The organism is Ruthenibacterium lactatiformans (genome assembly GCF_000949455.1).
Lineage (GTDB): Bacteria > Bacillota > Clostridia > Oscillospirales > Ruminococcaceae > Ruthenibacterium > Ruthenibacterium lactatiformans.
Genome location: NZ_JXXK01000018.1, coordinates 1 through 84,228, shown reverse-complemented (window position 1 = coordinate 84,228; position 84,228 = coordinate 1). Strand labels below are relative to the sequence as shown.

General features: G+C 58.3%; 77 protein-coding genes, 2 pseudogenes and 1 riboswitch. Of the genes and pseudogenes, 45 read left to right on the top strand and 34 right to left on the bottom strand.

The features are described from left to right. Positions 1-206 precede the first annotated feature (206 nt). The 17 genes from TQ39_RS12560 (at position 207) to TQ39_RS12485 (ending at position 20,564) form a co-directional block, all read left to right on the top strand. Positions 207-1,253 (top strand): LacI family DNA-binding transcriptional regulator, encoded by a 1,047-nt coding sequence (locus tag TQ39_RS12560; protein ID WP_050005757.1) that lies wholly within the window; start codon positions 207-209, stop codon positions 1,251-1,253. Beyond that, complete coding sequence (locus TQ39_RS12555; protein WP_050005756.1) at positions 1,250-2,002, top strand: 6-phosphogluconolactonase; 753 nt, start codon at positions 1,250-1,252, stop codon at positions 2,000-2,002. Before TQ39_RS12560 ends, TQ39_RS12555 begins: the two co-directional genes overlap by 4 nt. Before the next feature lie 25 nt (positions 2,003-2,027). Further along, on the top strand, positions 2,028-3,965 hold the full coding sequence (locus TQ39_RS12550; protein WP_156146297.1) for an acetylxylan esterase: 1,938 nt from the start codon (positions 2,028-2,030) through the stop codon (positions 3,963-3,965). Further along, positions 3,959-4,714 carry an amidohydrolase family protein gene (locus tag TQ39_RS12545; RefSeq protein WP_050005754.1) on the top strand — a complete coding sequence of 252 codons (756 nt, stop codon included), beginning with the start codon at positions 3,959-3,961 and terminating at the stop codon, positions 4,712-4,714. The genes TQ39_RS12550 and TQ39_RS12545 overlap by 7 nt, the downstream gene beginning before the upstream one ends. 1 nt (position 4,715) lies before the next feature. Beyond that, on the top strand, positions 4,716-5,522 hold the full coding sequence (locus tag TQ39_RS12540; RefSeq protein WP_050005753.1) for an amidohydrolase family protein: 807 nt from the start codon (positions 4,716-4,718) through the stop codon (positions 5,520-5,522). A 4-nt stretch (positions 5,523-5,526) separates the two neighbouring features. Beyond that, a complete protein-coding gene (gene nagA, locus TQ39_RS12535) occupies positions 5,527-6,732 on the top strand; it encodes an N-acetylglucosamine-6-phosphate deacetylase (RefSeq protein ID WP_050005752.1) in 1,206 nt (401 codons plus the stop codon). Between the two features lie 22 nt (positions 6,733-6,754). Continuing rightward, positions 6,755-7,909, top strand: a complete 1,155-nt coding sequence (locus TQ39_RS12530; RefSeq protein WP_050005751.1) for an NHL repeat-containing protein — start codon at positions 6,755-6,757, stop codon at positions 7,907-7,909. 63 nt (positions 7,910-7,972) lie between these two features. Then, entirely contained in the window at positions 7,973-9,313 is a 1,341-nt protein-coding gene (locus TQ39_RS12525; RefSeq protein WP_050005750.1) for an ABC transporter substrate-binding protein, read from the top strand. A gap of 104 nt (positions 9,314-9,417) precedes the next feature. Then, positions 9,418-10,311 carry a carbohydrate ABC transporter permease gene (locus tag TQ39_RS12520; RefSeq protein WP_050005749.1) on the top strand — a complete coding sequence of 298 codons (894 nt, stop codon included), beginning with the start codon at positions 9,418-9,420 and terminating at the stop codon, positions 10,309-10,311. A gap of 36 nt (positions 10,312-10,347) precedes the next feature. Further along, positions 10,348-11,178 (top strand): carbohydrate ABC transporter permease, encoded by an 831-nt coding sequence (locus TQ39_RS12515; RefSeq protein WP_050005748.1) that lies wholly within the window; start codon positions 10,348-10,350, stop codon positions 11,176-11,178. 1,602 nt (positions 11,179-12,780) lie between these two features. Continuing rightward, on the top strand, positions 12,781-12,882 hold the full coding sequence (locus TQ39_RS21680) for a type II toxin-antitoxin system PemK/MazF family toxin (protein ID WP_242853492.1): 102 nt from the start codon (positions 12,781-12,783) through the stop codon (positions 12,880-12,882). 328 nt (positions 12,883-13,210) lie between these two features. Then, positions 13,211-13,912, top strand: a complete 702-nt coding sequence (locus tag TQ39_RS12510; RefSeq protein WP_069955740.1) for a FadR/GntR family transcriptional regulator — start codon at positions 13,211-13,213, stop codon at positions 13,910-13,912. A 404-nt stretch (positions 13,913-14,316) separates the two neighbouring features. Beyond that, positions 14,317-16,035, top strand: coding sequence for a dihydroxy-acid dehydratase (gene ilvD, locus TQ39_RS12505; protein ID WP_050005746.1), 1,719 nt, complete (start codon positions 14,317-14,319; stop codon positions 16,033-16,035). Between the two features lie 22 nt (positions 16,036-16,057). Further along, entirely contained in the window at positions 16,058-17,140 is a 1,083-nt protein-coding gene (locus tag TQ39_RS12500) for a Gfo/Idh/MocA family protein (RefSeq protein WP_050005745.1), read from the top strand. 13 nt (positions 17,141-17,153) lie between these two features. Beyond that, positions 17,154-18,026 (top strand): sugar phosphate isomerase/epimerase family protein, encoded by an 873-nt coding sequence (locus tag TQ39_RS12495; RefSeq protein ID WP_050005744.1) that lies wholly within the window; start codon positions 17,154-17,156, stop codon positions 18,024-18,026. A gap of 105 nt (positions 18,027-18,131) precedes the next feature. Further along, a complete protein-coding gene (locus TQ39_RS12490; protein ID WP_050005743.1) occupies positions 18,132-19,568 on the top strand; it encodes a GntP family permease in 1,437 nt (478 codons plus the stop codon). Between the two features lie 207 nt (positions 19,569-19,775). Continuing rightward, positions 19,776-20,564, top strand: coding sequence for a hypothetical protein (locus tag TQ39_RS12485; protein WP_156146295.1), 789 nt, complete (start codon positions 19,776-19,778; stop codon positions 20,562-20,564). Between the two features lie 170 nt (positions 20,565-20,734). On the opposite strand, the pseudogene TQ39_RS12480 reads toward TQ39_RS12485, so the two are convergent. Next, positions 20,735-21,039, bottom strand: a pseudogene (locus TQ39_RS12480) (transposase); the annotation flags it as partial. A gap of 50 nt (positions 21,040-21,089) precedes the next feature. Then, positions 21,090-21,808: pseudogene (locus TQ39_RS20340) on the bottom strand (IS5 family transposase). Positions 21,809-21,955: 147 nt separating this feature from the next. Between TQ39_RS20340 and TQ39_RS12470 the strand changes: the two are divergent. Then, positions 21,956-23,224 (top strand): MFS transporter, encoded by a 1,269-nt coding sequence (locus TQ39_RS12470; protein WP_050005760.1) that lies wholly within the window; start codon positions 21,956-21,958, stop codon positions 23,222-23,224. A 200-nt stretch (positions 23,225-23,424) separates the two neighbouring features. Here TQ39_RS12470 and TQ39_RS20910 read toward each other — a convergent pair whose 3' ends face one another. The 5 genes from TQ39_RS20910 to TQ39_RS12455 form a co-directional block, all read right to left on the bottom strand. Continuing rightward, on the bottom strand, positions 23,425-23,592 hold the full coding sequence (locus TQ39_RS20910) for a hypothetical protein (RefSeq protein ID WP_009321977.1): 168 nt from the start codon (positions 23,590-23,592) through the stop codon (positions 23,425-23,427). A gap of 248 nt (positions 23,593-23,840) precedes the next feature. Continuing rightward, on the bottom strand, positions 23,841-24,185 hold the full coding sequence (locus TQ39_RS12465) for a thioredoxin family protein (RefSeq protein ID WP_050005740.1): 345 nt from the start codon (positions 24,183-24,185) through the stop codon (positions 23,841-23,843). Between the two features lie 19 nt (positions 24,186-24,204). Next, a complete protein-coding gene (locus TQ39_RS12460) occupies positions 24,205-25,206 on the bottom strand; it encodes a permease (RefSeq protein WP_050005739.1) in 1,002 nt (333 codons plus the stop codon). A gap of 90 nt (positions 25,207-25,296) precedes the next feature. After that, on the bottom strand, positions 25,297-25,611 hold the full coding sequence (locus TQ39_RS20335; protein WP_082052243.1) for an ArsR/SmtB family transcription factor: 315 nt from the start codon (positions 25,609-25,611) through the stop codon (positions 25,297-25,299). Positions 25,612-26,048: 437 nt separating this feature from the next. Next, positions 26,049-26,519 carry a pyridoxamine 5'-phosphate oxidase family protein gene (locus tag TQ39_RS12455; protein WP_050005738.1) on the bottom strand — a complete coding sequence of 157 codons (471 nt, stop codon included), beginning with the start codon at positions 26,517-26,519 and terminating at the stop codon, positions 26,049-26,051. 443 nt (positions 26,520-26,962) lie between these two features. Here TQ39_RS12455 and TQ39_RS12450 point away from each other — a divergent pair, with 443 nt between their 5' ends. After that, the gene (locus TQ39_RS12450; RefSeq protein WP_009321982.1) at positions 26,963-27,586 is read left to right on the top strand and encodes a cytidylate kinase-like family protein; all 624 of its coding nucleotides are present in this window, start codon (positions 26,963-26,965) and stop codon (positions 27,584-27,586) included. A gap of 69 nt (positions 27,587-27,655) precedes the next feature. Here TQ39_RS12450 and TQ39_RS12445 read toward each other — a convergent pair whose 3' ends face one another. The 3 genes from TQ39_RS12445 to TQ39_RS12435 all read right to left on the bottom strand — a co-directional run bounded on the left by TQ39_RS12445 (position 27,656) and on the right by TQ39_RS12435 (position 31,873). After that, a complete protein-coding gene (locus tag TQ39_RS12445) occupies positions 27,656-29,575 on the bottom strand; it encodes an ABC transporter ATP-binding protein (RefSeq protein ID WP_050005737.1) in 1,920 nt (639 codons plus the stop codon). Then, the gene (locus TQ39_RS12440) at positions 29,553-31,298 is read right to left on the bottom strand and encodes an ABC transporter ATP-binding protein (RefSeq protein ID WP_050005736.1); all 1,746 of its coding nucleotides are present in this window, start codon (positions 31,296-31,298) and stop codon (positions 29,553-29,555) included. The genes TQ39_RS12445 and TQ39_RS12440 overlap by 23 nt, the downstream gene beginning before the upstream one ends. Before the next feature lie 152 nt (positions 31,299-31,450). Next, entirely contained in the window at positions 31,451-31,873 is a 423-nt protein-coding gene (locus tag TQ39_RS12435; RefSeq protein ID WP_050005735.1) for a MarR family winged helix-turn-helix transcriptional regulator, read from the bottom strand. 235 nt (positions 31,874-32,108) lie between these two features. Between TQ39_RS12435 and vanG the strand changes: the two genes are divergently transcribed. From vanG to vanT, 3 genes are read left to right on the top strand one after another with little or no spacing between them, the layout of a single operon-like run. Beyond that, the gene (gene vanG / locus TQ39_RS12430) at positions 32,109-33,152 is read left to right on the top strand and encodes a D-alanine--D-serine ligase VanG (RefSeq protein WP_009321986.1); all 1,044 of its coding nucleotides are present in this window, start codon (positions 32,109-32,111) and stop codon (positions 33,150-33,152) included. Continuing rightward, positions 33,149-33,901: a D-alanyl-D-alanine carboxypeptidase family protein gene (locus TQ39_RS12425; RefSeq protein ID WP_009321987.1), complete on the top strand. Its 753-nt coding sequence runs from the start codon at positions 33,149-33,151 to the stop codon at positions 33,899-33,901. The genes vanG and TQ39_RS12425 overlap by 4 nt, the downstream gene beginning before the upstream one ends. Next, positions 33,898-36,072: a serine racemase VanT catalytic subunit gene (vanT, locus tag TQ39_RS12420; protein ID WP_050005734.1), complete on the top strand. Its 2,175-nt coding sequence runs from the start codon at positions 33,898-33,900 to the stop codon at positions 36,070-36,072. Before TQ39_RS12425 ends, vanT begins: the two co-directional genes overlap by 4 nt. 127 nt (positions 36,073-36,199) lie before the next feature. Here vanT and TQ39_RS12415 read toward each other — a convergent pair whose 3' ends face one another. After that, on the bottom strand, positions 36,200-38,131 hold the full coding sequence (locus TQ39_RS12415) for a DUF2207 domain-containing protein (protein WP_050005733.1): 1,932 nt from the start codon (positions 38,129-38,131) through the stop codon (positions 36,200-36,202). A 207-nt stretch (positions 38,132-38,338) separates the two neighbouring features. Here TQ39_RS12415 and TQ39_RS12410 point away from each other — a divergent pair, with 207 nt between their 5' ends. The 5 genes from TQ39_RS12410 to TQ39_RS12390 all read left to right on the top strand — a co-directional run bounded on the left by TQ39_RS12410 (position 38,339) and on the right by TQ39_RS12390 (position 41,674). Beyond that, on the top strand, positions 38,339-38,830 hold the full coding sequence (locus TQ39_RS12410; RefSeq protein ID WP_009321990.1) for a COG2426 family protein: 492 nt from the start codon (positions 38,339-38,341) through the stop codon (positions 38,828-38,830). Between the two features lie 162 nt (positions 38,831-38,992). Next, positions 38,993-39,568 carry an RNA polymerase sigma factor gene (locus TQ39_RS12405; RefSeq protein WP_242853491.1) on the top strand — a complete coding sequence of 192 codons (576 nt, stop codon included), beginning with the start codon at positions 38,993-38,995 and terminating at the stop codon, positions 39,566-39,568. Next, the gene (locus TQ39_RS12400; RefSeq protein WP_050005732.1) at positions 39,552-40,025 is read left to right on the top strand and encodes a hypothetical protein; all 474 of its coding nucleotides are present in this window, start codon (positions 39,552-39,554) and stop codon (positions 40,023-40,025) included. Before TQ39_RS12405 ends, TQ39_RS12400 begins: the two co-directional genes overlap by 17 nt. Positions 40,026-40,044: 19 nt before the next feature. Further along, positions 40,045-40,611, top strand: a complete 567-nt coding sequence (locus tag TQ39_RS12395) for a hypothetical protein (RefSeq protein ID WP_009321993.1) — start codon at positions 40,045-40,047, stop codon at positions 40,609-40,611. Beyond that, entirely contained in the window at positions 40,604-41,674 is a 1,071-nt protein-coding gene (locus TQ39_RS12390; protein WP_050005731.1) for a hypothetical protein, read from the top strand. Before TQ39_RS12395 ends, TQ39_RS12390 begins: the two co-directional genes overlap by 8 nt. Positions 41,675-42,115: 441 nt before the next feature. On the opposite strand, the gene TQ39_RS12385 is transcribed toward TQ39_RS12390, so the two are convergent. From TQ39_RS12385 to rplM, 4 genes are all read right to left on the bottom strand, one after another. Then, positions 42,116-42,478, bottom strand: a complete 363-nt coding sequence (locus TQ39_RS12385; RefSeq protein WP_050005730.1) for a DUF4180 domain-containing protein — start codon at positions 42,476-42,478, stop codon at positions 42,116-42,118. Between the two features lie 37 nt (positions 42,479-42,515). Beyond that, positions 42,516-42,818: an alpha/beta fold hydrolase gene (locus tag TQ39_RS12380; RefSeq protein ID WP_242853490.1), complete on the bottom strand. Its 303-nt coding sequence runs from the start codon at positions 42,816-42,818 to the stop codon at positions 42,516-42,518. 167 nt (positions 42,819-42,985) lie between these two features. Further along, entirely contained in the window at positions 42,986-43,384 is a 399-nt protein-coding gene (gene rpsI / locus TQ39_RS12375) for a 30S ribosomal protein S9 (RefSeq protein WP_009322020.1), read from the bottom strand. A 15-nt stretch (positions 43,385-43,399) separates the two neighbouring features. Next, positions 43,400-43,828, bottom strand: coding sequence for a 50S ribosomal protein L13 (gene rplM, locus TQ39_RS12370; RefSeq protein WP_009322021.1), 429 nt, complete (start codon positions 43,826-43,828; stop codon positions 43,400-43,402). 291 nt (positions 43,829-44,119) lie between these two features. Here rplM and alr point away from each other — a divergent pair, with 291 nt between their 5' ends. Together alr and TQ39_RS12360 are read left to right on the top strand one after the other, a co-directional pair. Further along, on the top strand, positions 44,120-45,292 hold the full coding sequence (gene alr / locus TQ39_RS12365) for an alanine racemase (protein WP_009322022.1): 1,173 nt from the start codon (positions 44,120-44,122) through the stop codon (positions 45,290-45,292). Positions 45,293-45,295: 3 nt separating this feature from the next. Next, positions 45,296-45,835: a cysteine hydrolase family protein gene (locus TQ39_RS12360; RefSeq protein WP_050005729.1), complete on the top strand. Its 540-nt coding sequence runs from the start codon at positions 45,296-45,298 to the stop codon at positions 45,833-45,835. A gap of 82 nt (positions 45,836-45,917) precedes the next feature. Here TQ39_RS12360 and TQ39_RS12355 read toward each other — a convergent pair whose 3' ends face one another. The 5 genes from TQ39_RS12355 to TQ39_RS12335 all read right to left on the bottom strand — a co-directional run bounded on the left by TQ39_RS12355 (position 45,918) and on the right by TQ39_RS12335 (position 51,090). Beyond that, entirely contained in the window at positions 45,918-47,030 is a 1,113-nt protein-coding gene (locus TQ39_RS12355; protein WP_050005728.1) for a phosphotransferase enzyme family protein, read from the bottom strand. 2 nt (positions 47,031-47,032) lie between these two features. Further along, on the bottom strand, positions 47,033-47,959 hold the full coding sequence (locus tag TQ39_RS12350; RefSeq protein ID WP_009322025.1) for a nucleotidyltransferase family protein: 927 nt from the start codon (positions 47,957-47,959) through the stop codon (positions 47,033-47,035). A 51-nt stretch (positions 47,960-48,010) separates the two neighbouring features. Further along, positions 48,011-49,030, bottom strand: coding sequence for a UDP-glucose 4-epimerase GalE (galE, locus tag TQ39_RS12345; RefSeq protein WP_050005727.1), 1,020 nt, complete (start codon positions 49,028-49,030; stop codon positions 48,011-48,013). A gap of 195 nt (positions 49,031-49,225) precedes the next feature. Next, entirely contained in the window at positions 49,226-50,131 is a 906-nt protein-coding gene (locus TQ39_RS12340) for an AraC family transcriptional regulator (protein WP_050005726.1), read from the bottom strand. Positions 50,132-50,229: 98 nt separating this feature from the next. Next, on the bottom strand, positions 50,230-51,090 hold the full coding sequence (locus TQ39_RS12335) for a helix-turn-helix domain-containing protein (protein ID WP_009322028.1): 861 nt from the start codon (positions 51,088-51,090) through the stop codon (positions 50,230-50,232). A 433-nt stretch (positions 51,091-51,523) separates the two neighbouring features. Between TQ39_RS12335 and TQ39_RS12330 the strand changes: the two genes are divergently transcribed. The 8 genes from TQ39_RS12330 to TQ39_RS12295 all read left to right on the top strand — a co-directional run bounded on the left by TQ39_RS12330 (position 51,524) and on the right by TQ39_RS12295 (position 61,397). Then, the gene (locus TQ39_RS12330) at positions 51,524-52,885 is read left to right on the top strand and encodes a carbohydrate ABC transporter substrate-binding protein (RefSeq protein ID WP_050005725.1); all 1,362 of its coding nucleotides are present in this window, start codon (positions 51,524-51,526) and stop codon (positions 52,883-52,885) included. 124 nt (positions 52,886-53,009) lie between these two features. Next, positions 53,010-53,903, top strand: a complete 894-nt coding sequence (locus tag TQ39_RS12325; protein WP_009322030.1) for a carbohydrate ABC transporter permease — start codon at positions 53,010-53,012, stop codon at positions 53,901-53,903. 12 nt (positions 53,904-53,915) lie between these two features. Beyond that, complete coding sequence (locus TQ39_RS12320; RefSeq protein WP_009322031.1) at positions 53,916-54,815, top strand: carbohydrate ABC transporter permease; 900 nt, start codon at positions 53,916-53,918, stop codon at positions 54,813-54,815. Positions 54,816-54,847: 32 nt separating this feature from the next. After that, the gene (locus tag TQ39_RS12315; RefSeq protein ID WP_009322032.1) at positions 54,848-55,036 is read left to right on the top strand and encodes a DUF6903 family protein; all 189 of its coding nucleotides are present in this window, start codon (positions 54,848-54,850) and stop codon (positions 55,034-55,036) included. A gap of 36 nt (positions 55,037-55,072) precedes the next feature. Then, entirely contained in the window at positions 55,073-57,241 is a 2,169-nt protein-coding gene (gnpA, locus tag TQ39_RS12310) for a 1,3-beta-galactosyl-N-acetylhexosamine phosphorylase (RefSeq protein ID WP_050005724.1), read from the top strand. 364 nt (positions 57,242-57,605) lie between these two features. Then, on the top strand, positions 57,606-59,390 hold the full coding sequence (locus TQ39_RS12305; RefSeq protein ID WP_172615916.1) for a phosphoenolpyruvate carboxykinase (GTP): 1,785 nt from the start codon (positions 57,606-57,608) through the stop codon (positions 59,388-59,390). Positions 59,391-59,568: 178 nt separating this feature from the next. After that, positions 59,569-59,931 (top strand): PadR family transcriptional regulator, encoded by a 363-nt coding sequence (locus TQ39_RS12300; RefSeq protein WP_050005723.1) that lies wholly within the window; start codon positions 59,569-59,571, stop codon positions 59,929-59,931. Then, positions 59,931-61,397: a permease prefix domain 1-containing protein gene (locus TQ39_RS12295; protein WP_050005722.1), complete on the top strand. Its 1,467-nt coding sequence runs from the start codon at positions 59,931-59,933 to the stop codon at positions 61,395-61,397. The genes TQ39_RS12300 and TQ39_RS12295 overlap by 1 nt, the downstream gene beginning before the upstream one ends. Before the next feature lie 113 nt (positions 61,398-61,510). Here TQ39_RS12295 and TQ39_RS12290 read toward each other — a convergent pair whose 3' ends face one another. Together TQ39_RS12290 and thiT are read right to left on the bottom strand one after the other, a co-directional pair. Next, complete coding sequence (locus tag TQ39_RS12290) at positions 61,511-62,128, bottom strand: cytidylate kinase-like family protein (RefSeq protein WP_009322038.1); 618 nt, start codon at positions 62,126-62,128, stop codon at positions 61,511-61,513. An 80-nt stretch (positions 62,129-62,208) separates the two neighbouring features. Further along, positions 62,209-62,793 carry an energy-coupled thiamine transporter ThiT gene (thiT, locus tag TQ39_RS12285; RefSeq protein WP_009322039.1) on the bottom strand — a complete coding sequence of 195 codons (585 nt, stop codon included), beginning with the start codon at positions 62,791-62,793 and terminating at the stop codon, positions 62,209-62,211. An 82-nt stretch (positions 62,794-62,875) separates the two neighbouring features. Then, a riboswitch (TPP riboswitch) is annotated at positions 62,876-62,984 on the bottom strand. A gap of 263 nt (positions 62,985-63,247) precedes the next feature. On the opposite strand from thiT, the gene TQ39_RS12280 reads away from it, so the two are divergent. Beyond that, positions 63,248-64,726 (top strand): MBOAT family O-acyltransferase, encoded by a 1,479-nt coding sequence (locus TQ39_RS12280; protein ID WP_069955741.1) that lies wholly within the window; start codon positions 63,248-63,250, stop codon positions 64,724-64,726. A gap of 17 nt (positions 64,727-64,743) precedes the next feature. Then, positions 64,744-66,222, top strand: a complete 1,479-nt coding sequence (locus TQ39_RS12275) for a hypothetical protein (protein WP_050005720.1) — start codon at positions 64,744-64,746, stop codon at positions 66,220-66,222. 69 nt (positions 66,223-66,291) lie between these two features. Here the strand turns inward: TQ39_RS12275 and TQ39_RS12270 are convergent, their stop codons facing one another. From TQ39_RS12270 to TQ39_RS12250, 5 genes are read right to left on the bottom strand one after another with little or no spacing between them, the layout of a single operon-like run. Further along, positions 66,292-66,729, bottom strand: coding sequence for a hypothetical protein (locus TQ39_RS12270; protein WP_050005719.1), 438 nt, complete (start codon positions 66,727-66,729; stop codon positions 66,292-66,294). A 22-nt stretch (positions 66,730-66,751) separates the two neighbouring features. Next, complete coding sequence (locus TQ39_RS12265) at positions 66,752-67,069, bottom strand: AzlD domain-containing protein (protein ID WP_050005718.1); 318 nt, start codon at positions 67,067-67,069, stop codon at positions 66,752-66,754. Then, the gene (locus TQ39_RS12260; RefSeq protein ID WP_338092829.1) at positions 67,070-67,834 is read right to left on the bottom strand and encodes an AzlC family ABC transporter permease; all 765 of its coding nucleotides are present in this window, start codon (positions 67,832-67,834) and stop codon (positions 67,070-67,072) included. It abuts the gene before it with no gap. 29 nt (positions 67,835-67,863) lie between these two features. Then, positions 67,864-68,259, bottom strand: coding sequence for a DUF3887 domain-containing protein (locus TQ39_RS12255; RefSeq protein WP_050005716.1), 396 nt, complete (start codon positions 68,257-68,259; stop codon positions 67,864-67,866). Next, positions 68,256-68,921, bottom strand: coding sequence for an endonuclease III domain-containing protein (locus TQ39_RS12250; protein WP_009322053.1), 666 nt, complete (start codon positions 68,919-68,921; stop codon positions 68,256-68,258). Before TQ39_RS12250 ends, TQ39_RS12255 begins: the two co-directional genes overlap by 4 nt. A gap of 252 nt (positions 68,922-69,173) precedes the next feature. On the opposite strand from TQ39_RS12250, the gene TQ39_RS12245 reads away from it, so the two are divergent. Continuing rightward, positions 69,174-70,424 carry a serine hydroxymethyltransferase gene (locus TQ39_RS12245; RefSeq protein WP_050005715.1) on the top strand — a complete coding sequence of 417 codons (1,251 nt, stop codon included), beginning with the start codon at positions 69,174-69,176 and terminating at the stop codon, positions 70,422-70,424. 301 nt (positions 70,425-70,725) lie between these two features. Here the strand turns inward: TQ39_RS12245 and TQ39_RS12240 are convergent, their stop codons facing one another. From TQ39_RS12240 to gltX, 3 genes are all read right to left on the bottom strand, one after another. Then, positions 70,726-71,517, bottom strand: coding sequence for a class I SAM-dependent methyltransferase (locus TQ39_RS12240; RefSeq protein WP_050005714.1), 792 nt, complete (start codon positions 71,515-71,517; stop codon positions 70,726-70,728). Positions 71,518-71,647: 130 nt separating this feature from the next. Then, positions 71,648-73,972, bottom strand: a complete 2,325-nt coding sequence (locus TQ39_RS12235; RefSeq protein ID WP_133304162.1) for a SpoIIE family protein phosphatase — start codon at positions 73,970-73,972, stop codon at positions 71,648-71,650. A gap of 253 nt (positions 73,973-74,225) precedes the next feature. After that, on the bottom strand, positions 74,226-75,680 hold the full coding sequence (gltX, locus tag TQ39_RS12225) for a glutamate--tRNA ligase (protein WP_009322063.1): 1,455 nt from the start codon (positions 75,678-75,680) through the stop codon (positions 74,226-74,228). 371 nt (positions 75,681-76,051) lie between these two features. Between gltX and trpS the strand changes: the two genes are divergently transcribed. Both trpS and TQ39_RS12215 read left to right on the top strand, forming a co-directional pair. Further along, positions 76,052-77,050 carry a tryptophan--tRNA ligase gene (gene trpS / locus TQ39_RS12220; protein WP_009322064.1) on the top strand — a complete coding sequence of 333 codons (999 nt, stop codon included), beginning with the start codon at positions 76,052-76,054 and terminating at the stop codon, positions 77,048-77,050. Between the two features lie 142 nt (positions 77,051-77,192). Continuing rightward, entirely contained in the window at positions 77,193-77,438 is a 246-nt protein-coding gene (locus TQ39_RS12215; RefSeq protein WP_009322065.1) for an AbrB/MazE/SpoVT family DNA-binding domain-containing protein, read from the top strand. A 134-nt stretch (positions 77,439-77,572) separates the two neighbouring features. Here TQ39_RS12215 and TQ39_RS12210 read toward each other — a convergent pair whose 3' ends face one another. Then, positions 77,573-78,265: a helix-turn-helix domain-containing protein gene (locus TQ39_RS12210; RefSeq protein WP_009322066.1), complete on the bottom strand. Its 693-nt coding sequence runs from the start codon at positions 78,263-78,265 to the stop codon at positions 77,573-77,575. A gap of 246 nt (positions 78,266-78,511) precedes the next feature. Here TQ39_RS12210 and TQ39_RS12205 point away from each other — a divergent pair, with 246 nt between their 5' ends. Further along, positions 78,512-79,156 carry a histidine phosphatase family protein gene (locus tag TQ39_RS12205; protein WP_009322067.1) on the top strand — a complete coding sequence of 215 codons (645 nt, stop codon included), beginning with the start codon at positions 78,512-78,514 and terminating at the stop codon, positions 79,154-79,156. Then, positions 79,153-79,674 carry a cob(I)yrinic acid a,c-diamide adenosyltransferase gene (locus tag TQ39_RS12200; protein WP_069955739.1) on the top strand — a complete coding sequence of 174 codons (522 nt, stop codon included), beginning with the start codon at positions 79,153-79,155 and terminating at the stop codon, positions 79,672-79,674. The genes TQ39_RS12205 and TQ39_RS12200 overlap by 4 nt, the downstream gene beginning before the upstream one ends. 234 nt (positions 79,675-79,908) lie before the next feature. On the opposite strand, the gene hemW is transcribed toward TQ39_RS12200, so the two are convergent. The 3 genes from hemW to TQ39_RS12185 all read right to left on the bottom strand — a co-directional run bounded on the left by hemW (position 79,909) and on the right by TQ39_RS12185 (position 82,918). Further along, positions 79,909-80,994 (bottom strand): radical SAM family heme chaperone HemW, encoded by a 1,086-nt coding sequence (gene hemW / locus TQ39_RS12195; RefSeq protein WP_050005711.1) that lies wholly within the window; start codon positions 80,992-80,994, stop codon positions 79,909-79,911. 250 nt (positions 80,995-81,244) lie between these two features. Further along, positions 81,245-81,982, bottom strand: a complete 738-nt coding sequence (gene nagB, locus TQ39_RS12190; protein WP_009322070.1) for a glucosamine-6-phosphate deaminase — start codon at positions 81,980-81,982, stop codon at positions 81,245-81,247. A gap of 132 nt (positions 81,983-82,114) precedes the next feature. Then, positions 82,115-82,918 carry a helix-turn-helix transcriptional regulator gene (locus TQ39_RS12185; RefSeq protein WP_050005710.1) on the bottom strand — a complete coding sequence of 268 codons (804 nt, stop codon included), beginning with the start codon at positions 82,916-82,918 and terminating at the stop codon, positions 82,115-82,117. 135 nt (positions 82,919-83,053) lie between these two features. Between TQ39_RS12185 and TQ39_RS12180 the strand changes: the two genes are divergently transcribed. Next, positions 83,054-84,163 (top strand): ABC transporter ATP-binding protein, encoded by a 1,110-nt coding sequence (locus TQ39_RS12180; RefSeq protein WP_009322072.1) that lies wholly within the window; start codon positions 83,054-83,056, stop codon positions 84,161-84,163. The last annotated feature ends 65 nt before the right edge of the window (positions 84,164-84,228 follow it).

Here is an 84,228-nt window from a genome sequence, read left to right as displayed (position 1 = left end):
ACTAATATATGGAGAAAAAGAAACAGTCTTTAGAAAACGTTATATATTTTTAATTCTGATTGTATTGTGAAGAATATAAAAAAGAAAATTTTTTCTGTTAAATACATAAAAATATTGAAGAATAGTTGACTTTTATATGAATATTATACTATTCTAAAGATAGAATACGTTTTCTGTTAAGAAGACGAAGGGGTCGAGCCAAAAATATGGAACATGTGACATTAAAACACGTAGCAAAGGTTTCAGGTTTTTCTGTGACGACAGTTTCCCGTGTATTGGGGGGCACAGACTATCCTATTAGTGCCGAAGCACGGGATGCCATCACCAAGGCGGCCAAGGATTTGGGATATATCCCGAATATGCTGGCCCGCGGTCTTAAAACCAGTGTCAGCAAAGAAGTTGCAGTGATCATGCCATCTATCACCAATCCATTTTACACTTCCATGACGATGGGGATCGAAGGGGAGCTCTCTGCCAAAGGATACAATATGTTGGTGTATTTGACCAGCGGCTCTGATGCTAAAGATTGTGAGATGATTGGAAGTCTGCGGGGGAAGATGATTGCAGGAGTGATTGTTGCAGCAGACTGTATCACCGAAGCTCTGGTTGACACTCTGCGGATGCTGAAAAAGAGCAACATCCCTTTTGTTGTGACGGATTATGATCCAAACCTAGCTGAACCTACTGTAGGTGTCTTTTTTGATTATCGTCGTGGAGGGCAGATGGCGGCGAGATATCTTTTGCAACAGGGGCATTGCTATATCGCTTTTGCAACGCGCACACTGGATAAACTGTCGCGGCGTAGCCGCAAGGATGGTTTTTGTGAGACGATGGCCGCTGCGGGGGCTTCTTTTACGGAAGAAGATGTGTTTGTATCCAGTGTAAAAGACGAATTCAAAGCGGGTGTGGAATTGGCACAGCAAGTGCTGCACACAGGAAAAATGTACACAGCGATATCGGCAAATAATGATGCGGTGGCGCTGGGGATACTTTCAGAACTTGCAAAATGTGGACTGAAAGTACCAGAGGACATTAGTGTGATTGGATTTGATGATTGTGTGTTTTCGCGAATGAGCATTCCCTTGCTAACAACTGTTCAGGTGCCGGCTGAAGAAATGGGCAAAATGGCTGCACAGTTTATGCTCAATGAGTTGGAAATCAAGAAAACACAGTACAGCATCTATTTGGAACCCAAGATTGTAGAACGGCAATCCGTTCGAAAAATAGAAACGAGAGGAGAAACAGTGGTATGAAGATTCATGTGGCAAAAACGGCTGAGGAGTTGGGTGCACAAGCTGCGCACACCATTGCGGAAAAATTGTGTGAGGCGATTGCGGAGAGCGGAGAAGCAAGGCTTGTACTGTCTACAGGCGGTTCTCAGTTTGAAACGTTGAAGGCGTTGCTTCAGGAAGATGTTCCTTGGGACAAGGTGACTGCTTTTCACTTGGATGAATACATTGATTTGCCTATCACCCATGCAGCTTCTTTTCGGAAATATCTCAAGGAGCGTTTTATAGACCATGTACATCTAAAAGAATTTGTATTCGTGGAAACAGAAGGAGACGTGGATGACAATATTCGTATGCTGACACGGCGTCTGCGTGAAAAAACGATAGATGTCGGTGTGATCGGAATTGGTGAGAATGCCCATATTGCTTTCAATGATCCTCCTGCGGATTTTGACACCAAACAGGCGTATATCATTGTAAATCTGGATTCCCGCTGCAAAAAACAGCAGGTGGGAGAGGGCTGGTTCAAAGACGAGGACGAGGTGCCCCGTCAGGCGGTATCTATGACGCCGTATCAAATCATGCAGTGTGCGCACATTATTTCGCCAGTGCCGCACAAGGTGAAAGCCGACGCGGTGAAAAAGGTGCTTTCCGCTAAAACGGTGGATCCGATGGTGCCGGGCTCGCTGCTGAAGACCCACCCGGATTTCCAGCTTTTCCTGGACGAGGAATCCGCCGCAAATTGCAGCGAGGAAATGCTCGCCGGAAACTGAGGGCCGAGAGGCGGAGGAAACCGTTTTGGAATGGAAGAGAATGGATGCCTACCAGACGCTTGTGGCACGGCTGCAGGAAAAATACCGGGCAAGGGACGGCGCGGTGTTGGCGCTTCTGGATGAGGGCGTGCCCGGGAAACTTTTGGCCCGTGCCCGCAAAATGCGGCGCCGGCTGGCGGACAATTTGTGCATGCCGGGGCCTGCTGTGGCAACAGACGCAAAAGTGACAGCACGGCTGCAGCAGGATGGTTACGCAATAGAAAACGTTATCATAACAGATGACACGGGATATGCCATCCCGGTCAACCTCTATTTGCCTGACGCTGAGCCGGGGCCGCACCCGGCGGTGGTGGTGTCGATGGGGCACTGGCCCCGGGGCAAGCAGTTGCCGGAAAACCAGATATTCTGCGCAAACCTTGCCCGCTGCGGCATCATCGCCGCTACATACGACCCCATCTGTCAGGGCGAGCGCTCTCCCTTCAGCCAGCAGGAATTTGAGCGATGCTTCGGCGCTGTGCCCGAGGATATCCAAGCGGTGGATCTTCACATGCAGGCGGGCAATCTGAGTTACTTGCTTGGGGAGAACTTGGGCGCGCTGTTCGTGCGCGACAGTATGCGGGTGGTGGATTATCTGTGCAGCCGTCCGGATGTGGATACAAAGCGCATTGGGGCCACGGGACAGTCCGGCGGCGGTACGCAGACCACATACCTGGCTGCATTGGACGACCGCATCTGCTGTTATTCCCCCATACAGTGCCTCACAAAGCAAGCGATGACGCTTGTGGAAAACGGCATTGGCGACTGCGAGCAAAGCATCGTAGGCATCAGCGCCGGGGAGGGCTTCGATTACGCGGACGTGCTGTGGGCGGCTTTCCCTAAACCCTGTATGCTGAGCGCAGCCAGCGAGGACTTTTTCCTGCTGGAGGGCGTGCGTCAGCTGGAGGGTGAGATGCGGCGCCTTTACAAGGCAGCCGGGAACGCTGCGTTTTTTTCAGTTCAGGTAGCACCCTGCGCGCACGTGATCAGCGCTCCAACAAGAATGTTCGGCTACGATTTTTTCTGCCGGCAGCTGCTGAATAAAGAGGGCCCCGCAAGCGAAGTAGATACGGCTGTTCTGAAAGACGAACAGCTGGCCTGCCTGCCGCATATCGGCTTTGGGCTCACAGCCATACAGGCGTGGAAGCCCGCGCTGGAGAAGCTTCAGGCCGGGCGGCCATCGGGCGAGGCGCTGCGCGCCAAGCTTGCAGAACTTTATGATGTTTCATCGGCTTCGTATACGGTACAGCCACTGTGGCGCGAGGATGCGTGGCAGACGTTTTTGCTGCGGGACGGCGGGCGGGAGGCGGCGTGCCGCAGCCTGTGCCGGGGCAGCCACACGCTCTGTGTGGCCATAACACATCCCGAGCAAAACGCGAACGGCCTGGAAGCGTCTGGCATGGATGTGCTGCGCATTCTTCCCTGGGGCATGCAGAGCGCTTTCGCCAAGACCCGGCCCGGATACGACGCGGAAACGGCGCTGTTTAATGCAGCGGCGGTATTGGGCGAAAAGCTTACGGCCTGCCGGCTGAGGCAGATCGCTGATGTTGTGCATTATCTGGATGAACAGAACGGCTATGAGCGAGTTGTGTTTGTTGGGCAGGGGCCTGGCGCCCTGCTGGCGCTGCTGGCGGCGGCGCTACTGCCAAAGGCAAGAGGCGCCGCGCTATTGGAGACACAGCTTTCGTTTGACGCGCTGTTCGAAGCAGATTATTATTTCGCCCCGGAAACGGCGTTTGAAACAGGCCTGCTGCGGTTGTGCGATTTGCCGGATCTGGCAAAGCTGGCCGGCAGGGTGTGTGCATTCACCCCCAAAACCCCGGCGGGCGGGTCGCTGGCCCCACATACGCCCACGCCTATTCCGGCGCGCTGGGAAAAGGACGCCCTGAGTGCGGCGGCCGAGTGGTTGGAGGATAAGTTATGCTGAAGTTTGCAGACTGCAATATAGCGGTGGGCCAACCCAACGCCATTTCGGGCTGGCGCATTTACGACAGCGCGCAGATCGCGTGCCAGGCGCAGCGCTGCGGCATCCAGAAAGGGCTTGCCTTCTGCAATGCGGCGCTGGATCTGCATCCTCTCGACGGGAATGCCGAGATGTGTCTGATTTGCCGACGGAAGCCTTTTTATCTGCCTGTGTGGATGGTGATGCCCAATCATACTGGCGAATTTTGGAACGTGGACGAGCTGGAGCGCCGCATGAGGTTGGCGGATGTACGTGCGGTACGCCTAGCGCCGAAATACAATGTGCTTGGCTATTCTTTGCGCGATTGGTGCAGCGGCGAACTGTTGGATATGCTGGAGCGTACCGGCACGCTGGCACTGATGGATGCCGATCAGTCCGATTGGGAGACAGTGCACGCCGTGTGCTGTGAGCACCCCGGCCTCAAGCTGGTGATCACCAATCTGTATTATCGCCATGCACGTTACATTTTTCCATTGCTGCGGCAGCATCCGCGGCTGTATCTGGAGACATCGGGGCTTAAATCGTTTTGCCTTTTGCAGACGCTCTGTGAAAAGGTAGGGGCGGAAAAGCTGTTGTTCGGTAGCAATTTGGGCACGTTTTCGCCGGGAAGCGCGGTTTGCCTTGTGAGTTATGCTTGTATTTCTGAGAACGAGAAAGAGGCAATTGCCGCACGTAATCTGGAAGCCCTGCTGGAGAGAAAGCTGGTGGATTGAAATGGAACACGGACAAACGCTGGCGCAGGCCGCGCGCAGCGGCGCGACGCTGACCGGAGAATTTGTGGTGGACTGCCACATGCACAACGCCCGCGTGGCCAAATTCTTCAGCCGGTTTGAACATTATCGCGATCTCATTACCCAGATGAACAGGATCGGCGTCACCTGTGGGGTGGTGTCGAACCTCTGGACGACGGGCGAGCACTGGCAGGCCTATCCGGAAATGCTGGCCATGTGCGAGACCTATCCCGGCCGGTTTTGGGGTTATCTGGCCCCAGACCCGCATCGGGACGATCACCGCACAGAGATGGAAAAGTTTGCCGCTTGCCCTTGTTTTCGCGGTGTAAAGCTGCACCCAGTTGAGCATAAAATGGATTTTGAGTGCCCCGAGTACCAATATGTTTATGCATGGGCGGGCGAGCGCGGGTTTCCCGTGCTGTTGCACACATGGGGGCAAGAGGTGCTGCGCTTTCATAAGCTGGCGCAAAGCTTCCCGCGCACAATATTCATTTTGGGGCATTCCGGCGGGGAGGAAGACGCGGTGCGCAGCGCCATTGAGGTGGCGGCCCGCCACGAGAACGTTTATCTGGACACGGCCTGCAGCTATGTGTGGTACGGCGCGGTGGAGGCTATGGCGCGGGGCGCGGGCGCCTGCAAGGTGCTGTATGGCTCGGACGCCTATTGGAACTCTATGGAGGCCGCAGTGGGCCGCATTTTGTTGGCTGAGCTGACGGATGAAGAAAAAAGGCAGATTCTGGGCCTGAACGCAAAGAGGCTGTTTCACCTGGATCAGCTGCAGAGAGGGTGAGAATATGAGCCTGAAAATCGAGCATGCGCATTTGGTTTTGCCCTATCAGGTGCTGCAGGACGCTTGGCTAATCAGCCGGGAGGGAAAAATCACAGCATATGGGTGCGGCGTTTCGCCGCAGCAAACGTTTTCCACTGTGATCGACGCAAAAGGACAGTATCTCACGCCGGGCTTTGTAGACCTGCACGTCCACGGGGGCGCGGGGGCCGATTTCCGGGATGGGGAAGAGGCTGCCTTTGTTCGGGCCATGCAGGCCCACCTGGCCGGAGGCACCACCACAATGCTGGCCACGGTGTCCAGCACAACGCTGGAGGGCACGCTGGAGAGCCTTCGTATATACGAGGCCATGCGGCAAAGGGAGGCGCAGCTTCCGCCGTTGCCGAGGCTGGCCGGCGTCCATCTGGAAGGGCCCTATTTTTCGCAAAAGGAGCGGGGCGCGCAGGATGAGACGATCATCCGCCTGCCGGATGCGGCGGAATACGAGCGTATTCTGGAGCAGGCCCCCTGCTTGCGCCGCTGGTCCATCGCCTGTGAACTTCCCGGTGCGCTAGAGCTGGGCGAGCGTCTGCATAAGCGGGGCATTATGGCCAGCGTCGGCCATTCCGACGCCACCACCGCACAGGTGTACGAGGCTTTTGGACGCGGGTTTCACAGCGTAACGCATTTGTATTCCGGCTGTTCGGTGCTGCACCGCAACGGGCCTCACCGGGAGGGCGGTGTGGTGGAGGCCGCGTTTCTCATCGATGAAATGGATGTGGAGGTCATTGCAGACGGCGTGCATCTGCCGCCGGATTTTCTGCGGCTGATCTATAAGATCAAAGGCCCAGAGCACATTGCACTGATTACCGATTCCATCCGCGCCGGCGCGGCGGACGTGCCGGAGGGCACCGTTGTGTACGATGATAAGGAGGGACGCCGGCCCATTTGCATAAAGGGCGGCGTGGCCGTGATGCCGGACGGCAAAAACTTTGCAGGTAGCATCGCCACAACCTCGCGGCTGGTGCGCACGATGGTGCAGCGTGCCGGCGTTGAACTGACGGCTGCGGTGCGCATGGCGGCGCTTACACCCGCGCGTATGCTGGGTATGGACGCCGAGATTGGCAGCATCGCCGTCGGCAAGCGGGCGGATCTGCTGCTGCTGGATAGCGGCCTGCAGGTGCAAGGCGTGATACGGGATGGAAAGCAGGTTATCGATAACCGCTTAAACTAAACTGCAGAAAGGACGAAGAAACATGAAACTGAAAAATGTTTCCCACTATGCAATTTACGACCAAAAATTCGACAACTGGAAATCCGAGGTGCTGGATCGGTGGACGTATGACGATTTTGTCCGCGATCCGCAATACAAGAAAAAATGGATTTCCATTACGTCGCTGGCGTATCACCAGCCGTCGGACGCCGTATATCTGGGCATCGGTAGTTTTTCAGCTGAGCTGCTGTGGAAATTTGACCGTAAGGCCAAAACCATCACCTCCTGCGGCTACGAGAAGGTGGGCGAGCCGTTTGACGCCAAGTTTCACCGCTCGCTGGAATTGGATGGCAATACGCTGTATGGCGGTGTTGCGCTGTTCCATGATATCGACAAGCAGTTCACTGCAAAGGGCGGTCGCCTTGTAAAATATGATATCAACACCGGGGAGTTTACGTTCCTCGCACGGCCGTGCCCGCCGGCGTATATCCAGTCCATCGCGCTGGATCGCAAGCGCAGGATCATCTATGGGTTTGGCGCAGTACCGGAGGTATTCTTTCGCTACGACATCGACACGGGCAAGAGCCGTGTGATCGCCCATATCGGCAACGCCGCGGAATTCTGCGAAGCGCATAACCCCGTCATTGATAAGGACGGCAACGTGTGGGGCACTTACGGCATCCTGCGGGCGTTCTCGTACCGCACCGGCCCGGATTCGCTTCGGCTGTTCCGCTATTCGCCGGATACGGACGAGATGACATTCTTTGACCACGGCCTTCCCCGCACTGATGACCCGGCCGATAAGAGCAAGCCGGATACGTCCATTCTGGGCCCGGACGGCATGATCTACATCGGCACCGACGCGGGCTCGCTGATCCGACTTAATCCCGCTACTGCACAAGCCGAATTGCTGTGTTGCCCGTCGCCTGAAAGCCGCAGGCTGCCCGCGCTGGCTTTTCATCCTGAAAATCGGCTGCTTTATGGTATCTGCGGTGAACACTATAAGACTAAGCTTTTCGCTTATAATACCGAAAAAAGAGAGCTGGTGTTTTCTCAAGACGTGGTATGCGAGCAGGATGGCTTGCGGCCGGATCGAATTCATCACATGATATTTGCCGGATCCAATACGATTTATGCCGGCGAAAACGATAACAATGACCGTTCCTCTTATTTGTGGGAATTGGAGCTTGAGAACTGATTTGATAGAGTCGCAAATGGGGAAACCCATTGAAAATATATCATAAAAAATGGAGGTCATGATATGAAAAAGCGGATCGCACTTTTCCTTGCAATCGCAATGATTGTCACGCTGTTGGCGGGTTGCGGTGGAGGAACGTCCTCCACGCCGTCATCTGCACCTGCTTCGGGAGAGGGAAGCGGGTCTTCTGCACAGCCTGTGGGCACAGACAAGCTGGTGATTTGGTCGTACATGAATGAAGGCGAACCGATTTCTACTTGGGAGCAGTCCATTGTGGATGCTTACAGTGCTGAATATCCTGATGTAGAGGTGGAAATCGTGTTCTGTGGCCGCGAGATCGCCTCTCAATTTCAGACAAAGCTGAATGATAAGGAAGCTGATGATTTCCCTGACATCATTATCCAGAACACTGGAGTCTTGGCACCTCTGGCGCAGGAGGGGCTGTTTGAACCTTTGGATGAAGCCCTCACAACACCGGCTTACGACCAAGACAAAACATGGGGAGAAACTTTTATCCCAAATCTGATGGAAAGCATGAAAATAAACGGCGTGAGTTATTTCATTCCGGAGAGTATGTATACGCACGGCTTTTTCTATGATGCAGCGATGTTCAGAGAGCTCGGTCTGGAAGTGCCGAATACTTGGGATGACCTGATGGATGTCTGCGAAACTTTAAAAGAGAACGGTATCGCCCCCGTTACATTGGATGGTACCACCGATTTGTATAATGAGTGGTGGTTCATCCGCTTTGCCGAACGCTTAACGACAATGGAAAAAATCCATGCGGCGGCTAAGGGGGACGCAGCCTTTGCAGACGAACCTGCTTTTCTGAAAGCAGCGCAATATGTGGCTACATTCAGCGAGAATGGTTATTTCCAAGACGGAGCGGCAGGTTCTGTGTTTCCGGCCGCGCAGGCGTTATTCACGCAAGGCAAAGCGGGATTGCTGTTCTGCGGCGCATGGATTCCTACGGAGATGGCCAGCCAGACCCCTCCCGAAATGGAAATGAAAATGTTCGCGTTGCCGGAGTTGCCGGATTCGGTCTCTCCTTGGCATGAAGAAATCTGGAGCAATGCGGCGGGCATCACGGTAGACGGAAAGAATAAAGAGAATGCCATCAACTTCTTAAAGATATTTTCTTCTATGGGCGTGCAGGAAGGGCTTACGGCATTGAAAAATCCCTCGCCTTTGGTAGGCGGTCCAGCTACCCAGGAACTTGATCAGATTGAGAATATCGTCAATAACGCTACCAGCATCAGCGGTAACTATGGGGATCTGCAGCAATATGGCGATTGGTTCGTCAATGTGCTTGGGCCGCTCTCTACTCAGTTGATCAACGGTGCTATTACACCAGAGACTTTTATCACGCAGTTGGATACCGATACGGCAGCTTTTTATCAATAAAGATTGATCCGGCGCCGTGCACGAGCCAAGTGCGTGTACGGCGCCCCCGGATTTAAGGTGCGTTTAGCTGTGAATCCGAAACTTTGATTTAGGGAAGTGATTGTATGAACAGAAAGGTAAAGCCGTGGATCGTTGCGACGTTTCTGCTTCCGGGATTGCTGATGTACGGATATTTCTTTTTTATCCCTGCTATTCAGTCATTCTATTACAGCCTCACGGAATGGAATGGGTTTAAAGCAGAAAAAGTTTTTATCGGGCTGGATAACTTTATTTCATTGCTGCATGACAAGACATTCCTTCAGGCATTGGGCAACACAATGCTATTTCTATTGCTGGGCGGTGTGCTGATTTTTTCTATTGCGCTGCTGTTTACATATCTAATTACCCGTCCTGGTTTTCGGGGGCGCAAGGCTTTTTCCAACTTTTTCTATTTCCCCAATATGATTTCTCAGGCCGCGTTGGCCGTGCTATGGGTATTTTTCTTCAATCCGGAGTTTGGCCTTTTGAATATGGTGCTGGAAGCGATAGGTTTGGGAGAATGGTGTATCCCTTGGTTGGGCTCTCGCATGAGCGGTATGGTATGCATTATCGCTGTGTCTTGTATCTCTTTTGTGGGGTTCTATTTGATTCTATTGCTGTCAGGCTGTGATAAAATACCCAATACTTATCAGGAAGCGGCGTCTATCGACGGTGCTACCGATTTGGTGTGCTTTTTCAAAATCACGCTTCCTCTGTTGCGAGACGTGCTGGTGATCTCTATTTCGCTGTGGATCATCAACGCCATTAAATACTTTGAGTTGATTTGGGCCATGTTTAAGGGGAAGAGCACCATGCTCAATACCCTTGGAACGTATATGTTCACCATGGCTTTTGGCGTGGACGTACCCGTCTTCAAGTTGGGATATGGCTCCGCTATTGCAGTGGTAATGTTTTTGATGGTGGCGTTGTTTGTGGGAGGATTCCGCAAAATTTTTGACCGGGAGGATCTGCAGTATTGATTCGAGGTTCTATATAACGCATAAGAGGTGATAAAGATGAAAAAGAAACGCAGAAACATCTTTTCCTATGTGATTTTGAGTGTTTGGTCCCTGATTATCATTGGTATTTTGGGATGGGTGTTGATGAGCTCTTTCAAGACGAATCTCGAAATTTACCAGACTCCTTGGGCAATGCCTGCGAAAGCTACACTGGAAAACTATCATAGCGCATGGAGCACCATGAAGATGTCCAGCTATTTCATGAACAGTGTAGTTATCGTGTTTGCATCTATTTTAGGCTGTACGGTTATCTCAGCGCTGACAAGTTTTGCATTGACACGATATGAATTCAAAGGGCGCAAAGCACTGTTGAACCTGCTTATCTTCAGTATGAGTGTACCCTCTCAGCTGCTTTTGATCCCCCTGTACGATCAGCTGTTGAATTTGGGGCTGGTGAATACGCGTACAGGTCTAATATTAATTTATATCGCGCTATACTTCCCTTTCAGCTTGTTCGTACTCACAGGTTTTTTTCGAACGCTTCCTAAGGAGTTGGAAGAATCGGCTATCATAGACGGATGCGGCGAGTTTCGCATGTTTGCCCGCATTATGCTGCCGTTGGTGCAGCCGGGGTTGATTTGCATCTCGGTATTCAATTTTGTGAGCATCTGGAATGAATATATGCTCGCACTGGTGTTTGCCTCCAAGCAAAATTTGCGGACGATCTCCCTTGGAATGTACGCGTTGAAAGATTCCATGATGTATACTTCCAACTGGGGCGGGCTATTTGCTGCCATCGTCATCATGCTGATTCCTACAATCATTATTTTCCTCACGCTGCAAAAATATGTCATTCAGGGCCTGACATTGGGTGCAGTAAAGGGGTAAAAGACTCATCAGGCGTATCCTGAAGGGGCTGCTATGCAGGGATAACATGAGAAACTACGAATGAAGCTTTAAAGGTGATTCCCAAGCCTGACGAGCTGACATAAGGCTCATTTTGGCCAAAATAGAGAAATACGTTGGAAATGGAGGCTGAAAACAGCCGGAGCAGACAACCTGTTTTTGTGAGGCCTGCTGCTCCGGCTGTTTTTTTCATATGGGAAAATAATTTTGAAAGCAACTCTGTCCTACGTTGCTCCATCAAATTAATAATTACAAGACAGCAGGATAAAGTTTTCTGAGCTTATATCGTAAGCGCCCAACGAAACCACGGTCTTGCGAGAGAAACATAAACATGGGAGAATAGAAATACAGAATCCGAGCATGTATTTGGGGAGCACTCTGAAAAATACATGCAGCCAGAGAAGATGGAAAAGAGAGCACTGGCAGTTTGCGAAGAGCGATGGTACAATATCATGGCATGCGCGAAGCGCAGCGGACAGGCAATCAAAGCATAGTGCGCGGAGAACGGCGTAGCCGCTGTCCACCTTCTACAGGTGGCAGAGGAAGCTGCGGAATTCTCAGCCGGAGACACAGAAACTGCCGCGGTACTCATTTGAAGAACTCGAGCGGCCTTCGATGGAACATTCAACCCCCATCTTCGGTCAAATCGTCATGTTTCAAAGCTCTGTTCAACTGGCGCTACACGGCAGCGGCCAGCGATGGACTCTTTTGTCATGGGCAAAAAGGGAGTCCTGCACGATGGAAAAAAGCTTGACGGATCCATCATGCGGATGCGAAGGGAAATATGCTGTATGACAGACCTGCCATAACTTTGGCTCTCAGAGGGTATAGCTTTTTGAATCTGAGCGAGCGAACAGGTTTACGACGTAGGTGAGGCAAGGCGGGCTTCACTGAAGAGGCTCAGAATTCGATTGCTTGCGTTTCGTCACGGCCCGAGCATTGAAAAGCTGTGAATCATCGTAGGCAATGAGAACGCCTTGCCACCAGAATGATTTCATCATTTCAAAAAAAGAGGGAGGGCCATAAGGGCCCTCCCAAAGTGTAGTATCTGCAATATTTCAATGAATCAGCCTGCCAGGCATTCAAGCAGCGGAGCGCCGTATATACCTTTGTGTGGTGCGTCCAAGCTGATTGTCTGTGGATGCCGATGCCAGTTCTGCTTACGCCTCTCGGTGTTGACGGCAGATTTCATGGCAGACACAGCCAATAGTAAAACTGTACCGCCGCAGTTCTGGAAGAGTGGACCAACGCTTGACCGTCAAAAGATAGCGTAGGGCGATGATCTCAAACCGGTCGTTGACCGGCAATTTGTACTCGCGGAAGAACCACCAGACAATTGAGAGATATTCTTAATAATATGATTACTCAGTTAGATGGAGATATGGTTCGCACGGAAACTGTATTACCCAATGGTAAGACTTTGTATGCAGAAATAAACATTAGGGAAAATAAAACTTTTTGCTGTAGGGGAAAACATCCGTGACGAAGGCGATATGTTTCTTAGCCGGGAGTTTTTTATGGGCAACAGGGAACACAGAGAGGCAAAGCGCACTGATGTATTCTGCACGGAGCTCAGTTTCGGTGATGGGAAGTAAACAAGGCGGTGTGCGACCTACACTTGCTGTGCAAAACGACGCGGGCAACCGCTACAGCGACGTGAGCATCGCCGTCATCATTTTTAAATAGGACAAAACGAATCTGCCCACGTAGATTGGGTTCAAGGCGGGTACGGGCGGCCTGTCCCGCAATAGTGTGGTGCGAATGGAACAGGTGCGCGCTGGATAAGCGCCGTCTGCGCGACGCGCGGAAAGGTTGAGCCGGACGAGCAGCGCAAGATAGACGAGGTACTGGGAATCAACTTCAGCTGGAGAGATATTGAAGCCTCGGAAGGCGCTTACAGCGTTGCGTGCAGGGGAAGTCTGTGGTATAATGCTTTAGAATTGCTGCGGCTGTGGCACGCACGTTGTGTGTTGCTGTGCGCAGGTTGCCATAGTCACAGGTGGGAGGAGACCGCGTGTTCACTGAAGTAAAGCAGACGAGCAAGCCGTTGCCTCAGCTCGTCTCCGAGGAGATTGAGAAGCTTATCGTCCTGGGGGAGTTCAAGCCCGGCGACCGCTTGCCCAGCGAGTATGAGCTGGCGCAGCGCCTTGGTGTGGGACGTAGCACAGTGCGCGAGGCGACGAAGGCGCTTGTGAGCCGCAATATTCTGGAGGTCCATCGAGGGAACGGCACGTTTGTGTGCGAGCAGACCGGCCTTGTGCAGGATCCTCTGGGGCTGCGTTTTCAGCCGGACAAAAAGCGGCTGGGCCTCGATCTGTGCGAGGTGCGCCTTATGATCGAGCCAGAGATCGCTGCGCTGGCCGCACAAAAGGCGACAGAGGAAGAGATTGCTCGAATGCAGGCGCTGTGCGACGCCATTGAGGAAAAGGTGCGCCGAAATGAAAACTATGGAGCGCTGGATCAGCAGCTGCATACGCTTTGGGCGGCGTGTACGCGCAACGCGATCATGCCAAATTTGGTCCCCATTCTGAGCCAGGCTATTCCTCTTTTTATCGATATCACGAAGCGTGCGCTGCAGATGCAGTCGCTGCGCACTCATCAGGCTGTTGTGGATGCCATTCGCGCGCGCGACTCCGAAGCTGCCCGGCAGGCGATGCGCGTGCATCTGGAAGACAATCGGCGAAGCATCGAGGCGCTGCCGGATGACGACAGCTGACGCAGTGCTTTAACAAGAGTAAAAAAGAGGCCGGTCTCTGTGCGTTTATACACGTACAGGGATCGGCTTTGCTTTTTCTGGCGCTTTTGGGCCATGTACCAATCGGCAGAGGAGCAGGGGCGTTCTCCAGCGAGATTCTGCGGCGCTTTTCATCGGGGCAAAGCATCGGTAGAGGCCTGCAGAACGGCGGCCCGGTTTGTCTGTTTCTTTCAGAAAAGACCTTTGAATGTTTTCGTGCAAAGCGATAAAAAATGAAGTATAACTTTGTGGTCTTCCACAAAGTTCGAAAAAAGCCTTGACTTGCCGGTGAAGATTTGTTAATTTATAAGCGAAACATAAGACGTCTGATGTCTGATAAATGATAATGATATGGAGAATGGAAACAAGAAGGAGAGGGTGTGCGTATGTATCACAGCGAGGAGGTGCGCCGTCTGGCGCCTGAAATGGACCCGTTGCGCCTCGGGATGGGCTGGAAGCTGGAAGATTTAGAAAAACCGAAGGTCATTATCGAGAGCACCTTTGGAGACAGCCATCCGGGAAGCGCGCATCTGCTGAAATTTGTGGATACAGCGGCTGCAGGTGTGGCAGCCGCAGGCGGCCGGGCCGCGCGCTATTTCACAACGGATATCTGCGACGGCATGGCACAGGGCCATGACGGTATCAATTATTCTTTGGCCAGCCGCGACATGATCGCCAATATGGTGGAGATCCACAACAACGCCACTCCCTTCGATGCCGGGGTATTCATCGCCAGCTGCGACAAGGGGCTGCCGGGCCTTCTAATGGGGATCGGCCGAACAGACCTGCCAGCTGTCGTGGTGACAGGCGGCGTTATGGAGGCCGGGCCGGACCTGCTGACACTGGAGCAGATCGGTGCCTACAGTGCCATGTGTCAGCGCGGTGAGATCAGTGAGGCGCAGCTCACTTATTATAAGCACCATGCCTGCCCCTCTTGCGGTGCATGCAGCTTTATGGGCACGGCGGGCACGATGCAGGTGATGTGCGAGGCGCTGGGCCTTACACTGCCGGGCAGCGCGCTTTTGCCGGCCACCAGCGCGGATCTTGTGGAAGTGGCCAGAAAAGCGGGCGCACAGGCTGTGGAGCTGGCAAAGCGCGGCTTGACGGCCCGCGATATCGTGACGCGGGAGAGCTTTGAAAACGCCATTATCGTGCACGCGGCAATTTCCGGCTCTACAAACGCCATCCTGCATCTTCCGGCCATCGCCCATGAATTCGGCATTGAGATCGATGCCGACACATTCGAGCGCATCCATAAGAGTGCTCATTATCTGCTGGATGTGCGCCCCGCCGGACGCTGGCCGTCAGAATATGTCTATTATGCGGGCGGCGTGCCCGCCATCATGGAAGAGGTGCGTCACCTGCTCCACCTCGATGTGATGACCGTCACTGGAAAAACGCTGGGCGAGAACCTGGACGGGCTGAAGGCCGGCGGCTATTACGAAAAATGCGCGGAATATCTTAAAAAGACAGGGGTCAAAAAAGAAGATATCATTCGTCCGTTTGACGCCCCAATCGGAGATAAGGGGACCATCGCCATTCTGCGCGGGAATCTGGCGCCCGAAGGGGCTGTTGTGAAGCATTCGGCCGTGCCGGTAGAGATGCACAAGGCGCTTTTGCGCGCCCGCCCTTTCGACTGCGAGGAGGACGCCATTGCCGCCGTCATCGCCCACGACATCAAGCCAGGAGATGCGGTGTTTATCCGCTATGAAGGACCCAAGGGCAGCGGAATGCCGGAGATGTTCTATACCACGGAGGCGATATCCTCCGACCCGGAGCTGGGCAAGACCATCGCTCTCATTACGGACGGCCGTTTTTCCGGCGCGTCCAAGGGCCCGGCTATCGGGCATGTTTCGCCGGAGGCGGCCGAAGGCGGTCCCATCGCGCTGGTAGAGGAGGGGGACCTTATCCAAATCGATATCCCTGCGCGGGTGCTGGCCATAGTGGGTGTGCGGGGCGAGCGGAAAACGCCCGAGGAGATGGACGGGATACTGAAGGAGCGCAGAGCCGCGTGGCAGCCCAGGCCGTTGCGGTATCAGAGCGGTGTTTTGAAAATCTATTCCGAACATGCGGTCGGCCCGATGAAGGGCGGCTACATGAAGTGAAAATGAGGAGTGATGAAGCCCCATGGAAAAGCTGAGAACCGGTATCATTGGGTGTGGAAAGGTGGGCGATTTTCATGCCAAGGTCTATGCGGAGTTGCCCCAGAGCGAATTTGTCGCTGTCTGTGATGCAGACAGCGCGCGTGCGGAGGCCTTTGCGTCACGCTATGGTGTGAAGGCGTATACGGATGTGGCCACAATGTGCCGCGATGCGAGGCTGGATGTGGTGAGCATCTGTACTCCGCACCCACTGCATGCCAGTCCGGCCGTGGCGGCTGCGGACTGCGGCTGCAATGTGCTTGTGGAAAAGCCTCTGGCTTCCAGCCTTGAGGACTGCGACGCCATCATCGCGGCGGAGAAGCGTAATCATGTCACTGTAGGCACGATGGTGCAGCGCCGTTTTTACCGCCCCTGCATGCGCATCCACAAGGCCATCGAGGATGGGAAGCTGGGCCGTCCCGTGCTGGGAATGGTGACGATGCTGGGCTGGCGCGACGAGGCTTATTATAACAGCGACCCCTGGCGCGGCACGTGGAAAGGCGAGGGAGGCGGCGTGCTGGTGAACCAGGCGCCCCATCAGCTGGATCTGCTGCTGTGGTACATGGGCGAGGTGGACGAAGTATACGGCGTCTGGAAGAACCTCAACCACCCTTATATCGAGGTGGAGGACACGGCTGTGGCTGTGGTTAAATTCAAAAGCGGCGCTGTGGGCAATATCGTTGTGAGTAACAGCCAGAACCCGGCGCTGTACGGCAGGGTGCACATTTTCGGTGAGAACGGTGCGGCCGCAGGTGTGCAGACCGATGGCGGCGCGATGTTCATCGCGGGCATGACGTCTATAACAGAACCGCCTGTAAATGATTTGTGGACGGTGCCTGGCGAAGAGGAAATGCTGCCTGTGTGGAAAAAGGAGGACAGCGACTTCTTCAACAGTGTGGACTCCATGTATTACTATCACCGCGAGCAGATCAAAGATTTCCTCGAGGCTGTGCAGAGTGGCAAAAAGCCGCTGGTGGACGCCACAGAGGGCAGACGCACGGTGGAGCTGTTCACAGCCATCTACCGAAGCACGAAGGATAACGCCATCATTAAATTCCCGCTGAAATAAGGGGGCAGGGAAAATGTTTATCTCTTACAATGAGGCGTGTGCGAGGGATTGCTCTACACTGGAGCAGGACCTCGTGCTGTGCGAAAAGGCCGGGTTCGATTATATCGAGATCCGCCTTGACATGCTGACAGATTATCTCAAACGCCATACGGTGGAGGAGTTGGCGGCATTTTTTTGCACGAGCCGGCTGAAGCCGCATGCCTTTAATGCGCTCTATCTGTATCCGGAATTTTTGAGCGAGGGCGACGACGAAGCACGTCAAAAGGAGCTTTTGGAGGAGTTCCGGCTTGGTTGTGAGGTGGGGAGAGCCATCGGCAGCCATTACTTTATCATTGTGCCGCCGCTTCAGCGCGAACCGGCAGGCGGCCCGTATACAGGCAGCTGGGAAGACACATTTTCGAATTGTGTGCGTATCCTCAAGGAGCTTTCCCGGCGGGCGGAACCATATGATATGAACCTGTGCTTTGAGCTCGTCGGCTTTGAACGCTCAAGCGTCCGCAGCATCGGGCAGGCAGACGCTGTAGTGCGCGCTGTAGACCGGCCAAATGTGGGCTTTGTGTTCGACTCCTACAATATTTTTCTCAACGGTGGGTGCAACGACTTTTCGGCCATTGGAAGCGTGCAGCCGGAAAAGATATTCGCCGTTCACCTTATGAGCGCGGACGATGTGCCCGAGGCACAGCGCGGCCAGGACAAACGCTGCTTCTGCGGCCGGGGCGTGGTGGATACCGGCGCGTTCCTGCAGGAGCTGAAGGCGGCAGGTTACAGCGGCATAGTCTCTGTGGAGACCTTCCGGCCCGAATATTGGGCAAAGACGCCCGAATGGGTGATTCCCAATGCATATAAGACGACGCGCGCGGCGCTGGCCGAAAACGGATGCCTTTGAAAAGGATGGCTTTTTCGTCTGTCAACAGTGGATGCACCTCGCCTGGCAGAGAAGGCGGGTGTTCGATACAGTCCTGTATAATTTAATTGAACGAGGAGGAATACTATGTCACCTTTAGCGTTTGTGTTCATGTTGATCGCTGCGATCATCATCCTCACAGTACTGACCTTGAAGTTCAAGATGCACCCTGTGATGGTGCTGTTCATCACAGCGACGTTCTGCGGAATAGCGTCCGGCAAAAGCCTGGTGGACACCTTCAGTTCCATCACCAGCTATTTTGGTTCCACGCTGGGCAGCATCGGCGTCATGATCATCTTCGGCGCTGTCATTGCCGCCGGCATCAGCGATACCGGCGCCGCCACCAGCATGGTGAACTTCTTCATCCGCCTTTTCAAGGGCAAACGCCTTGAGTTGGCTCCGGCGCTCACCGGCTTCATCATGAGCATACCTGTGTTCGGCGATATCGCCATTATTCTGAACGCGCCCATCTCTGCCATCCTCGCCAAGCGCAAGAAAATGAGCATGACACAGGTGGCGCCATTCGTCAATCTGGGCCTGACGCTGACGCACGGCCTTGTGCCGCCCACGCCCGGTATCCTCGCGGTATCTGTGTTGCTGGGCGCCGACATCGGCACTGTGATTTTGTGGGGTCTCGTGTGCTCTGTCATCTCCTTCGCAGTGTGCTATTTTGTGCTTACCCCGATCTATTCCAAATGCGAGTACATCGAGCCGCTGGCTTCCTACACCGAGGGCATCGAGGCTGTGGAGGACACATCCTCTGTGGACGCTTTGCTCATCAAGGAAGAGAATACGCCAAAGGCGGCAGCTTCCTTCCTGCCTCTTCTGCTGCCTGCCGTGATGATCGCTGTTGGTTCCATCGGCAAGCTGCTGGTGAGCGAGGGAAGCGGTGCCTACACCTTTTTCAACACTTTCGGCAACACGGTTCTGGCGCTGTTCTGCGGCATCATTGCTGTGGGAATGCTTATATTCGGCCGCAAAAAGAAGGTTGTGGATAAGGCAAATGTGGACGGCAACGGCTGCAAGGTGAGCGAGAAGAGCAGTTGGTTTGAGATCGTGATGAACAACTGGGTCGGCCGTGCGCTCAACATCGCCATCAGTGCTCTGCTCATCACAGCTATGGGTGGCGCCATGGGTGGTATCCTGCGCGAGAATGAGGCGATCCAGACCATCGGCAACGCTATTGCAGCCACCAATTTCCCGGCGATCCTGGTGCCGTTCCTGCTGGCAGCCATTTTGATGACGGTCTGTGGTTCCATGACGACTGCCTCCATGACGGCCGCTGGCCTTATGGCAGCACTGGTTCCCGTGCTGGGCATGAGCCCGGTGGTGGCCGCTCTGGCCATTGGTGCGGGTTCCATGGTGGGCTGGCATGTGAATAACAGCGGCTTTTGGATCTTCACTTCCCTGTATGGCTTTGATACAAAGCAGGGCCTCAAATACTTCACCACCACCAACGCTCTGGGCGGTATCGTAGCATTTGCGGTGCTGGCTGTGCTGACGATGGTCGGCTTGGTGGCATAAAAAGGCAAGAGTCGCCGGTGCGGCCCCGCTGCTCTGCCGGCAGGGGCGGAAGAACGGTGGCTGCAGCAAAGCGGCGGCCGGGATGTCCGGGCGCCGCCTTGCGCTGTTTTTCCGGCGTGCTGTTGCTGCCGGGAGAGGGGTGCGTGGAGCATTTGCCTGTGTATGGACGTATACGGCTGCGGCCGTATTGATGCAGAGGAGGAAAACATGATCAATGCATTTCTGAAAAGCAGGTGTGTCGCCTGGACGGGCGGCGCTGTTTTGGGCGCAGCGGCAGGCATTTCTGCCTGGCTGTATATGGCGGGCCGTGCGGCCTCGCTCTTCAACAGGGCAATCGTCGCGCTGCTGGCCGCCTTTATCGCTGTGAATATCGCATTGTATATAGCCCGGCTCATGGCCGCGCGGGAGTATCAGAAACGCCTTCTGCTGCTGTATGAAGCACTCGACCCGTCGGCTTTCCTGCAGGCACTGCTGCCCCTGCGGAAAAAAAGGATGGATGCTTCCAACCGCTGCACCACGCTGGTGCATATTGCCAACGGATATCTCTACGGCGGTCAGCCGCAGCAGGCACTGGCGGTGCTGGAAGATGTGCAGCCGCCGGAGAAGGCGCTGGAGATGCGGGGTCTTGTGGCCGGCAACAAAGCTACCTGCTTTCTGGCGGCGGGCGAGATGGATCGGGCGCAGACAGCCATGGACGAGCTGCGGCGCATTGCAGCAGACAGGAACTGCAAAAAGGAATTCGTACAAAAGGCGCGCCATACGCTGGGCTATCTGCAGCTCTGCATGGATATTGCCCGGGGAAGGCACGCAGATGTGGGAGCGCTTCAAAAGGATTTTGAGAGCAGCCGTGCACCGCTGCACCGGCTGGATGTGCAGTACCGTATCGCACTGGCGCTGCGCCACAGGGGCGACCGGACAGGCATGGAGAAAAGCCGCGAATATCTCCTTGAGAACAGTGGCGGTACCTGCTACGGCGAGCTTGCGCGTGCACTTTGATACCTGTGAGCGATATAAAAAAGCAAGGCCTGAGGCTTCACTGCCCCGGGCCTTGCGGTCTTATCGGAAAGTTTATTTTTTCCACACCATCATTTTCTTCGTGGCCTTGTAGATATGGTTGTGTCAAAAACTTTTCGCACTTTGGTTTGCAGACCCTGACATGAATGAAGTCAGCCGGTAATGGAGGCATTCTCAATGGCATCCCTTAGGTGCTTCATGTTCATGTAATTCCTGTTGCCCAACTGGACACCGGCCGCATTACATTGCGCAGCCGTGCGCAGACTGGCATGGGGGCAGATTTACCATTCGGGAAACTGCCCACCCTACGGTTGTGGCGACGAATTTCCCGGTTCAGCCTCTCAATGGCATTGTTGATGTGGATGCGTGCCCAGTGTTCGCTGGGGAAGTCGCAGCAGGCAAGCGTCTCCTCAATGCTCTCCTCCGCCTTTTTGACGGCTTCTTTCAGCTTCATGGAAGTTCCTCCACCATGGCCCGGGCCTTTTCCTAAATGGTGTCTACACAAGATTAGGCTGAAACGGCACACCAAATAGCAATGCAACGAATTTGTACTGCTGCCAAAAAGGATGCTGTATTTTTTGCGTGTCGAGTGGCAATACCACGCCAGTATTTCAAGTGCAGAAAAGCATTCCCCAACAAATGACGAAGCCGATACAAATAACGGCCATACTTCCGCTGTTATCTGCGATCTCGTTTGATCGGAATGACGACGTTCATCCCAGCACCAGCAGCATAAGAAATAATCGGGTTGGTGCCATGACCACGATCAGTCAATAATGTTTCCGCAGCTATTCCCCCAATCAGGTGAATAGCTTCTTGGCAATCAGCTCGAATACCCTCTGTAACATGTACTCGGACCGGCATACCATTTGCATCCACGACAAGGTGAATCTTGGTATTGAGTCTCCTTTTGTACGACTCATGTCCTGATTACCGCTTTTGGCTTCTGCTGCATGTGGATGTACCTTACAGTGGCTGACATCAATCATCGGCCATTCCAAATCAGGCTCATCTGCGAAAATGCTGATATACAGTACCCCATTTCCCGTAGCACGGCGGCAACCCCCGCCATGTGCTCCTGTGTGTAAAATCCAAAATACGCCATTGATAGACCGCCGGTTATCTTGTGCTGTGCCGCCCCATTGCCCTCGCTGTCCTGAACGATGAGGCTCCGGCAGATTCCATACCTGATCACGGCTGTCATGGCGTTGTTGTTCATTGCTCATAGGAACACCTCTTTCTGAGCTATTGGCCTATTTTACCACATTACTCGTGTAAACACTATTTAGGAAGAAGAAATGCTGCCCTCTTTCCGTTTGTTTGGAAGTATGATAGAATAAGCGGGAAATTTGGATAAAGCCGGGATGTTGTATATGAGTCTGGAATCAAAAATAAGAAGTCTGAAGGCACATCCTCTCATTCAGGTGCTGGCCGACAATGGGGGGAATCCGCGTACGCTTGTGCTGATCGAACCGCTGTGGGGCGTCCCTTACAACCTTATCGCACCGTTCGCCACTCTTTATATGTACACACAGGGCATCACAGATGTGCAGATTGGCCTGATTCTCTCCGTCACGATGGCAGTCCAGGTGTTGTTTTCCTTTTTGGGGGGCATTTTGTCTGACAAGCTGGGACGAAAATTCACTACCATGATGGGGGATTTTTTCGGATGGGTGCTGGCCTGCCTGGTGTGGGCTGTTTCGAACAATTTCTGGCTGTTTTTGGCCGCTGCAATCCTGAATTGCTTTGAGCAGATCAATCAGACGGCATGGTACTGCCTGTTGATTGAGGACGCACGCCCAAAGGATCTGGTAGGAATCTATACCTGGGTAAATATTGGCGGATTGGTGGCCATCTTTTTTGCGCCGCTTTCCGGTCTGTTCGTCCGTTCGTATTCGATCGTGCCGGTAGTACGGGTGCTGTATTTTCTTTTTGCGCTGACAATGATCCTGAAAACGCTCATCACCTTCCGGTTTTGCCATGAAACGAAGCAGGGCAAAATCCGGCGCGCAGAGACAAGGGGAATATCTGTTTTTCATATGCTGGGGGAATACCGCCAGTTGATTCCCGGTATGCTGAAGAATAGGGGTGTGCTCAAAGCAGTGGCTGTTTCTGTGATCCTGTATGTCACCAACATGGTGAGCACAAACTTTTTTGGTCTGTATGTGACACAGCGGCTGGGGCTTTCGGAAAACTTTCTGGCGCTGTTCCCCATTTTGAACGCGGCTGTCATACTGATTTTTATGATAGGGCTTCAGCACCGCATCAATGCCACGAAATTTCGCATCCCGCTGTGGATCGGGCTGGCGTTGTACGTCGTGGCTGCCTTGGTGCTGATCTTCTCTCCTGCGGACAGACTGGGCTTTGTGCTGTTGTATGTGTTTATTGCCGCTGTGGCGGCAGCGCTGGTGAATCCGCGTAAGGACGCGCTTCTCCAGCTCAACATCACTCCGCAGGAACGGGCACGCCTGAATGCCCTTATCATGGCCTCCACAGTTGCCCTCTCCTCTCCTTTTGGTTATCTGGCCGGGTGGCTCTCCAGTATGGACCGCCGCCTGCCTTTCGTTTTCACACTCCTGTTATTTGTCACGGCAATGTTTGTCATAGGCCGCATCCAGGAGCCGCAGGTGGAGGAAAGGTAGAAATGCCGCTGCGGCTGATTTTCCTGTGTTTTAGGCGTCAATGGGTGTTTTCTTATGTTTTATACGGTTTTCGGACGCTTTTTTGTGTTGACCGGCACCTTGAAAACAAGCGGAACAGCGCCTTAGGCGGGGTGCCATAAAAAAGTGAGTGAAGTTTTGGGGAGCGGCATGGCCTATGAATCATGCCGTTCCTGCTTTTGTCAGCTCTTCCAGCGGAATAAAGCCCACGGAGCATAAGTGATTCGGATACTCTGGGTTGCCTCGTACCGCTTATCCGTCCGAAGCTCTTCAGGACCTTTTTCCGAAACATCAATGAACTTGTCCGTAGTGTACCGGCAGAAAAAATCTTTCAGGTTGATGGCTGGCATTTTATTCCTCCGTTTTGATTTTTTGGTTGGGTGAATCGAAACAAAAGGCAGGCGGGGCGCCTGGAGACAAAGTGTCTCAGAGCATAGGAAAGCGCCCGCACAGCTTAAAGCTGTACGGACGCAGGAGAAACGGGCGTTATTTTCAAATGCTGTGTATTACGATGATTTTCGTATCCTTGGGCAATCTCTATCCGCCCTGGAGAGTGGCTTTTTTGAAAAGCCAAGGAGACGGATAGAAAAGCACAGCGTTACCTCCTTGCATCCGCAATGATGGTTTTAGCTTCTTTCTTTGTTAACACCTTGCCATAAGACACGACTTTCCCGTCCACAACCAGCGCAGGAGTAGTCATAACTCCGTAAGCGGCGATTTGTGAAAAGTCCGTTACATGGCCGACGGTTGTATCCATTCCCAATTCCACAAGAGCTTCACGGGTAGCATTTTCCAGAGTTTTGCATTTAACGCAGCCACTTCCCAGCACCTTCACCCCAACGCCAGACTTAGACGCTTCTGTTTTTGCCATTGTTTTTGGGGTGCAGTTTCCCACACAGCAGCAGGAGTTCGTTTCTTCTTTTTTCTTGTTAAAAAGTCCCATAATTGATTCCTCCTGAAAATTATATAAGCAAAAATTGAAACGCATTGAACAGGTAGCCCACAAGGATGATACCGATAGTGCAAATACCAATAAACAGCGCCAGCAGCTTCGGCTTCACAGCCTTGCGAAGCATAATCAAGGACGGCAAACTCAGTGTTGTGACAGCCATCATAAAGGACAAAATTGTGCCGAGTTGTGCGCCCTTATAGAGCAGGGCTTCTGCCACCGGGATTGTACCAAAAATATCCGCATACATGGGGATACCCACCAGCGTGGCAAGAACAACACCAAAGGGATTGTTACCGCCTAATACCGCTTCAATCCAGCTTTCTGGAATCCAGTTGTGAATGATTGCGCCAATTCCCACACCAACCAAAATGTATGGAAATACTTTTTTGAATGTGGAAATGACCTGTTCTCTGGTATATTGTATTCGTTCCCGTTTCGTCAGGGTAGGAGATTCAATATCCACGCCGCCGGCAGCACGGACAAATTCCTCCACATACGGTTCCATGTGTAGTTTTTCAATTAAGGTGCCGCCTGCCACAGCGATCATTAAACCGACAATCACATAGATGACCGCAACTTTTGCCCCGAAAATGCTCATTAAAAGAATAAGACTCCCCAAGTCCACCATAGGGGATGAAATCAGAAAAGAGAATGTAACTCCCAGCGGCAACCCTGCGCTGGTGAAGCCGATAAAAAGTGGAATGGACGAGCAAGAACAGAAAGGCGTCACAGTTCCCAGCAGGGCAGATATGATATTTGCACCGACACCATGGAACCGGCTCAATATCCGCTTGCTTCGTTCCGGCGGAAAGTAACTTTGAATGTAGGAAATTACGAAAATCAAAAGGCAGAGCAGCACCGTGATTTTTAACACATCATAGAAGAAAAACTGAATACTTCCTCCTATACGTTCCCCTACATCCAGCCCCAGCTTGGAAAGGCCCTTGCCAATTAGCTCATTCAGCCATTTCATGCCGAACACTTGATCCTGGATAAATTGCCACACACCCATAGAGAAACCTCGCTTTCAATTTGCCGGACAACATATCAAAAAAAATTGATGTTTAGTGCCGAGATAAACGCCATCTTGCTATGATGGCGTTTATTTATCACATGAGGGGCATTCACATACCCGTTCTGTGTTCGGTGTGGTAAGAGCCAGTAGTAACTCCACCGCTTCATCTTTGCCGGTCTCGCTCAAGCGGTAATGCGTCCATTTACCCTCTTGACGACTCACCACAAGCCCGGAATCACATAGAATTTTCATGTGATAAGATAGGCCAGACTGTGTTAAATCCATCGGCTCTTGTAAAACACAAGCGCATTTCTCGCCACTGCGTAGTTGTTCCAAAATGGCAAGACGTTTTGGGTCGCACAGGGCTTTAAACACCCTTGCGCTTTCTTGGTAAGTTCTCATGTGTTTGCCTCATATTAAAAAGTTTTGATGTGAACAGTATATGCACCATTATCTCGTTTGTCAATAGCGCTCTGCAAATTATTTTAGTAGCGTTTACACCTTGCACGAAACCGCAAGCAACGCAAAATGGACACGCTTGCTGTTTTGCGGGGCTGTCAGCCCTGCAAAAATACCTGTTGAGAAGCTTCCCCGAACCCTGCCTCACAGGCCGTTAACGCGCCTGTTCCTTGTGTGATTTACAGCATAGCAATTTTTTTAGTATGTCTCTTGGTGAACCGCATGAGTATTAAATGGTGATAGTAGTTTGATTTTCAGGCATGGGGAATGACAGGATACCCCCTTCAAAAAACCGCGCCTGCCTGACAGATGCCGTAATTTAGTAGTTTTCTAATACTGTCTTATGAGAACCCACCGGGAAGGACGATTTTACTGCAAAATCATTCATGCTCCTTGCACGACAGCGTTTCGACCTCCAGCTTAAACACGCGGACGGAATCCAACATCGCGCCGGAAAACGTCCAGCCGTCTTTTCCGGTATTGTGCAGCATCAGAGCCTGCAAAGCCGCTTCTTTCTGCGCGGCCTCCTCCACAAAGGAAACGCGCCCCGTGCCGATAACGCTTTGAAACCGGGCGGTATGCCGGCAGGCTTCCTCGCCCTCTACCAGCGCGTAGTTTACGTCCAGCTCAAAGCCGACGGAGGGCGCCCCGGCGATAAGATCCAGCTTCCGCCCGCTTTTAGCGCTGTGAAAATAGAACACCCGCTTTCCGTTTTCCTCGGCGTAGCCGAAATTCAGCGGCACGATATACACCGCGCCGTTGTCGCAGAAGCCGAGGCGGCAGCAATGGCAGGTCTGGATGATTTGTGTGATTTTTTCTGCATCTGTGATCTCGCGGTCCGTACGCCGCATGTGCCTCACTCCTCATTGGTTTTGTTTCATGATAACACAAAGGAACCGGTTGAGGCAACTTTACAAAATATGTGTTGCCTGTGCCGCCGGCAGGCATGGAAAATCAAATTTTTTGATTTACGGCCGTGGAAGCCAGGCGGATTTGCGGCCGCGCTGCCCGGCGCACTGCTCTGCTTTTTGCAGCAGCGGTGCTTTTTTGCAAAAAACAACGGAATCTTAGGGGAGACGGGCTTTTTAACTTGATTCGACACCGTTCGACATGGTAAAATAGACTCCCGGCGCATCCCACTTCGCGCCGGCCATGGCCGCGTCTGTTCCCCATCCAGGAATGGGCGCGGCCGCTTTGTTTTTTACCGGGGAAAACCGTGAAAAGCGGTTGATTTTTGCGCTCTGTTCGCCTATACTGAAAGTGAAAAAAGCTGCTGTTTCAGGGAGGGAACGTTATGAAAAATTACGTGATCACCATCGCCAGGGAAAACGGAAGCAACGGCCGCGCCATCGGCGAGGCGTTGGCCGGGCGCCTGGGCATCCCTTTTTACAACCGGGATATCCTGCGCATGGCCGCCGATGACAGCGGCATCAACGAACAACTGTTTGCCAACGCGGAGAAAAGCTTCCGCAGCAGTCTGCTGTTCCGCGTGGCCAAGGACGCTTACAACGGCGAGGTCATCCCGCCGGACAGCGACAACTTTGTTTCCAACGAGAACCTGTTCCGCTATCAGGCCAAGGTGATGCTGGGCCTGGCGCAGAACGAGAGCTGTGTGATGATCGGCCGCTGCGCGGACTTTATTTTGCGCGACCGGCCCAATGTGCTGCGTGTGTTCATCCACGCGCCGGAGGAAGTGCGCGTGCGCCGCGTCATGCAGCGCCACAACCTCTCTGAGGCCGAGGCGCGCCGCCACATGCGCCAGGTGGACAAACGCCGCGCGGACTATTACCGCGCTTTCACGGGCAGCGACTGGCGCGACGCCGGCCATTATGACATCTGCTTCGATTCCGACCATATGGGTGAGGAGAAGATCATCCGCTTCATTATGGGATATATGAACGTGTGCTTCGAGGACTGAGCCGCGGCGGAAAGAAAATGAAAACAGCCGGAAGGGAAGATTCCTTTCCGGCTGTTTTCATGTCCGGCGTCAGGAAAGCTCGAACTTACCGGTGTAGAGCTGATAATATCTGCCTTTTTGCGCGAGCAGCTCACTGTGGGTGCCGCGTTCGATGATACGGCCCTGTTCCAGCACCATGATGCAGTCTGAATTGCGTACAGTGGAGAGGCGATGTGCAATGACGAACACCGTGCGGCCCGCCATCAGGCGGTCCATGCCCTCCTGTACAATGCGCTCGGTGCGTGTGTCGATGGAACTGGTGGCCTCGTCCAGAATCAGCACGGGCGGGTCCGCCACAGCCGCGCGGGCAATGGCCAGCAGCTGCCGCTGGCCCTGTGAGAGGTTTGCCCCGTCGCCTGTCAGCAGAGTGTTGTAGCCGTCCGGAAGATGTTCGATGAACGCGTGGGCGCCCGCCAGCTGCGCCGCAGCCGTCACCTCTGCGTCGGTGGCGTCCAGTTTGCCGTAGCGGATGTTGTCCGCTACGGTGCCTGTGAACAGGTGTGTGTCCTGCAAAACGATTCCCAGGCTCCGGCGCAGATCCGCCTTTTTGATTTTGTTGACATTGATGCCGTCGTAGCGGATCTTGCCGTCCGCAATGTCATAAAAGCGGTTGATGAGGTTTGTGATGGTCGTTTTGCCCGCGCCGGTGGCTCCCACAAAAGCGATCTTCTGGCCGGGCCTGGCATACAGGCTGACGTTGTGCAGAATGATCTTGGCGTCGTCGTAACCGAAATCCACGTCGTCGAACACCACTTCGCCCTCCAGCCTGCGGTAGGTGGTGCTGCCGTCGGCCCTGTGGTAATGCTTCCAGGCCCAGACACCCGTGCGCCCGCGGCATTCTTCCAGACTGCCGTCCGCGGTTTGTTCCGCATTCACCAGCTCCACATAGCCTTCGTCGGTTTCAGGAGGCTCATCCATCAGGCTGAATACGCGCTCCGCGCCTGCCAGCGCCATGATGATGGAGTTGAACTGCTGAGATACCTGTGAGATGGGCTGGTTGAAGCTTTTGTTGAACTGCAGAAAGGATGCCAGCCCGCCCAGCGTAAAGCCGCCCGTGCCGAAGAGCGCCAGCAGCGAGCCGAGGATGGCCGTGAGCACATAGCTGAGGTTGCCGATGTTGGCCATGACGGGCATGAGGATATTGGCATAGCGGTTGGCGTTATCGGCACTGTCGGCCAGCGCGTCGTTCAGCGCGTCAAACCGGGCGATGCTCTCATCCTCGTGGCAGAATACCTTGACGACTTTCTGGCCCTCCATCATCTCCTCGATATAGCCGTTGACCGTGCCCAGATTGCGCTGCTGCGCTACGAAATATGCGCCGGACCTGCTCGTGAGCTTTTTGGTGGTGAACAGCATAAGGCACACCATCACCAGCGTCAACCCTGTCAGCGGCAGGCTGAGGGCAAGCATGGAGCAGAATACGCTGACGATCGTTACCGCCGAAGAGACGAGCTGGGGCATGCTCTGGCTGATCATCTGGCGCAGCGTGTCGATGTCGTTGGTGTAAATGCTCATGATATCGCCGTGGGCATGGGTGTCGAAATAACGGATGGGCAGGCGCTCCATATGCCGGAATAAATCGTCGCGGATGGCGCGCATCGTCCCCTGGGACACATATACCATGATGCGGTTGTACAGCAGCGTGCACAGCACGCCGAACAGGAAGACGCAGCCCATTTTCAGCAGCGCCGCCAGCAGCGGGCCGAAGTCCGACGCGCCGCCCTCGCCGATATAGGGCACGATGTAGTCGTCGATGAGCGTTTTCATAAACAGATTGCCCGCCACGGTGGCCGCGGTGCTGCCAAAGATGAACAGCAGCACGCCCAGGCAGTGCAGCTTGTAGCGCCGCAGGATATAGCCGAACAGCCGGCCCATGATGCGCATGGGCTTTTCAACCTTTTGCTTTGGGGCCATCATGGCCGCGCTTTTATCCGCAGGTACGCCGCGCATCGTCATCCGCTCCTTTCATCTGGGAATCATAGACATCCCGGTAAATTTCGCTGCTCGCAAGCAGCTCGTCGTGCGTGCCGAAGGCGGCCACGCGGCCGTCGTCCAGCACGAGGATGCGGTCTGCGTCCTGCACGGAGCTGATGCGCTGGGCGATGATGAATTTCGTGGTGTCGGGGATCTCCTCTGCGAAAGCCCGGCGGATCAGGGTATCCGTCCGGGTATCTACGGCGCTGGTGGAATCGTCCAGGATCAGTATCTTGGGCTTTTTCAGCAGCGCGCGCGCGATGCACAGGCGCTGTTTCTGCCCGCCGGACACGTTGGTGCCGCCCTGCTCGATGTAAGTGTCATAGCCGTCCGGCAGCGCGCGGATGAACTCGTCCGCCTGTGCCAGGCGGCAGGCGCGCTCCATCTCCTCGTCCGTGGCGTTTTTGTCGCCCCAGCGCAGATTTTCCCGGATGGTGCCGCTGAACAGTACGTTTTTCTGCAGCACCATGGCCACCTCGTTGCGCAGGGTTTCCACGTCGTATTCCCGCACATCCACGCCGCCCACGCGCACCGCGCCTTCCGCGACGTCGTACAGGCGGGGGATGAGCTGCACCAGGCTGGATTTCGCACTGCCCGTGCCGCCGATGATGCCGATGGTCTCGCCCGCGCGGATGTGCAGATCAATGTCATCCAGTACGGGCTTGCCGCTTTTTTTGTAGGAGAAGGATACGTGGTCGAAGTCCACGCGGCCGTCCTCCACCTGTGTGCGGGCGGCGGGCGGGGAGGTGAGGTCCGCCTTTTCCTCCAGCACCTCGGCGATGCGGTCCGCCGAGGCGCGGGCCATTGTCACCATCACGAAAATCATGGAGAGCATCATCAGGCTCATCAGGATGTTCATAACGTAGGTAAACAGGCTCATGAGCTGACCCGTGGTGAGAGACTGGGCGGCGATCATGTGCGCGCCCAGCCAGGAAATGGCCAGGATGCACATGTACATCGTGAACTGCATCACGGGGCTGTTCAGCGCCAGCACGGTCTCAGCCTTGACAAACAGCCTGTAAACATTGTCGTTGGCGGTGTGGAATTTCTGCGTCTCGTGGTCCTCGCGCACATAGGCCTTGACGACGCGGATGGCGCTGACATTCTCCTGCACGCTGGCGTTAAGGTCGTCGTATTTGCGGAATACCTGCCGAAATACGGGGTGAGAATTTTTCGTGATGAAAAACAGCGCCACGCCCAGAAACGCGATGGCCGCCACGAAGATCAGGGACAGCCGCGCGCTGATGGAGAACGCGGCCGCCATTGCGCACAGCAGCATCACAGGTGCGCGGGTGCACATGCGCAGGATCATCTGGTAGGCGTTCTGCACGTTTGTCACATCCGTCGTCATGCGGGTGACGAGCCCGGCCGTGGAGTATTTGTCGATGTTGGAAAAAGAAAATGTCTGGATATTGCGGAACATGGACTGGCGCAGATTGTGCGCGAATCCGCTGGAGGCCCGCGCGCCGTATTTGCCCGAGAGCACGCCGCAGGCCAGAGACAGCATTGCCATCACGGCCATTGCGCCGCCGGTGATGCAGATCGTGCGCACGTCCCCTTTCTCCACGCCGCTGTCGATGAGATAGGCCATCAGCATGGGGATGAGAATCTCCATGACAACTTCGCCCACCATGAATGCCGGCGTGAGGATGGACGCTTTTTTGTACTGCTTTACTTCAGTCAATAGGGTTTTCAGCATAAAATGTCCTCCTGAGATTGGTTTTGTTTCGCTTAACTTGTTAGTGCCATTACAGTAAGCTTCCTAACTATATACGCCGAGGAAAACCGCTGGCGGCAGGCACGGAAAAAGCCGCGCCTGCGCCGGCGGCATGGAAAAGGCAAAGCGGACACTCACTCCAGATTGCGGCGGAATTTGGCTGTGATGGCGAAAAATTGCTCTAGCTCTTCGGGCGTGACGTCTTTGGTGATGCGTTCCTCTGTGGCGCGGATGCGGGAGATCACGCCCTCGTGCACCGCCAAAGCCTTGGGCGTAAGCACCAGCTTTTTCAGCCGGGCGTCATAGGCAACAGGCTCCCGCAGAAGAAAGCCGTTTTTTTCCATCAGCTGCAATATGCCGGTGGCCGTGGAGCGGCGGATGTTGAATTCAGCCTCCACGTCCCGCTGGAACATGTCACGGTCCTCGTTGCGGTGCAAAAAGCCGATGATCCACCCTTGCATGCCGGTGGTCTCCGGCGGCATGCCGTCGTCCATACAGCGTTTGATCAGGTTGGAAAGCACGCGGATCTCTCCGCCCACGTGGCGTTCACCCTTCATCCTTCGACACTTCCTTGCTTTTTGGTTAGGCTACTAACAATTATAGGGCGGATCCGCCCCGGTGTCAATGGCTTTTTAAGAATTTATTATAAAAAAGGTGACGCTGTGAGCGGCCGCGCTTCAAAGGATGTTCAGAATGCCGTAAGATTTTTGAAAGCCTTTCCCCAGCCCGTCCGTCAGGAACGTGCGGTACGATGGTCCTGTTCTCAACAAACAATGGGAAGGGGCCATCCAAATGGAAAAAATAAAAGTCGCCGTGCTGTTCGGGGGACAGTCCACCGAACATGCGGTCTCGCTGCAATCGGCCTGCGCCGTTCTGCACGCCATGAAGGGTACGCGCTTTGAAGCCGTGCCGGTGGGTATCACGCGGGAGGGCAGGTGGTTCTGGTACCGCGGCCCGCTGGACGCCGTAGGGGAGGGCGTATGGGAAAAAGAGGAATGTGCGCCTGTGACGCTGACGCCGGACGCTTCTGTCCACGGCCTGCTGGTGCAGGGCGCGGGCAGCCTGTATCTGGATGCGGCGTTTCCCGTGCTGCATGGAAAAAACGGCGAGGACGGCACCGTGCAGGGGCTGCTTGCGCTGGCGGGCATCCCCTGCGTGGGCTGCGGCGTGCTGGCAAGCGCCCTGTGTATGGATAAGGACGCAGCGCACCGCCTGGCACGGGCCGCGGGGGTGGAGGTGCCGCCCTGTGTGGTGCTGCATGCTCCGCCGCGCCCCGAGGTGCTGGCGGCATGCACCCACGGGCTGCGGTACCCGCTGTTCGTCAAGCCCGCCTGTGCGGGTTCGTCCTTCGGCGTGACCCGTGTGGAGACGCCGGACGCGCTGCCCGCGGCCGTGGCCGAAGCGTTCCGCCACGACGGCAAGGTGCTGGTGGAGCAGGCGGTGCCGGGCTTTGAGGTGGGCTGTGCCGTGCTGGGCGCCGGAGAGGCGCTCACCGTGGGAGAGGTGGATGAGATTGAGCTGGCCCATGGCTTTTTTGATTATACGGAAAAATATACGCTGGAGACCGCGCGCATCCACATGCCCGCCCGCCTGTCTCTGGCTGAACGGGACCGTGTGCGTGAAGCAGCCAAGACCGTGTACCGGGCGCTGTGCTGCACGGGCTTCGCGCGGGTGGATCTGTTCTACACGCCGGACGGGCGCATCGTGTTCAACGAGGTGAACACCATCCCGGGCTTCACCGAGCACAGCCGCTTTCCCGGCATGATGCGCGGCGCGGGAGTGGAATTCGGCCCGCTGGTGGAGCGGCTGCTGGAACAGGCGGTGGCGGACGTATGATGCAGACAGTGACCCGGGAGCAGGCGCTGGCGGGCACGCTGGCGCTGGTGAACCCCGCACATCCCCTGCAGGCACGGCCCGCGCCCGAAGCGTTGGTCCCCGCCATGCCGGACGCGCCCGGCGTGCTGCTGGCGCGGCAGGCGGCGGTCATGCTGGCAGCGCTGCTGGACGGCATCCGCGCGGCGGGGCGCATCGTGCCCGTCAGCGGCTGGCGCAGCCACGCCGAGCAGCAGGCGCTGTATGCGGATTCCGTGCGGGACAACGGCCTTGAATTCACACAGAAATATGTGGCGCTGCCCGGCTGCAGCGAGCATGAAACAGGCCTTGCCATTGATGTGGGCGAGGCGCGGGAGGTGATCGACTTCATCCGTCCCGCATTTCCCGATACAGGAGTCTGCGCGGCCTTCCGCCGCGCGGCGGCGCGCTACGGCTTCATCGAACGGTATCCCAAAGGCGCGCAGGCCGTCACCGGCATCGGCCATGAACCATGGCATTTTCGCTATGTTGGCTGGCCCCACGCCGGGCTGATGGCACAGCGCGGCGTGACGCTGGAAGAATACATCGGAGCCTTGGGGGCATACACGCCCGAACAGCCGCTGCACGCGGAGGCCGGGGGACGCGGCTTTGACATCTTTCGTGTGCCGCTGGGGCCGGAGGGCGCGCGGTTCGACGCGCCGCGGGACCGTGTGTGGCAGGCGTCCGCAGACAACTGCGGCGGCCTTGTCGTCACCGTGTGGGGCACGGTATGACGGCGCGGCGGGGATATCCGGCCGTGGACCGCTTCCGCGTGGCGGCCGCGCTGCTGGTGGTGTGCATCCATACCGCTCCGCTGGCGTCTTTTTCCGCAGCGGCGGATTTTGCGCTGAAAACGCTGGCGCGGCTGGCCGTGCCGTTCTTTTTCACGGCAACCGGATTTTTTCTGCTGGGGGAGCTTGTGCGCCCCGGCCTGCGGCCCCGGACGCTTTCGCCCGGCGTGCGCCGCTTTTTGAAAAAGACGGGCGTTCTGTATGCGGCCTGCACCGTGCTGTACCTGCCCGTGACGCTGTATGCGGGGAATTTCCCTGTGGAAAACGTGCTGGGGGAGCTTGTGCGGGACGCTGTGCTGGACGGCACGTTTTATCACCTGTGGTACCTGCCCGCCGCGCTGCTGGGAGTGCTGGTGGTGTGCGGGCTGCTGCGCTTCCTGCGCCCCGGCGCGGCGGCGGGCGTGTGCGGCGCGCTGTATCTGGCGGGGCTTTTGGGAGACAGCTGGTATGGCCTTGCAAAACAGCTGCCCGCGCTGAAAGAGGGCTATGATGCGCTGTTCGGCGTGATGGACTACACGCGCAACGGCCTGTTCTTTGCGCCGGCGTTTTTGATGCTGGGCGCGCTTCTGGCAGGTTTTCCCGCCCGCCGACGACCGCGGGCGTGCCTTGCGGGGCTGGGCTGTTCGCTGGCGCTCCTGTTTGCCGAGGCCTTTGGTCTGCGGGCGCTGGGCTGGCCCCGGCACGACAGCATGTACCTGGCGCTTGTGCCCTGCGCCTGCTTCCTGTTCCTGTGCCTGCTGGTCCCCCGGGGCGGGGACGCGCCGTTCCTGCGGGAATTTTCCATGCTCGTCTATGTGCTGCATCCCATGGCCATCGTGGGCGTGCGGGGTGCGGCCAGAGTGCTGCATGCCCGGGAATGGCTGGTGGAAAACAGCCTGGCCCATTTTGCGGCGGTAGCCGCCGCGTCCTGCGCGGCGGCATGGCTGCTGGCGCGTTTGAGCCAGCGGCGCAGGTGGGACGGCCGTTCCGGAACAGCACCGAAGCCGGACTTGCGCAGAGCGCGTGCCTGGGCCGAGGTAGACCTGGAGGCGGTTGCGCGCAATGCGGGCGCGCTGCAGGGCTGCATGCCAGCGGGCTGCCGGTTGATGGCCGTGGTAAAAGCGGACGCTTACGGCCACGGCGCGCCCGCCGTGGCGGGCCGGCTGTGGCAGGCCGGTGTGCGGGCCTTTGCAGTGGCGACGCCGGAGGAGGGCGCGCAGCTGCGCCGGTGCGGCATCACCGGTGAAATATTGGTATTGGGCTATGCAGATGCGGCCCGTATACGGGAGCTGCGGCGCTGGAGGCTGTGCCAGACGGTGACGGACCCGGCCCACGCCCGTGCGCTGGCCCGTGCCGCAGGCCGCAGGCCGCTGCCCGTGCACATTGCGGTGGACACGGGCATGCATCGCCTGGGCACGGATGCGGGCGCGGCTCCGGCGGTGGCCGAGATGCTGCGTCTGCCGGGGCTGGAGGTGCGGGGGCTGTTCACACATCTGGCAGTGGCGGACAGCCCTGCGCCGGAGGACGCGGCCTTTACCCGCACGCAGCTGGATGCGTTTGAAGCGCTGGCGCGGAAGCTGCGGGGCGCGGGGTATACGCTGCCGCCGCTGCACGCGCAGGCGAGCTGCGGCATCCTGAACCAGCCGCAGCCTGACTGCGGATATGCCAGGCCGGGCATCGCACTTTACGGCGCGCTCAGTACGGCGGGCTGCGCGGCGCGGCTGCACCCGGTGCTGGCTCCGGCGCTGGCGCTGCGGGCGCGAGTCGTCAGTGTGCGCCGCGTGCCGCCCGGCGAAGGCGCGGGCTATGGCCTTGCGTTCCGGGCACGGCGCTCCACCCGGCTGGCGGTAGTGGCCATCGGCTACGCGGACGGCTGGCCGCGCGCGGCGGGAGAAGGGCGCGGCCATGTGCTGCTGCACGGCAGGCGCGCGCCCGTTGTGGGCCGGGTGTGTATGGACCAGCTTCTGGTGGATGCAACGGACACAGGCGCGGCGGTGGGGGATGTGGCAACGCTCATCGGCGCGGACGGCCCGGAGCGCATCACCGCCGAGGAAGCGGCCGAGGCGGCGGGCACCATCGCCAACGAGCTTTTGTGCCGCATCGGTCCCCGCGTGCCCCGCGTTTATCTGCGCTGAGAAAACGAAAGCCCCGCGGCGTTGTGCACACAACGCCGCGGGGCTGTTTCTTGCTTCACAATAAAAGCTTATCCGGACGGCCCGCATGGCCTGAAAAATAGCCTGTACGGCCATTTTGGAAGCGGGCTCACCAGCGCCCGCCGCCACCGCCGCCGAAGCCGCCGCCGGAAAAACCGCCGCCGCTCCCACCGAAGCTGCCGCCGCCACCGCTGGAGCCGCCGCTCTGCTGGGCGACGGTTTGCTGCAGCTGCGTCATGGAATGGTCTACGCTGTGGTGCATCATATGGCTGAACCAGATCACATTCCACACGGTCATGTCGCTGCAGCCGTACCACACGGGCGGAGGCACGGCCATCCCATCAAAGCGCCCGGCCCATTCCTCCTCCAGCCCAAACACCGAGGCGTAGGGAAGGACGTCGTAAAAATATTCGGGGTTTTCCGCGGCCAGCGCACGGATGCGCGGCAGCTCGGATTCCTCAATGAATTTCCGCAGGCCCAGCAGGCGGCCGGCCATTTCCAGGCGGTACTCTGTGGGCTGGGCGATGCGCGGCGCGGCAAGGCACGCCAGCAGGGCCAGCAGATAGCTTCCCAGCACCGCCCACAGCGGCGTCAGCGCATACAGGGCCGCGCCGTAGGCAAGCCCCGCCGACGCGGCGGCGCACAGGCCCACGCCGGTTCCCCAGCCGATGCGCGCCCCCCGGCCGGAGAACTGCCAGCGCTCCGCCGCCGCATACAGCAGCAGGCCGAACAGCAGGAGCAATACCCCCGAGAGCAGGCCCAGCCCTACGCTGGCACCTGTGATAAACGCGCCGCAGGAAAGGCCGGCTGCGCCCCACAGTACGGCGCAGCCGGCGCCCAGCGCCAGCGCACGTCCGGCGCTGCCGGGCCTGTACAATGCCCGTTCACCCGTAAAGTGGGCCGACAGGCTCAGCTTCGCTTTCTGCAGCGCCTCATAGAAGGCGGGCTCCAGGCTGTGCAGCTGGCACACGGTGCGTCCCGCCGGGAAAAGCGCGTCAAAAAAGACGGTCTGGTACTCCGGGCTGCCCGCGGGCAGGCCTTTTTTCCGTACCAGCCGCAGGTCCTCCTCCCAGCCCTCTACGGCGAGATAGCCCTTGGAGGCGAACCAGAGAATCAGCGAGAGGATGTCCCGGTCATCCGCCGAATTGTCGATGATATAGCCCACCTCGGCGCTGGACACGCCGTCCGGCGGCGTACACTCGGGCGTGACCACCGGCGCTCTGCGCCGGGCCGACAGCGCCCGCAGCAGCGTGTACGCGGCCAGCAGCGCGCCTGCGCCCGCAAAAGCCCAAAACACCCATACCGGGGCCATGCGCTCGCCGGTGAAGTAGCCCTCGGGCAGGCGTGCGTACAGCGTAACGGCCTCGCCCGGGTACAGCGTGCGCCCCGCCGCGCCGGAGAATGTGTTTCCGTCCCATGCGCCGGAAACGCCCGCTTCATTGCCTTTGCCGCCGTAGGAGCCGCTGTACAGCGCCAGCGCGCCCTTCTGTTCCTGCGTCAGCGGTTTTTCAAAGGTGAACGAAAAACGGAAGTCCTCTATGGGCGCGTCCCACCGGCCGCCGTTTAAGGAATAAAACAGCTCGTCGTAGGCGGCTACGCGGTCGTCTCCGATGTCGTAGGTGAATGTCAGCTCATAGGTCTGCACGCCTGTGAGCCATGTGTCCTCATCGCCGATGCGGATGCTGTAAAAGCCGTCTTCGGTATCGGTCTCCACGGGCGCGCCGGCCGTCTGGCCCTCGCCCGTCACGGCAAGGTCCCGCACCCTGGCGCGGTAGGCCATCTCCTGCGGGCCGTCCGCGGTGTCCTTTTCCACCCACAGGGCGACGGGCAGCACGCGGTAAATACCCCGGGAGGGTACGGCGAAATCAACGGTGATGCGCTCGGTCTGGGTAACGGTGTTGTTTTCGTGCAGGGTGGCGTCCACGCTGTATGCGGTAATGGTATAATCCGCGCGGGAAACGCCGGAAGCTTCGGCAAATGCGGGCAGAGCGCAGCATACAAGCAGCGCCGCCGCGGCCAGCAGGCAGATGAGTTTCTTCATGTGCTTTCCTCCGCTTTTTTGGTTTGCCCGGTACGGCAAAGCCAATACTGCCAACAGTATAACACAATATGCGCGGCGAAAACAGCGGGAACTTGCAAAATAACGCCGGATACGGTATGATAATGCCTGTGCACGGCCCTGCCGCGCCGAGAGAACGCCCTGAAACAGCAGGGCGGAAAATTTGAAAAAAGCAAAAGGAGCAAACGGATGCTTGCACTGGTAAAAGAATATTTTTGGATCTTTTTCATTTCCATGGTGCCCATCGTTGAGCTGCGCGGTGCGGTCCCGGCGGGGCTTGCCATGGGCCTGCCGGTGATTCCCACCTATATTGTTTCGGTCATCGGCAATATGCTGCCTGTCCCCGTCATCCTGCTGTTTGCCAAGGCGGTTCTGCTGTGGTGTACCAAGCTGCCCGGCGGGCTGGGCCGTTTTTTTATGAAAATTTACGACAAGGGCGTCAAAGCCGGCGAAAAGATGCAGGCGAAGGCCGGGCGCGGAATTTACTGGGCGCTGTTCCTGTTTGTGGCCATCCCGCTGCCGGGCACCGGCGCATGGACGGGCTGCCTGGCGGCGACGCTGTTGGACCTCAAGTTTTGGCCCAGCGTGCTGGCGGTGCTGTGCGGCGTCATGACGGCCGGCCTCATCATGGGCGCGGCCTCGGCTGGCCTGCTGGGCGCTCTTGGCATGATTTTTGCGTGAACCTGTTACGCAGCACCCTGCGGGGGGATTTCCCCCCGCAGGTTTTTTTGATTTTCGGCCCTTCCGGACAAGCGGCAACAGGGCAATTTCTGGAAAAGTATCAAAAACTTTATTTTTCTTGAAGAAAATGATCTTCCGGCGGCGTTTCATGGGTGTAGGGCGATGAAACAAGGGCGGGCAAAGGTGGTGGAGCGGATCGCACAGAATATGACAAGTGATGAATTTTCCCAGCTCGTACGGCAGTACGAACGGCTGGTGTACACCATCTGCTACCAGTTCACAAAAGACCACCAGCTGGCCGAGGATCTTGCCCAGGAGACGTTCCTTTCCGCCTACACCCACCGCGACGACTGCCCGCCCGGCAGTTACAAGCCCTGGCTCGCCCGCATTGCCACGAACAAGGCCAAGGATTATTTGAAAAGCGCCTACCACCGGCGCGTATCCGCGGCTGAGGACGGCGAGATGCCTGCCGTGGCAGACGTGCTGAATACCATGCCGCCGCCCGAGGATATCACCATTGCCAAAGATGAAGCGGCGCGCATCCGGGATACCATCCTCGCCTTGAAAGAGCCTTACCACCAGGTCGCCGTACTGTTCTTCCTGGAGGAAAAAAGCGTGGACGAGATCGCCTCGGCGCTGCGGCGGCCGCCCAAAACAGTACATACGCAGATCTACCGCGCCAAGCAATTGCTGCAGAACGCCATAGAAAGGGGAAACGGGCATGGAATTGTTCAATAAAGAGGGCCATCTCACGGACGAGGGCCTGCGGGCCGTTGTGGACGGCACGCTGGATGAGATGGGCCGGCTGGAAGCCTCGGAGCATTTGAGCTTCTGCGACAGCTGCCTTGTGCGTTACACGGAGCTGCTTGCGGACGACACGCTGCTCGTTCCCGAAACGCCCTTGACGCCCACGGTGCTGGCGCGGGTGCGGCGCAGGGCCGTGCGGGTGTTTTTCAACCGGTATACCCGTGTAGCCGCCGTTGCGGCATTCGCGGTGGTGCTGTGGGGTACTGGCGTATTCAACAGCCTTGTGCCGGACCGCACCATCCGCCAGCAGGAGCCGGCCCGGATCACGGCGCCCATCAGCGCCGCAACGCGCGTGAATGATTTCTTCCGCAGTGCGGGAGACTCCATCAGCGCCGCAATCACGAATATCCTGCCGCGCGCGGACGCCGCCCCGGCAGATGCGAAATAAGACAAGGGAGAGACATATCATGCAAAGAAAAAGTGGATTTCTGACATTCTGCTTCGCCTGCCTGCCCGGCGCGGGAGAGATGTATCTTGGTTATATGAAACGCGGCCTGTCCGTGATGATTGCCTTCTGGGGCCTCATCTTTGTGGCGTCGCTGCTGAATATGGGCATCCTGGGCATCCTTGCGCCCATCATTTGGGCTTACTCGTTCTTCGATACTTTCAATCTGCGCGCGCAGACGCCCGAGCAGGTGGCGGCAAACCCGGACGCCTATCTGTTCGATGTGGAGAGCATTGCCGGTTCCAACTGGAAAAATGTTGTGGCCAGGCGTCACAACCTGTTCGGCGGCCTGCTTATCTTTCTGGGGGCGTACATTCTGTACAACACATTTCTGCGTCCTCTGCTGTGGGATCTGTACCGCACCTATGGGCTGGTCTGGCTGGGCAATATCATGGACGGCATTCCAACCCTTGTGATCGCCGTGCTCATTATCCTGCTGGGGCTGTATCTGGTAAAGGGGCCTTCCCGGCACGAGGATGCATCCGGGGATGATTACACCGCGTTCAAGGGGGACGGAAGCAATGGCTGAGAACGAGAACCGGGTCTCCGCCGTGCAGGAGGCTCCGGATTCACCGCAGGAGCCGGCGGCTTTGGATACCCCGCCCTCTGAAATGCCGGTGTACGAGCCGGCGCGCCCGGTGCGCCGGGTGGGCACGCTCACCATGGGCCTTGCGCTGGTAGTGGTAGGCGCGGCGCTGTGCGTGGGGCTGTTCTTCCCCAATGTGGATTTTCTTCTGCTGTTCAAGCTGTCGCCGTTGGTACTGGTGGCGCTGGGCTGCGAGGTGATCTTCGCGGCGTCCACAGCCAAAGGCATGCGGCTGAAATATGACTTTCTCTCCATGTTCGTGTGTTTTCTGCTGATTGTCACAGCGCTGGGAGCGGCATGCGTGCCTGTGGCACTGCAATATGCCGGGCCGGGGCGCAGTGCCGCCGAGCAGCGGGTGGAGCAGGAGCTGTACGAAGCGACCTACGCCCGGCTCAAGGGCAACGGAGATATTGTGAATGTCACCTATGACGTTCACCTGGGTGAGCTGCGCACGCCGGAAGACGTGACCGGCGCGGCGGATCTGAAGGCGGGCGATTACGTGGGTGTGAGCGCCGAGCTGAAAGGAACGTGGGCCACCCGGGAGGAATTTGTGGCCGCGTGCCGGCCTGTCATTGAAGCCGTGCGCGCCACGGGCGTGCGCGACCCGTATATCAGCCTGTATATGCGGGAAAGCCGGGATACAGAAACACCGCTGTACAGCCTGGCCGTGGAGGGATCCTATCAGGCGGATATGACGGCGGAGCAGCTGGCCCAGTGCGTGACGGAACGCATCTATGTGGATGACGCGGGATATTATATGGACGCCGAAGAGCTTGCCGGCTGGCAGAGCGAACAGAGCAGCGCTGCCCGTGACGCCGAGCTTGAGGCGCTGGAGGCCGAGTGGCAGGCCCGCTTGGATGAAGCCGAAGCTGCCGTGGAGCAAGCCCGTGCGGAAGCGGAGGAACGCGTTGCACAGGTACAGGCCGAAGCCGACGAGCGCGTTGCGCAGGCACAGGCCGACGCGGACAGCCGCGTGGCCGAGGCGCAGGCAAACGCCGCAGCGTAAGCGCGTCTATTATATAGAAAACAGCCCGCCGCACTCTTTTGGAGTGCGGCGGGTTTCAGACTGCTGAAAAAGTCGGAGAGGTAAAAGAAATATCCGGGAAAAAAGCTTGAAAAAGGGGTGGAGACTGCGCCCGCAGGCGCGTGTCGGAGCGCAACAGCGCTGAAAGCGCGGCTCTTAGCGTGTAGACGCCCCTTTTTTCATTTAAAATAACCCCGCGCCGTGCACGGCGAACGGGGCCGCAGGCCCTGTTCATAGGCAGCTTGGCGCAAAAGCGAAGCTTTTTCGACAAGCTGCAGCCCGCCGCACTCTTTTGGAACGCGGCGGGTTTTGCTTTACCTTTTTGAACTTGTTCAAGCCCAGGCTTTGCCAAGCGGTATGGCTGCGGCCTCGGTGCGGGCACGGCGTGGCGGAAAGCGTCCGCGGCTGCCGCGCCGCACGCGGTCACACCCCGGCCAGACGGAGGATGGCTTCCTGCCGGGTGGCGGGGAAAAAGATATCCCGGCCCCGGTTGCTCTCGCGGATAAAATCCCGCAGGGGCTTGCTGGTATATCCGGAATAATCGCCGTACACCGCCAGCTTTGCGCCGTAATTGATGAATTTTTGCAGTACGGCCCCGGCAAGGCCCGTGCTCAAAATGAAAAAATCCGGCGAAACAGCGGCCTTTTCAATGGCGATGCGCTCTGCGCCCAGTGTGTAGCGCGCTTCCATGATCAAGTCCAGCGCCGTCTGCTCGTCCGTCAGTGCGCACGTGCCTGTTACAAGGGCGATGGCGACTCCGTTTTCTGTGATTTTTTCCATTGCCATGCTCTTTCCTCCTGTTCTGTTTGAATATGCCTTCTGCTCAAAGGCTTGCCGTCAGCCATTGCCGCAGAGCCTCCAGCTCCTTTGGCGTGTGGAAATAGTGGCCCGCTTCGGGGCGTGTCAGCAGCCTGCAGCCGTATTGCCGGGCAAAACGGGCGGTGACATCCGGCTCACACAGCTCGTCCCGTCCGCCGCACAGAATGGATGTGGGCGTGTCCCAGCGGCGCACGGGATGTTCTTTCACATAGCAGTAGTAATCCCAGTACAGCGTTTCTCCGGTGGGTGTTTCTATGGCCCGTTCCCGGCACAGGCGCTCCTGTGTTACGCCGAACCAGCCCATCATGTTTTCAATGAGCCGCCGCATATCCAAGACAGGGGAGTGGACGTTTTCCGGCCCATGATCGGAGACGGAAAATAAGAAAACCCGTGCCGCATTGCCAGAAAGGCATTGCGGCACGGGTTGTGTTGCATGGCTCGCAGCCTTCGCGCGGAAAGCTGGCAAACGGAAATTCAGCGCTTGCTGAACTGCGGCGCGCGGCGTGCGGCCTTGAGACCGTATTTCTTGCGCTCCTTCATGCGCGGATCGCGCGTCAGGAAGCCGGCTTTCTTCAGTTCGCCGCGCAGGTTCTCGTCATAAACGAGCAGCGCGCGGGACAGGCCGTGGCGGATGGCGCCCGCCTGGCCGGAAACACCGCCGCCCGCAACGCGCACAACGATGTCGAATTTGCCCTCGACGCCCGCGACAGCCAGCGGCTGGCGCACGATGAGCTTCAGGGTCTCAAGACCGAAATAATCGTCGATATCACGGTCGTTGATGGTGATCTTGCCGGTGCCGTTGTACACACGAACGCGGGCAACGGAATTCTTACGACGGCCGGTGCCGTAGAAATAAGGTTTCGTCTCGTACATTCTCATTGCCTCCTATTACAGTGTGTAAGCTTCGGGCTTCTGGGCGGCGTTGTTGTGCTCGGCGCCCTTGTAGACGCGCAGGCGCTTCAGCGCGGCGGCACCCAGGGTGTTGCCGGGCAGCATGCCCTTCACGGCCAGCATCATGGCCTTATCGGATTTCTCGGCCATCAGCGTGCGGTACTGCACGGCTTTCATGCCGCCGATCCAGCCGCTGTGGTGGTAGTAATACTTCTTGTCCAGCTTGCTGCCGGTAAGGACAGCCTGGTCGCAGTTGATGATGATCACATGGTCGCCGCAATCGACATTGGGCGTGAAAGTGACCTTATTTTTGCCGCGGAGCAGCACGGCGGCAGTGGCGGCGGTGCGGCCCAGGGGCTTGCCGGCGGCATCGATGATGTACCACTTGCGTTCCACGGTGCCGGGTTTAGCAAGAGTTGTGCTCATGGTGTTTTCCTCCTAATAGTCTCTACAAACAATCGAAAGGCCCGTGCAAACAGGCGCAAGATTGATTATAGCGGATGCCCGGCGCCGCGTCAACCCCTTTTTTGCATTTTTTTGATTTAGAAAGCGAGCGCTTTAAAATGCTCTGTTTTGCTCTTGAATGCTCTTGAATGCTCACGTGCTGTTTTTATAAAAATTTGCCCGCTTTTTGTTTACTCTGCCCACGAAAATGTTATACTGGAAGAAGCGGATAAGGCGGCATGCCATAAAGATAAAGGAAGGCCGGTGGATACGATGGAATTTGAACGGCGCTGCTGGGCCGAGGTGGACCTCGGCGCGCTGCGGCACAACTTTAAGCTGGTGCGGGAAAGGGCCGGGGATGCGGCGGTGATGGCCGTGGTAAAGGCCGATGCATACGGCCACGGCGACGCGGTGGTGGCCCCGCTTCTGGAGCAGGAGGGCGCGGACCAGTTTGCGGTGTCCGGCTTTGGCGAGGCGGTGTGCCTGCGCCGGGCGGGCGTTACGAAGCCCATCCTGATCCTGGGTTATACCGGCGTGCAGAACGCGGCCGCGCTGGCCGTGGGCGGCATCAGCCAGACGGTGTTCTCGCTGGAATATGCGCGGGCGCTTTCGGAGGCCGCGCTGCGTGCGGGCGTGGCGGTGCGCGTGCATTTGAAAGTAGACACGGGCATGGGCCGCATCGGCTTTACGGCGGACGACGATATGGAGCGTGCCGTGGCGGAGATGGCCGAGGCCTGTGCGCTGCCGGGGCTTGTGCCCGTGGGTGTCTTTACGCATTTCGCAGCGGCGGACAGCACCGCGCCGGAGGATATCGCCTATACGCGCCGCCAGTACGATATTTTGTGCGCGGCAGTGGAGGAGATGGCCGCCCGGGGCTGTACCTTTGCGGTGAAGCATTGCTGCAATTCGGCGGGTACCTTCGCCTGGCCGGAGTTCCATCTGGACATGGTGCGGCCGGGCATCATCCTGTACGGCGAACAGCCCTCGGCTGATACGGTGCTGCCCGGGCTTGTGCCCGCGCTGCGCCTGCGCGCGGCGGTATCCATGGTGAAGGAACTGGCGGCGGGCGACGCCGTCAGCTACGGCTGCACCTTCCGCGCGCCAAAGCCCATGCGCGCGGCCACGCTGGCCGTGGGCTACGCGGACGGTTATCCGCGGGCGCTGTCGGGCCGGGGCACGGTCTCGCTGCACGGCAGGCCGGCGCGGGTGTTGGGCCGGGTGTGTATGGACCAGATCGTTGTGGACGTGACAGACATCCCGGACGTGAAGGCCGGGGATGCGGCTATTGTGTTCGGCGGCGGCGCGGCGGACAGCGTAGACGACGTGGCCCGCATGACGGGCACCATCAATTATGAAGTGCTGTGCGACGTGGGGCGCCGCGTGCAGCGCGTATATGTGGAAAACGGCGCAGAAGTGGAATTGGTGGACTATCTGAAAGGGGAATAGACGATGCGGGAACTGCTTGTTGTGATTGACTACCAGAACGATTTTGTAACGGGCGCGCTGGGCAACCCGGCCGCCGCCGCGCTGGAGCCGGGCATTGCCGCGCGGGTGGCCGCGCAGTTGGAAAGGGGCGGCCGCGTGCTGTTTACCCGGGATACCCACGGCACGGATTACCTGAACACGCGGGAGGGCCGCTTTCTTCCCGTGGCGCACTGCATTAAGGGCAGCCAGGGCTGGGGCCTGTACGGCTCATTGTCGCAGTATGAGACGGGCGTACGGGACGGCGTGTCCATTGTGGACAAGCCCACATTCGGCTGCGCGGCGCTGCCAGCCGAGGCAGAGGCGCTGTGCGGCGGCGCGCCGGACAGCATTGAGATCTGCGGCGTGGTGACGGACATTTGTGTGGTGAGCAACGCCGTTTTGCTGCATTCGGCCTTTCTGAATGCCCGCGTGGCGGTATTGAAGGACCTGTGCGCCGCCGCCACGCCCGAGGGGCACGCCCGTGCGCTGGCCCTGCTGGCGGGTATGGGGTATGAGATCGTGTGACAAAGCGCCCGGGGCGCGATGAAGAAAACAGGAAAGCGCGGACGCTTCGATGCGTCCGCGCTTTTGTTTTGTGTAAAACGGCTCAGGAATATTTTTTCACAACGGCGGCCATCTCGTCCCAGCGGGCCTCCATGTCGCGCACCAGCTTGAACTGGGTGCGGCAGCGGTCCAGGTTCTGTCCGTCCCGGTGGATCTTGAAGTAGGTGTCGCCCTCCAGATAGTCCGTCAGGAAGCGGATGCCGCACTCCAGCGTCATCAGCTTCGCGCCCCAGGGCAGGTACTCCTTCTCTGCGTCCGTCAGCGTGCCGGCCGCGCCCTCGAGAAAGCCCTTGGTGTAAATATCAAACAGCGGAAGGTCGAAATTCACCTTGGAAAGATCGCGCTCGTCCTCGGCGGAATGGTTCGCGCCGAAGCGGATGGAATCGCCAAAATCATTGATGGACAGGCCCGGCATCACGGTGTCCAGGTCAATGACGCAGATGCCCTCGCCGGTATCCTTGTCGATGAGGATGTTGTTGAGTTTGGTGTCGTTGTGCGTCACGCGCAGGGGCAGCCTGCCGGCGCGCAGCGCCTCCAGCGCCACGCTGCAATCCGCCGCATGGGCCTTTACGAACGCGATCTCCGGCGCGCAGTCCTTCGCGCGGCCCAGCTTGTCCGCAGCCAGCGCCTTTTCAAAATTGGCGAGGCGGTTTTCAGTGTCGTGGAATTTTTCAATGGTCTCGAACAGGGTATCGGCGGGATAATCCTTCAGCATGCGTTGGAAATTGCCGAACGCCTTGGCGGAAGCATAGAACAGCTCCGGCGTTTCTGCTTTCTGCAGGCACAGCGTATTTTCCACAAAGGGATACACGCGCCATGCGCCGCCCTCGCTGTCGGTGAAATATGCCGCGCCGTTTTTGGTGCGCAGCACCGTCATGGTTTCCCGCGCCGCGTCGCCGCCGTCTTTCTCAATGAGATCGCGCAGATAGTCCGTCACGCCCACGATGTTTTGCATGAGCTGGTCCGGGTGCTTGAATGCGGCGGCGCTCATGCGCTGGAGGATGTAGCGCACGCAGTCGCCTTCTGCCGTCTGGGTGTATACGCAGAACGTGTCGTTGATATGGCCCTGGCCGAAGCGCGCCGCGCCTACGACCTCGCCCGCGAACGCATAGGCGGCAAGCACTTCGGAGAGCGTGTTTTCAGCGGGATTTGCCATGCTTACACCTCCCACAGATTGTCGGGGTACAGGCCCTGCGCCGTTTTTTCGGCAATGGCCGCCACCACCACGGGCTTATCTTCTTTGTAGGTCACGCCGTACCACTTGTCGCGGCTGTGCAGCACCTTCACCTGCGCCTTATCCTCGGCGATGAGCTGGCTCACCACGCTGGGGAGGAAGTACTCGCCCTTAAGGGGGTTCGTTTTCAGCGCGTTGTCCAGAAACGCCGCAAAGCGGGCCCCGGTCTCGGCCAGAAAGCTCCGGGTAAAGCCCCACATGTTCATGGATACGATGGTGTCGCCGGGCAGGTCCGTCCAAGTGGCGCCGTCATCCTCCGTGAAGCGCGCGCCCGCTGCGGTTTTTTCGATGTGGGTGCGTTCGGTGACGCTGTCCAGATAGCCCTCCGCATTCGTCACGCAGATGCCGCGGGCCACGTGGCCGTTTTCGGTTACCGTGTTCTCCAGCAGATAGCCGACCATGGCGTATTCATATTTGCCGTCCCGGTCCGGGTTGGCAAGCAGGTAATCGTAGATCTTCTGGAACGCCTCGGGGCCGTAATAGTCGTCGGCGTTGATCACGGCGAACGGGCCGTCGATGACGTCCCGGGCCGACAGGATGGCGTGGCTGGTGCCCCAGGGCTTGACGCGGCCTTCGGGCACGGCGTAGCCGGCGGGCAGGTCGTCCAGCTGCTGGAACGCATAGCGCACGTCCATCACTTTGGACAGGCGGTCGCCGATGGCGGCCTTGAAGTCGGCCTCGATCTCGTGCTTGATGATGAACACCACGGTCTCGAAGCCCGCGCGGCGGGCGTCGAAGATGGAATAGTCGATGATGAGCTGGCCGTGGCCGCCCACCGGGTCGATCTGCTTGAGGCCGCCGTAGCGGCTGCCCATGCCGGCGGCCATAACAACGAGTACAGGTTTGTTCATTGCGTTATTCTCCTTTTTGCTCCGATTCTTGTATCCAAGGGCGGGCGCGGCTCAGCCCTTGTAGCCGTTGGGGTTCATGCTCTGCCATTTCCAGCTGGAGGCACACATCTCTTCAATGCCGTACTCGGCCGTCCAGCCCAGCTCGTCCCGGGCCTTGGCGGGGTCCGCGTAGCATTCGGCAATGTCGCCGGGGCGGCGCGGGTCGATGACATAGGGCAGGTCCTTGCCGCAGGCCTTGCTGTATGCTTTGATGACGTCCAGCACGCTGTAGCCCTTGCCCGTGCCCAGGTTGCAGATGAACAGGCCGCAGTTCGAAGCCAGCTTTTTCAGCGCCGCCACATGGCCGCGGGCCAGGTCCACCACATGGATATAATCGCGCACGCCGGTGCCGTCGGGCGTGGGGTAATCGTTGCCGAACACATGCACCTTTTCCAGCGTGCCCACGGCCACCTTGGCGATGTAGGGCACCAGGTTGTTGGGGATGCCGTTGGGGTCCTCGCCGATGAGGCCGCTTTCATGAGCGCCGATGGGGTTGAAATAGCGCAGCAGGGCCACATTCATCGTGGGGTCCGCCTTGCAGTAATCCTTTAAAATCTGCTCCATCATCACCTTGGTGGTGCCGTAGGGGTTGGTGGTGGCGCCGGTGGGGAAGTCCTCGGTGATGGGCACGCTGGCCGGGTCTCCGTAAACCGTGGCGGAGGACGAGAACACAAAGTTTTTTACATTGTATTTGCGCATGGCGTTCAGCACCGTCAGCGTGCAGCCCAGGTTGTTGGTGTAATATTCCAGCGGTTTTTGAACGCTTTCACCCACGGCCTTGTATGCCGCGAAATGGATGACGGCGTCGATCTCCGGATGGGAGGCGAACAGCGCGTCCACGGCCTCGCCGTCGCACAGGTCCACATTGACGAAGGGGACCTTTTTGCCGCTGATCTGTTCCACGCGGCGCAGGGCCTCCTCGCAGGAATTGTACAGGTTGTCGGCCACGATGATCTCATAACCCGCTTTCATCAGCTCGATGCAGGTGTGGCTGCCGATGTATCCGGCGCCCCCGTTTACCAAAATCGCCATAGTTGCCAGCTCCTTTTCTGTTTTGTTTTTCACGCGTTGCTTTTGTGCTGCCCGGAACACTCTTCATTGCTTTTCATTGTAGCCGCTCCGGGCAGCGTGTTAAATAGATTTTTTAATACAATATTTGCACAATTGAACTATGCAAGGCCGCAGGAATCCCGAATATTTGCACAAACGTCCACGATAGCGAAAAACTCATTCCGTACGGTTTTTGGTGGCCAGAATTTTGACGCTGGAGGCGTATTCGCTGGGCGTCATGCCCGTAACCTTTTTGAAATGGCGGGAGAAATAGTGGATGGAGTTATAGCCCAGCAGCGCGGCGATCTCGGTGAAATTGTGCGTGCCCTCCCGGATCATGCGCTTGGCCGCGTCGATCTTCAGCGTGCCGAAGTATTCCATTGCGCCGCCGCCCGTCTTTTCCCGGAAGATCTTTTGCAGATAGCTGCGGCCCACCAGATTGTCCCGGCAGATATCCGAGAGCGTCAGGCGTTTTGCGATGTTGTCCTCCAGATATTTGCTCACACGGTCGATGAATTCCTGCTGTGTGCGTTCCCGGATGAGGCTGGTGGGCTTTGCGGCGGCCGCGGCCTCGTCCGCGCCGCGGCGGATGAAGCCGATGAGCAGCTGCTCGATGCTGCTTCCGATGAGCTGCTCGGCGCCGAAGGGCGCATCCTCCCGCCGGGCCAGCTGCATGGTCTGCGGGTCGTTGAGCGGCGTGGAGAATGCGGCCTCGCCCTCCTCCACGATGCGCGCCAGCAGGGCGCGGCCGGAATCGCCCACGCTCAATACTCTGTTTTCAAAAAAACGCATGGCCTCGCCGTGGCAGACAAAACCCACCACAACAAGATTGGGCGCCACCACACCGTTGGCCGAGAGCGCGTGGAACTCGCCCGGTTTATGGAAAATGATCTGCCCTTTCTTCAAATGCTGCACCACGTCCCCGGCGCGCACATCCAGCTCACCCTTGTCCACATACAAAAATTCCCAGAAATCGTGGCGCTCTCCTTCAAAATAGTAATTGCTGGAATATTCAAAATAATGCACGGAGACGATATCGTCCACCGCCAGCGGCCGCTGCAGCCGTATGGCCTCGTAGCCCATGCCAGTATTCCGCCTTTCTGTCAGACTGTTACATTATAATCTATTAAAGCATATACGGACGATTGTGTAAAGATAAATGAACAAAAGTACAACTGTTGTTATTCCGGATGTCCCTCCCGCGCGGCCCGCTGCCGCTTCCGGTATTCCATAGGGCTGATGCCTTCCAGCTTACGGAAACTCTGGGAGAAGTAACTGGGGGAGGAAAAACCCAGCATGTGGGAGATCTGGGACAGGGAGTGATTGGTGTCCGCCAGCAGGTAGCGGCTCTCCTCGATGCGCCGTCCGATCAGATAATTGATGGGCGACACGCCGTATTCTTTGCTGAAGGAGTGGACAAGATAGTATTTGTTCACATGCGTCAGTTCCGCCAGCTGGTCCAGAGAAATATTTTCTTTAAAATTGCTGTCGATGTACCGCCGGGCCTCGGCGCATTCCTTGCTGGACTGTTGGGCGGGCGTGACCGTGAGGGAAAAATCCGTGTGGCGCATCAGCTTAACGACCAGAACCTCCAGAAGATCCTGGCAGACGACTTCGTAACCTGCGGATTTCTGCTCGATCTCCCGCAGCATGCCCCGCAGATAGGGCAGAATATCCTCGCGTCCGCTGTGGAAGTTGAATGCGCTGTACCGCCTGTCACCGTTTTCGTCCGCGGCGAATTCCATGCCCTCAACGCCCAGCACGATATATTCCAGCGGGCTGGCGTTCAGGCTTACCTCCGTGTGCTCCACATTGGGGTTGACGATGACAAGGTCGTCCGGAGAGACGGGAATCAGCTTTTCCGCCACTTTGAACTGCCCCATGCCGCCAACCACATAGAAAAGCTCGGTGCAGGCGTGGGTATGCATCAGGCTGTGCCAGTCGCCCCCGTATTTGGCGGTGCTCACGTACAGCAGTTTGGTGACGTCCCGGTCCACAGGGCTGACGCCGGGGGTGTTTACCTCGTATCGTTTGTTGCTCATGACGGTTTTCCCAACTTTCTTTCGTGCGCCGCATGCAGAAACGGCCAAGTATAAATTTTCGCAAGATTATTTTATAAATATTGCTTTTGCTTAAGCAAAGTTGCTGCCGTTAACCATTATAATACTTTTGGGAACCGGGCGCAAATATTTTGCGCGAAAGCCATAAAGCGCTGTTTGTGAAAAAATAATCTGCAATTGAACACATTCGGAAAGGTGAACAAACACAAAAAGCTTGTTTTGTGGATACTGTGCATAAAAATTACAAAAGTAAGTCAAAATTAATATCGCAGATGATAAAAAGACAAGATAAATAAAAAATGGAGCAAGAATATTGTTGAATGCGAAAAGGGAAAAGATATACTAAAGGGGACGGATGCACCGGGCGCAAGGCCCGGCGCAAACAAACGCGAACAAGATTTTCAGGAGGTAAACTATGAAAAAGCTACTTAGCATTATGCTGGTGCTCACCATGGCGCTCACCCTGCTCGCCGGCTGCGGCGGCTCCGGCTCGTCTTCGACGCCGGCGGCAAGCTCCGGCTCCACGGCTGGCAGCTCTTCGGCGCCCGCTGAGCAGACGCTGAAGGTGGCCGCCATCGAGACGGCCTATGGCAGCGACATGTGGAAAGAAGTGTGCGCGGCGTTTGAGGCTGCCAACCCCGGCGTTACGGTTGAACTGACGGCCGACAAGAAGCTGGAGGATGTTATCGGTCCGAGTATGAAGGCCGGCGATTATCCCGACGTCATCCATCTGGCCACGGGCCGCGAGGCGGCTTTGACCGAAACGTTCATTAAAGACAACGGCATTCTGGACATTACCGATGTGCTGGACATGACGGTGCCCGGTGAGGACGTCAAGGTGAAGGATAAAATTGCGGGTGGCTTCACGGATTCCTCCCTGACCAATCCGTATGGCGACGGCAAAACGTATCTGGCACCCATGTTCTACAGCCCCTGCGGCCTGTTCTATAACGCCGGCCTGCTGGAAGAAAAGGGCTGGGAAGTGCCCGCCACCTGGGATGAGATGTGGGAGCTGGGCGACAAGGCGAAGGCCGAAGGCATCAGCCTGTTTACCTACCCCACCACCGGTTACTTCGACGCTTTCTTCTACGCTCTGATGTACACGGCGGGCGGCCCCGAGTTCTTCGACAAGGCCACGCGTTATGAAGAAGGCATCTGGGACACCGAGGAGGCCAAGACCTGCTTCGACATTGTTGCCAAGCTGGCCGAGTACACCGAGCCTACCACCCCGGCCAATGCCAACGACGACAACTTTACAAAGAACCAGCAGCTTGTGCTGGACAATAAGGCCATCTTTATGCCCAACGGCACCTGGATCGTGGGCGAGATGGCGGAAGCGCCCCGCGCCGATGGCTTTAAATGGGGCTTCACGGCCCTGCCCGCTGTGAAAGAGGGCGGCGACCGTTACAGCTACACCTGGTTCGAGCAGGCCTGGATCCCGGCGGCAGCCGAGCATCAGGACCTTGCCAAGCAGTTCATCGCCTACCTGTACAGCGACGAAGCCGCGGCCATCTTTGCCAAGGCGGGCGCCATCCAGCCCATCGTGGGCCTGGCGGAAACGCTGGAGGGCGACAACAAGATGTTCTATTCCATTTATGACAACGGCGCGAAGGCCGCGCTGGGCAGCTTTGCCGCCACTGAGGCCATCGAGGGCCTCGATACCCGCAGCGTCTGGTTCGACCCCGTCAACAGCCTTGTGACGGGCGACAAGACCGAGCAGGATTGGATCGACGGCGTGAAAGCCGCCAGCGATCAGCTGCGCGCGGCGCTGAAATAAGCGCTCGGAAACAGAACGATTTGTAAGTACGTGAAAGTAACGGTGAGTAGAGAAACCTGCTCACCGTTACTTTTTGAAGCGGACGCGGGAGCGTCCGGCATCATGGAGAAAGGAAGATGCGCGCATGGATAAGCAGAAAGGGCGCGGACGGTTTGTATTCCTCTGCCTGGCCCCGGCCGTGATCCTGTTCACGGTGTTCATGGTGATCCCCACCATCAACGTGTTCCGCATGTCGCTTTATAAATGGGGCGGATATTCCGCCAACCAGGAATTTGTCGGCCTGGACAATTTCAAGAAGCTGTTTGCGGACCCTAAATTTTACCAGTCCTTCCAGAATACGATCCTGCTGATCGTCATTGTCACCATCATTACATTTGCGTTCGCCCTGGTATTTGCGGCGATCCTCTCGCGGGAAAAGATCAAGGGGCAGAATTTCTTCCGCGTGATCTTCTACATTCCGAATATCCTGTCCGTGGTCGTTATCAGCGCCATTTTCAGCGCCATTTATGACCCGAACAACGGTATGCTCAACAGCCTGATCGCCCTGTTCCGTGAACCCGGCGAGGTGCCTACGCTGTGGCTGGGCAACCAGCAGCTCGTGATTTACAGCATTGCCATCGCGCTGGTCTGGCAGGCCATTGGCTACTACATGGTGATGTATATGGCCAGCATGGCCAGTATTCCCGAGAGCATTTACGAAAGCGTCAACCTGGACGGCGCGGGCCGTGTCAAAACATTTTTTTCCATCACGATCCCGCTGGTGTGGACAAACATCCGAACGACGCTCACGTTTTTCATCATCAGTACCATCAACCTGTCGTTCCTGTTCGTCAAGGCGATGACCAGCGGCGGGCCGGACGGCGCCAGCGAGGTCATCCTGAGCTATATGTATAAGCAGGCGTACACCAACTCGAGCTACGGCTACGGTATGGCCATCGGCGCTGTGGTGTTCATCTTTTCGTTCGCGCTTTCCGCCATCGTCAACAAGGTGACGAAGCGCGAGCCGCTGGAATTTTAAGGAGGGGACGGTATGAACAAAGACATCAAATTGAAAAAAAGCTCCTCCGGAGATACGCTGTATCGTGTGTTCATTTACGTGGCTCTCATTACACTGGCCGTCACAATCATCGTTCCCGTGGCGTGGGTGTTCATGGCATCCGTCAAGCAGAACAGCGAGTTTTACGGCAACCCCTGGACGCTGCCTGCCGGGTTCTACTGGCAGAACTTTGTGGATGCCTGGACAAAGGCACGCATGGGCGAATACATGCTCAATTCCGTCGTTGTCACGGCGCTTGCGCTGGGTATCCTGCTTATCGTTGCGCTGCCCGCCGCATATGTGCTCTCCCGCTTTAATTTTCGCGGCAGGGGCTTTTTCAACACGGCGTTCATGGGCGGCCTGTTCATCAATGTCAACTATATCGTCGTGCCGATCTTCCTGATGTTTGTGGACGGCGATAAAATGCTGCGCAAGGTGTTCGGCACAGGCTTTTTCCTGAACAATATTTTCGTGCTGGCGCTGGTATATGCGGCTACGGCGCTGCCGTTCACCATCTATCTGTTGTCCGGCTATTTTGCTACGTTGCCCAAGGCGTATGAAGAAGCCGCTTATGTGGACGGCGCGGGTTACGGCAGGACCATGCTGCGCATTATCATGCCCATGGCTCAGCCCAGCATCATTACCGTCATTCTGTTCAACTTTCTCTCGTTCTGGAACGAGTACATCATTGCCATGACGATGCTCACGGACCCCAACGGCGGCAAAACGCTGCCCGTGGGCCTGATGAACCTGATGCGCGCACAGAATGCGGCGGCGCAGTACGGGCAGATGTATGCGGGCCTTGTGCTTGTGATGCTGCCTACATTGATCCTATATATCTGCGTACAGAAGAAACTTACCCAGGGCATGACGCTCGGCGGCCTGAAGGGCTGAGCGGCGGCCACAGCCAGAGAGGAGAAACGAATATGGATTTTCTCAGGGAAAACAAAGCGCTGCGCTTTATTTTGGCGCTGGCGGTGTTTGCGCTGTGCCTGTGGCTCGTTGTCAGCGGGCAGCAGCTCACGGGTACGCCCGGCGGGCTTTTGCGCATGCTGGCCGGTCTGGCCGGTCTTCTGGGGCTGCTGTTTCTGTATAACAAACCCTTCGCGGGTTAGCATGCAGCCTTACATCGATTGACGAGGAGAAAAGCAATGAGTGAAACAAAACGCAAAGGGCGCGTGACGATCCCAACAGACGTGGATGTGGTGCCCGAGACGCTGGAGATCCTGGAGCGCTGGGGCGCGGACGCCATCCGGGACTGTGACGGAACGGATTACCCCGAGGCGCTGAAAAGCGTGGACGCGAAGGTGTATTCCACCTATTACACGACCCGAAAGGACAATGCCTGGGCCAAGGCAAACCCGGACGAGGTGCAGCAGTGCTACATCATGACGGGCTTTCATACGGCCGTGGCCGATTCGCTTTCCATCCCGCTGATGCAGGGCATCAGCCCGGAGCTGATGGCCGTGAACACCCGAGACGACATCAAGCGCTGGTGGGAGGTCGTGGACCGCACCGCCGGCCGCGTGGTGCCCCCGCAGGACTGGAGTTATGACGAAAAGAGCGGGAACGTAACAGTACATGCTGTAGAAAGATTTCACGAATATACGGTGAGTTTTCTTGCGTATCTGATCTGGGACCCGGTGCACATGTACAACGCCGTCACCAACGGCTGGAAAAACTTCGAGCACCAGATCACCTTTGACGTGCGCCAGCCCAAGACCCGCAGGTACACGATGGAGCGCCTGCGCAAATTTATCGCGGAGCACCCGTATGTGAACGTCATCCGCTACACCACGTTCTTCCACCAGTTCACGCTGGTGTTCGATGAGCTGCAGCGGGAAAAATACGTGGACTGGTACGGTTATTCCGCCAGCGTGTCTCCGTATATTCTGGAGCAGTTCGAGCGGGAGGCTGGCTACAAATTCCGGCCCGAATTCATCATCGACCAGGGTTATTACAACAACCAGTACCGCGTGCCCTCGAAAGAATTCAAGGACTTCCAGGCGTTCCAGCGGCGCGAGGTGGCAAAACTGGCCAGGGAAATGGTGGACATCACCCACGAGCTGGGCAAGGAAGCCATGATGTTTCTGGGCGACCACTGGATCGGCACCGAGCCGTTCATGGAGGAGTTCAAAAGCATTGGCCTGGATGCCGTGGTGGGCAGCGTGGGCAATGGCAGCACGCTGCGCCTTATCAGCGATATTCCGGGCGTGAAATATACCGAGGGCCGCTTTTTGCCTTACTTCTTCCCGGACACCTTCCACGAGGGCGGCGACCCTGTGCGGGAGGCCAAGGAAAACTGGGTGACAGCGCGGCGCGCCATCCTGCGCAAGCCCATCGACCGCATCGGCTACGGCGGATACCTGAAGCTGGCCTGTGCGTTTCCGGAATTCATCGATTATGTGGAGAGCGTGTGCAATGAGTTCCGCGAGCTGTACGACAACATCAAGGGCACGACGCCATACTGCGTAAAAACCGTGGCGGTGCTGAACTGCTGGGGCAAAATGCGCGCCTGGGGCTGCCATATGGTGCACCACGCGCTGTACCAGAAGCAGAATTACAGCTATGCGGGCGTAATTGAGGCGCTTTCGGGCGCGCCGTTCGACGTGCGGTTCATCAGCTTTGACGACCTGCGCGCGGACGCCCATGTGCTGGACGGCGTGGACGTGCTCATCAATGTGGGCGACGGCGACACGGCCCACACCGGCGGCGGCGAATGGGAGGACCCGGCTGTGGCGGCTGCTGTGCGCGGCTTCGTGTACAATGGCGGCGGCATCGTCGGCGTGGGCGAACCATCGGGCCACCAGTACGAGGGACATTATCTGCAGCTGGCCGGCGTACTGGGCGTGGAGAAGGAAACGGGCTTCACGCTGGGCTACGACAAATACAACTGGGACGAGCATCCCGGCCACTTCATTCTGGAGGACTGCACGAAGCCGGTGGATTTCGGCGAGGGAAAAAAGGGCATCTACGCGCTGCCGGACACGGAGATCCTGGTGCAGCGGGAAAAAGAGGTGCAGATGGCCGTGCACGCGTTTGGCAAAGGCCGGGCGGTGTACATCAGCGGCCTGCCGTACAGCTTTGAAAACAGCCGCGTTTTGTACCGCAGCATCCTGTGGAGCGCCCACGACGAAGAAAGCCTGCACAAATGGTTCAGCAGCAACTTCAACGTGGAGGTACACGCCTATGTGAAGAACGACAAGTACTGCGTTGTGAACAACACCTACGAGCCGCAGAGCACCGTTGTTTACAAGGGCGACGGCTCCAGCTTTGCGCTGGATATGGCGGCCAACGAGATCAAATGGTATGAGATATGATGCCGCCGCTGTGACGGCATAAGGGCAGGGCGCTCCGGCGCGGCGAAAGGCCGCGGCGCGGGCGCCCCGTTTTTGAATGAACGCGGCGCTTCCCCGCGCGTGCCGCTGTGCGGAACGCATCCGCGGCCCGGATTGCACGATCGTACAATCCCTACGGGAAATCTGTGAATACGATGTAAATCTTTTGTCTTTTCGGCTCATTTTCCGTAAAACAGCTTGAGCTTTTTTTAACAAAGAGGTATAATAAATCCAAATCGCATTTTATTGGAAAGCGGGGGCAGGCCCCGCGATGCGAAAGGAAGCGCGGGCCATGGGCGCGCGTTTCAAAACAGAGGGAATTACATTAAAGAAAGGTGATTTGATTATGGCATTGACAAGCAACCAGCATGTTCTGGACTGGGTCAAAGAGATGGAAGAGCTCATGACCCCGGACAAAACCATCTGGATCGACGGTTCGGAAGGCCAGCTGCGCGCCCTGCGTGAGCAGGCGTTCGCCACGGGCGAGCTGACGGAGCTGAACCAGGAGGAGCTGCCCGGCTGCGTGCTGCACCATACCGCGAAAAACGACGTGGCCCGCGTGGAGGACCGCACGTTCATCTGCACCTCCAACAAGGCGGACGACTGCATGATGGTCAACTGGATGGATCCCAACGAAATGAAGGCCAAGCTGCTGCCCCTGTACAAAAATGTGATGGCGGGCCGCACCATGTACGTTATTCCTTACTGCATGGGCCCCATCGGCAGCCCGTTCTCCAAGGTCGGCGTTGAAGTGACCGACTCCATCTACGTTGTGCTGAACATGGATATCATGACCCGCGTGGGTGTGAAGGCCCTGCGGCAGCTGGGCGATTCCAACGATTTCGTGCGCGGCCAGCATGCCCGTGCGGACATCGACCCGGAGAACCGCTACATCGTCCAGTTCCCCGAGGACAACGCCATCTGGTCCATCAACTCCGGCTACGGCGGAAACGTGCTGCTGGGCAAAAAATGCTTCGCACTGCGCATCGCCAGCTACCAGGGCTACAAGGAAGGCTGGATGGCCGAGCACATGCTGATCCTCGGCATCGAGGACCCGCAGGGCAACGTGGACTACATCACCGCCGCGTTCCCCTCTGCCTGCGGCAAAACCAACCTGGCCATGCTCATCCCGCCCGAAGTGTATGCCAAGCAGGGCTACAAGGTGTGGACGGTGGGCGACGATATCGCCTGGATGCACATTGGCGACGACGGCCGCCTGTATGCCATCAACCCGGAGAACGGCTTCTTCGGCGTGGCTCCCGGCACCAACGAGAAATCCAACCCCAACGCCCTGCACACCACGATGAAGGGCACGATTTTCACCAACGTTGCGCATAACCTGGAGAACAACACCGTGTGGTGGGAAGGTCTGGACAAGAACCCGCCTGAGGATGTTCAGGAGTGGACGGGCCTGGCCGTGGACGGCAAGGAGTACATTGCAAACGGCGGCAAGCTGGCCCACCCCAACAGCCGCTTCACCGCTCCGGCCGCGAACTGCCCCTGCCTGTCCAAGGAGTTCAACAACCCCAACGGCGTACCTGTCACCGCGATGGTGTTCGGCGGCCGCCGCGCCAAGACGGCTCCGCTGGTCTACCAGTCCTTCAGCTGGGCGCACGGCGTGTATGTCGGCTCTGCCATGGCTTCTGAGACAACTGCTGCCGCTGCCGGCGCTGTGGGCGTTGTCCGCCGCGATCCGATGGCCATGCGTCCGTTCTTCGGCTACAATGTGGGCGATTACTTCGCGCACTGGCTGGAGATGGGCAAGAAGCTGGGCGACAAGGCGCCGAAGATCTTCAACGTCAACTGGTTCCGCACCGACGACGAAGGCCACTTTATTTGGCCGGGCTTCGGCGACAACATGCGCGTGCTGATGTGGATCCTGAAGCGCTGCAAGGGCGAGGCTGAGGCTGTTGAGACGGCCATCGGCTACGAGCCCAAGCCCGAGGATATCGACATTACCGGTCTGGACGGCGTCACCGTTGACACCATCAAGGGCCTGTTGGATGTGGATAAGGAGCTGTGGCTGGAAGACGTGAAGGGTGTTGAGGAACTGTACGCCCAAATCGGCGACCATGTTCCCGCCGAGCTGCACGCCGAGGCTGCTGCCCTGCGCGAGCGCCTTTCCAAATAATTCCCTCTGTTTTCAAACGCCCCCGCTGCTTTTGCAGCGGGGGCGTTTTTGTGCTTGGAAAAATTTTTGAAAACCATTGACATATATAGGGCGTCGATATATACTGAACAATAGAATATATAGATAATCTATATAAATGACCGCCGTGCACAGCACGGGGCAAAAGGGAGGAATTTACATGGCGGCGGGAAAAAACCTTGTGCCGGGCTCGGCCCAGATGCTGCTGCTGCGCCTGCTGGCGGAGCGGGACATGTATGGGTATCAGATGATCGAGGAGCTGGCACAGCGCTCCAACGATACATTCGCGCTGAAGGCGGGGACGCTGTATCCCATTCTGCATGCGCTGGAGGCGGACGGCAGCATTGAAAGCTATGAACAGCCGGGCGGCGCGGCCACAGCAGGCAAGCCGCGGCGCTACTACCGTATCACCAGGGCCGGGCGTGGTGCGCTGGAGGCGCAGCAAACGGAGTGGCGCCGGGTGTCCCGGGCGATCAACGCTGTGTTGGAAACAATGGATGCTCGCGCAGGGGTGGTGCTGTAATGGGACAGACGCGAAAGGAATGGCTGCAGACCGTCACAGCCCAGCTGCGCTGCCGCCGTGCGGTGCCGGGTGTGGAGCGGGAGCTGGAGAATCATCTCAGCGAACAGTATAACGCCTTTGTGGCCCAAGGCTGCGCGCCGGAAGAAGCCGAGCGCAGGACGGTGGAGAGCATGGGAGACCCGGTGCTGGCAGGCGGCGCGCTGGACCGCGTGCACAGGCCCCGCCCGGCTTGGGGGCCGTTTTTTATGGTGGCGGCGCTGTTGCTGGCGGGTGCGCTGCTGCGTTTTTTCTGGAGCGTGCCCGTTTCGGCACAAGGCGCGTACCTGTGGCGCGAGGGCGCGTACCAAAGCCTGGCCGCCGCCTTGGCGGGAATTGCTGTGCTTGCGGCGGTATATTTCTGTATGGATGTGTCCCTGTTGGCACGCTGGACAAAGGCGCTCTATATCGGGCTGGCGGCCGTTTCGGCTTATGGTTTTCTGGCCGGATATACCCTGATGAACGGGCGGCGTCTTTGGACTGTTTGGGGTGTATCTTACGACGCCACTCATTTCAGCATGATTTTTATTCCCATTTACGCGGCCGTGGTGTACCGGCAGCGCGGCCGCGGCTGGGCGGGGCTGCTGGTCAGCGGTTTTGCCATTGTGCCGGGGCTCTGGCTGTGTATCATGGTGCCGCATCTGGCCGCGGCGTGTGTGCTGGGGCTTGCGGGGCTTGCCGTGTGTCTGGTATGCTGCGCAGGCGATTGGTATGGGCTTGGCGGAAAGAAAAGCTTTGCGGTTGTGCTGGGCGTGACAGCGGGCTCTCTTGTGGTGACATTTTTGCTGGTGCTGCTGTTGATGCCGGGTCTGGCCGGGAGCCTTCAGCGGCATCTGGAGGTGCTGCTTGCACCGGATGCAAATGCAGCGGGCGCGGGCTATTGGATGAACGCCCTGCGGCGCATGTGGGACGGGATGCGGTGGCTTGGCCCCGGAGACGGCAGTTTGCCGCTCGGGGAAAAAGCGGCGCTCGGCACCGTGGGAGAATTTGCAGGGAAGGCGGTGCGGGAGCTGCGCGCCGATTACCTGCTGGCTTACGCGGGCTGGCGGCACGGTATTGCCTGCGCCGCAGCGCTGGCCGCAGCTGTCGCGGGCGCGCTGGCATGGCTGTGGCGCACGGCCCTGCGCACCCGCAGCGGCATCGGGCGGCTGTGCGCGGTGGGCTGCTGTGCACTGCTCACGATGCACGGCGTGCTCAACCTGCTCTCCTGTCTGGGCTGGAGTTCCGCGAGAGGGATGCTGCCCTTTTTAGACGGCGGCTGGACGGGTGTAATGCAGGCGGGGCTTGCAGGGCTTTTGCTCTCGGCCTTCCGGCTGGACGACGTGCTGCGCGAGCCGCAGGGAACGTGCGCGCCCAAAGCGCCCGCCCGCCTGGTTCCCGCAGGCCGCTTTGCGTACAGCGACGGCACGCTGCACATCCGGCTTCGGTGAACGGTGAAGCTTTTCTGCGGGCCGTCCCCGGCCCGCAGCCATCGGGATAAACTTTTTTATTGCGGAGAAATCAAAAACCGCATGGCTTTTGCCATGCGGTTTTTTGCAGCAATTTACAGGTGTTCACAAATACCGGCGAGAACCTCAATGGATTTTTCCACGCCCAGCTTGCCGGAGTTGATGGCCACGTCGTAGCTGTCGGCCGCGCCCCAGTCGTTGTCCGCGTAGAAGTTGTAGTAATTGGCACGCTGACGGTCCGTCTTTTTGATGAGGGACCGCGCGGCGTCTTCCTCTACATTGCGCACGCGGGAGATACGCTGGATGCGCAGCTCCATAGGGGCGTGGATGAACACTGAAAGCATGTCCTTGCGTCCACGCAGGATATAATCCGCACAACGGCCGATGATGACGCACGAATCCTTTTCCGCCATATCGCGGATGGTATTGCTCTGGAACAGGAACAGCTTGTCGTTGGTGAGGTAATCGTTGTAATTGGTGAAATTCATGGCCTGTCCGTGCGTACCCATGGACAGGGAGTACAAAAAGCTGTTGGTGGGCTTTTCGTCCGCCTTTTCAAACAGCTCTTCTACGATGCCGCTCTCCTCGGCCGCCTTTTTCAGGATCTCCTTGTCGTAGAACCGGATGCCCAGCTTTTTGGCCAGGCCCAGCCCAATCTCGCGCCCGCCGCTGCCGAACTGCCTGCCGATGCAAATGACCAAATGCTTCTCCATAAAAGTACAGCCTCCCCTTGAAACGGATTCGAAAGCGGTCCGCCTTCTAGGGCAAGTATACCATATTTTGGCGCGGAGTTCTAGTTCTCGGGCAGAAAGAATTTCGGCGCGGCTTTGCACAAAATGACGGCGCACACGGTGGTGATGAGCAGTTCGGGCAGCATGTAGCTGCCGTTATAGATAAAGCTGTACAGCCAAACGGACATCCCCCTCGCCCATTCGTAGCTTTCCTGGTAGCTGCCCCACAGAAGCGCGCCGGACAAAAAGCTGCACAAAAAGCGGATGACGCACACAGCGGCGGTGCCCGCGGCTACGCCCAGCAGATGGTTTTTGAAGGGCTTGGCGATAACGCCCGCCAGGCCCAGCAGGGTGAAAGCCAGCACGTAGTCCAGCAGAACGACGCCCACAAACGCGGCCACAGTGCCGGCGGGAGGCGCGTAAAAGCCCAGCAGCATCTGCAAAAGGCTGTTGACGAAGCCCGTGGCCAGGCCCCACTTCACGCCGTGACGGAACGAGACGAGGATAAACGGCAGCATGGACACCAGCGTAACGCTGCCGCCGAAGGGCATTTCGAAGATCTTGATCTGCGCGAGTACGGTGCCCACCGCGATCATCAGCGCGCATTCAACAAGCGTTCGGGTGCGGGAATACGATTTTGTTGCCATAGAGAAAAACCCCTTTTTTATGTCGTAACATAAAAACAGGCGCGTCCGCAAACTGCGGGCGCGCCAAAGTTTCCCAATTGCGCATTTCTGCGCCAAAACTTCCTACGCCGGCATTACCCGGATCAGGTAAAGGGTTCATGCACACGCGTACGCGTACAAATCTCAGCCTTTCGGCACCCCTGTTTTTATGTCCGTATGTATTATAGGCGCTGGCGGCGGCGGTGTCAACCGTGTTGAGCGTATTATTTTTCCGGCAGGACGTACCGGGAACGTCAAAAAGGCATTTTTTTCGTATATCCTGCTTGGCAAGCCCGCGTGCGATATGGTATCATTCGCTTGGAAGGCCGCCCGCACAGCGGCGGCCGCCTGCGAAACCGGACGGGCTGTCTGCGGCTGCGGCGCCGTAAAAGGCCCGGTGGTGCCTTGGAATGGTGAACAGGGGAGGATTGCGGCTTTGAACTTCGTTTCGCTGCGCTTTTGTGCGTTTTTCGTTGCGGCGGTTTTTGTTTATTATGTGCTGCCGCGCCGCGCGCGGCAGCCATGGCTGCTTGCGTGCAGCTGCTTTTTCTATATGTGCTGGAATCCGGCCTATATTGTGCTCATCCTGTTTTCCGCGTTCAGCACCTATTTGTGCGGGCGTGCGCTGGCGGTATTGGGTGCGCCGGCCGCCGGGAACCGGGGCAGGCGCAGGGCGGCCATGGCCGTTTCGCTGGCGGCAAATCTGGGAATTCTGTTTTTCTTCAAATATTATAATTTTTTTGCGCAGAGTGCGAACGGTCTGCTGGCTGCGCGGGGCTTCCCCGCCGTACCGCTGCTGGGCGTGCTCCTGCCTGTCGGCATCAGCTTCTACACGTTTCAGGCGATCGGTTACACTGTGGACGTATACCGGGGCAGCGTGTCCGCCGAGCAGCGCTTTTGGCGGTATCTGCTGTTTATCTCCTTCTTTCCGCAGCTGGTGGCCGGGCCCATTGAACGCAGCGGCAATATCCTGCCCCAACTGCAGCTGCCTGCCCGTTTTTCCTACGAGCGGGCCAAAAGCGGCCTTGTGCTGATGCTGTGGGGTTATATTCAGAAAATGGTTGTGGCGGACAGGCTGGCGCTGCTGGCGGACACCGTCTATGCCCAAGGCGGCGCTTTGGGCGGCTGGGCCACGGCGACGGCCACGGTGCTGTTCTGCTTTGAGCTTTACTGCGATTTCTCCTCCTATACCGATATCGCCCGGGGCGCGGCGCGCATTTTGGGCGTGGAACTGATGGAAAATTTCCACAGTCCGTTCCTCTCTCAATCCGTGGCGGAGTTCTGGCGCAACTGGCACATCAGCCTGTCCAGTTTTTTTCGAGATTACCTGTATATCCCGCTGGGAGGCAGCCGCAGGGGGCTGGCGCGCACCTGTGTGAACACGATGGTTGTTTTTCTGTGCAGCGGGCTGTGGCACGGCGCGGCATGGACATTTGTGGCATGGGGGCTTTTGCACGGGCTGTACCTTGTGTGCGGCCGCCTGACGCTGCCCCTCCGCAAACGGCTGTATACGGCGCTGCGGGTACCCTATGGCTGTTTGCCCGCGCGGCTTTGGCGCACGGCGTGGACGTTTGCGCTGGTGGCGTTTTCGATGATTTTCTTCCGCGCCGGCGGCATGGACGCGGCGTTGAGCATGGTGCAAAGCCTGCTGCGCCCGGGCGCGTTCCCGGGCCGGGAAGCGGTGCTCGCCTGGGGAATGGACGGGCCCGACCTGTTGCTTTCGGCTGTGTGCGCGGCGGCTGTTGTTTTGTGCGACGTGCTGCGGCGGCGTTGGGGCAGCCTTTCGGCGCGGCTGCTGCAAAAGCCGCTGGCTGTGCAATGGGCCGTGCTGCTGGCGGGGGTGCTCACGGTGGCGATATTCGGTATGTACGGCGAGGGCTATGTGGAAAAGCCGTTCATCTATTTCCAGTTCTGAGCGGGGGGGCGTAAACATTGGGGAAAGGACCGGTCTTAAAGCAGACGCGCGGCCTGCCGCCGCTTGTCCGCGCGCTGGCGTTCGGGTGCATCCTGCTGGCGCTGCTCTTGTGTACGCAGGAGGTACTGGCCCCCAAGGGCGGGTGCATCGACGGCTTTTACGCCGAGCCGGAGGATACCATCGATGTGATCTTTCTGGGCAGCAGCCATGCCAACGCGGCGTTTGCGCCCGCGCAGATGTGGCGCGAGCAGGGTTTCACGGGGTATGTATTGTACTCCTGGAGCCAGCCGATGTGGGTGAGCTACCATTACGCGGTGGAGGCGTTCAAGCGGCAGACGCCCAGGGTCGTGGTGCTGGAAGGGTTCGGGCTGTGCTACGGCACCACCTATATGACGCCTGCGGACGTGGACGGCACCTCGGACGATTATTCGCTGCGCATCCCGCCGTCCCTCAACCGCGCGGCGCTTGCCGTCGCCATGAGCCGGTGCCAGCAGAACTCGCCGCCGTTTTACCGCTATCTGCCGATGCTGCGCTACCACACCCGGTGGAAGAGCCTGACGGCGGAAGATTTCACCTGGTTTTTTCAGGATCATGCGACCACGGGAAAAGGCTACGGCCCTTTACAGGCGGTGGAGGAATTCCCCGTGCCCATACTGGAAGGGGAACCGGAGGAAACGCCCATCTATCCCCAGGCTGAGGAATATCTTTACAAGCTTATCGCACTTTGCAGAAAAAAGGATGTGCCGCTGGTGTTCGTGGTGACGCCCTATGAGACGAGCGAGGCCGAGTACGGCGTGTTCCGCCGCGCGGCGCGCATCTGCGCGGAAAACGGTGTGCCCGTGCTGGATTACAACACGCCCGGTGGGCGGGATATCGGCTTTGACTATGCAACGGACCTGGCCGACCATGCCCATGTGAACACCGCAGGCGCGCAAAAAATCAGCACGGATCTGGCGGCTTATCTGGCGGAGCATTACGGTATGCCCGACAAGCGCGGCGACGCGGCCTACGCGGCGTGGGACGAGGCGGCAAGGATGGAGCACCGGGACGCACAGAATATAACGTTGCGCTTCACGCTGGACATGGCCGAATATTTCCGCCTGCTGATGCAGGATAAGGACTTGGCAGCGGTCATCACGACACAGGGCGACGCCACGGAAGCGGATCCCTCCGCTCCGCGCGCAGTGTTCAGGCAATGGGGGCTGGACACGCTGCCGCTGGAACAAAGCGGCATGCAGGGCCTATATGTGGTGGACGGCGGAAAAGTCGTGTATCAGCAGACCGGCGCCGGCCCGCTGGAATACACGCTTTCCTGGGGCGGGCACGATGTGACGCTGCGCAGCGCGGCGGACAATTCCTCCACAACCGTGGACGGAGAAGAACAGAGCCGCAACCGTCCGGGCGTCAATGTGCTGGTGTACGACAAGGTGCTGGACCGCGTCATCCAGTCCATCAGTTTCTCCACGCTCCACGCATACAGCGGATATACGGCATGATGCAGAAGGCGGCCGGACGTGCACTGTGCACGCCCGGCCGCTTTGCTTTGTTATGGAGGGGACGCCCGCCTATGGCGCGCGGGTGTTTTGCCAGGTAATGGCGATGTGCGCGGCAGCAAACAACACGGAAAAGAAAACCAGCAGCCAGTGGCGCAGAAAAAGGCCGTTCGGCAAAAAGATCAGGCAGGGCAGCACAGCCAGCGGCAGCGCGTACCGGGGCTTCGCGGCGCGGAAATACAGCAGCCAGAATACCCAGTACAGTACGAGCAGCGCACCGGTGCCGGCCAGCCACGCGATGAAGCCTTCCGCCGAGGCAAAACCGAATTCCGTAAGGCCGGCGTGGAATATCATCAGAAACATGCATCCATAGCGGCCTGCCTGTTCAGCCAAGCCGAGGATGCGGCTTGTGCGGGGCGGTTGCGTGTTTTTGTTTGCGGCGGCGTATACGGCGTTGGGAATGAGCAGCAGCAACACGATGCCAAGGCCGAACCAGCTGATCCAATTCATAGGCGAATTCCTCTTTTATGGGCTAAAACAGGCGCATCATCCACTCCGTGCAGAATACCACGCCGCAGGCGGCCAATGCCACAGGCAGCAGAGCCGCGCCGCGGTAAGCCAGAAGCACAGCCGCGGCGAAGCCCACGGTGGCGGAAAACACGCTGCCCGTGCTCTCAAAGATGGCGGGCACCGTCATTACGGCCAGCACGGCGTAAGGAACATAGAACAGAAAGCTTTTGATAAAACGGCTGCGCAGCTTTTTGCGCAGCAGCGCCAGCGGCAGCATGCGTATAAGGTATGTTACGCCCGCCATTACCACGATGTACAGCCAGATGGTTTTTGCATTCATTTACGCCACCTCCCCGTCCGGTGCTCCGGAAGGCTCGTCCGGCACCGGCGCGGCCAGCGCGCCCAGGCCCGACGCCAGCACGGTGCAGAGGATGATGGAAAAACCGCTGGAAACCGTGTTCAGCACAGGCAGCCAGTGCATGGCGCAGCTGAGCGCGACAGCCAGAGCCACCACGCCCAGCACGGCGCGGCTCTGCTTTGCAACGGGCACCACGATGGCGATGAACATGCCGTAAATGGCGATGGACAGCGCGCTGCGCACCGACGGCGGCAAAAAGCCGCTGGCCACGGCGCCGCACAGCGTGCCCAGCGCCCAGCCGCAGTAAGGCGCGATCATCACGCCGAACAGATAGCGCTTGCCCACCTCTCCCTTTTGCCCGGACGCCACGGCGAACACCTCGTCCGTCATCATAAAGCTGAACAGCATGCGGTCGATGAGGCCGACGCGGCGCTCCAGCTTTTGGGAGAGGGAAAGGCTCATCAGGGCATAGCGCAGATTGATGACGAGCTGTGTGAGCGCCGTTTCAAACAGCGTGCCGCCGCCGAAAATGAGGGAAAGCCCGGCGAACTGCCCGGCGCTGGTGACGTTCGTCATGCTGATGGCCACGGCGGCCCACACCGGCAGGCCGCCCGTCACGGCCATCATGCCGAACGTGACGGAGACGGAAAGATAACCCAGGCCAATGGGCACGCCGTCGTGAAAGCCCGCCCAGAAAGAATTCTGGACGGGCGCGGTGGTTTGCTGTGTCTGCTGCAAGGGGAACACCTCGAAAAAAGAATGGGGCGGGGAAGGGGTTATTTGAAGAACAGCCCGCCCAGCTTGCCCTCCGGTGTGTAGGAGAGCGTAAAGGTCACCGCGGCGTTTTCATATTTTGCCTGTACCACGGCCACGCCGTAACCGTCCTTGCCGCCCACGGTCGTTTTTGTGATGGAATCGAACGCGCCGGCGGCTTCCAGCACCGGCTGCCATACGGCGGCAAGGTCCTCGACCGTCATGGCGGAGGTCATCTCCTCTGTCATTCCGGCGAACAACGCGTCATAGTCCTCGTCGTTCAGCTGCGCCACGGTCTGCGCCGCGGCGTCCGTCACGCTTTCCTGCGTCAGGCCGTCGGGCAGCGGCGCGGCGCCGCACCCGGCCAGCAAAGCCAGGCTTAAAATCAGGCACAAAGCAAGCGATAAAGTGCGTTTCATACCAGTTCCTCCAATGTTTCCTGTTTGATGGTTTTTTTGCCAGTGCGGCAGACGTCCTGCAGGCAGCACACCTCGCACAGAGCCTTGCGGGCGGTGCACACCACGCGTCCGTGCATCACGCAGCGGTGGCAGAAATCGTTGGACTCCTCAGGCGGCAGGACCTTCACCAGCGCGCGCTCCACCTGCACCGGGTCGGTGGTGTCCGTCACGAAACCGATGCGGTTTGCCATGCGGATGCAGTGGGTGTCCGCCACGACGGCGGGCAGGTGGAAGATATCGCCCCGGATGAGATTGGCGCTTTTGCGGCCCACGCCCGGCAGGCGCAGAAGATCCTCCATGGCCTGGGGCACTTTGCCGCCGTATTCCCGCAGCAGCATGTTTGCCATGCCGGCAAGGTCGCGCGCCTTGCTTTTGCCCAGGCCGCAGGGCTTGATGATGGCCTCTATGGCGTCCGGCCCGGCCGCAGCCAGCGCCTCCAGCGTGGGATATTTGGCAAACAGGTCCTTTGTCACGATATTCACGCGGGCGTCGGTGCATTGGGCCGAAAGCCGCACGCTGACAAGAAGCTGCCACGCGTCGTCATAGGCAAGCGAGCATTCGCTCACGGGGTATTCCTTTTTCAGGCGCTCTACAATGAGCCTGGTATCTGCTTTTGTGCGCAAAAAGACGCCTCCCTGTTGCACGGCGGCCGCCCCGCGCGCTTTCGCGCATAAAAGAAAGCCGCCGATAAATTGATATTATGATAGCACATTTCGTCCAAAAGCAAAAGGGGGAACGTCTGTGCCGCTGAAAATTCAGCAGTTTAACAGGCTAAAGCGTCTTGTGCGCCGCGCGCGGCGGGTGTATAATCTATAATTGGGAAGAAGGCGGGGAAAACCGCCGCAGGAAGTAAAACAGTACAGGAGGGCACACCCATGTTCAAAGAAATGATGGACACCATCGGCTTCGTCACACAGGCCGACCCCGAGGTCGGCGCGGCGATGGAGGCCGAACTCAAACGCCAGCGGGGCAATATCGAGCTGATCGCCTCTGAAAATATCGTCTCGCCCGCGGTAATGGCCGCCATGGGCAGCGTGCTCACCAACAAGTACGCCGAAGGGTATCCCGGCCACCGCTACTACGGCGGATGCCAGTGCGTGGACGTGGTGGAGGACATTGCCCGCGACCGCGCGTGCAGGCTGTTCGGCGCCGAGCACGCCAATGTGCAGCCGCATTCGGGCGCGCAGGCCAATCTGGCCGTTTATTTTGCGCTGCTGAACGTGGGCGATACCGTCCTGGGCATGGATCTTTCCAACGGCGGCCACCTCACCCACGGCAGCCCTGTGAACATGAGCGGCAAGAACTATAATTTCATCGCATACGGCGTGGACGAAAACGGCTATCTGGATTATGCGGATCTGGAGAAAAAAGCAAAGGAGCACAAGCCCAAAATGATCGTCGCGGGCGCTTCGGCCTACTCCCGCACCATTGATTTTGAACGCATCGCGAAGATCGCCCGGGAAAACGGCGCGCTGTTTATGGTGGATATGGCGCACATCGCGGGGCTTGTGGCCGCTGGCCTGCACCCGAACCCCGTGCCCTATGCCGACGTGGTGACAACCACCACCCACAAAACGCTGCGCGGCCCCCGCGGCGGCCTGATCCTGTGCCGGGAGGAGTACGCCAAGGCCATCGACAAGGCTATTTTCCCGGGTACCCAGGGCGGCCCGCTGGAGCATATTATCGCGGCCAAGGCCGTGTGCTTCGGCGAAGCGCTGAAGCCGGAATTCAAAGAATATCAGAAGAATATCGCAGAGAACGCCCGCGTGCTGGCCCAAGCGCTGCTGGACGAGGGGCTGGGCCTTGTCTCCGGCGGCACGGACAACCACCTGATGACCGTGGACCTGCGCGGCACGGGCGTTACGGGCAAGGAGCTGGAGCGCCGTCTGGACGAGGTGCACATCACAGCAAACAAAAACACCGTTCCCAACGACCCGGAGAAGCCTTTCGTTACCTCCGGCGTGCGCATCGGAACGCCCGCTGTCACCACCCGCGGCTTCGGGCCGGAGGAAATGCGGAAGATTGCAAAATGGATCGCGGCCTGCACCTTTGATTTTGAGGCGCAGAAGGAAGCCGTCGCCGCCGAGGTAGCCGCCCTGACGGCCCGTTTCCCGCTGTACGAGTAACAACAGCACGCAGACAGAAAAAAGCTCCGGGTGCGGCGGAAAGCCGGGCCCGGAGCTTTCAGACTATTGAAAAAGGCAGAGAAGTAAAAGAAATGTCTGGGGAAAAAGCTTGAAAAAGGGGTGGCGAACCCCTTTTTCATTTAAAATAACCCCGCGCCGTGCGCGGCGAACGGGGCCGCAGGCCCTGTTCGTAGGCAGCTTGGCGCAAAAGCGAAGCTTTTTCGACAAGCTGAAAGCTCCGGGTGCGGCGGAAAGCCGGGCCCGGAGCTTCTTTGTGAAAAACGGACAGGGGAAGAGTCGGTCACTTGCGGAAGATATCCACCGCATGGCTTGTAATGCCCGCCAGGTCCGCGCGTTCACAGGTGGCGAAATGGTATTTCAGATACAGGGCGAAGGCGTCAGCGTCCATCGCGTCGATCTCGTCGCGCAAAAGCAGGGCGCAGCCGTCGGAGGCTACATAGTGCAGCCGCGTTACAGGGAACACGGACATCAGCTCATCAACATCCTCTTTGCGCACCAGCTCGAACAAATCCTTTGGCTGGGAGCTGGCGGCAAACGTCCGGGCGTCCAGCAGCCCGTCCCGCACATATTCGGCCACAGAGATATTGTCGCGGCGGAAGCCCTCGTCCAGAAGGCAGCCGTCGGAGATGACATAAGCGGCAAAGACAACGCCGCCCGGCTTTGTGACGCGGATCGCCTCCCGCAGCGCCCGGCGCTTGTCGTCCTGAGTATACAGATGATAAAGCGGGCCGAGCAGAAGCGTGACATCGTAGGCGTTGTCCGCAAAGGCGGACAGATCCAGAGCATTGCCCTGTGCGATGGTGACGCTTTCCCCGGGACGGGTGTTTTGGCGGAAAACCTCGATGTTGTGCGCGACCAGCTCCACCGCGTCCACGGGATGCCCCCGGCGCGCCAGCGCGTGAGAATAGCGGCCCGTTCCGGCGCCGATCTCGAGGACTTTGTCGCCGTGCTTGAGATATTTCTCGATGTAGCGCATCGTGGTGAGAAATTCGACGCTGCCGTGCTGAAACAGCAGGCGGCTGTCCTCGTCGTAATGGTTGTAAAAATCGTTCAGGTATTGATTTGCTTCCATGCGGCACCTCCTTACAGAGCCAGTCGTATTTGGTCTCTATTATAGTATGGGGCATGGAGCGAATCAAGAAAAAGTTTCCGCGGCCGAGCGCGGAGGAGGCAAGCGGCAGGAGCGGCCCGCCCCGGGGCGGTTATTCTACCGCGCGCAGGCGCAGTGCCATCACGGTTACGTCGTCGGGCATGTCCTGCTGCTTTTCCCTCGCCGCGCGGGCCACCGCATCCGCCAGCTTTTGGGGCGCGTCGTCCGCGTGAGCCACGAGCTGCGCGCGCAGCCAGGAGGCGCCCGGAGCCAGCGCGCCATCGCTCACCAGCACAGCGGTATCGCCGGGGGAAAGGCACAGCAGCTCCCGGCGGCCCGTCACGCTGCCTAGAATGCCGATGGGAAGCGTGTCGCCGCTGTAAACGGCGGCCTTACCGTCCCTTAATAGAAACGAAGCCGCGGCCCCCGCCTTGTACAGCACTGCGTCCCCGGTGTACAGGTCGATGGAAAGCGCGTCCAGTGCCACGGCGCTTTCGTCGTCGCTCTTCAGCGCCAGCGCGATGTTCACCAGCCGCGCCGTGCTGGCGCTTTCGAACCCGGCGTGCAGCAGCTCTTTCGTAAGGGAGGCGGCCAGCACGCCGCCCACCGCCGCCGCCTTACCAGTGCCCATGCCGTCGCACAGCACCGCGTGAAAATGGCCTGTTTCATCGGGGAAGGCCTGTATCGCATCGGCGGATATGTCGCCGCCGGCGGGCAGGGCGCAGACGGCGCAGTCCACGGCAAAGCGGGGCCGTTCACGGAACAGCAGCTTGGTCACCGTGCCGGAATGGATGCATTGGGCGGGCGCGAAGGTGCGGCGGCACAGGGTGGAGACCTCATCGGTGATGACCTTCAGCTCGTCGGCCGTGAAGGACAGGCGCGGCACGCATACGGTGGCCGTCACGCGGCCGGAAGCGTCCTGGGCAACGGTGGTCTCCAGCGGCTCCAGGCCGATCTCCGAGAACAATTGCTCCAGTCGGCGGGCCTTGCGCTTGTCCGGAACATCCGTCTGGTACACCTGCCCGGCCAGCTCGGCCAGAGCCGCGGCCAGGGCGCTGTACTGTTCGCACAAAGCGGCGCGCGCCGCGCCGTCGTGTGTGCGTGCCGCCCGCCGCGCAGCCTGTTCGGCGGCGGCCACATTGATGGCGTTGGCCAGCCGCACAGGTGTCTGGCACCGCCGCTGCAAAACCGGGGGCAGGTCCGCCGCGGCCACGCCGTCGGGCATGGCAATGAGCGGGGAAAGATTGTTGAACGCGTCGTAGGTCTCGCCGGCGCAGTCCACCCAGCAATACAGGCGTTTGCCGCAGGCCTTGCAGCAACGCTCCGCCACGGCGTCGCACAGGTCGGCAGTGGTCTCGCGCCGGGGCGGCAGCCGTTCGCATACGGCCTGCACGGTGTCGCCCACGGCGCACAGCGCGCCGGACACAGCCTCCAGCCGCCCGGAGAGCGTGGTGAGCGCCGCTCGTGAGGCAAAGGGGGCGGACGGCGGCGCGGCGGGAACACGCTGGAACAGTCCGGCGGGCAGCAGGCAGTACGCCGCGCCCGCAATGCAAAGCTCCACGGCCAGCTGCAGCCCCGCGTTGTTGCCGGGCGCGCAGGACACGCCCACCAGCCCCGCGCCGCAGAACACCAGAGCCGTCACCGGGCGGCTGCTGCCTGTGAACAAGCCAGCGGCAAGCCCGCCTGCCGCGATGCCAAGCCCGGCATACAGGTTGGCGGGGTCCGCCGCGCACAGCGCCGCCATGGCGCCCACGGCCGTTACGGCGGCTGCTCCCTCCTGCCCGCGGGCCGCAACAGCCAGCACCGTCAGCGCGGCGGCGGCGCGGGCGACGGACAGCCCCAGTACCGTGTAGGGCGTCAGGCAGGCCAGCAGCGCCATAAAGGCGAAGCAAAGCGCGGCGCGCTCCTCGGCGTCCTGAGGCATTCCGCCCTGCCGGGGCACGGCAAAAAAGCCCACCAGAAGATAGGACAGCCCCAGCACAAGCAGCGCTTCGGCCGCGGCGGAGAGGATGCCCGGCAGCCCGGCATAGCCCGCCACGGCCAGGCCGGAGCGGATGAGGCAGAATACGATGCCCGCCGCCGTGGCGGGGGCCATGGGCGCATAATTCTGACGGCGCGTACCGGCCAGGCCGCGCAGGAGCGCCACCACGGCCGCGCCGGCCAGGTAAGGCGCGGCGTCTGCCAGCGGCAGCGCAAAGGCGTATCCGGCCGCCGCGCCCGCGGCGGCGCACACCGCGTAGGGTGTGGGCACAGCCGCCGCGAAGCAGAGCCCCAGAGGGCGCAGGCCGCCCAGCAGCGGCGCGCCGGCGCCCAGCCAGCCCAGCAATGCGGCGCAAAGCTGGAACGCAAGAGGCAGAAGGCGTTGGGGCACGCCCGTGCGCATCGCCTTTCGCACCACGGGCCTTTCACGGAGTTTGACGGACATGTGGGTCACCATTCTTTCCTTCCGGGCTTTTCCGGCACGGCGTTGGACGGTGTGCGCCGGATCTGCCCGCTTTCTTTTCCCGCCCGGGCGGGGCGCTTTCCCGAAGAAAGGCATAAACCGCGCGCGGGCCGCATATCTATGGCAGGGTACCCACAATTATAAAAGTCCCCGGCAGAAGATTTTGTCTCTTCATGCCGGGGACTTGTTAAATTTGGTAATTTTTTACAATTATCTCCGTTTTGCCGATGTGACAGGGAGATAGCCTTTACAGGCGCTGGATGGCGGCTTTGACACGGGCGACCGCTTTTTCCTTGCCCAGCACAGCGGCCAGCTCGATGCCGCCGCCGGGGGTGAACTGCTTGCCGGACACCGCCACACGCAGAGGCCACAGCATAAAGCCGTTTTTCACGCCTTTTTCCTCAATCAGAGCAAACAGGGCAGCATGCACCGCGTCCCGGGTGAAGCCGTCGGCCGGAATGGCCTCCAGTACGGGCAGAATGGCTTCCAGCGCTTCCTTGGCGGTCTCGGCGGTGGTCTTCATTTTCTTGTTGGTATACATGGCAAGGTCATACTCGGGCATTTCGTCGATAAAGTCGATCTGCTCGGGGATATCGCTCATCAGCTCGCACCTCTGGTGCAGCACCTGGGCCAGCAGGGCCTTGTTGCAGGGCGTCTTGACGACACTGTCAATATACGGCTCGGCTTTCTCGAAAAACGCCTCCTCGCTCATGGCGCGGATGTATTCGGCATTGATATAGCGCAGCTTCGCGGGGTCGAAAATGGCGGGAGCCTTGCCGATGCCGCTCTCGTCGAACACCTCGATCATCTCTGGCAGCGTGAAAATCTCGCGCTCGCCCTTGGGACTCCAGCCCAGCAGCAGAATGTAGTTGAGCACGGCTTCTTTCAGGTAGCCTTTGGCGACGAGGTCCTGATAGCTTGCGTCTCCGTTGCGCTTGGACAGCTTGTTCTGCGCGTCCTTCATCACGGGCGGGCAGTGAATATAGGTGGGGATATCCCAGCCGAAATCCTTGTACAGCAGATTGTATTTGGGCGTGCTGGAAAGGTATTCCGAGCCTCGGATGACATGGGTGATGCCCATCAGATGGTCGTCCACCACGTTGGCGAAGTTGTAGGTGGGCATGCCGTCGGTCTTGATGAGGATCTGGTCATCCAGCGTGGCGTTGTCCACCTCGATGTGGCCGTACACCACGTCCTCAAAGCTGGTGGTGCCGGTTTTGGGCATTTTCTGGCGGATGACGTAGGGAAGGCCGGCGTCCAGCTTTGCCTGCACCTCCTGGGGCGAAAGGCTGCGGCAGTGGCCGTCGTAGTGGGGAGCCTGGCCGCTGGCTTTCTGCACCAGGCGCATTTCATCCAGACGCTCCTTGTCGCAGAAGCAGTAATAAGCCTTGCCTTCTTTCACAAGCTGCTCGGCATAGCCCTTGAACATGCCCATGCGTTCACTCTGCACATAGGGGCCGACGGGGCCGCCGATGTCCGGCCCCTCGTCCCAGATGAGGCCCGTTTCGCGCAGGGTATTGTAGATGATGTCCACCGCACCCTCCACATAACGCTCCTGGTCGGTGTCTTCGATGCGCAGAATAAACGTTCCGCCGGCGCTTTTGGCTTTTAAAAACGCATAGAGGGCGGTGCGCAGGTTGCCTACGTGCATGTAGCCCGTGGGGCTGGGGGCGAAACGGGTACGGACGATATTCGATGCCATAGCTTTGGTACTCCTCAATTTTTGGATTTTGCCCGGCGCAGCCGGACGGACATGAAAAAACGGCGTTCCGCCGCGCTTTTATTCCTTATTAAGTTTAGCCGCAAGCAGGCTGTTTGTCAATTGCCCGGCCTGTTGAAAAAGGTTAAAAAACGTTTGCAGCCCGGACACGCGCCGGGAAAACACCCCTACAGCGCAAAATTGCCCTTTTGCGCGCCGGAAAGGAGAACGGAGGGGCCCAAAAAGCGGCCGCGCAGCACAAAGCGTTTGGCGTCCCGCAGAGGTTGGCGATTTTGCCGGCGGCCTCGATTGCTTTCAGGCTTAGGGTGTGCTACAATAATTTATATATTGTAAAAAAGCAGGGGGAACCCGAAATGGAAGAACAAAAAAAACGCATCCTGAGCGGCATCCAGCCCACCGGCACTTTTACGCTGGGCAATTATGTGGGCGCGGTGCGCAACTGGGACGCGCTGCAAAGCGATTATAACTGTATTTATATGATCGCCAACATGCACGCCATCACCGTGCGCCAAACGCCGGCGGACCTGCGCCGCCAGACGCGGGAGGCTGCGGCGCTGCTGCTGGCTTGCGGCATCGACCCGGACAGGAGCGTGCTGTTCGTACAGAGCCATGTGCCCGCTCATGCGGAGCTGTCGTGGGTGCTCTCCTGCAGCACGCCCTTCGGCGAGCTGACGCGTATGCACCAGTTTAAGGAAAAGAGTGCCAGGCATCCGGAGGATATCAACGCGGGCCTGTTTACCTATCCTGTGCTCATGGCGGCTGACATCCTCATCTACAATGCCGACCTCGTACCCGTGGGCATCGACCAGAAGCAGCATCTGGAGCTGGCGCGCAATGTCGCCCAGAGGTTCAACGGCGTATACGGCGACACCTTCGTGGTGCCCGACGGCTACATCCCCAAAACAGGAGCCAAAATCATGAGCCTGCAGGAGCCGGAGAAGAAAATGAGCAAAAGCGACACCAACGTCAACGGCTTTGTGCTGATGCTGGACGACGCGGATACCATCGTGCGCAAATTCAAGCGCGCCGTAACGGACTCCGACGGATGCGTGCGCGCCGCCGGGGACAAGCCCGGCGTCACAAATCTGATGAGCATTTACAGTGTGTTCACGGGCCGCGATTATGCCGCCATTGAGAAGGAGTTCGCGGGCAGGGGCTACGGCGAGTTCAAGCTGGCCGTGGCCGAGGTGGTGAAGGATGCTTTCGCCCCCATCCAGGCCGAATACAAACGCATCCTGGCGGACAAGGCTTATCTGGACGGCGTGCTCACCGGGGGCGCGCGGCGTGCTGCCGCCATTGCGGACCGCACAGTGACAAAAGTCTACAAAAAAGTCGGTTTTTTGCAAATTTAACCGTATTTTAGCGTATATCAGTTTACAAATTGTTAAAATATTCTTTTTATTCCACATATTGACAGATTCTGTAAAATTCTGTATAGTAATATCAATGATATCCGGCGGGAGGGATACCCGCCGGAAAAAGGAAGTGGGAGAATTGAAATCTACGGGAATCGTACGTCCGGTGGATAATCTGGGCCGTATTGTGCTGCCGATCGAGCTGCGCCGGGTACTGGATATCGACAAGGACGCCGCGCTGGAAGTATATGTGGACAATGACAGCATTGTGCTCAAAAAGTACCAGCCTGCGTGCATCTTCTGCGGCAGCGCCGAAGGCGTCGCGCAGTATCAGGGCCGGAACATCTGCGGCGCATGCCGCGAGGCGATCGCGGCCCTTAAATAAAAGGCGGGGCGTCCCCGCTGCCGGAGCTGCGTCCAACGCATTCCGGCTGTTTTCCGTGTAGCCAGCAGCGCATAAAAAGCCGCCACAAAGTGGCGGCTTTCCTTTTGTGAAAATTCATGCTATGATAAAAAAGCTTATTTTTCCTTTTCGATGCGGGCCTCGCTCGTCTTGATGAGGTTCAGCAGGCTGGTGGCATACAGAGGATAATCCCGCGAAAGGCTTTCTGTCGTCATGGCAAAGGCGCTGGTGTCCTTCAGCGGCGCGCCCAGGCCGATGTCCTCGCCCGCGAGAATGGCCTTAACGTTGGATTCCGCAATGTGCATCGCGGCGTCGGAATAGCCGCCGTACAGATTTTTCTTCACGCCGAACATGCTGCTGGTGTTTTTCGGTCCCGCGCCATATACCAGACGGAACATTTTATACACGGCCAGCATCAGATAACCGGAAATCTCGCCCACAAGGCCCTTGTCCGGGCAGGCGTTCAGCTTGTCGTACAGGATATTCAGGCTGTTGGAGATGAGCTTTTTGTTGAAAGTGGGCAGCACGCTGCCGCGGAACACGCCGTCCTTTGCGCCTTCGGGGCTGGGGATATCCTCCACCGAAAGGGTGAGACCGCTTCGGTCCGCGCTGCGGCCCAGCAGGTAATCGCAGGAAACCCCGTAATAATCAGCCACGCGCACCACAAATTCAAGCCCGCATTCGCGGATGCCTTTTTCGTAGTGCGACAGCAGCGCCTGGGAAACGCCCAGATCTTCGGCGGCCTGCTTTTGCGTCACGCCCTTTTCTTTGCGCAGAAGCGTGATGATCCTGCTGAAATCCGATACCATTACCGCATACCCCTTACACAATTACGTACTGTAAATTATAGTACAGCAAAAACATTTTGTAAATACAAAAATTTCCGAAAAAACCCCACGGCCCGGCCGGGTCCGACAGGGTTTGCTATATCTTCGGCCCAACGCCGCCCATGTGCCTAAATATAGTGGGCGGGCTGGAGATTTTGGCCAAAAATGTGGCTGAAAAATAATTAAAACCGCTGAAATTCCCGCAGCGGACCGATAGGAGGAACTTTTATGAAAAATTACCGCCTGTATCTTGTGCGCCACGGCGTCACGCAGGGCAACCTGGACGGCATTTATATGGGCAGCGGGACGGACCAGCCCCTGTGCGCACAGGGCGCGGCGCAGCTGCGCGCGTTGGCCGCACGCTTTCCGTATCCTAAAGCAGAAACGGTGTTTTCAAGCCCTATGCGCCGCGCGGTGGAGACTGTGGAGCTGCTGTTCCCGGACGCAAAGGATAAGATCATCCTGGCGGACCTGCGGGAAAACGCCTTTGGCGAATTTGAGGGCCGTAAGGTGACGGAGCTGGTGCAGGATGCGCATTTCAAGCAGTGGATGGACCCGGCGCAGCACTATACGCCCGAGGGCGGGGAGCCTGCGGCGGAGTTCCACAAGCGCTGTTCGGATGTGCTGATGGGCATGTTTGAATTTATGATGAAAAGCAATATCTCCGAAGCGGCGTGCGTCACCCACGGCGGCGTCATCATGAGCATGCTGGCCCAGCGCGGCATGCCGCGCCGCGCGCCGGAGCTTTGGATGGCGGACAGCGGCTGCGGTTATCTGCTTCAGTGCAGCCCGGAGCTGTGGATGCGCGACGGCATCGTGGAAGTGAGCGATATCATCCCGTTTGGATATCTGGATGAAGAGGAGGGAAAATGATGGGCATGGTACACATCTATACCGGGGACGGAAAAGGCAAGACGACGGCTGCCGTGGGCCTTTGCACCCGGGCCGCGGGCCACGGTAAAAAAGCCGCGTTCTATGAATTTTTAAAGGGTGCAAAAACCGGCGAGGCAAAGAGCCTGGCTGCGCTTGGCGTGGAGTTTTACTGCCCGGTGGAACGGGAAAAATTCACCTGGACGATGACAGAAACGGAAAAAGCGGAATGCCGCGCCCGCCAGGCGGACACGCTTGCCCGTGCGGCGGCACACATGGCGGAGTATGACCTTGTGGTACTGGACGAGGTGCTGTGCGCGGTGAACGCCGGGATGCTGTCTCTGGCGGATGTGCTGCGCACAGTGCGGGAGAAAGCGCCGAACACGGAGCTGGTGCTCACCGGGCGCGGTGCGCCGGAGGAGCTGATTGCCCTGGCGGATTATGTGAGCGTCATCGAGGCGCGCAAGCATCCCTTTGCCGACGGCGCGCGCACCGCGGCCCGGGAGGGCGTGGAGTATTGAAAAAGCCTTCTGCGCGGCAATAAATAAAAAATAGCCGCAGGCTGTTTTTGGGCCATGCGGGCCGTCCCCGGCCTGCGGCCATTAAAATGAGCTTTTTATAGCTTTGCTGTGCAAAGTTATAAAAAGTTAAATCATAGGACACCTGGAGAGAAGAACGCCCGGCACTCCGGCACAGAGCCTGCGCTGGGTGTTTTTTTGAAATGGAAAGAAAGTGTACCGGACAGTAAAAAAGCTTTACACAAGCTCGCACAGGATGCTGTTCTGAACCAGCATTCCCCGGGGCGTCAGGCGCAGGACGCTGCCGTCGAAAACAGCCAGCCCATGCTCCGCAAGCGTTTGCAGGAACCGGAGCTTTTCGGAGGAGAAGGATACGCCGTACCGCGCGCGCAGCGCGCTCAATGAAAGCCCGCGGGAAAGACGGAGCTGGAGCATGATGTAATCTTCGGCGGTGCATTCGCCCTGGGGTTCGTACACCGCGGGCGCGGCAAGGAACGCGGCCGTGCCCGCCGGCGTGGCAAAGCGCTTGCCGCCCATGCAGCTGTGCGCCGCGGGGCCAAGGCCAAGATAATCGCCGCAGTCCCAATAGATCCGGTTGTGGCGGCTTTCAAAGCCGGGGCGGGCGAAATTGGAAATTTCGTATTGCGCGTAGCCCAGCGCCGCCAGCTTTTCCACGGCGGCAAGATAAAAATCCGCAGCCGCGTCGTCGCCGGGCAGCGCTTCCGGCGGGCGCTTGCCGAACACCGTGTTCGGCTCGATCTTCAGCAGATAGCCGCTGATGTGGGTGCAGCCGCTCTCCGCCAGCAGGGCGGTGGTTTCGTCCAGCTCGGCCATGGTATAAGCGGGCAGCGCAAGCATCAGGTCGCCACTGATGTCGGTGAACCCTGCCTGCACGGCCATTCCCAGCGCGCGGCGGCTTTGCGCCGCGGTATGGCGGCGGCCCAGGCGGGCCAGGCTGTCGTCCCGCGCCGTCTGTATGCCCAGCGAAAGGCGGTTCACACCGGCCCGGCGGAACGCGGCCAATCGCTCGGGCGTGACGGTCTCGGGGTTGGCTTCGAGCGTGATCTCCGCACCGGGCACCGGCCCGGCGGCGCGGATGAGACGGGCCGCCTGCGCGGGCGTCAGCAGCGAGGGCGTGCCGCCGCCGAAATAGAGCGTGTCGGGGCGCAGCGGCGTGGAGCCGCAAGGCGAAAAACGGTCCATTTCCCGGCACAGGGCGTCAATGTACGCCTCGGGTACACCGTCCGGGCATGGGGTGGAATAGAAGTCGCAGTAACGGCATTTGGAACGGCAATAGGGGATATGGATGTAAAGGCCAAACATATTACACCTCATTGGACGTTTATTACCTTAACTTTATCCGGAATAGAGATAAAAGTCAATCTTGAGTGCGCCTTTGCGACAGGCCTCAAAAGAGGCGGAACAAGATATTTGCGGAGAGAGTAAGAGGCCACGCGTTTTCGCGCGGCGAACGCAGCGGCGGCAGGGCGGTTTTTCTGCTGTGAAAAACACAGCGGCCCGCTCCGGTTTCCCGGCGGCGGGCCGCTGCAACGGCGTTTTTCAGCTGTTGGCGTCAGGCTCTGTAGCCCACGGCGTCGGCCAGCTCCCTGTCGATGACGACGACGGCGTCCTCGTGCATCTTCAGCATCGTGGAGGGGTTTTGCGTGGTGATGACATCGTCCATGATCAGCCCCCTGATGGCCGGGACCTTGGCAAGGCCCGTAGCGGCCAGAACGACCTTTTTCGCGGCGAGGATATCGCCCATGCCCATGGTGATGGCCATGGTGGGCACGTCCTCTTTTTTCTCAAAGAAGCGGGCGTTGGCGTTGATGGTGCTCTCGGTCAGCTTTTCGGTGTGGGCCACGGCGATGAGGTGGTCGCTGGCCTCGTTGAATGCGATGTGGCCGTTGTTGCCGATGCCCAGCAGCTGCAGATCCGCCGCGCCGCCCTCACGCACCTTTTCCTCCAGCTCGCGGGCATTGGCCTCGAAATCGCCCATGCCGCTGGCTACAAAGGTGTTCTTTTTATCAATGTTGATGTGGTCGAACAGATTGGTGTCCATGAAATAGCGGTAGCTCTGGTCATGCGTGCCGGGGATACCGCAGTATTCATCCAGGTTCACGGTGTGCACGCGGGAGAAATCCACCTCGCCGGCCTTATTCATCTCAATGAGCTTTTTGTAAATGGGCACCGGCGTACCGCCCGTGGCAAGGCCGAGCTTGGCATCGGGCTTGGCGTTTACAAGTTCCTTGATCATATTGGCGATGACCGCGCAGGTCTCGTCATAGCTGTTCGTTACGATAACTTTCATGGAAGTCGCTCCTTTTTCTTTATTTTAAAGGCTTCTTTACTTTTAATCATAGCGTTTTTTGCGTGGGGTTAAAAGGCGTAAAAAGCCTTTAATTTTGCACAAACGTGCGCGGCGCTGCAAAATGCGGCCCTCTCAAATGTACAGCGCGCTTTCCAGCTCGTTCACCGCGCCTCCGCGCGCCGCGCCCGCGTTCTGCGCGCGGAAAGCGGCGGGCGTTTGCCCGGTGTGCTTTTTGAACACCTTGCACAGGTAGTTCGCGCCCGAAAAGCCGCACAGCGTGGCCACTACTTCCAGCGGGTAATCCCGCCGGGCCAAAAGCGCCTTGGCGGCGTCCAGCCGGACACCCGTCAAATACTGCCCCGGGCCCACGCCCATTTCAGCCGAAAACACCCGCACCAGATGGCTTTTGCTCACGCCCAGCTGGGCGCTCAGCTCCTCCACGCCGTACAGGCCTGCATAATTCTGGCGGATGGCCAGCACCGCATCCGCCACCAGCGGCGAAAGCCGGGGAACGGCCGCGTCGGCGGCGGCAAGTTCGCACAGAATATGGTAGCACAGCGCGGAAAGCCCGGCCGCGCCGCCGCGTTCCATGGCGGCGGCAAGCTCGCCCAGCAGCTGGGCGGCCATGGGGCAGGCGCTGCAGTCGCTGGCAAGCGGGGCGGGCAGGCCCGCGGCTGCGGCCTGTGCAGCTGTGCCGGAAAAACCAGCCGCCAGCACGTGGCAGCCGGTCACGGGCGTTACCTCAACAGCCGCGCCTCCCGCAAGGAACAGCCCGCCCGCCGCCAGAAGCACGGGCTCGCTGTCCGCGGAAGCGGCCGCGCGCCCGCTGCTGGCCAGCACCACCGTAAAAGGCGCGGCGGGCAGCAGCACAGGCGTTTCGCCTGTGACCTCCCGGCAGAACACCGGCGTGCAGACGGCGCTTTCGTCAAATATCAACAATATCCACTCCGTATCAATATTTTACTATTTAAAACAGCGTTTCCAGCTGATATTATTATATTAAAGACGGAACCAACCGTCAAGGATATCAACAAAATCCAAAATTATTGAAGAATACGGAGGCTGATTCCTATGGCAAGCATTAGCTTGAAAGGCATCTACAAGATCTATCCGGGCGACGTGACCGCCGTTTCCGATTTCAACCTTGAGATCGAAGACAAAGAGTTTATCATTCTCGTCGGCCCTTCCGGCTGCGGTAAATCCACCACGCTGCGCATGATCGCCGGCCTGGAGGAGATCTCCAAGGGCGAGCTGTACATCGGTGACCGCCTGGTGAATGACGTTCCCCCGAAGGACCGCGATATCGCGATGGTGTTCCAGAACTATGCTCTGTATCCGCACATGACGGTTTACAAGAACATGGCTTTCGGCCTTGAGCTGCGCAAGACCCCGAAGGACGAGATCGACAAGCGCGTGCGTGAAGCCGCCCGCGTGCTGGACATCGAGCATCTGCTCGACCGCAAGCCGAAGGCTTTGTCCGGCGGCCAGCGCCAGCGTGTTGCCCTGGGCCGCGCCATGGTGCGTAACCCGGCCGTGTTCCTGCTCGACGAGCCCCTTTCCAACTTGGACGCCAAGCTGCGTACCTCGATGCGCACCGAGATCATCAAGCTGCACCAGAAGCTGGGCACCACGTTCATCTACGTTACGCATGACCAGACCGAGGCTATGACCATGGGCGACCGCATCGTGGTTATGAAGGACGGCCTGATCCAGCAGGTGGACACTCCGCAGAACCTGTACGATTATCCGTGCAATATGTTCGTCGGCGGCTTCATCGGCAGCCCGCAGATGAACTTCCTGGACGCTACTCTGGTGAAGGAAGGCTCCAACTACTATGTTGACCTGGGCGGCGACAAGCTGCTCATCGCTCCGGAGAAGGTTACTTCCGCGCTGGATGCTTATGTCGGCAAGGCGATCAAGGCCGGTATCCGTCCGGAGGACATCAAGGACGACGAGGAGTTCATGGAGAAGCACAAGGACGCCACCATCACCGCGCATGTGGAAGTTTCCGAGCTGATGGGCTCTGAGATCTACCTGTACCTGGAGTACAAGGATTACAAGATGACGGCCCGCGTGAACCCGGGCAGCAGCGCGAAGAACGGCACCGATGTGAAGGTCGCCATCAACACCAAGAAGCTGCACCTGTTCGACCCGGAGACCGAACTGGCCATCCTGAACTAAGCAGTACAGAGCAATAACAGCAACCAAAGCCCCGGCGCTTTTGCGCCGGGGCTTTTTTGTACACA

Bases quoted from the DNA above. Each gene is read 5' to 3' on its own strand.
- TQ39_RS12560 (WP_050005757.1), top strand. From the start codon at position 207: ATGGAACATGTGACATTAAAACACGTAGCAAAGGTTTCAGGTTTTTCT.
- TQ39_RS12555 (WP_050005756.1), top strand. From the start codon at position 1,250: ATGAAGATTCATGTGGCAAAAACGGCTGAGGAGTTGGGTGCACAAGCT.
- TQ39_RS12545 (WP_050005754.1), top strand. From the start codon at position 3,959: ATGCTGAAGTTTGCAGACTGCAATATAGCGGTGGGCCAACCCAACGCC.
- TQ39_RS12540 (WP_050005753.1), top strand. From the start codon at position 4,716: ATGGAACACGGACAAACGCTGGCGCAGGCCGCGCGCAGCGGCGCGACG.
- nagA (WP_050005752.1), top strand. From the start codon at position 5,527: ATGAGCCTGAAAATCGAGCATGCGCATTTGGTTTTGCCCTATCAGGTG.
- TQ39_RS12530 (WP_050005751.1), top strand. From the start codon at position 6,755: ATGAAACTGAAAAATGTTTCCCACTATGCAATTTACGACCAAAAATTC.
- TQ39_RS12525 (WP_050005750.1), top strand. From the start codon at position 7,973: ATGAAAAAGCGGATCGCACTTTTCCTTGCAATCGCAATGATTGTCACG.
- TQ39_RS12520 (WP_050005749.1), top strand. From the start codon at position 9,418: ATGAACAGAAAGGTAAAGCCGTGGATCGTTGCGACGTTTCTGCTTCCG.
- TQ39_RS12515 (WP_050005748.1), top strand. From the start codon at position 10,348: ATGAAAAAGAAACGCAGAAACATCTTTTCCTATGTGATTTTGAGTGTT.
- TQ39_RS21680 (WP_242853492.1), top strand. From the start codon at position 12,781: ATGGGAAGTAAACAAGGCGGTGTGCGACCTACACTTGCTGTGCAAAAC.
- ilvD (WP_050005746.1), top strand. From the start codon at position 14,317: ATGTATCACAGCGAGGAGGTGCGCCGTCTGGCGCCTGAAATGGACCCG.
- TQ39_RS12500 (WP_050005745.1), top strand. From the start codon at position 16,058: ATGGAAAAGCTGAGAACCGGTATCATTGGGTGTGGAAAGGTGGGCGAT.
- TQ39_RS12495 (WP_050005744.1), top strand. From the start codon at position 17,154: ATGTTTATCTCTTACAATGAGGCGTGTGCGAGGGATTGCTCTACACTG.
- TQ39_RS12490 (WP_050005743.1), top strand. From the start codon at position 18,132: ATGTCACCTTTAGCGTTTGTGTTCATGTTGATCGCTGCGATCATCATC.
- TQ39_RS12485 (WP_156146295.1), top strand. From the start codon at position 19,776: ATGATCAATGCATTTCTGAAAAGCAGGTGTGTCGCCTGGACGGGCGGC.
- TQ39_RS12470 (WP_050005760.1), top strand. From the start codon at position 21,956: ATGAGTCTGGAATCAAAAATAAGAAGTCTGAAGGCACATCCTCTCATT.
- TQ39_RS20910 (WP_009321977.1), bottom strand. From the start codon at position 23,592: ATGCCAGCCATCAACCTGAAAGATTTTTTCTGCCGGTACACTACGGAC.
- TQ39_RS12465 (WP_050005740.1), bottom strand. From the start codon at position 24,185: ATGGGACTTTTTAACAAGAAAAAAGAAGAAACGAACTCCTGCTGCTGT.
- TQ39_RS12460 (WP_050005739.1), bottom strand. From the start codon at position 25,206: ATGGGTGTGTGGCAATTTATCCAGGATCAAGTGTTCGGCATGAAATGG.
- TQ39_RS20335 (WP_082052243.1), bottom strand. From the start codon at position 25,611: ATGAGAACTTACCAAGAAAGCGCAAGGGTGTTTAAAGCCCTGTGCGAC.
- TQ39_RS12455 (WP_050005738.1), bottom strand. From the start codon at position 26,519: ATGCGGCGTACGGACCGCGAGATCACAGATGCAGAAAAAATCACACAA.
- TQ39_RS12450 (WP_009321982.1), top strand. From the start codon at position 26,963: ATGAAAAATTACGTGATCACCATCGCCAGGGAAAACGGAAGCAACGGC.
- TQ39_RS12445 (WP_050005737.1), bottom strand. From the start codon at position 29,575: ATGCGCGGCGTACCTGCGGATAAAAGCGCGGCCATGATGGCCCCAAAG.
- TQ39_RS12440 (WP_050005736.1), bottom strand. From the start codon at position 31,298: ATGCTGAAAACCCTATTGACTGAAGTAAAGCAGTACAAAAAAGCGTCC.
- TQ39_RS12435 (WP_050005735.1), bottom strand. From the start codon at position 31,873: ATGAAGGGTGAACGCCACGTGGGCGGAGAGATCCGCGTGCTTTCCAAC.
- vanG (WP_009321986.1), top strand. From the start codon at position 32,109: ATGGAAAAAATAAAAGTCGCCGTGCTGTTCGGGGGACAGTCCACCGAA.
- TQ39_RS12425 (WP_009321987.1), top strand. From the start codon at position 33,149: ATGATGCAGACAGTGACCCGGGAGCAGGCGCTGGCGGGCACGCTGGCG.
- vanT (WP_050005734.1), top strand. From the start codon at position 33,898: ATGACGGCGCGGCGGGGATATCCGGCCGTGGACCGCTTCCGCGTGGCG.
- TQ39_RS12415 (WP_050005733.1), bottom strand. From the start codon at position 38,131: ATGAAGAAACTCATCTGCCTGCTGGCCGCGGCGGCGCTGCTTGTATGC.
- TQ39_RS12410 (WP_009321990.1), top strand. From the start codon at position 38,339: ATGCTTGCACTGGTAAAAGAATATTTTTGGATCTTTTTCATTTCCATG.
- TQ39_RS12405 (WP_242853491.1), top strand. From the start codon at position 38,993: ATGAAACAAGGGCGGGCAAAGGTGGTGGAGCGGATCGCACAGAATATG.
- TQ39_RS12400 (WP_050005732.1), top strand. From the start codon at position 39,552: ATGGAATTGTTCAATAAAGAGGGCCATCTCACGGACGAGGGCCTGCGG.
- TQ39_RS12395 (WP_009321993.1), top strand. From the start codon at position 40,045: ATGCAAAGAAAAAGTGGATTTCTGACATTCTGCTTCGCCTGCCTGCCC.
- TQ39_RS12390 (WP_050005731.1), top strand. From the start codon at position 40,604: ATGGCTGAGAACGAGAACCGGGTCTCCGCCGTGCAGGAGGCTCCGGAT.
- TQ39_RS12385 (WP_050005730.1), bottom strand. From the start codon at position 42,478: ATGGCAATGGAAAAAATCACAGAAAACGGAGTCGCCATCGCCCTTGTA.
- TQ39_RS12380 (WP_242853490.1), bottom strand. From the start codon at position 42,818: ATGATGGGCTGGTTCGGCGTAACACAGGAGCGCCTGTGCCGGGAACGG.
- rpsI (WP_009322020.1), bottom strand. From the start codon at position 43,384: ATGTACGAGACGAAACCTTATTTCTACGGCACCGGCCGTCGTAAGAAT.
- rplM (WP_009322021.1), bottom strand. From the start codon at position 43,828: ATGAGCACAACTCTTGCTAAACCCGGCACCGTGGAACGCAAGTGGTAC.
- alr (WP_009322022.1), top strand. From the start codon at position 44,120: ATGGAATTTGAACGGCGCTGCTGGGCCGAGGTGGACCTCGGCGCGCTG.
- TQ39_RS12360 (WP_050005729.1), top strand. From the start codon at position 45,296: ATGCGGGAACTGCTTGTTGTGATTGACTACCAGAACGATTTTGTAACG.
- TQ39_RS12355 (WP_050005728.1), bottom strand. From the start codon at position 47,030: ATGGCAAATCCCGCTGAAAACACGCTCTCCGAAGTGCTTGCCGCCTAT.
- TQ39_RS12350 (WP_009322025.1), bottom strand. From the start codon at position 47,959: ATGAACAAACCTGTACTCGTTGTTATGGCCGCCGGCATGGGCAGCCGC.
- galE (WP_050005727.1), bottom strand. From the start codon at position 49,030: ATGGCGATTTTGGTAAACGGGGGCGCCGGATACATCGGCAGCCACACC.
- TQ39_RS12340 (WP_050005726.1), bottom strand. From the start codon at position 50,131: ATGGGCTACGAGGCCATACGGCTGCAGCGGCCGCTGGCGGTGGACGAT.
- TQ39_RS12335 (WP_009322028.1), bottom strand. From the start codon at position 51,090: ATGAGCAACAAACGATACGAGGTAAACACCCCCGGCGTCAGCCCTGTG.
- TQ39_RS12330 (WP_050005725.1), top strand. From the start codon at position 51,524: ATGAAAAAGCTACTTAGCATTATGCTGGTGCTCACCATGGCGCTCACC.
- TQ39_RS12325 (WP_009322030.1), top strand. From the start codon at position 53,010: ATGGATAAGCAGAAAGGGCGCGGACGGTTTGTATTCCTCTGCCTGGCC.
- TQ39_RS12320 (WP_009322031.1), top strand. From the start codon at position 53,916: ATGAACAAAGACATCAAATTGAAAAAAAGCTCCTCCGGAGATACGCTG.
- TQ39_RS12315 (WP_009322032.1), top strand. From the start codon at position 54,848: ATGGATTTTCTCAGGGAAAACAAAGCGCTGCGCTTTATTTTGGCGCTG.
- gnpA (WP_050005724.1), top strand. From the start codon at position 55,073: ATGAGTGAAACAAAACGCAAAGGGCGCGTGACGATCCCAACAGACGTG.
- TQ39_RS12305 (WP_172615916.1), top strand. From the start codon at position 57,606: ATGGCATTGACAAGCAACCAGCATGTTCTGGACTGGGTCAAAGAGATG.
- TQ39_RS12300 (WP_050005723.1), top strand. From the start codon at position 59,569: ATGGCGGCGGGAAAAAACCTTGTGCCGGGCTCGGCCCAGATGCTGCTG.
- TQ39_RS12295 (WP_050005722.1), top strand. From the start codon at position 59,931: ATGGGACAGACGCGAAAGGAATGGCTGCAGACCGTCACAGCCCAGCTG.
- TQ39_RS12290 (WP_009322038.1), bottom strand. From the start codon at position 62,128: ATGGAGAAGCATTTGGTCATTTGCATCGGCAGGCAGTTCGGCAGCGGC.
- thiT (WP_009322039.1), bottom strand. From the start codon at position 62,793: ATGGCAACAAAATCGTATTCCCGCACCCGAACGCTTGTTGAATGCGCG.
- TQ39_RS12270 (WP_050005719.1), bottom strand. From the start codon at position 66,729: ATGAATTGGATCAGCTGGTTCGGCCTTGGCATCGTGTTGCTGCTGCTC.
- TQ39_RS12265 (WP_050005718.1), bottom strand. From the start codon at position 67,069: ATGAATGCAAAAACCATCTGGCTGTACATCGTGGTAATGGCGGGCGTA.
- TQ39_RS12255 (WP_050005716.1), bottom strand. From the start codon at position 68,259: ATGAAACGCACTTTATCGCTTGCTTTGTGCCTGATTTTAAGCCTGGCT.
- TQ39_RS12245 (WP_050005715.1), top strand. From the start codon at position 69,174: ATGTTCAAAGAAATGATGGACACCATCGGCTTCGTCACACAGGCCGAC.
- TQ39_RS12240 (WP_050005714.1), bottom strand. From the start codon at position 71,517: ATGGAAGCAAATCAATACCTGAACGATTTTTACAACCATTACGACGAG.
- TQ39_RS12235 (WP_133304162.1), bottom strand. From the start codon at position 73,972: ATGGTGACCCACATGTCCGTCAAACTCCGTGAAAGGCCCGTGGTGCGA.
- gltX (WP_009322063.1), bottom strand. From the start codon at position 75,680: ATGGCATCGAATATCGTCCGTACCCGTTTCGCCCCCAGCCCCACGGGC.
- trpS (WP_009322064.1), top strand. From the start codon at position 76,052: ATGGAAGAACAAAAAAAACGCATCCTGAGCGGCATCCAGCCCACCGGC.
- TQ39_RS12210 (WP_009322066.1), bottom strand. From the start codon at position 78,265: ATGGTATCGGATTTCAGCAGGATCATCACGCTTCTGCGCAAAGAAAAG.
- TQ39_RS12205 (WP_009322067.1), top strand. From the start codon at position 78,512: ATGAAAAATTACCGCCTGTATCTTGTGCGCCACGGCGTCACGCAGGGC.
- TQ39_RS12200 (WP_069955739.1), top strand. From the start codon at position 79,153: ATGATGGGCATGGTACACATCTATACCGGGGACGGAAAAGGCAAGACG.
- hemW (WP_050005711.1), bottom strand. From the start codon at position 80,994: ATGTTTGGCCTTTACATCCATATCCCCTATTGCCGTTCCAAATGCCGT.
- nagB (WP_009322070.1), bottom strand. From the start codon at position 81,982: ATGAAAGTTATCGTAACGAACAGCTATGACGAGACCTGCGCGGTCATC.
- TQ39_RS12180 (WP_009322072.1), top strand. From the start codon at position 83,054: ATGGCAAGCATTAGCTTGAAAGGCATCTACAAGATCTATCCGGGCGAC.